The following is a 115,343-nucleotide window of genomic DNA, read 5'->3' on the forward strand; positions in this document are numbered from 1 at the left end:
CTCCCTCGACATACCTGCGTCCAAGCAAAAACAACCGGAGTGAACAGCACAAAAACAGCGTTTCCCCTTCCACCACAGTACGCAACAATCGCAACAAAACAGCCCTTTCCCCTTCCTCCAAAGCAGCATATTCCACCCAGTAGCTTCATTCCCCTCCACCTATGTATACCTCCAGTCAGCCCATTTCTCTTCTCCTCACACAAACGGAAGCCCTCCTCTCTCATCCAATTAGATGAGCGAAGAGGGCCATGACGAAAACGAATGAACCCCGTGTCTTCGTCAGATTTTTAATTCTCCTAATTTGATCAATTCCACTACCGCTTGTGAACGACCCTTAACATTGAGTTTTTGCATGACATTAGAAATGTGATTTCGGACGGTTTTCTCGCTGATAAAGAGAAGTCCTGCAATGTCTCGTGTCGTTTTGTCCTGCACCAGAAGCTCGAATACTTCGCGTTCACGGTGGGTCAACAAAAATTTGCTCTTGTGGTCACCCTTCAATGTTTACCCCTCCTTGCCCGGGTTTGTATGGTGTAACAAGGTTAAGGGATACAGTCAAATCATCTTATGTAAAATCACCTATATTGGTTCAATGCGCGGAAAAAATTGGGCTAAAGATCCGCCTTCACGTACATGCTAGTAGGGTTAAGGAAATGTGTCGCTGACGGTTGATTTTGCAAGGCATTTTGATTAAGATGAAATTATACAAAAATAATTTTCATTAAAATCAATATATTTGTGAAATTAATTTTCTAACAAGGCGGATGAGTTATGACGACAATACTTAATGCTCTCTCCAGAGAGCTCGATCAGCTTCCTTCCCAGGAACGCCGGATTGCAGAAGTTATTTTGGCATCTCCCGCTGAGGTGACCGGGTTATCGATTAAGGAACTAGCTGAGAACAGCGGTACGAGTCCTGCAACGGTAACCCGTTTTTGCAAATCTCGTCATTTCAGAGGTTTTCCTGACTTTAAGATGAAGCTGGCAGCAGAAATTTCCCAGCCTACGGGAGTCACAGCTTATCAGGATATTGTCGCAGGAAATTCACTTACTACCATTATAGAAGCTATTGAAGCGAACCATCTCGCTTCCATTACAGATACCACCCGTTTACTTGATCATGAACGCCTGGAGGATGCGATTAAGCTCTTGTGCAGCGCTAGACGCATCGATCTGTACGGGGTAGCTACCTCCTCCATTGTGACGCAGGACTTTTATCAGAAGCTGATCCGTATCGGCGTTTCCTGTACTGCTTTTTCGGACGGGCATATGCAGGTCACTTCAGCTTCTTCATTAGAAGAAGAGGACGTTGCTGTTGCCGTGTCCTATTCGGGTGAAACACAGGATACGATTGATGCACTCCTCTGTGCGAAAGAAAACGGAGCCCGTACCATCTCTCTAACCTCTTATGGACACAGTACACTGGCATCCATTGCGGATATTCCCTTATTCACATCTTCCCTGGAACAGGGCATGCGAAGAGGAGACATGGCCTCTCGTATCGCACTCCTTCATGTGATCGATATTATATTTACCGGCATGGTTAGTCACGACTTTGATCGGTTTGTCCCTAGATTGAATGTGTCCTATGAGCAAGTGCAGCGTACCAAACTAAGAAATGAAGGGTGAGATAATATGAATATTTGGACTTTTGAACATGAACAGGACTTGAATGCAACCGGGGCCGGAATCATTGCCGCTCTTCTGCAATCCAAGCGTAAGGCCGTATTGGGTCTCGCAACAGGAAGTTCCCCTGTCGGCATATATAAGGAACTTATTCAAATGTATAGCAAAGGGCTCGTCAGCTTTGCCCAAGCCTCCTCCTTCAATCTTGATGAGTATGTAGGACTTCCTGAAGATCATCCACAGAGCTACCGGAGCTTTATGAATGAGCAATTGTTTAATCACATTGATATGAATATGAACCACAACCATGTACCGAATGGGAATGCATCTGATCTAGCAGTGGAATGTACTCATTATGAGCAGCTTGTCAATGATCACGGCCCTGTCGACATCCAGCTGCTAGGCATAGGACATAACGGGCATATCGGCTTCAATGAGCCTGGGTCAAGCCTAACGAGCGGAACTCATGTCGTTGATCTCAAAGAGGAAACCCGCAAGGCGAACGCACGATTCTTTGATTCTCCATCCGATGTGCCTAAGCAGGCCATGACGATGGGCGTCGGCTCTATTCTAAAAGCGAAACAAATTCTTCTCGTTGCCCGTGGTGAAGACAAGGCAGAAATTATTCGTACAGCCCTGACCGGTCCCATTACAACTGAGTGCCCTGCTTCCTTGCTTCAGTGCCATCCAAACGTTATTGTACTGTTAGACCGTGGTGCAGGGAGGCTGATGTAGTTGCTTACTAAAATATACGGAAATGTAGTAACCAAAGACAGCCTGATTGAGGATGGCGTTGTTGTCATTGAGAATGAAACCATCGTATACGCAGGGACGAATGCGGGCTTACCCCATCGATGGAACGAAGGGGACATTGAAACGTTCACAAGCGAGGATGGATATATTCTTCCCGGCTTCATTGATATCCACGTCCATGGCGGCGGTGGTGAGGACTTCATGAACTCAGATCAGAGCGTACTCGATACGATAACGTCTTACCATGCTTCTCAAGGAACGACGACGATGCTCGCTACGACTATGACCGCACCTAAAGATTGGATTGACAAGGTACTCAGCGAAGTGAACAAATACCGTTCCAAAGAGATGCCTTACGCACAGCTTGCAGGGGTTCATTTGGAAGGACCCTTTATTAGTCCCAAATGGCCTGGAGCACAAAATCCAGATCATATCTCGCTGCCGGATGTAAACTGGCTGATCTCTTGGGAACAGCAATATCCTGAACTCATTCAGCAAGTAACTCTTGCACCTGAGCAACAAGGTGCGCATGAGGTGATCGCATGGCTCAGAGAAAAAGGAATCATCGCCGCATTAGGTCATACAGATGCAACTTATGAAGAAGTAGAAGCCGCTGTTGAAGCGGGACTCCATCATGCTGTTCATACCTTTAACGCGATGACGCCTCTTCATCACCGTAAACCAGGTGTAGCCGGGGCTGTGCTCAGTGATGAACGAATCAGCGCTGAAGTGATTGCAGACGGAATTCATGTCCATCCTGCTGCGGTGTCTCTTCTTGCTCAGTTAAAAAGCAAGCTGCAGAAGCTGGTACTCATTACGGATGCCATATCAGCGACTGGGCTTGAGGACGGGAATTACACGCTCGGTGACCTGCCGGTTATCGTCAAGGAAGGTGTGGCTCGTTTACAGGATGGTGTTACTCTTGCAGGCAGCACACTCACGATGATTCGCGGCTTCCGCTTCCTCATGCAGGAGGCCGGGCTCAGTATAATAGAAGCTTCGCAGGCAGCTAGTCATAATCCGGCCGAGCTTCTGGGCATCTTGGATGCCACAGGAACCATTGAGCAAGGGAAGCAAGCGGACCTACTGCTGTTGGATGCCTCCCTCGAACTTAAACAGGTTTGGATTAAAGGACGTGCACTAAGTACGGATAGCAACTAACCACGGTACAAACTAAATTAAAGTAAGACAAGGCGTTGTCCCCTTAGATTATCTCTCTAAGAACAACGCCTTTTTATATTCATTCCCCATAAGCTCTTCTATTCTGGATTAACGATTTTTATTGTTGTCCATCATTGTTCCATTCGTCGGGAACAAACGATCCATCATGGTTTGAAATTCATCAATAAATCCGCTGATTGGTCTACCTTCGGCAACATCATTGACATAACCTTGAGCGCGACCTACAAAGTCTGGATTCGCCGAGATGTAGACATTTTTCACATTTGGAGCCAATTCTTTGATCTTCCCTGTGATCTCTTTCTTCATTAGATCGGATACATCTTCTTCGGCCACGTCATGATCATTCATTTTTGTATACGTAGTCGGACCTTTTGTCTCATTCATTCGAACATTGTTAGGATTAAATATCCCACCTGCTCCTCGAGGACCGTTCGCGTTGTCTCCAAGCATGTTGCTCTGGGAGTAGTCATTGGTGAGCCCAGGAGCGATCCCGCTTGTTGTATAAGGAGCTCGTGTCCCAGTCTTTACACCCATGCTGCTGAGGTTCTTGCTCTTCATATTACGTTGATTGTGATGGCGGGTGCTTTGCGGCTGAACTCCGTCTTTGAGCGATACCGCAACATAAGCATTATTATCAGTAAGGAGAACATAAGCATTTCCCACTCCATCCATATCAGATACAACCTTAGACAGATCATCGCTGTTTCTGAGATTATTGGTACGATGAACACTGTTCGCATTTAAACCGAACTGCTTGTTATTACTGGCTTTGTTGTTACGCACTTGATTAGTGTTCAAATTATGATCCGTGTTTGTTCCACAGCCTGTTAATCCAGACATGACAAGTAAGGCGGTAGATAAAGATAAAGTGATCGCTTTCGTTTTGTTCATTCCTGGCATTCGTTCATCCTCCATTTCAAGTGTAGGTTAGGGTACTCCATTAAGGTGCACCAATCTGCTAACCTATATGCTGAAAGGATTTGGAACCAACTGATGAATCTGTATGCCTTCAACTACGTATCTTGCTTCATCCGAATCGACTGATATTGTAAAAAAAGAAAAACCGCCATCAGAGATAGATTCAACTAAGATCTGAACGAAGGATCTCATTCAATTCTATCGTTCATTCCAAATGGCGATTTTCCTTGTTATATTTAAGTTTTATTTAGTATCTGCTTCACTCAGTATCTGCATCATTCACTTCCGCATCGCTGATTAGCAGCTCTTCTGCTTTGTCCTTAATTTCTTGAATGGAATCTGCCGCAAGAACATAGCTGAGTGAATCATCTGCTGTCTTGACGAAGATCACTCCGGGCTCTGATGAATTCATCCAGCCTTGATATACTCTGTTCGTACCGTCTTCCAATGCTGCGGTCAATGTAAAAGCAATCTGAGCCTGATCGGCATCAAGCGGCTTGAGTACTTGATCTGTAGCAATATTCTTTGTCAGATTCATTAAGGAATCCGCTTCAGCGAGCTCAACATCCTTACCATTCATGGTCCAGCTGTTCTCTTCCTCTGGTGTACGTCTCAGCACCCAAGTCGAATCTTCACCTTCCCATTCCAGCGATTCTAGCTGGTCATTGTCCCATTCGAATGGCGTTGTATCCATGAATTGAAGCGGACTGAGCATCAGGCTTGAAACCTGAGCTTCGCTCACAGCTGCCACCTGACTTCCGTCAATCTGCACATAATTATCTTCTCCTGTAGGCAACATATGACCAACGGCCAAGGTTAATTCAGTGCCATTCTGAGCTGTCATGACGATGCCGTCTCCAGCAAGATCAAGGCCGTATTTCTCGACATCCGTTGGGTTATCCACGATTACCTTCGTAATTTCAGCTGTACGGAGTGCTTCTAGCCAGTTGCCTACTGCATAGCTGTTCACGGGATAAGCCTCGGGTTTCGTCATGACCCAGCCATCCTGCTCTTTGGTCAACTGGACTTCTTCCCCTCCGGTAATAACACTGAATTTCTCGATTTCACCAGGATCAATGGTGCTGGTATCCATGAGCTTGCGAGCCGTTTCCGGTTCTTCCTTGAAGTAGTTCTGGGAGTGAGCGTAGATCCAGCCGCCTGCCAGAATCACCAGCAGCAACAGAGTAGGAATGAATTTCTTCATTATCTTCTCCGCCTCCACCATAATAGAATACCTGCAATAACAAACAGCAGCGGGAATAAAATGACGGAGATAACAAAAATTCCAGAGCCTTGAGACGGTGTCAAATAAGCCAATTCATAGCCCGCCTGCTCTTTGGGTCTGATCGTAACGCCGTTCTCCTTCTCAGCCAAGTAATTTACCGTGTTTAGAATAAAATCACGGTTCCCGCCCGTCGAAAATTCCGAATCCTGAATAAAAGTGGTTGCACCCAGTATAACTGCCTTTGGCTTCCCTTCCGCTGTGCTTATGGCATATCCCACATCTACAGGTCCCTGCAGATCGGCATCTGCATCATTGTCCGTTTCGTTTACGAGCAGCCCTTCCACATTCGTTTCCCCATAGCTGCTATCTGAAGACTTCACAATCGGAGCGACCGTCCATTTCTCCTGCTCGGTGGCGCTGAGCCCAAGAGTGAGTGAAAATACCGGGGTTAAGTTATTCTCAATCAGCTTATCTGTAATCGTGTGAGACTGAAATACCGGCATGGACCACAGCGGTCCCATGGTCAGCGACTGTTCCGGGTCCACCATTACCACGTGTTCGTTATGGACTCCATATTGCTCAGCGAGCGCGTCAACATTAGGCCAGGCGGTATCCATATTTTCATGAAAAGCCATCGTAAGCAGCAATTTCCCACCATTGTCCATATACGACTGTATCTGCTTCATCTCTGTATCCGTCAGATCGTTTTGTGGTCCCAGAATAGCCAGTACATCCGTTCCTTCCGGCACGGACTCTCCAGCTGCAAGAGATATTTCTTCGGTCTCGACATTGCTCTGATTCAGGGATGATTGAAAGCTTGTTGCGAGAGACAAGTCCAGCTCGCCATGCCCTGTAAGAAGGGCCACTCGGTGTACTTCATCAGAAGAGAGCGAATTCAATGCCTGCGTCAGCTTCTCTTCTCCGGAGAATAGATAAGAGCCTTCTGTCTCACCAGAAGTAAAGAGATCAATCATAGGAATAACCTGCTGCTTGTCCCCTTGGACAAGCACAATAGAGCTTGCCGTTAGACCATACTGCTGGGCCAAGATGGGTTCGTTCTCCAGATTATAATGTTCTACTTTTAATTTATTGTTTCGTTTACTGTATTCATCAACAATATCCTGCACTTCCCTGTTCAGCAGCTCGTCACTGGAGGAATTTACGGTGAAGACCAGCACTCTAACGTCTTCTTCCACACTTTTAATCGCCTCCAAGGTTTGCTCAGACAATGTATTCTGCTTGTTCGCTGTCAGGTCAAGCTGGAAGCCGCCTAATGAGTTCATGAATAACGTGAGCAATATAAAAATACCGATCACTGCAATGGATATAATGGCACTGTTCGTATGATTCAACCATTTTTTCATCTCTCTTACCTCCACCTTTTCCGCTCGACGCCTTGAATGCTGAGCGTGAGGAATAAGGCTGTCAAAGTAAGATAGAAGATGACATCCGATCCTCTAATGACACCCTTTGTGAAATTCATGAACCGGCTCGACAAGGAGAAGGGTTCAAGCCATGCTGTAATTGCAGCATTTCCGCCGAAAGAATCCAGCATCCATAATACAAACAGAAGGATAAAGCCTGCCACGGCAGAAACCATTTGGTGCTGGGATAAAGAGGAGGCAAACATGCCGATTGCCATCATCGCTGCACCGAGCAGGAAGAGCCCAAGTGCGGATACCCACACCGTCGTCTCATTGATATCCCCATAGAAGGACATGAACAGCGGATAAGTAAGGCTGCACAGAATAAGAGCCATGAGGATGACCAAACTCGCCAGAAACTTACCGAACACAATCTCCAACACGCTTGAAGGCGAAGTCATTAAGAGTTCATCTGTGCCTTGTCGAAATTCTTCCGCGATCAGCCGCATGGTCAGCAGCGGGATAACATAGAGCAGCAGTGATATCGTATCTCCCAGAACAAGGCGATAATCTACGATACTTGGCTGATAGTAGACAAAGCTCATGAAAAACAAAAAACTCGACAACAAGACATATACCGCAAAGGCAAAATAGGTGGTTGGAGCGAGAAAATAAGCTTGCAGCTCTTTGTAAAATATAGCAAGCATTCGTTTCATCTGTTCTCACTTCCCTTCTGCTCTGCCTGTTCTTGTTCAGGGGCAGAGATAGGGAGTGAAATTTTTTTATCGGAATCCACTTCTCCGGCTTCATCTGTCGTCAGCTTCTGGAATATCTCTTCAAGAGATTGGTCCTGCTTCTTCATTTCGAGTATAGGGAGCTCTGATCTCGCCAGTAAATAGAACAAATCTTCTCTATAATCATAATGAGCAGATGCATTCAGTTCTAAGCGGACGATACCGTCCTCTTCCTTATGTGTGCTCAGCTGAACCTTCTCCTCCAATCCCTCTCCCCAGGCTCGAATCAGCGGGACGACGGTCTCCGATTCTCCCTTTACAGTTAGAGAAACGTGGAATGATTGATTCATTGTACTGCCGATCGATGCAGGAGCCCCATCCATCACCAGCTGTCCTTCATTAATGATCAGCACTCTGCTGCAAAGGGTACTCACCTCAGGCAATATATGCGTGCTAAGCAGTACGGTATGATTATCGCCGAGCTCTCTTATGAGATTGCGGATTTCCATGATTTGATTAGGGTCAAGTCCTGATGTCGGTTCATCAAGCACAAGCAAGTCCGGCTTATGTATAATTGCACCAGCCAGCCCTACTCTCTGCTTGTAACCTTTGGACAAGGTCCTAATGATCTGACGCTCTCGCCCAGTGAGTCCAAGTCTTGACAACATTTCGTCAACTCTGCGCTTTTGTTCTCTGGCTGGCACATCTCTCAGTTTAGCAACAAATCTCAAGTACGAAAGAATCGACATATCTGGATACAAGGGAGGCGTTTCGGGTAAATATCCAATTCGGGACCGGACTTTTTTACCCTGCTCATGCACGGATTCACCATCGAGGAGCACTTTGCCTTCAGTCGGCCGCAAATACCCGGTGATCATGCGCATGGTTGTCGTTTTACCAGCTCCGTTTGGACCTAGAAAACCGACGATCTCTCCACGCTCCATCGAAAAGTCCATATGATGTACTCCCCTATGGCTGTCGAACGTCTTGCTTACCTGATCTAACCTCAGCACATTGGCTACTTCCTTTCTATATCAATTCAGACCTAAATATGATCCATACTAAGCATAGCCAACCAACTATAAACATGGCTTAAATGAATTTAAAAGAATCCTTAAAAAAATATGTCCAAATTGTGAATGCGTAGCTCTAAGCCCACACTCTATTCCGTTCTACCACGTACTTTAGATAGACGAACTAAATGGATACGGACAAATACGATAACCTACCACCGCCCATTTTCCCCTTAGTTCTATCTACCCGGCGTATTAGAAACTGCAGGAGGGATCTGCCTTGAAAGTCCTCTTTACTTTCTTTATTCCAAGCGGGGGCGTTGAAACACTTAACCGCTTGCGGTGCTCTGTTTTGAATCAGCATGGCATTGAAGCCCATACGCTGTACCTTAAACCAGGGACAGGTATGCAGAATAATACCGGTACCGTATTTATTACCAATCATGATAACGAAATCAAGTCTCTGTTAAACCAGCAGCAGTATGATGCGATTATCGTCACATCCGACATCAACATGATCGAACGGCTCCGGCTTGTTCTGGATTACAGGGGACGCATCATTTATGAAGCACAAGGTCTCGGTACAAGAGAAGCTGCGATTGAAACGATATGTACAGCCATCCCTTATCTTCAAGCGCATGCCAACGCTGTACTCATCCCCCCTACAGCCCATCTTCAGCAGTTATTTGCGGAGATTTGTCCATTCATTCATCGTTTTATCATTCCGAACATGCTGGATACAACAACATTTACGCCAATCGATACCGATATACCACCTTATCCGGCCATTATGTGGATCGGAAGACTTGAGCACAATAAGAACTGGCGGGAGTTTCTTCATATCAGCCACCGTATTATTCAGCACAAGCCTAATGCTAAGATATGGGTATTTCATGATCCTACGCTTGCAGTGCCTACCGACGAGCAGCAATTTTACGATACACTGAAGGCTCTTGAGCTTGAGGATAAGATTGGTATTTTCAGCAACATTCCTAATAGTATGATGCCGCATTACTACTCTATGGCCGCCAGATCGGGCGGAATCATGCTGTCTACTTCCATTATGGAAGGATTCGGCTATGCCGTTGCAGAAGCCATCAGCTGCGGTGTACCTGTACTTAGCTCCGATTCGGATGGCGTGAGAGCCTTCATTACTCACAATCAGACGGGTAAGTTCTATGCACTCGGCAATGTTGAGCAGGCTGCTGCAGAAGCAATCGAGCTCATGGATAACCACGCTCTTCGTGAACATATTCGGCGTGCAGGCAGGGAGCATCTCGTTAACCATTTTTCCGGCAGCGCATATGCCGTCTCGTTCAGACAAATGATGAATGCACTCTCCATTTTTTAATCTGCTCTACCTGCGCCGAAGCAGCGACGCCCTGTTTCTTCATTACTGCAGGGCTTTGGTTCGTTTTATGAGTATGACTCGCTTTCTGATCAAGGAATAGTGTAAGATTTAGACATTGTTCAAGCCGATTGATCTATTGAACCGCATCGAAGATAAAGTTATGTAGATGCTTGGATAAGACAGACAAGAAGTAAAGGTGGTCCCCATGAGCACAAGGATTCTAGTTGTAGACGATGAAAAAGAAATTGCTGATTTAGTTGAATTATATTTGAAAGCGGAAAACTACGAGGTTTATAAATTTTACAGTGGGAAGGAAGCTCTGGACTGCATCCAGCACAATAAGCTGAATCTGGCCATCCTCGATGTTATGCTTCCAGATATGAGCGGCTTTGATATTTGCCAACAAATTAGAGAGAAGCACCACTTTCCGATCATTATGCTTACGGCTAAAGAAGAAGAAATCGACAAAATAACCGGGCTTACACTCGGTGCTGATGATTATGTAACCAAGCCGTTTCGACCACTCGAGCTCGTTGCCCGGGTCAAAGCCCAGCTTCGGCGATTTACGAAGTACAATTTGGAGAGCCCGCATACGGAAGATGATAAAATTATTGCCTTCTCCGGGCTTTTGCTGAATAAGAACACCCATGAATGTTACTTGAACGAGAAGCTTATCTCACTTACGCCGACTGAATTCTCTATCCTTTGGATGTTATGCTCTAACCGAGGTCAGGTGCTGAGCTCCGAACAGATCTTCCAGGAAGTGTGGGGAGAAAAATATTACACAAACAACAACACCGTAATGGTTCATATCAGGCATCTTCGTGAAAAAATGAATGATCACATGGACAAGCCCAAATATATTAAAACGGTCTGGGGAGTAGGTTATAAGGTTGAAGGATGACTTTCGAAAGCTCAAAAACAAAATAATCGCTCAAATTCTTCTTACTGCGGTCATAACGGCCATTATTGGGCTGGCAGCCAAGAACATCCTGATTGACGGTGTGCTGGAGGCTCCTTTTGCCGACTCGTTCATCCGATTTGCAGAGGTCGTTCTAAACATTGAATACAAAACGGCAGCCCAGCTGTACTACCTTATTTTTCAGCGGAATAAGGATTTGATACTTGGGATCTTTTTTATCCTGCTGCTGTTCCTGATCTTCTATTGGACACTGAGCAGAGCAACCCATTATTTTAACGAAATCAATCGGAGCATGGATAAGCTGGTCGAGGAATCGGACGAGCCCATAACCCTATCTTCAGAGCTTGAAGTGGTTGAGCGAAAGATGAATCTGGTAAAAGACACGCTTAAGAAAAGAATGAAGGATGCACAAGAGGCGGAGCAGCGAAAGAATGACCTGGTTGTCTATTTGGCACATGATATTAAAACACCGCTTACGTCCATTATTGGATATCTCAGTCTGCTGGATGAAGCTAAGGATATGCCGATTGAGCAGAAGGCCAAGTACATGAATATTACACTCGAAAAGGCATACCGCCTGGAACAGCTCATCAATGAATTCTTTGATATTACACGCTTTAACCTGCAGAAGATTATACTCGAGCAGACGAATATTAACCTCTCTATGATGCTCATGCAAATCGCTGATGAGTTCCATCCGATGCTCACAGAGCATGAGCTTACCGTATCCGTCCAGATTGATGAGCATCTGACTCTGTATGGTGACCCGGACAAGCTTGCGCGAGTGTTCAACAACATTATGAAGAATGCGATCCATTACAGTTATTCAGGTACGAATGTGGATATAACAGCGGTGAAGCAGCATAATACGATGATCATTACATTCGCCAATGTGGGTGAGACCATTCCTCCGCATAAGCTGAGCACGATATTTGAGAAATTCTACAGGCTGGATACTGCCAGGTCCTCTGCCACCGGCGGAGCCGGACTTGGACTTGCGATCGCCAAGGAGATTGTGAATGCGCATGGCGGAACCATTACTGCGAGCAGTGACAGCTCACATACCAAATTTATTGTACAGCTTCCGGGACAATCTTAAGAAACTCTTAAGAACTTGACCAGAAAAAATTAAAAAACAACTTCCGCTTACATGATTGAATGGAAGGAGTGCTCCTGAGTCTACATTCATTAAGACTCAGGAGCACTCGAGAAGCACTGCCATGTAAAGGAGTTGTTTTTTTAAGCATGTCGAACACCAAGAAAAAGAAAAAACGATTCTCGATCAAAGGAATGATCCTGCTGCTTATTACCATCCTGCTCCTCGCGGATCTTGAAGATGTGTTACAACAATTAGATCGTGCCTCGGATCGATGGTTCCAGCATACAAGAAAGACTTCGGATCCGATCGTGCCATATGAGCTGTACAGCTCGAACGCCAAGCTGGTACGTCTTGCCGACGACGAAGCCTTGTTTGCCGTTAATTCCGAAGAGAAAATATACCCCGCTTCACTTACGAAGATTATGACGGCCATCCTGGCCATAGAAAGCCTGTCCAATCTAGAACAGACCGTTCGACTTGATGCCGAGCTGTTTCCTCCTCTTGTGTCTGAAGGTGCGTCTATGGCCGGTTTTCTGCCCCATGAAGACGTAAAGGCCATTGATTTGCTCTATGGCACCTTGCTGCCATCGGGAGCCGAAGCTTCTGTAGCTCTTGCGCAGTTTGTGTCTTCCACGGAGGAACAGTTTGTCGTTCAAATGAACAAAAAAGCAGCCGAGCTCGGAATGCGAAACACGCATTTTACAAATCCGACAGGGCTGCATGATGAGGAACACTATTCTACGATCGATGACCTGACCATTCTGTTGAAATATGCTCTTCACAATGAACAATTCAAGGAGATATTTACGACCACCCGTTACAGCACAAGCGCAAGCTCGCTTCATCCCGAAGGTATAACGATATACAGTACCCTTGCAGATCAGTCAGACAGTATGGAGTTGGCAAATGGAGAAATTAAGGGTGGAAAAACAGGATATACCGAGCGGGCAGGCTTATGTCTGGCGACTTATGCTGACATTGATGGAGAGGAGTATATCCTAATTACAGCGGGAGCCGACGGCAATGCCAATTCCGAACCCTTTCATCTTCTGGATGCAATTCAGATTTATAATCTGATATGAATTTATATCCTCTGCCATACAATCGTTATTTCAGCAGCGAACGGCTGACGATATCATTCACAACACGCTCAAACTCGCTGTAACTCCGTTCCCAGGTAAAAGCATAAGAATCCTGTTCGCCTCGCACCGCAAGTCGGTGACGAAGTGCCGGATCCTCAATGAGCCGAATGATATCCTGCGCAAGCCGGTTCTCGTAACGGTAGGACATCAAGCAATTTCGTTCATGAACCGCATATTCGGTATTGCCGCCTGAATACGAAGTGACAAGCGCTGCACCACATCGCATGGCTTCAAGTCCAGGCAAAGATCCACTGTCATATGAACCAGAGCTTACATAAATGTCTGTCTGGTTGTAGTGGTATCGAAGCTCTTCGTCATTCACCGGCGTGTAAAGCCGGTATTTACCGGATGCTTGCAGCTGCTGTATATCCTTCGAATCTGCATACTCGCCAGGCGGTGTAACCAGGTTAATGACCACATCTGGATAGACGGCCTTCACGATATCCAGCTGGCTAAGCAAATATTTCTGTTCCCGATGCCAAGAGAAATCTCCCTCTTCCTTCCGGTAAATGGAAGTAATATTAAGTGGCATATTCAAATGCTCGCGGATGTTCATATTATGAAAAAAGCTGCTAACACCCACAGGGATAATACGACCCTTGACCCCATGGTTTAAATATATGATATCCTGCTGCCAACGAGACAAGACCAGCAGATTCGGTGTCAGGTTGTAAGAAGGAAAGGAATACTGATTATCTTGGAGAAAGGTCGGCTCATAACATAGAGATAAGCGGATATGCAGGCCTTTCCCCTCCTCACTTGCTTGCTGAGCAGGATATGCCGTTGTATAGAAATTGGATAGGATCACATCACCGGCTGGAATATGATGGGCCAGCAACGTACCTACTCCCGTTTGAATCAGCTTAGCCTTCAGCTCATATTCAACAACGCCTTGTCTTGGCATCACTATAATGACCTCATGGCCGATGGTTGCCAGCCGATTAGCCAGCTCCGTGAGCATACGCTGAGCTCCCCCGCGGCATAACGTGTACACAGGAAAAATAAAACGCACAGCTTCACCTCCTATAGATCATATTAAGGACCGTAATGTCGTCCTGTGCAGAGCTTGGATGATCTGCTTCTCATTCTGAATGGCCTGATGGTGCTTGAAGGTCCCCATATCGTCGTGTACACGGTAGCGGACTAGAGGCTTGTTAATGATATCGAGGTCATAATGGGGAAGGATTCTCTCAAACACTTTCATATCCAGCATGACCGTGCACCCATTGATTGGACAGCCGATCAGGAGGGTCTCAATCATTTCTGCTCTCGTGCCAAGTTCGGGATATACTTCACCGATCTCTTCACTGAGATGGTTAATATAGCTATAAGCTGAATGGCTGAAGGACAGGTTTCGCCTCCGCATGAAGTCGAGCTGTTGTTCGACCTTCTGAGGTACAAAGGTATCATCACTGCTCAACCAGGCAAAATAATCTCCTGTCGCGTGAACGATACCCGTGTTCAGAGCGGTTGCTGTCCCTCCATTGACCTTGGGTATATAACGAATCCGGTCCATGTATGGAGTAACGAGCTCCTTATGCTCTGTAGAGCCATCATCGACCACAATCACCTCATGATTAGGATAGGTCTGGTTCAAGGCACTCTCAATCGCTTCATGAACATAACTGCAGTTATAAACGGGAATTACAATAGATACTTTAGGATGTTTTGCCTTCATAACGAATCACCTCGCTGTTTGAATCAAGTCACATGGATCACAAGGAAGCGCCAAATCCCATCCTAAGCTCTAGGAGTCGAGTGTTTTCCAGGCAAGAATCGCATCCATTGCTTTATGCTCAGTGTCGAAAGAAGTCTCAAACGAAGGATTACCCTGACCATGAAATCCCCTAAGGACAATTACATGATACCCAAGCGAGAGCAGCTCTTGCTCATCCCAGCCGCTGTGATGCTTCTGATACCTTTCACCCTTCAATTTATAATGATCCACACCTGACTGTGGAAAATATCCTCTTGGCGTAAAGATGATAATGCGGTGCTTTGCAATCTGTTCCGCTAGCTGGAGCAGTTTGATTCCATCCTTTTTAGTAAAGTGTTCAAGAGAATCAATCATCGTAATGGTGGAGAACGAATTGTTAACGAACAACCTGCCTATATTCCTTGCATCCGAGTTGATCGGGATAATATGCGGTGACAGGTTTGCTCGATGCTCAAGATAAGGCCGGTGGATTTCAAGCGCAACTATAAGTCTGCTTTCATAATATTCAAGCAAATGCCCTGGACCGCTTCCAATATCAAGCACACTATCTGAAAACCTCAGCAGTTCACATAATAAGGGGACAAAGTCAGCATGCTCTAATTCCTGATACATATTGTAGGAGATCACTCCTTTCTGGCAGGACCGAAAGAAGGCAGTTGCCGTGGGTTAGCTCTGCGCTCTTATACGATCCTGGTACTTGGCTTTAATTATGCTTATTTCTTGTGATATCGCATCACCATGACGCAAGGTGCCCATTCCCTGATGTCTGCGATATGCAGTAAGCGGCTCTGTAATATAGGGCATGGAGTATCCTGCAAGCAATACGCGGTTCCACAAGTCATAATCGTGGGTATACCGTAACGACTCATCAAACAAGCCGACGGACTGAAAAATAGATTTGTGAAACATTACCGTACAACCATTTACCGGATTGCCCACCAGAAAGATCCGAAGCATTTCCTCTCGGGTCATGGATGACGTGCCGGCCCGATATTGAATCACACTCCCTTGCTCGTCAATAAAATTAAAATTGGTATGAGATATAGAAGCGCCCGTCTTCTGCATGATGCGAACTTGCCTAGCAACCTTTTCTGGATAGATGATGTCATCCGAGCTTAACCAGACGATATATTCGCCAGATGCATACCGGATACCATGATTCAGCGCTGTCGCTGTTCCTCCGTTTTGTTTGCCAAGATAATAAATATATGGCATATAAGGATGAATTAAATCGGCGTGTACCGTTGAGCCGTCATCGACGACGATCACTTCAGTAGAAGGATAGGTCTGTTCAAGCGCGCTCTGAATGGCATGAGGAATATATGGACAATTAAAGAAAGGGATTACAATGGTAACCAATGGCTGATCCTTCATTTAGCTCCTCCTCTCTCTATGGCGGGCATCATTAAGGATATCCTGAATAGACCTCTCAAACGGTATTTGAGGCGCCCATCCCAAACCGGATGGTGAAGAGTGATAAGGGTGAGACTCGCTTGTCGTTCCTCCAGGCCCAGACGTTGGTGAGCCCCATACGACAGGTACCTCTCTGGTGGCAAGGGACAGCATGAGCTCAGCCACTTCACCGAGTGTTCGCTCCTTGCCAGACACCACGGGATAAACGACACCCGGCAATCCTTTTTGCAGCAATAAGACATAAGCTGATACTGCATCTCTTACATCGAGAAAATCACGTCGATCCTCCGGAGAAGCTAGCCGGAATGGATCAGGATTGTTCCCGCCTTCCGCAGAAGCAACATGCCGTGCGAGTAATGCACAGATGCCTGTGGAAGGGCCAGGACCTATTAAATTTCCGGGCTCCGCATATATAATTTGCTGTCGATATAAATGAGTCCATGCCAATGTAACGATCTCTTCGACATATTTACTGAGACTATACGGATGAGGAGGTGCAGGTGGACTGCCAGCCTCCGGTGTATATTTCAGACGGGAACCGATGATAACGATTCGGCAGTGAGGGATCTCCCGGAGAGCATCCAGCAAATATAGCGGGGACATCACATTGGTCTGGATTGTTGTCAGTGGGTCTGACCATGAGGATGGTACAGAATTCTGTCCTGCCAAGTGAAGCACAAAGTCAGGTTTCGTGCTCTGTATCAGCTGATGAACAGAGCGCCGATCTTCAAGATCACACCTATAGATATTCGTGTGATCAGGAAGGACAATACTTGAAGCTGTGCGAAGGACTGCCGTCACTTTAGCACCGAGACGTGTTAACAGGTCTACCGCATGCCTGCCCGTAAATCCTGATGCGCCTGTTACCAGCACAACTTTATCCTTTAATGTATTTTCGTCCATTCCGCCAGCTCCTTCAGCATGTCGGAATACGATGGCATCGACCACTGCGCGTCTTGCCGTGTCACCGCCAAAGTCCGATCCTGAACCATTTTTCCGCTCGGCACAATGACCGTATCCGATGCCTGCCATATTTCCTTAAACAGCAGAAGCAGCTCATACTTCGAAACCGGCTCTTTGTGCGCGAGATGGATCAGACCGGAAGTGTCAGATTGCATATAGTAATCCACTGCCTTAGCCAGCTCGAGTGTAGTCACTCCATTCCATCTTACATGGGTATAGCCTTGCACGACCCCTTTCTGATTCAAGAACCAATGCATGAGCCCGATGCCGTGTTTTCGTATTTCAGGACCAATAATAGAGGTGCGGATGGTAAGATGACTCGGAGAACGAACTTCTCCGAGTGCTTTGGTAATCGCATAGACTGAATCGCCGTCAGTAACTGCATCCTCTGTATACTGCCCTGTGCCATCTCCCTTGAATACACAATCCGTGCTGATGTGGATCAACCGTGCATGAATTTGATCCGCAAGGGCTGCAAGCCGATGCGGCAAAAATCCATTCACATGGTAAGCCTGAATAATATCCCGATCCGCATGATGGTTAAGAATACCTACCGCATTAATAATAATATCCGGGCGAACAGCCTTGACCAGCAAATCCACGCTGTGAATATCATTCACATCAAGGATCAGACTATTTGGGTCCTTCTTGTCACGTGACGTATAGAAGACAGCATGCTGACCTTGCTTCTTGAAATACTCAACCAGCATATGGCCTGCCATTCCATGTCCGCCTACGATGAGTAATTTCATGCTAGAAACCCCCCGCGCTGCAGGATTTCACGGATTTCCTCTTTCGTCATAAGATTAAACTCGGAGCTGAAGCTGGAGAAGGTAACCGGCTCGGAGTCCTTATATCTCTCTTTGAGAACAGGCAGCTTTAATGTCGGTAAAATGACGAGATATTGATCATCATAGACAACCGTATTTCTGCTCTCGAATTCGCTCATCAGTATTTCATGAATCTTCTCACCCGGACGAGTTCCCCGTTCGACAATCTGCACATCTCGAACCCCCGCATCTTCAATGAGCACCTCCGCCAGATCTACAATTTTGCAGGTCGGCATGGTCATGACAAAGATTTCTCCGCCAACACTTTCAATAGAAGCCTTGAACAGGAGCGAAATGGCATCCCTTAGGGTAAGGAAGAAGCGTGTCATACGCATGTCAGTGATGGACACCATCCCTTTATTGCGTATTTGATCCTTGAACAGATGCACAACACAACCGTTCGTACCGAGCACATTGCCGCCCCGAACGGTAACAAAGGCTGTGCTGCTATGAAGCAAATTGGCATAAACGATTAATTTTTCACCGATTGCCTTCGTCATGCCGTAGAAATTGGATGGATTAGCCGCTTTATCTGTGGAGATGTATATCACTTTTTTAACTTGATTCTCAACAGCCGCTTCAATAACATGCTGCGTGCCAATAACGTTTGTTTTTAATGCTTCATAAGGTTGATCCTCACACACAGGCACATGCTTCAGTGCAGCCAAATGGTATACATAGTCGATTCCGCGGCAAGCCGCGATCAGCGCATCCTTATCCCGAATATCGCCGATACAAAATTTGAGACGCTCATCTTCGAATTCACGGCTCATGGCCACCTGGCTTGATTCTCCCCGTGAGTACACAATGACCTCTCTCGGATTCATGGTTAAGAGCTGGCGTATCAGTTCGTGTCCCCATGATCCTGTGCCGCCTGTCACAAGGATTCGTTGATTTTCAAACATGCAGTTTCCCTCCAAGTAGAAATTTGACGACTTTATCCGATACATCCTGAACCAGGTAACCCTTCGGGCATTCCCAGTCGGACTTCAGCTCCACCATCAGTGTCACGGATTCTGCAATCCGATCCGCGTCTATTCCAGATACAACATTGCTTCCACAATCTACCGTTTCCGGTCTTTCGGTTGTCTTCCGCATCGTAACGGTCGGAATTCCCATGATGCAGCATTCCTCCTGCACTGTGCCGCTGTCCGTCAATGCGCATCTGGCGTTCATTTCAAGCATCAAAAAGTCAAAGAATCCAAAGGGCTCATAAAATTCAACAAGTGGATGCATATCCAGCTTAAGATGCTCTTTAATTCTGGCTCTGGTTCGGGGATGAATACTGCAAATAATCCGCTGGCCGTGTACTGCCGCAACCTTGTTTAGTCCCTCCATAATTTGCTCAAGGTTATATGGTACGTCTACATTTTCCGCCCGATGAGCCGTGACAAGAAAGTATTGTCCTGACTTGAGTCCCAGCTTAGTCATAATTTCGCTGGCCATCGTTTGTGCTTCATACAGCTTCATCACTTCGTAGATGGGGTTGCCGGTCAGTACGATTCGCTGACTTGGAATACCTTCGCGTATAAGATGATTCTTGCTCTGCTCTGTATATGGCATATTAATGGTCGATATGGCATCAATGACCCGCCGATTCTTCTCTTCGGGTACGTCCAGATCGAAGCAGCGATTTCCGGCTTCCATATGCACCACCGGAATTCCCATACGCTCGGCAAGAATGGCGGATAATGCACTGTTTGTATCACCCAGAAGCAGAATTTTGTCCGGCTTCTCTTTCACAAGAATGGACTCCAGCTGCTCGAACATTGCAGAGAGCTGGCGTCCTAGAGAGGCTGCCTTATCCTGCAGTACATAATCAGGAGTACGTAAGCCCAGTTCTTTGAAGAATTGACCGCTTAGACTTTCCGTGAAATTCTGTCCGGTGTGCACAAGTATATGTCTGCTGGCATAACGATCCAGCTTGGGAATGATTAGACTTAGACGAATAATTTCCGGTCTTGTTCCGAGCACTGTCAGTATCTTCATGTACTTCCCTCCTTATCGAGCTTTTCGAGCTCGCTTTCTCTGCTTTCGTACCACAATCTTGGTTCTAGGGCGTTTCTTTCTAGTGATGGCTGTACTGCGTTTTTTGGCCTTTGCACGCTTTTTTGATTTCAAGAGGGGAGATGGCGACCGTTTAGTTTTTTTTCTTCGTTTTCTTTTTATTGGAGAAGGGGGATTGGCGGCTTGGTAAGCCTGCAGGGATATGATGTTCCTTGCTGAATGCAGATCAGAGAACCAATCAGGGAACAGCGTGATCCACTGCTGCACCATGCTCGCGGTTCGCTTCTTGTATGCTGCAGGTCCATAAATTTGCTCAGCCTTGGAGTGATTGTGTTGCCCCGTCCGCGCAGACTCCTTCCGATTTGTGATGAATGGGATGATCTTGGCAGCAAGCTCCTCTGTATTGCCCGGAGCGACAAGCAAATGTCCATTATCTACAGATTCCATCATTTCTGCGAGCCCTCCCTGTCGAAAGGCAATAACAGGCTTGGCGAAGTACATGCTCTCAAGGGCCGTCATTCCAAACCCCTCTTTTACCAGGCTGGGAATCACCGCAAGATCCATGGCACTGTATGCGCAGCTCACATCTTCAATGAAATCAGTGAATAGAAATTGATGAACATATCCTGACTGCTGAATTAGAGATATGCACTCCTCATAATAGACCGTATCCACTGCGGTACCGATCATCCAGAACCGGGTGTGCGGGAATCGTTCGCATAACAAGAGCGCGGATTGTATAAAAGGCTTGAGTCCTTTTGCTTCATATATAAATGAGGAAATATATCCGATACAATAATGTCCGGGGGTCAGACCAAGTGTCTTCCGCTGAGTCTCACGCAGACCTTCCCAGGCATCTGGTGCGGCAAGAGTTTCATTCCAGGTTGGGGGCAATACCGTTAGCTTAGATGGGATCGAGCTGTGTATGAGCGGTTCCGTTACTGCATGTGAGATGGCAATCACCCAATCACTATGCTCATCAATAAATTGAATAGCTTCAGCCGTATAAGGATTCGTTTGAATGATTTCGGTGAGCTTCCAGATGACAGGGATGTCAAGTATGCGAGCAGCCATAACTGGAATCACATTTACACAGGTATTGGAGACGATCATGTGGGGATTTTCATCACGAAGCAATCCCACAACTTCGTGTGAAGAAGGATGTTGCATCAATCCGGCAGCGTCCTCTCTCAGCTGCTCATACGGAATATACATATAGTGGAGAAGCTCATAAGGCTGAATGATGACCCGGATTGAAGCTTCGCTTGCCATTCGTGCGATAATGCCTTCACAAGGCACAACCAATACACAATCAAAATAGGACTCCATTTGTCTGCAGAAGCTGAGAAGCAGCTTCTCAGCTCCAGTAATACTCTCTGTACTGCTGATATGACTGAACAACATCAATTTAGGTTTAAGTGTCATAGAGTGTGCAACCCTTTAGTTTCCACTGGACTACAGATATCAAAGGGTGCCTTCACCTCCTTTTTCCGGGTACACTATAACCACAATATATTCTGTTATTAAATATGACCGGCACGACAAATGAACCGTATCATTTGTACAATTTCCAGATCGCAATGAAAGCTTACCCGAATATAATCTGCAGTAGACTGTTTAAACGATGACTGTAGGTATGTTCATTCCAGGTGCGTTCAAAACCCCGAAGCGCAATTTCTCTTCTCTTGTCTTCGTTTGCCATATAATATTCAATCTTCTCTATCATTTCGGTCGGTGATTCATATGTTTCGATCTCTACACCCGGGGTGTAGAACCGAATCAAGTCGGAGCGGGTATCTGTAAGCTGCAAGGTGGCACACGCGGATATTTCAAATGTGCGGGGATTTGGGGATAGAGGAGGGATCTTGATGCTGTTGTTGTTCATCGAATCATCCTCGTGAGAACGGTGCAGGTTCAGGACGATTTTTGTTCCGTTGTACACATCTCTTGTCTCATCAGGACTCATCCAACGATTAAGTTCAATTTGGTGGCGGTACAGTTCGTAATCGGGAAGGCGGTCCCACCATATTCCGTTAAACACGGTATTATGAGACATGATCTGCGGAAGCACGGGATTGAAATACTGCACTCGATTCCAGTAGCCAGAGCCGATGAAGCTGACATCCCTGCGGGCAGCAGTCGGTGTCATGTTAGGATAATAGTGATGAATGAAGGCACCAAATGGCAGATAATGCACCTCTGCACACCCATGATTGCGGTACAATTCAACACAATTCAGCTCGAGTGTAAAAATATAATCATAGTGAGGAGCTATATTAAGGGTCATATCGGTATAATAAGGATCATCTGTCAGCCATACGGCAGTTCGAACCCCTAAGCTTCGAATCTGATCAACCACCTCTACAGGAAGGAACATTCCATCGAGCGCAAGCACAAGATCCGGCATAAACATACGTACCGTTTCAAGAGCAGACTCATCGGGATTCACAATGTGTACAGCCGAGCAGAGCGTTTGCAAAGTTTCAATAATCGCTTGATCAATCGGTGAGTAGGGAAAACCCTTACCTGAGGATATATATACGACTTGAATTGGGCGAACCGGCAGGGGCTCTTGAGCCCGGCTCATCATAAAATTGGCACGCCCTCTTAAATAACCGTCATCGAACCCTCTCTGAAATTGCTGTCTGTTCACAAGAGATCCGGAATTGTAGCCATACCTTCTTGTTGAAGAAGCTTTTTTCTTTGATTTCTGTCTCACAGCCACGCCTATCGTCCTCCTTCGACTTATATGATGCGGCATGAAAATGCAGCCAGCTTGATATGCCCTAAATTTTAAACATGATTTAACAGTATCTCGATCCGGTGCTTCATGGTGTGACGCACATTCGTCGTCATGAGCCCTCGCCAAGCAATAGATAGACGCTCTTGTTCGTGTGTAAGATAGTATTCCATCTTCTCTTGAAGGTCTTGTGTCGTATGAAAGGTTTCAATGTCATATCCCGGTCGATAATACAACGTCAGATCATCTCGTACATCGGTTAATTGGAGCGTACCGCAGGCACTGATCTCATAGGTGCGAGGATTGATAGAGCCACCCCTAATTTGATGGGTATTTCGATTATCCAATCCTATCTCACAAGGTCTGTGCATATTTATAACGATCTTGGCTCCATTATAATAATTTACAGATTCAATAGGCGGAATCCAGCCTGAGCGAATAAATGGACGGAGCAGCTCCAGATTGCTGAGCCGATCCCATTCCCCTCCTGCAATCATCACACGTTTGTTCTTCAAGTAAGGAGCAAGCGCATCGAACAAAGCGATCCGGTTCCAGAATCCACTGCCGATAAATACGATATCGTATCGATATTCAGGTGCAATCTGCCGCGGCCTGAATAGCGAAGTGTTCACTCCCAGCGGAACATAATGCACGTGCTCGGCTCCCAGATTTTTGTAGAAAGATACTGTATTCAGCTCATGAGTAAAAACCAGATCATAATGCTGAGAGATTAATGCTGTTTCTTCTGTAAAATAGGGATCATCGACAAACCATATTGCCGTTCGGATTCCGTGTGATCGAATCTCTTGTATTTGTGCAAGATGATCTTCAGGAAAGATATGAAGTCCATTCAACACGAGCACCAGATCTGGGATATGCTCCATGGCGGTCTTGGCCATTGCTGATCGATCTGCCACCACGCATTCACGAACAGAAGAGTTCAGTGCATCGATCATCCCTTCATCAATCGCATCAAATCCCTGAGGAACATACATGACCTTCAGATCTCGAATCGCGGGAGAAAATGGCTCCGTTCTGCCAAGTACCGCTTCGCATCCGCCATATCGTACACCCTGCTCATATCCAGCCTGATATCCCTGCAGCCTTCGCTTGGTCCTATTCACCTCTCGTTCTCACCCTCGCCCAAATGGTATAGTGTAACCACTTCTAAACTATATGCCAGGGTGTCAAATGCATCATGGACCGTTGTCCTCACCGGTATAAATTTGGCCTTTGTCCCGAGTACAAATATCATGAGTTCTCACTCTTAACCAATTTTCCGGTAATAAAAGGGCTTGTACCCTGTGTAATAAAAGAAAAAACTGTTTTACAAGTGACCGAAGTGACGTCTGCTTGAAAACAGTTAATGACATTCAAAAAATGAAGAAATTATTGTGCCTCATAGGCCAGTTTATGTCCATCTTCGAATCCTTGTGCGAACCCGGCGTTGAACCCTTCGCTGTATGCGTCTTTGTACTCCGGTGCGGCGAAAGTTTCTCGCGGGGACTGGACACGTTTTTTGCGGAGCTGACGCTTCTTCCCCCTTGGAGACACCCGTTTCTTTCCCCTTTTCTTGGAGCTCATCTTTGATATCTTTTTCTTGTTTACCCCGAGAGCCTTTTTCTTCTTTCTGACGGATGTAGCGCGGGCACCAGCCTTTTTGCCGGAACCCGTTACCCTCTTTTTTTTTCTCTTCATATTTTATTCCTCCTGTAGACTTAATCATGATCCTCAGCAGGATACCAAGGCGGAGCAGGACTCCCCTTCTTGATTGGCTCCAGTGAAATCCCATGGATGCTCTGTGCCATCTCCTGCTGACATTTGGCGATAAGGTCAATATGCTTCATGAGCTGCGATGCAGGAACGGCTGCCAGTTCATAGCCATCTGCGATCGTCTCCAGCATACGAGAAAGTGCAGTCTGACTTCTCGCAATCGACTCCAGCAGGGCGAGCTTCGCCTCCCTCTCTCTCGTTAACAGGCTCATCACTTACCCACATCAAGATCCATATCAAACGAACCGCCGTCCTGCTCTCCCTGGCTGCTTAATAAAGCCTTTAGATTGCTGTTCAATCCGGCTTCCATCCGATTAACGCCTTCAAGAAGCTCGATCAGATGCTCCTGCAGCTTAAGAGACATATTCAACTGATCTTCATGGCTGTCGAACACAGCTCCGCTTAAATGATTAATAGACCAATTTCTTATTTTTTCCGCTTCCAGTGCCTTAGCCTCCAGAATTAGGGATATATTATGCTGCAACTTAACGGCAGCGTCCATAATTTGAAGCATGGATTCCTCTCTGCTCATCCACTCTCACCCGCCTTTTTTCCCTAAAAAATGCTTCTATTCTTCATCCGATGCGGCCATTTCCCTAACGATATGCGTAATGGAATCCGCAATCATCTCTTCCAAATCAGCCAGATTGCCCAAATAGGATACAATTCCGGTATTTAATTGCCCTGCCCCATCGATTAGTCCCTGCATATCTGTGAAATGCGGCAACATGTCCGGCATTACACTGATCATCTCTGCCATGCGCACATTCACATGCCGCTCCGCTTCAAGAACCCTTGCTACTTGATGATGAGTATGAGCTAAATGAGCGAGCACTTCATCGAGTTTTTGCTACACTGGACCCAACCTCCCTCTTCAAAATGTAACTCAAGAAAAAATTCCGGCCTTATCAGCATTTGCCTTCCATAGCATATGCATGGCTTGAGAACTCAGTGCTTGTTAGACACGCTTGCCGCTTCGGATATTTTAGAAGAAGAGTTATGACAATATACAAGGAGAATGAACAGCGAGATTAACTAAAAAAAGCACTGGATGCTGTCATCCAATGCTTCTTAATTTCTTATTTCGTAATCATGCGGGGTACGCAATATTACTCTCGATTTTGCTGAGATTTTCGAATTCTTCGAAGGATCCATTTTGCCAGCTGGTACAAGACGAAGACAATTCCGATCAGAATAAGGGTACGTGTCAGCGATTTTTCTACGATATTGAATACCAGCTTCCACTGCTCACCAAAGATAAAGCCGATGAAGAAAAACGTGGTCACCCATAGGGCCGTTCCACCGTATGCATAGGTAGCTACAGTCCGATACGGAAGTCGAATAATGCCTATGAAATACCCAATGAATTGTCTGACACCCGGAACAAAAAAAACAAAAAGCAAAAGCTTGTCCCCATACCTGTCGTACCTTTTTCTTGTTTTTTCAAGAAACTCCGGATGAATGAACAGCCACCTTCCAAAACGATCCACAAGTGGAGACCCAAACCTGTACCCGATCGCGTAGGTAATCGTTACACCGAGACAAGCTCCTGTCAGTGCAAGCAGATAAGCGGGAAGCCACTCCAGTAGTCCCAAATAAACAAGGTATCCCGTATATGTAAGCGTGCTGTTTCCAGGGGGAATCGGCAACGCGATGAAGTCTAGAGGCAGGCCAATTAACAGTACATAATAGCCATATTGATCAAATAATCGTTCAACGACGTCAATTAAATTCATGTAATCTCCTTGATCAGGTCCTAATGTTATTTTTGATAGACAAACAAGAGCAGAGCCGCAACGTTCTCCACTGAAAATATTATTAAAATTGGAAACTATAATCAAGTTGGATCCATCTCATGGAACTACAAGCCGGACCTTAGGAGATCAACCCAAAGGCCCGGGTTATTTAAAATATAACGAACATCGCCTTAAGCGATGCTCCCCTGCACCCACATTCCGTCTATAATACCGGGCTAAGCAGTATAGGTGGAGCAATAATAGGAAGCCCTTGTGGAATGGATTGCAATTGTTCTGTGGTAACCTCATAAATGTCTTGCGGGTCAATGCCCCAGCTTTGAACTGCATGTGCCGTAATGAATAACCTTCGCTTTCCATCCTTCAATTGATATACAAGCTGTGTAACCTCTGGACGGCTCGCGGTCACTATACTTCCATCGGGAATCCCGATTGTCATCTTCTCGGCTTGCCGCAGCTGTAGCTCTTCCAGTGTATGGAGCTGGAGGATATCCCCCATCGGAATGGATTGCAGTTCATACCGAGACAGCCGAACAGCCTTATCGAATATCTGTGTTCGATGTGAATCCTGCAGCTCTAGAGGATGCTTATGACCATTATTTAGCCAGTAGAGCTTACCGCCGCTTGTTTTGACCAGTCTACGATCAGGATAAAAATGATAGCTTTGGATGCCACGCATTCCAACTTGCTCATATTCTGCACCATTTGTATGCAGCGTTTCCTGAATCAGCAGATGTGGATTCCCCCATTTTCCCTCATAATACTTCGCATTTTGATCATTGGTTTCTTGAAACTTTGAATTCCCCATACTCTTCATGCTTACACTGCCAAAATGATGAATAAAGCTGTCTCCGGCAATACACAATTTTCTCCCTGACAACCTGATTCGAATCATCCAATCATCATCCTCGTAATTGCCGATGTGATACCCTTCATCCAGATATCCAATCTCATTGAGCAGCTCTCTTCGGAATAATAAGCAGAAGCCGACAAGTCGATCTGTATATTTCCATTTGCCGGGATCAGGCTTATTATACCCTTCTGCAAAAGGAAGCATATCCTTCACATCGGTATATGGAACCTCTATTTGCTGTTCTCCTCCAATATAATTCGTAACAGGTCCTACCACTGCAATACCAGCATCACTGTTTAAACAGCTCATCATATTCGTGAGCCATCCCGGCGTCACCACAACGTCGTTGTTCAACACGACAATATATTGTCCTCTGGCCATCATCAGGCCATGATTGACACCGCCTGCGAACCCCAGGTTGCTCTCCAGCACGGTGTATCTGACATCTAGGCCTAGAGACCTGAGATAATCTGCTGTACCATCTGTTGAGGCGTTATCCACGACTACAATTTCATAAGGTTGAGAGGTGTGAGCCTGAATGCTGGCAATGCATCCCTTCAACATATCAATCTGGTTATAGGTTGGAATGACGATGCTTGGCCCGTCAATCCACTTCCCGTATGAATGAATGCCATGAGGTACACCTTGATCGTATCCTTGTTGAAAGCCCGCCTGAAACGGAGTCACCCGCGGCGTTTTCTGCATTTGCTTCATGGTCTTTCGAGCCATATTTGTATTACCTCCTTCAAGAACTGCTGTTTCACTGCTGACTTTCCTGTATCATTTGATCCGCCAAATGACCGATATCAATCGCCACTTTGTTATCTTCACTCGCTATGCGCTGACAAAGAACGACTGCAGGAACGCCCGCAGCGATTAAACATATATCAAACTTATACATACGGCACTGCTCTATTACTCGCTCGATATCTTCGAATCCCCGTACCGGGCTTACACTGCCCACAACGTTTATACCTTGTTTCCTCATAATATCTGCTGCTTCCGCTGCTTTGTTTCCTATAAGAAGGACACGCTGATTAGCGAGCATAGGCAGAAGCAGGCCATGTTGATGAAGCTGGTAATTAATGAGTGAGGTTGTCAGCCGGCTCTGTGCCAAACTCCAGCCATAATGTTTACTTACGGCAAACAGCAGCATCTGGAATTCGGGCCGCCTGGACATCGGAACACCCACATAATCTGCCTTCATGATGGAGTTCAGCAGGAGACTCTGAACAGAAACATCAGGTAAAGGCACCCCTGCGTAGGGCAGGAATGCCCCTAACTCATGGGCTTCTGTATTAGAGATCACTGTCCCATAAGCAAGGGTCAGCAGCTCGCCGTCTCCCAGCCGTACAAGCGAAAAAGACCGGCGTTCATCCATCGCCGACCGAATCTCACCCGCTACCTGTACACTGCTTGCAATCTCAAGCATATCGGCTTGATGCTGCATGAGACCTGACTGGATGAGAGCTTCGACCGTAACCTCTGGCAGCATTCTTCCGTATGGAATAAGCTGCTCTACAATCGCCTCACCGCCATGATAGAGTCCTTCTCTGTATCCTGCTGCATAAGCCTTCTGGTGCGTGCCCTGATGATAAGACGGGAGCGGAGCCAGCGGTTTGTCATGACGCTTCTGTTGATATTTTTTGGAAGTAGGTCTTTTTCTCATGGGCGGCTTTAATTTGGATATTTTGCTCCTGACCGAACGCTTATTCTTGACGGAAGATCTCTGTCTTCTCTTCTTCGCGGCATGAATGACGACCTGCCCGAAATAATCCCTCTTCCTGCCTCGCTCCATATCCATTGCTCCCTTAGGGTAAGATCTTCTTCATCTGAATGGCTGCATCCTGGAGAGATTCGAAGGTTCCAGCATCGCTCCAATAACCAGAGAGAATATCATATTCCAGTTTCTTCGCTCTGGCATAAGCATTGTTCACATCCGTAATTTCAAGCTCTCCGCGAGCAGAAGGAGATATGCCTGAAATAATATGGAATACATCAGCATCAAATAAATAAAACCCAGTTACGCTGTAATTGGTCACGGGATGCTCCGGCTTCTCCTCAATATATGAAATAAGGTTGCTATGCTCCAAGTCAAATACAGGCACTCCGTACCTTCTCGGATCATCAACCTCCTTCAACAGCACTCTGGCTGTGCCCGGCTTCTGATGCATAAATGCAGCGACGTATGGAGTGAGATCATCTGCAAACAGGTTATCACCAAGCAGCACAGCAAACTTCTCCTGCGGCAAAATAAATCCTTTGGCTAAATCCAGTGCCTCTGCAATACCACCCGCTTCTTCCTGGATACGGTATGTCAGACTTACCCCATATTCGGCTCCGCTCCCGAGGAAATCAGTGTACAGTCCAGAAGACTGTTTGCTAATAATGAGCATAATGTCCGTAATACCTGCTCTGCGCATCGTCTCAAGTCCATACACTATCATTGGGTATTTCCCAACAGGGAGCAATTGCTTATTCATCAGCTGTGTCAACGGCCGAAGGCGCGTGCCCTTGCCTCCTGCAAGAATAATTCCTCTCAATTTCATTCCTCCTTCTAGACGTATTGAAGCGGGTCTATCTGCCATTTATCTATAAAGAGTTCACGATTCCGCTTCACCAGCTCGCTTAAACGCTCCTCACCCGACTTGCGGAAGCTCGCACTCCCCTCATGATGCACCAGCGTGTCTCCACAGACGAGCAATCTGTATCCGGCAAGCCTTGCCCTATAGCAGTAATCGTCATCCTCGTAATGACCTGGACTGAACCGTTCATCCAAATACCCAATCTTTTCAATGAGTTCCCTTTTGAACATGAAGCACAGTCCAACAATTCGGGGAACCTCTATCCAGCGTGAAGGGTCAGAATGGTTATGAGCAGCTGCAATATCTAAGAACTGAGCTTTGGAGTCAAACGGAATATTTATCTGCTGTATGCCACTTGCATAGTTAGTGACCGGACCCACAATACCGACCATGGGATCACTGAACAATCCCTGTTTTAGTTGGGTAAGCCAGTTTCGCGTCACGGTCACATCATTGTTAAGCAGCAGCAGGCTGCCTCCCCTCGCAAGGCGCAAGCCGCTGTTGCATGCCTTCGGAAATCCGCGATTCTCTGGAAGAGAGATCACTTTAATTCGCTCAGATACACAGTACTCGTAGGTTCCGTCAGTAGAACGATTGTCTACAACTATGATTTCGTAAGGTTCCTCCGTCCATTTCCGTATGGAATCCATGCAGCTGCGCAGCAATTCAAGACCATTGTATGAAGGTATAATAATACTGGTCATATCCTGGACATTCATGGCGCATTTCTCCAACTGGCGACTGCCGCTCTATATTGAGAATCGGAAGAATACTCTTCGAGCCCTGGGCCGGCTTCAAGATATTTCGATAACGCTTCAATATGGTCGCCAATAATCATGCGTTCCACATTGTTGCCCTTGCCTGTATTGTCCTTTCTTAGGCGATTGCCCGTTATAACGTTAACTTTGCTTACGGCTTCTACCTTCATGCCCTTTGTGCAAGCCAGCATCTGTGCCAGTGGAGGTACCATAAGGCTCTGATAACCAATTTCTCTGATGCAGCGGCTGGATAAGGCATGAGGTACTGCAACAAGTGAGTTTGCCGCAAGATCACTCCGATTGAGCACCGAATTCAAGTAGGCTTTCATTCGTGTGACGTCATCTTGATCTGGAAATGCCGGGATATAAGAGGTTAAGTTATTTAACGCCATATCAACACCTCGATCGACGGCTGTTAAAAACGGAGCCAATTGCTCAGCCTTAATCACGATGTCTCCATCCGTGAACAGGACAATATCAGAAGTCGTAAGCTCTGCTCCGATCGCTCGACCGACATCATGCCCCACCCGATCTGGTTCATGCACAATAGTGACTGCCGGAAACTTTCGTGCAATCTCATAACTGTTGTCTCTGCATCCATTTAACACAACCACAATTTCCTGCAGCGGCAAACGACTGAGCTCCTTGAGCACTCCTCCGAGTGTTCCGGCCTCATCAGATGCGGAAACTACGGCAGAAGCCGATTTCTGTAATGTTAAGCGTACTTGCGCTGAAGCAGACAGGTTACGCTTTGAGCTCGGTGATTTCGTCTTTCTGCTGCCCGGCTTCTTCGTCCCTCGCGAATTGTTCTTTCGCACAGTCGTCCTTCTCGTCCTGGTTCGGTACTTCAAATGCTCTATTCACCTCGCTCTAACCAAGTGCCTTGCCCTGTGGAGATCCGTAAATCCGCCGCGGCTCCCTTGATGCAGCGTTAGCCAGCGAACAGCTTTCTCATGATCTCTCAAGACAATGCCGGTCAATAGGTCTTGATTGGCCCGATTCTTTCTTCTAAGCGGATTTAATCTCCCAACAGGCACGCGATGTACTGCTTTGACAGCAAGACCCTGCTTGATTGCCATAGCTTGAGCTAATGGAGGTACCTGGAGTGCCCCCTCCCGAAGCAGGTCAAATGCAGTTCTGCTGATGGCATGCGGAACTGCCGTCATGGAGGCTCCCTTCAAATCTGATCGGCCGAGCATGATATTCAGTGCGTGCTTCGCTTCCACGACCGGATGAACCGGCTTTTTACGAACGGGGCCATTATAATCATTCAGTGCAACATCAATTCCGGACAACACAGCACTTACAAATGGCTTCAATTCCTGACCAGGGATCAACATATCCCCATCAATGAAGAGCAGCACCTCTCCTCTAGCCGTTTCAGCACCGATCTGCCTTCCGACATCATGACCGAGAGCTTCATCGTAAGAAATAATACGGGCTCCGGCTGCTGTTGCTCTGGCTTCTGTCTGATCCGTAGAACCATTGACAACAACGATCACTTCAGTCGATGGATGAACCCTCTTTGCTTCCCGAATGACGCGGGCAATCATGGCCTCTTCATTCATTGCAGGAATAATGACAGAGACAACCGGCTCATGTACGACAAATTCCTGCGCCTCGTGTCTCAGATGAGTGCCTTTTGATTGCTCAGCAGCCAGCTGACCTGATTCAACCGAATTTGTGGATTTTGATCGGCGATTTTTGATCATTCGTTTGGTTGATCGACGCCTCTTCAGCGGCTTCGCTTTTCCGGTTTGCTGTATATGGCCTCCCTTGTCAAGCACCCGTTTCTGGCTACCGGACCGGCTGGGAGCTTTTGAGCTTCGCTGAAATTTTTGATTGTTGTCTCCCACCGTATGTCCTCCTTCTACCTTCTTGTCAGGCTCGCTTCTATCAAGGAGTATTCACGTATAGCATATGCATACAGATGAGGAGGGCAACGGCTTCTGTCCTTACTACCTTCACCCGAACCTCATGAGCATATAGAAAAAAGCAGTGCTCTCCCGCTGAACAATCGTTCAGGGATTGCACTGCTTATATACTAAAATGGGGTTTATGGCTGTGAGCCAAGAGCAATCCATGATACTGTGCCGTAATCACTGCTGTCCCCATTTAAACGTCTGATCTTGAGCAATACGGATTCTTTTCGCTGCTCGATCACGCAGACTTGGAAATCTGTCGTATTGCACATGGCTACAAATACATAGCCTGCTGATTCAAACTCTTCTTCAAAGCAGACCACTACTTCTTCCTCAGTTGCTTCTTCGTCTACAAAAGCAATAATATATTGCCCAAACTGCTGTGTAACCGGGCGATTCGAGCCAGAGCGTACCGGAGTAAAGCTCAAGTGTTCCGGATACAGTGTTCCTTCTGCGATATGCTGTCCTTCGATCGCTCGTTCCGCCAGCTGTTCTCCTGTAATCGATCTTGGTTCAAGAACTGTAGCCGGAAGGCTCTCTTCAACCAGCTTATCGCCTGTGATGCTCTTATCTCGGATCAGTTCGGCTCCAATCGCTCCTTCTTCGATATGGGCTCCACTGACACTGCGAAGACGAATATGGTAAGGAAGAACGGCACCTTCAAATATATGCCTCGAATGAATAGACGACTGCTGTAAATGATTGGAGCTAATGATCTCGGCCTGCAGATGCGAACTATTAATGGATAACGGCATCAAATGCTCCCATGAGATTGAGGATATACCGTAATGCTCATGCTGAAGCAGACCTGGCATGAGATGCACAGACTGAACTGCTTCACTGGCAAGATGTGAGCTGCCGATTGCTCCTTCTTCAATAAGTTCAGACGTAATGGATAACGCCTGAATATGTTCTCTTTCAACCGTTCCAGGCTTTATATGATAAGAAGAGATCGAACCTGGACTAATGTGATGATCCCTAATAGAGCTGTCCTGGATATGCCCTGAACCAATCGCTGCTTCTTCGATATGCAAGCCTTGAATACTGCTGTGCTCTATATGTTCAGAGGATATGGCAGCTGACTTTATATGATGACGATCGATAATCTGATCCTGAAGTGCATCCTCATTAATGGATGCGCTCATCAGATGAGCCTCGCCAATGCTGGCCCGGGCAATCTTGCGTCCTGTGATTGTCTCATCATTGATCCATTCCGCTTGGCGCAGGTCGCTGGACAGGTGCTCGGCTGTAATGGCGCTTTTCTTGAGATGATACCCTTGGATGCTCCGCTCCGCCACATGCTTGCCGAACACGGATTCATTCGCAAGATGTGTATCGAATATGGATTGAGGAGCAATTTTGTCAGACGTAATTGCACCCGCCTGGATGGACTCATGAGTAATGGCTCCTGGATATAAATGGCCGTTCAGTACACTTTGCGCTGCAAGCTTCGTTGCCGTCACACTGCTGTCCGCGAGTTTAGCTCCGGTCACTGCCAGATTAGCCAGCTTATCGGTCGAGACGCTTTCAGGGGACAGCTTGAGCGATGTAACCGCATAGTCTGACAAGTGCTGAGGAAGCACAGCCCCGTTTTTTATCAGCTGATCTGTAATACTTGCCTGAGCAAGATGCCTTGAGTTAATGCTGTTGTCCGCTATTGCAGCGGAGAGGATCGACCCTTTCTTCAGATGAATGCTGTCAATGGAGTCGGCAGCCACATGCTCGGTATGAATGGCCTGCTCTTGAATTGCCTCTCTGCTGACACTGCCTGGCGTCAAATGAATATTCTGAACAGACTTCTCTGCTAGATGCTCACTACGAACCGCACCTTCTGCGATAACTCCACTACCTACAGAACCGGCTGCAAGCTTAGCTTCCGTTACACTCTTGTCGGCAAGCTTATCCGCAGTGACCGATAAGATCTGCAGGTTCTTTGTATGCACGGCATTATCACTTAAGTGCAGGTGCTGAATGCTGCGAGGAGCGATGGCTGCACTTGTAACGGATTCAGGACCCAAATGTTGAGTCAGCACCGTACTGTTGCCTATATGGTCTGATTCAATAGCTTCTTTGGTCAAATGCCAAGCATATATAGAGCTCGCAGCCAGATGGGCAGAACCTACTGCACCGCCTGCAATGTGTCTTGTATGCACCGCCTGGTCCGCCATTTTGGCTGCGAGAATGCTCTGATCCGCAATCTTGGAAGAAGTCACTGCCTGCTCTACTAGCTGGGCGGTACCCACGGATTGATCACTAAGCTTCGAGGTGCTTATAATTCCATCAGCAAGGTGATTGCCTGAGATTTCGGACTGTCCGATTTGTTCTTTGCCGATGGCACCTTTTTGAATCTGCTTCGCGCCAACCGTCTCATCAGCTAAATGTATCCCTGTAACTGCTTGTTTCTTAATGTGCGATTCTCCGACTGCCCCTTCTGCAATCAGATCGGCATCAATAATCTTGGCAGACAAGTGCTGCTTGTTGACGGCTCCCTCCGCAAGATGCTCAGAAGTTATTCCACCCTGTACCACGTGCTGTGCAAGAACGGCACGATCCTCGATTTTTCCAGAGGTTACGGCTCCATCTCTTATCTTGCGAGAGGTTACAGCATCATCAGCCAGCTTGGAATTATGAACTGCTCCATTGCCCAGCTGTCTTGTTCCTACTGCACTCCCTGCAATCTTCTCCTGCGTGATGGATTCATCCTGAAGCATTTCACTGGAAATAATCAGACTGGCGAGGTGCCGTGTACTGATTGATCCATCAGCGATCTTGTCTGCATCAATGCTCTGATCGCTTAATTTTCTGGACGTGATGCTGCCATCCTTGATCTTGCCGCCTGTTATTGATGCGTCCTTTACTTTCTCTCCCGAAATCGCCCCGTTAACCAAGTGCTCATCCAGTACAGAGGCTTCGGCCAGCTTAGAAGAAACGATAGCTCGGTCTGCAATATGAATGGCAGTAACCGCATACTCTTGAAGAGCTTCGCTGCCTACAGCTCCCCGTTTAATATGTCCGCTGTTGATTGCATACGGGGCCAGCTGTTTACCCGTTACGGCATGCTCGCTAATGTCCTCGGCGTAGATAAAAGCTTCTCCTCCCGGCATCTCTTTCTCCGCCAGCAGCTCTTTCTTCGCTTTGATCAGACTTTGACTGTGTCCGGTGTCTTGTTTGGTGTCCATTTCCGGGTTTGAGACTGTCTCTTGACGCATCGTTTGATCCAACTTGGAAATGGGCGATGCCTCAACCATAGGGGCTGCCTGTGCTGTTTCCTCTTCCTGAACAGGTACAGGTAGAGGTACAACAGGTACAGGTACAACAGGTACAGGTACAGATACAGTCTCCGCAACCGCAATAGAAGCCCTCTCTTTGGAAGCAGCTTCCTCTTTGGCGGTGAATTCAGCCTCAGCATTTAATTTACTCTGCTGCCTGGCCTTAGCTCGCTCCCTCTCTGCATTTAACCGGTCCAGCAGTGCAAGCTCACTCGTATCGGGGTCTATCCCAAAACGATGTTTGGATGCATTCTGGCTCGTTTTGATCTTCCCTCTTTTTTTCAAAACCGCTCGCTCCTTTATGACAAAACAGTTGTTTTTCCTGCATCTTATGCACAGTCATGGGCATGTGACACTCTCCGAACACACTTTGATAAAGGAACAGGCCCTTATTTTGGACTTGTATACAACGGCTGAATGCGGGCTGTTCTCCCTATCGGGCACGATCCCTGCAGTCATAGAATAGAATTGAACCTTTCTTTAACGTATACGAAAGGAGGAATCAAGCGATGGAACATGTCGGTATCCTCCTGGACTCTTCTGTGTACCGAGGAATTCCTCAAGGCAGAACCGGACAGGAATCGCTGGCATCATATGAGCTCGCGGCAGCTACCTATGACCTCATTCCATGTTACATGAGGCTTGAAGACATAAATCTGTCTACAGGAACATGCAGAGCCTATATCCACTCGAGAGACAGATACAAGCTGCATACCATCAGGCTTCCATATATTATCCATAATCGGGCTATGTACTTTACTACAGCCAGTCATTATAAAATGGCCAGACTGATTCAGCAGGGAATCCTTATCTATAACCTTAGAAATCGATATAAGAAATATCAGATCCATAGACTTCTATCCCGAAATTCGGAGATCGCACCCCATTTGCCCGAGACAGAGCTCGCTACGACGCAATCCATAGCACAGATGATGGCGAAGCATCCCGATCTAATTATCAAGCCCAGCAATGGAAGTATTGGAACTGGAGTTATGCGGCTTACACAGCGGAACACCATGTGGCAGCTCTCCTTTCAATCGAAATCAGGCAAATGGAGACAAGTAAGGTTGAAGCAAGGACAACTGCCGGCCTTTATGCCCGCGCTTATTGCCCGCAAAGAGCACCTCGTGCAGCAGAGGATACCTCTAGCCACCTATGAAGACAGACCTTTTGATCTGCGTGTAACCGTGCAGCGGGGGATAAACGGGGAATGGGGAGTTACCGGGATGTTCGCCAAGCTGGCTACATCAAGGCAAGCCTTTGTCACCAATGTGGCTCGCGGCGGATCTGCAATGACCGTGGAACGAATATTTCCTGGAGCGTTTCCACATGTTGCTGCAGATCAGCTCCTTGGTGACATTCATCATCTGGCTCTGACTGCAGCTCACCAGCTATCCCTTGAGCTGCCCCATATTGCTGATCTTGGAATCGATCTGGGTGTCACAGCGTCAGGCGAAATCTATTTGATTGAATGTAATGGAAGAGATCAGCGCTACGGCTTCCGCAAAGCAGGCATGCCGGAAGAATGGGCCCGGAGCTATCATGAACCGATGGCTTATGCACGTTATCTCCTTGATCATAAACCGACTGCTGCTTCTCTGGATGATCTCATCCTGGGTGCAAGAACGTCTTATTGATTTCAATGCAGTTCTGTGTCAATATTATGCAGAGTGACCGGACTTTTCGATTGTCCGGTCTAGACGCTCGTTTCCTAAGGGGGATATACATGTCGAAACCGTTGCTGCGCCTCATGACAGAACTTTCTTCACGCAAATGGATCTCCCGGCTTACCGGCACTTTTTCCAAGAGCAGTGCTAGCCGGCTGCTAATTCCGTGGTTTATCCAAACCTACGAGATAGATCCTAATGAGGCCGAACTAGAACCAGGCGAATACCCTTCCCTGAACGCTTTTTTTACGCGAAGGCTGAAGCCCCATGCAAGGCCGCTGCATGAGCATCCAGAGTCTCTTCTCAGTCCGGTGGACGGTAAAATTACAGCGATGAGCCCGATAACCAAGGGCACCATTCTTAATATTAAGGGTCACGATTATACCCTCGCTGATCTGCTGAATCAATCTCCTCACATGGAGAAGTATAAAAATGGATGGGCCATCATTCTGTATTTGAGTCCAAAGGATTATCATCGAATTCATGCTCCGGTTACCGGCAAACAGGTAGAGAGCGAGCATATTCGCGGTAAAGTGTATCCGGTTAATGATTTTGGTCTGCGTCACATGAGAACCGTACTAAGCCGCAATGAACGGCTTATTACATATATCAAGCATGAGCATGGCGAAATTGCCCTCGTGAAAGTCGGTGCTATGAATGTAAGCAGCATTCAATATGCTGATGATAAGGTGAAGGCTTGGCAACGCGGGGATGAGCTCGCATACTTCGAATTCGGCTCTACCGTCGTACTGCTGTGCGAGAACGGCACCTTTGTACCAAGAGAAGATCTGGCGGAAGGCGACACCATCCGGATGGGTGATTCGCTTGGAATGATTGTTTCGAAGGCTGCAGTAGCAAGGAGACCTTCATAGAAGAATGCATCGAATTAGAGTGCGGATCTGAATATTAAAAAGCAGCAGTCTCTAAGAGGTTACTTTTCCTAAAGGCTGCTGCTTTTATAATTTCAGGATTTTGCATAATTCGGTATTTGGGATTTATGCATAGTACTCTGTATATTGGGATTCAGTCCAACTAAATTAAATCGATTCTAGAACCAGACATTTTCCACCGGTTTACGGCGCAAACGGTTACGGAACAGAGAACAGCCTTTGCCAAAGCAGCCGCGATTACGTATTCTGCGAATTCCGTTCACAGTAGTCCCTCCTTACTCCTGCAAGATATACAATAATCATATACCCGGCATCATAAAGTTTGAAACTTTATCCCTTCTCCGCTTGAATTAACGTATCTCCGACGGACTCTTTCCCGTATATTGCTTGAACTGCCTGCTGAAAAAGAAGATATCGCGATACCCGAGGGCATCCGCAACCTCTGTTACATTCATTCCTGCATGCACCAGCAGGTGCTCGGCACGTTCAATGCGCATCTTAATAATGTAGGACTGAACGGATGAACCGATCAGTTCTTTAAACTTAATGGAGAAATAACGAGGCGAGAGTCCTGCTCTCGCCGCAAGATCCTCTACCCGATGGTTAATACCGGGATGCTGGCGTACGTAATTCGCTATTTCCTGAATCGCTTCAGCAAGCTGGTTACTAACCTTCTTCTCCGCAGGATGCTCCTCATACTCCAGCCGCAGCAAATGAATCATCATCTGTTTCAAAATAAGCTTATTCTCTTCTTCGCGTCCATAGGCTTGGGATAAAAATAATCTCACATATCTGGCAAGCATATGCTCGAAATCAATGGTCTCTCTAAGCCGATTATACGTACCAGGTACTTCTGTAAGCGGCCCCTTGACATCAAAATGTATATACGTTAGAACAAACGGCTTCTGCGGATTATGAGTTGCACTTGTATGGTCACCAGGACGGAACAAGAAGCAGCTTCCCTTCTGGGCATGATAAGGCTCATCATTCACTATGACCGTACCTTCTCCGCTCCACACATAAAATAAATCGTAGTTTTGCATCGGTTTTTCGCGTTTCTGCCATTTCCAGCCTGGCTCACAGACAATCTTGGCGACGGCGGGCAAAATCACAAAAGACGACGGTGACGCATGTAACATGTCGTCCTTCCTCCTTATTAAGTGGATCATTACCCCTTATTATAGCGTGAAACGAGGCGGAAGAAAAACGGATCATCATGCCAATAGCGTTAACGATTAACGCCCATCGAGCAAATTGCCAAGTCCTCCAAGAACGCTGCCTTCCTCTTTTTTGCCCATACTTGCGGACAGCACCTTATCAGCCAATCTGGAGAACGGAAGAGACTGCACCCAGACCTTACCCGGCCCACGCAATGTGGCAAAGAACAGTCCCTCCCCGCCGAACAATGCGGTCTTCACTCCCTTAACGAATTCGATATCATAATCAATGGTTGAGGTCATTGCGACAAGACAACCTGTATCTAAACGAAGCGTTTCACCAGGCTGCAGCGTTCTTTCGATCACTAAACCGCCGGAATGAACGAAGGCAAGACCATCCCCCTCAATTTTCTGCATAATGAAGCCTTCTCCGCCAAAGAAACCTGCACCCAGCTTCCGACGGAACTCAATACCCACCGATACACCCTTGGCCGCACACAGAAAGGCATCCTTCTGGCAGATCACTTTACCACCCAAGCTGACCAGGTCCAGAGGAATAATCTTGCCCGGATACGGTGAAGCAAAGGTTACGCTTTGTCGGTACGTTCCTTCGTTCGTGAATACCGTCATGAATAAGCCTTCACCTGTTATGAGTCGTTTGCCTGCCCCCATCAATTTGCCCATCATGCCTCTTCCGCCGGAACTGCCGTCCCCGAAGATCGTTTCCATTCGAATATCCTGATCCATCATCATGAAGCTGCCTGCCTCAGCAACAACACTTTCACCCGGATCGAGCTGAATTTCCACACACTGCATCTCCGAGCCGAGAATGGAATAATCAATTTCATGTGCTGCCATTTGAATTCCCCCATACGTTGAATTGTTGGATTTTCATCATTTGATTTCACTTCGACTATGATTACGTGACATTATCTTCACTGGTTTCATTTCTCTTGCACACATTTTCCATTACCTTGTTCATGTTTGATATCTTCAAATGCCAGTGTCATCCGTAGAATGCCGTCCTTTATTTCCTCCTCGGATAGATGCGCGTATTTAAAAAAGACTGAAGGTCTGGACGAAATGAGCTGAAATCGGACTCCGTCAGTGAAATATACCCCTCGACGCATGCAGGCCCTCTTAAACGATACATAATCCTCATTGCTGCCTCTCCATAATCCGTAAAAGCCCAGCCCCGCATCTCCTACGAACAGAGTGAACATGTGACCTGCATACTGCTGGATCCAATCCGCAAATTTCCGATGCTTGACCCCATACCGACGGGTCAGCTTTCGAATATGCTTCGCATAGCCGCCACGAGACATCCAAACAGCCAGCGCCCGCTGTTCATATAGACCCGCAGATATCGGATCGTAGTAAGCTTTGGCTGCAACGACCGGCGCTACAAGTGCTGAAGGCAGAACAGCATAGCCCAGACGAAATCCTTCCGGCATCGTTTTGGAGAAAGAACCAATATGAACGACTCTTTGCTCCTGGTCCAATACTTTCAGCGGCTCAATCGGGCGTCCCTGAAAGCGGAACTCGCTGTCATAGCTGTCTTCGATGATAATCGCCTGCCTCTTCCTGGCCCAAGCAAGAAGAGCCAGCCTTCGCTCCAGATTGAGCACAGCACCGGTCGGAAACTGCCGGCTGGGCGTAACAAATAAGAGACGCGCGTCCCAATCCTCAGGAATAATTCCATGATGATCTACGGGAGAAGGAATCACTTCGCCTCCGCACACCTGAACGGCCTGGGCAAATCCCTTAAATCCCGGACTTTCGACTACCGCCTTCTCGCCCTCATCCAATATCACTTGTGTAAGTAACGCTATAGCTTGCATTGAACCGTTGAACAAGACAATTTCCTTGCTGCTGACCATAATCCCGCGGGTCGCCCCCAGATGCGCGGCTATTGCCTCTCTTAAGCGGATGTCTCCTGCGGGATCATACAGACTCTCATACTTCCCCTGATGATTGCTTCTGGACAGAAAGCTCTTCCATTCGGTATATGGAAAATCGGCATCAGGCTGGAGTGACCTATCAAAATGTATTTCTTCTATCTGCTCATGTGCTGGTTGCTCATCCGGCAGGAGAAGATGTGAGCTCATCGCAGTTAACGATTGATACTGAGCAGCTGCTCGTGTCCCCCATGCAGATAATCGGATGTCAGTGTGCCATGTTTCCGGCGATTCACCAGGTATGCCGTCAAAGGCGACATAAGTCCCTCGCCCGGTCTCCGTATGAATATACCCATCTGCCTGCAGCATGTCATAGGCTGTTGCAACAGAACCGCGGGATAGCCCGTATTGGACAGCTAACATTCGAGTAGCCGGCAACTGAGTCCCACGCTGCAGCGTTCCGGACAGAATCGCGTCCCGAATTGCATGATACAGCGCATGGTATTTATAACGGTATTCCTTGATATAACGATCCCAAGAGAGCATAAACTCCATTTTGTTCGATCCTCCGCTCATCTAACTGCTTCCTGTTTGAATTTACATGTATTGTATTTGATTGGACTATAAAAAAACAATGAAATTGGATCTTTTTTCATGACAATCTGCGGACTATTATGTAGAAAAACATTAATTAGCACGATATCAAGGAGGCATACGATCATGAGAAGAAAAGAATTTACCATAGAGCAGGAAGAGGAGATCACTGAATTTCTATCGACACAAACCTTCGGATTCCTCGGCACGGTCAGTCCGGACAACAAACCAAGGGTAACACCGCTCAATTTCGTTTATGATGAGGGTTGTTTTTATTTTCACGGCAGTCTGGCCGGAGAGAAGATGAAGCATATCAAGGCAAACAGCACGGTCAGCTTTACCGTCGCAGAAGAGTATTCTTTGATTCCCTCTTATTTCTCAGATCCCTTGCTCGCCTGTCCCGCCACAGCCTTTTTCAAAAGTGTGTCCGCCAGTGGTCATGCAGAAAAAGTAATCGATCTGAAGGAAAAAGCCCGGGCACTGAACCGATTTATGGGAAAGCTCCAGCCGGAAGGAGGCTACTTGCCAATTGATGCCGATGATCCAAGATATACGGGTGAGTTAAAGGCTGTCGCTGTCGTCCGGATCGTTCCCGAAACGCTGAGTGCGAAGTTCAAATTCGGGCAGAACCTGAAGCAGGACAGGCATGAGCATTTACAGGAGCAGCTTGAGCAGCGAGGTGAAGCAAAGGATGCCGCAACCGTAGAAATGATGCGAAAATATTGCCCTTTTCACGCCTGAATTTATTCCACGTTTTCTCCTTCCAGGAGCCGTTCATACTACCGTTATAGCTTGTTCATGTTTGCTGCAGAACGGTTGTAGATCACCAAAGTAACGCGGTAATGTACTGTAAAGGTCATTTGTATTGTTTTTCCGTGACGACCGCTGTGCTTGGTGCTATAATATGAGGCAGTGTAAATGGTCTCTAATTTATTCAACGACTTGGAAGGATGAAAACGATGAACCCACTGGCTGTACAGCTGAACGAAAGTATTCAAGCGGGCAGCGATCATGTGTACGACATGCTCTCGAGGCTTGGCAAAGAGCTTTATTATCCGAAGGAAGGTATTCTTAGTCAATCGGCTGAAGCTTCAAGCCGCGCGAAGAAATACAATGCAACGATCGGAATTGCTACCGAAGGCGGTAAACCGATGCATCTGCAAGTCATTCAGGAGAAACTATCTGCCTATAAGCCACAGGATTTGTATCCTTACGCACCTCCGGCTGGTAAACCGGATTTACGGGTAGCGTGGCGGAACAAAATGATTGAAGAGACGCCATCCTTACAAGGTAAAATATTTGGCAATCCCATCGCAACGAACGCGCTGACCCATGGCCTCAGCATTGTGGCAGACCTGTTCGTGGATGACGGAGATGCTGTTATATATCCAGATAAAAACTGGGAGAACTATGAGCTTACCTTTGGAGTTCGAAGACATGCACGTTTGGTCAATTATCCATTGTTTAATGAACAGATGAAATTTAACAGCAAGGGACTTAAGGAAGCTCTCCTTGCACAGAAGGATCAGGGCAAGGCCGTGGTTGTCTTGAATTTCCCGAACAATCCAACAGGCTACACTCCAGGCATTGAAGAAAGCAAGGAGATTGTAGCTGTTGTCAAAGAAGCAGCAGAGGCAGGAATTAACGTCGTTGTTGTGACTGATGATGCCTATTTCGGTCTGTTCTTCGAAGATTCCATTCACGAATCTTTGTTTGGAAGCCTGACCGGCATTCACCCACGAGTTCTCCCGATCAAGATTGATGGGGCAACGAAGGAAGAGTTTGTATGGGGATTCCGTGTAGGATTTATAACGTATGCCCATAACAACCAGGACATCCTGTCTGCACTGGAACAGAAGACGCTGGGCATTATCCGCGCAACCATTTCCAGCGGTCCGCATCCTTCACAGACTTTTGTGCTTGATGCTCTGAAATCACCTGAATTTGCAGCTCAAAAAGAAGAGAAGTTCCATATTATGAAGGCTCGTGCAAATACCGTAAAAGCACTGCTCGACAGTGGCAAATACAATGGGGCCTGGGAATACTATCCTTTCAATTCAGGGTACTTCATGTGTCTAAAGTTTACGAAGGTACAGGCTGAAGAGCTTCGTGTGCATCTCCTGAACCAATACGAGATTGGTACCATTGCGCTCGGCGAGCATGATTTGCGAATTGCCTTCTCTTCGCTGGAAGAGAATCAGCTTGAAGAACTGTTCGACACCATCTATCAAGCTGTTCAGGATCTGACGCAAGGTTAAATTTCATTCAATACTGCGATTAAGCAATTCACAGCATCCAAAGAGCAAGCCCTGCCGGTTTCAAATTATGAAATCGGCAGGGCTTTATTTTTCCACACGAAAAGGCAGCCGCCCAAACACGAGGGGTATCTGCATCATAGGATACGTTGTACGCTTCTTCAAGAGAGGCTTACGAATAAGACCTGAAAGGGGTATGAAAATATGTCTGGAACAGAAGAAAGAAGTTACGGTTACGGCGGTGGTTTCGGTGGATACGGCATCGGAGCAATCCTTGTATTGTTCATCTTGCTTGTAATCATCGCTAAATCCTTCTCCTCCTACTAATTGCAGGTAAAAAGCAGCTCAGTGGATGGACGGTAAATTTCATACCTGACCTAACCTCGCGAATAAGTCACCAGGCCATATAGGAAGGGGTCTATCCATGGATAGACCCCTTTCCGCTAATCACCTTACGCTTATTCCGATTCCTCTTCTTTAGTCCATTTCTTCAGTTGCGAGCTTCGGAACATGAGGGCGATGAGTAGGCCAAGAGCAAATGTGAATACCAGCTCTACCCATCTGCCCCACCCTCCGATCAGCAGTGGAATCCACAACAAGAATGTTAACGCAGCCTGTAGTGTATACACAAACTTCAGCACCTGTAATCTCCGGCTCTCTGCTGTTACCGGATAGATATAGATCCAGAAAGAATCACGGTGGTATCGAAGTAATCCGGACAGCTGAATTCCCAGCACGAACAAGAAGAATAAGTATGCTCCACTTCCCCACAAGCTGCCTCCCGTCCAGAACACGAACAAGCCGCCAACAATGGCAAGCCGGATACATATTCCCAGCAGATCACTGCGGATGAAGGTCTTGGCTATTAAGTATTGAAAAGCCTTGTCCTGTCCCCACGGTATCCGTTCAGCTAGTGGTGCAAGCAAACGGCGGGAATGGACGCGCTGCTTGAGCGCGGGGACCTCTACGAAGAAGCCTAATGTCTTGATGACTCTCGCCCCTCTGATCTGCTCGGTTTCGATCAGATACTCCCAATGAACCGGCAATCGTATAGGCAGACGAAGAGAGACGACATACAGCACGGTCAGTATAGCGATGAAGATTAATCCGGGTATGACTTGATGCCATATCCATGCATACAATGACAAGGTGATGACGGCATAACGCAGAAGTCGGTATCCCATCCGTGACGACTTGGATAACATTTGCTGCTCGCACCAGCCTCCGAAGCTGGCAATACATTTTAAAATCACGAGCACAATCAAAAAGAGCAAAAAGGGCTTAGGTTCTCCCTCACTCCGAATGTAGAGCGGCCACAATAGGATGAATAGCAGGATGAGTCCAACTGCTTTGTAGACGATTCCCCGAATAAAGCTGTTTTGCAAATACAGATGCATCCGATATTCCTGAGGTCTTAAGAAAACAATATCGGCCTGACGAAGATAGGTCCGATAGCTGCTGAAGATTACCGGAGCAATGAGCACAACGAGCATGACCCACCGGATAGGAAAGTCATTCGGAACATCTTGCACAAGCGAAGTATACCATGCGGAAAATGCGATCAGAGAAAAGCCAAGGACGACAGCCACCCCGCTCTGCAATACATAGCCTAGATAGGGTGTTATTTGGCTCCAGAATGCACCTCGTCTTGATTTCCATAGCTGCTGCAAATCCATCTTCTAATCCCCGCCTTGTACGAGCTTATAGAATATTTCCTCCAGCGGCGCCTGTCTCATCCCAGATTGAGCGCGAAGCTCCTCCAAAGTTCCCTGTGATATAATCTTTCCGCCATGCAGTATAACGAAACGATCGCAATAGTTCTCTATCGTTGACAGGATATGTGAGCTGAGCAGAATCGAAGAACCCGATGCACGAATTTGCATCATGAAATCCAGGAGTGATCTGATACCAAGCGGATCCAGGCCCAGAAACGGTTCATCAATAATGTAAAGTGGAGGTCTAGCCACAAAAGCGCTCATGATCATAACCTTTTGACGCATTCCTTTGGATAAATGGGCGGACAGGCTGTCTTTTTTGTCCCGCATACGGAACATGTCCAGGAGATGATCGGCCCTCTCTTCAAACTCCGCTTTTGAAACATTGTAGGCCCTTGCGGTAAACTCCAAATGCTCCATAACGGTCATTTCCATGAACAGCTCTGGTGATTCCGGAACAAACGCCATGCCGCTCTGATAAGCTTCCGGATTCTCGTCCCGGCGTTTGCCTCCAATGAGAACCTCTCCTTGATGAGGCACCATCAGACCTAAAATATGCTTCATCGTGGTGCTCTTCCCGGCACCGTTCAGACCGATTAGGCCTACCATTTCACCAGGAGCCACACGAATATCAATATCATGCAGCACCGGCTTCTTTGCACTGTATCCTCCGCTTAATCCGTTAATTTGCAGGATTGGTGTCTGTTCCATCTTATCCCCGCTTTCTTCTAGGACTCGCTGTTATCATTACGCTTATTCTTGAGCCATTTAGGAGCCCCTTTGTTTTTCTTATCTTGCGCCTTCTCATTCTTGCGCCTTCCGGCAGGAGCCGGCTTGTCCTTCGGACGGCCTGGGGCATGGCTGATGCTCGCTTTTGGAGAAGCCGTTCTTGGAGCAGTTTCTTTACTTGGTCCGCCTGCTCTTGAATCTTCGCGGAATGCACTGCGCTCAGCTTGATCGTTCCGTTCCTGTATTTCTCCCCCATACAGCACCCGCTCAATCAGCTCGATTCCGAGCTCTCTTGCGAATTTGCGCATAATGAACGTTTCCTTCTCGCCTACAATGGAAATAACGGTTCCTGTCTTCCCCATCCGTCCCGTTCTTCCTGCCCGGTGAACATAGTGGTCAGAATCAAAGGCCGGATCAAAGTTGATGACCAGAGGAAGATCCTGAATATCAAGTCCGCGGGCCGCTACATCACTGGCTACCAGCAGCTTGATTTTACCTTCTCTGAAATTAGCAAGCACTCTGCTCCGAGTCATTTTATCGGCATCTCCATACAAAGCCGCAGCAGACAGACCCATAAAGTTGATCTTGCCTTCTACTTCCGCAATGGTTTCTGCCGTATTCGCGAACACGATAGCTCTTGACGGATCAAAATGACGAACAATTCTCCGCAGCATGTCCACCTTTTCCCGTTCATTCGCTACAAAATAGAGGTGAGTCAGGCCGCTCGCCGTCATCTGCTCCGGTTCAATGCCTATGGTGATCATGTCGTTCATTTCGCGCTTGGCAAGCTGCTCCATCTCCTTATCCACTGTTGCGGACATGAATACAAGCTGACGATCCCGAAGTGAACGATGCATAATTTGGTCCACATCTCCGGCTCCGCCGAGCTGGAACACTTGATCCACTTCATCTATGACAATCGTCGTAATCTGATGCATCTTCAGCTTGCGAATTTCAATAAGTTCACGTACTCGCCCTGGTGTACCAACTACCACCTCTGGATGTTCCTTGAGCTTCTCAATTTGACGCTTGATTGCCGCGCCGCCAATGAGTCCCAGCGTTTTAATGCCGCGGTAAGTTCCGTACGTTTCGGCTTCACGAACAATCTGCATCGCCAGCTCCTGTGTTGGAGCGAGGATCAGCTTCTGAGTACCCTTAATATCTGTATTTACCGTCTCCAGCACCGGCAGCAAATAAGCCAGCGTCTTTCCTGTTCCTGTCTGCGAGCGTGCAAGCACATCCTTGCCTTCCTTAATTACGGGAATGGTCTGCTCCTGCACAGGAGAAGGTGTCTGTATGCCCCGTTCACCAAGTCGTTCTATCAATCCCGAGCTCAGCCCGAGCGAATCAAATGTCATCGTCATTCAAGTCCATCCTTTGTTATAAATTCATTACAGTTCATTATATGCGAAAAACGTTCACGTACCAAATTACGGTTGTCAAAAAAACAAATGAACGATACAGATGTCTCCATCTGTCTTGCAAAAATGGATGCAAAACGAATCAAATACCACACAAAAAAAGCTCTTGAACACCATTCATGTTCAAGAGCTTTCTGATACTATTTACGATTTAAGAAGCCATACGTAAGCTTGTCCGCCAGCCTCGGGAACAACTGATACAGCCGAATTCCAGCAGCGGCGATATGGGGAAGATTAACTTCCTCCTTCTGTTTGATGATCGCTTGAACCATCTTATCAGCTACGTATTCAGGCTGCATAATAAAGCCCTTCAAGTTGCCAATGTATCCACCGTCGGGATCTGCTGTCTCGAAAAAAGGGGTATCAATCGGCCCCGGATTAATCGTCGTTACCTTGATCCCTGTCTCTCTCAGCTCCTGACGCAGTGCATTGCTGAAGCCAAGAACGGCATGCTTGGTTGCCGTATATGATGCGGACTTTGCGGTTCCAATCTTGCCCGCCATGGATGCGACATTGACGATATGTCCCCGTCCGGATGCAAGCATATGGGGCAGCACAGCCTTCGTCATTCGTACCGTACCCATATAATTTACGTCCATCATTTGTTCAAAAGCCGCTACTGACATGTCCTTCGTCATCTCGAATTGACCGTACCCTGCGTTATTAAGCACAACGTCGATCTGTCCATACCTGTCGATGATCCTCGCAATCAGCGCTTCCACCTGTTCATTATCGGTAACGTCCAGCGGATACCAGTCCGGTGTGCCGGCTATTGAGGCGCTTATCTTCTGCAGCTTGTCCTCCGACCTCGCCAGAAGCAAGGGCAGAGCCCCCTGCTCACTTAGCTTCTGAGCACAGATTGCGCCGATACCGCTGGAAGCACCTGTAATGAGTACTACCTTATCCTTTAACTTCATACTTCTCACCTCCCGAATGCAGCTCACTCATTTATCTGATCATAGTGTACCTGCAAACGGGTTTCAAGATTACACGTTTCATTTAGGCTGTAAGCTGCTCAAGCATCTTTCTGCCTTACGATATCATCACCTGAATATCAAGCTCTCCGATGCCGTCCATCATAAGCGGAATGCTTAGAGCCTGAGTCACCGCATCCATTGCTGGATGCGAGGACTTCGTCACTTGCGGCGGAGTAATATCAACGGCAATGCCCTGATTGTATAGAATCGTGCTTGCGTTTCCACTGATCATATTTCCAAGCTCCGAAATCGCACTTTGCCCCATTTCATCCATCTCCGAAATTACAAATCCGCCCATCATCGCAGAGACGATCCGCAGTGCCACCTGCTCCTGTATTCCGAACACGACCTTCCCGTTCAATTGTCCCGTCATTCCGATTAGAATCCAGATGTGATCCTCGAGAAATTCAACTTGCTTAATACCCAGCTTGCCAGCGGAAGGTGAAATCTGAATCAATTGCTCAAATACGAGCCGCGCGGACTCCAAAAAAGGATTAATCACTTCGGCTTTCAACGATTGCGCCCCCTTACTAGGTTAATGGTCACGAATCAAAAGTCCCATTATTTTAACAACATTATACTTGAAGCCACACCAAAATTCATTACGAATTCAAGCCAAAGGCCCATAATTATTGTTATCGACAAGTAAGAAGTGAATATTTATACCAAATTGCATTTAATCCACGGTTGATCCACATATAAAAAAATGGTTCTATAAGACTATAGTGTTGCAGCAGGAGGTTTCCCTTGATTCCTTGTAATCGGCGGCACGAAATCCTCTAATGCCTCGGCTTCCCCTTTAGCCAAATTAACCCGAGTCAGCATCCATATGCCAGCAACAAAAAAGATAAGCACAGATAGAATAGCCAATCTGCTCGTTCCCGTGACTGCTGCCGTAAAGCCGAAGACAGCAGGTCCAAGTGCAGCAGATACTTTACCGGACAGACTCATGAACCCAAAGAATTCGGATGTCTTATGGGCAGGCACCAGGCGGCTGTAAATGGACCTTGCCAAAGACTGAGATCCTCCTTGAACCACCCCTACCATAAATGCCAAGATATAAAAATGGAGAGCCGTTTCCATAAAGTATCCGAAAATAACAATGACCACGTAAAACCAGAGCGATAGATACAGAGAACGCTTGGCTCCAATCTTACCCGCAAGCTTCCCGAACAAAAAGGTAAAGGGGACACCCACAAATTGAGTAATGAGAAGTGCTGTAATTAGGTGCGTTGTACCGATCCCGATTTCAGCTCCGTAAATGGCAGCCATGCTGATGATCGTGCTGATTCCATCATTAAAGAACCAAAATGCAATTAGATATTTGAACAATTCAGGATACTTCTTCACGTGAAGAAGTGTGCTCGCCACACTTTTGACACTGTGGAGCGCAGTTTGTCCCACAGAACGGCCCGCAGATCGTGAAGCACTCGTATCACGCAGAGGAAATCTTCGAAATAGCGGAATGGCAAACAGCAGCCACCATAATCCAGATGTCAAAAATACAAGCTGCATCGCTTGAATTTGCGACGTAAAGCCGATGCTTTCCCAACCTTGGATCATAACGACATGAACCAGAAGCAGCAGCCCTCCTCCAATGTAGCCAAACATGTAGCCGCGTGCGGAGAGCATATCCCGTTCAGAAGGAGCGGCAATATCTCTCAGCATGGAATCATAGAACGTATTTCCGCCTGAAAAGCCCAGTGTGGCAATAATAAAAAGAATGGATACAAAAATATAATCCCCTGTCCCGGTCAGTGCCATAGCCGAGCTCGCGGCTGCTCCCAATATGGCTGCAATCATTAAATAGGTGCCTTTGCGTCCCCCCACATCCGCTGCTGCTCCTAATAAGGGAGAGAGCACGGCCACAAGAATCATGGCGATGGTTTGGGAGAAAGCCCAGTAGCTGGTCGCTATCGCATCATCCAGTCCCGCTGCCGCAACATTTTGATAGAAGATAGGAAGTACGGCCGCAATCATTGTTGTTGCGAAGGCGGAATTCGCCCAGTCGTACATGACCCATGCACGTGCCTGTTTTGGATCCATTTGTAACCCCTCCATAATTCATTTTCTATTTTAATAATTATTTGAGGCATATTTTTTAGATTCCATATGATCACTTTACATGAGATATGTTAAATAAATTTGCATTTTACATAAACTGCTGAACAAGACACGGGCAGGATCTACATTGCTCTGCCGGTTCCAATCGCCTATAATTTAGTAGAGTACTTTCAAGAGAAGACAACGCGATTAGCGAATTATTATGCAACCTATGAAGTCAGGAGGCTAGTCATGAACATCAGTCAATTGGAGACACTGATAACGATTTCCAAAACGATGAGCTTCCGTAAAGCCGGAGAACTTCTTAATTTGACACAACCTGCCGTCTCAGCTCAGATCAAAAGCCTTGAAGATGAGTTTCGAACGGTGCTTGTGGACAGATCACAGCCGGTTGCCCTAACCGATCGCGGCAAGGTATTTCTGAACCACGCCGAACGGATTCTTGAGATTGTGGATGAGCTGAAGCTGAAGCTGCTGGATCTTGATCAGAATCCACAGGGACATATTTTACTGGGCACAACCACATCCATTGCCATTCAAATCCTGCCCCGCATCCTGTCCTATTTTCAAGATCAGTTTCCACGGATCAAGACAAGCATTCAATCCATGCCTTCATCACAGATCTATGAGCAAGTGGAGAACGGGATGATTGACGTCGGAATCGGTTATCTTATTGAACGGAACCCTAACTTAAGCACCTCCACCCTGTACTATGACACGTTCGAATTGGTAGTCTCACCTAAGCATCCCCTGGCAAAGAAAAAACACGCTACGATTGATGCGCTGGGTACAACGCCACTCATCATGCTGTCACCGGATACAGTGGGTCGCCGGTTTGTAGATAATATCTTGGATAAACACAGGATTGAGCCCAATATCGTGATGGAATTGTCCAGCAGTGAAGAAGTTAAAAGAATGGTGGAGCTGGATCTCGGCGCAGCCGTCATCTCCAAGCAAGCCATTGCTGCAGAGCTTCGTCTCGGGACGCTGGTCATGATACCGCTCAGTGAGCTGGAGGTCAGCCACCCTGTCGGGGTCATTTATAAATCCAGCCGATATTTGAATTCAGCGATGCAGCAATTTCTGAGTGACCTCAAAGGAATGCCAGAAACGCAGTTTGTGAGCTCGGAATAATGAAGAAGGAGGAACATGAATGAAATTTGACCTGCATACGCATCATTTCCGCTGTGGACACGCCGATGGAAATATACGCGATTACGTAGAAGCTGGTATATCGGCTGGACTTGCCGCCATTGGCATATCCGATCATACTCCCTACTTCGGCAGCGAAGAGGAGCAACCCTTCCCGAAGATCGCGATGGCCAAAGCAGAGCTTCGTCATTATGTACAGGAAGTTCTGGATATTAAGAAGGAGTATGAAGGAAAAATTGATGTCCTGCTCGGCATCGAATCCGATTTCTTTCCTGAAGTTGCACATATCTATCATGAGACGCTCAGCAAGTACCCCTTCGATTATATCATCGGTTCTGTACATAGCACCGGCGGTGTGAGCATTTTTAACAAAAACAGATGGAAAGGTCTGGACAGTCGGGAAAGTCTTCAGGTAAAAGAAGCTTATTATGACCTGATCCGGCAATCCGCGAGAAGCGGCATGTTTCAAATTCTTGGGCATATCGATGCCATGAAGGGAAATTACCCTGCATTTGCCGACATTCCTGCTAACATGGCTATAGATGAGACCTTAAAGGTCATTGCTGAGGAAAAAATCGCGATTGAGATCAACACTTCAGGGAAGACCAAATTATGCGGGGGCTGGTATCCTGCTGATGAGATTCTGGAGAGAGCCCATTATTACGGTGTATATGTTACGTTCGGATCTGATGCGCATAAGCCGTCTCGTGTTGGAGACGAATGGGAGGAAGTCCGCACTAGACTGATAGAGATCGGATTTAACGAATGGGTGTATTACAAACAGAAGCAAATGCAGATTGTTCCCCTTTAATACAACGAAAAAAACTGTCAGGCCGCATACTGCGGTCTTTTTTTATGTAAAAGAGCAAAAAAAGTGGACCCGCTTCTCAAATAAACGGGTCCCAACAGCATTAAATTTATATTATCAAAAAGGGGGTCATGTCAATAAGTTTACCCGCTCACTGTTAGAGTTAAGTTTCAGTAATATTTCATTTGTGTAACAAAGTACACTATTTACATTACGACTGCCGCGCATCCGCTTTGGGTGGTGAAACCATGGTTTTGACAGTGACCGACCTGTTTACAATTAGTATTCCGCTGACAACCAGCGACAGTGAAATACCAACCCAGCCGGACATCTGCTCCCCAAGCAGAATGGAAGATAATATTACACCAAATACCGGTATCAGGAATAAATACATCGATACACGCCCGACATCATTATATTTCATAATCGTATTCCAGATTCCGAACCCTACAGCCGATAGTACGGATAGATACAATAAATACATCAATAGAGTGCCGTTAATTGGAAAAGGGGCTACGCCGACCATCGGTACAGAGACCACAATGAGCAGAAGTCCTCCAAGCGCCATCTGTCTTCCCGTTAAGGATAACACGGGCTCATGTCTGCTCTCCTGCTTCGCCAGCACATTACCCACACCACCAAAGAAAGCAGAGCCTAGCAGTAACAATTCTCCCCAGCCAAAGGAGAGACTGAGATCCCCTTTTCCGATGCCAACAGCAGCAATGCCTAAGAATCCCAGCAGCAATCCGGTGATCTTCATTACTGTCAGGCGTTCTGCTGAATTCACGAAGCGTACGGAGAGCATTTGAAACAAGGAGGTTGATCCCACTATGATGGACCCTTGTATCCCTGTGCTGTAGCTGAGTCCTACATACAGCAGTAAATATTGAAGAAAGGTTTGAATGAGGGCCAGACGAGACAACCTTCCTTTTCCAAGCTTATTTAGCTGCTCTGTTTTCCCTTTTCTTCGGGTTACCAAATAATGAAATATAATAAGCAGCAGACCTGCCAACGTAAACCTATAGCCCGCAAACAACCATTGGGCTCCGTAATCCGCAGCAACAATACCCAAATCTTCATAGCCGATCTTTATAATCGGCATCGCACTTCCCCACAGCATGGTAGCAACAACTGCACTAACTACGATCCCTGCGGGATGTCTAAACCATTGTTCGATTTTCATAATGTACCTACTTGAATTCATTTTATAATGCCATTCGCTTTAATCTTTTTAGTTTCAAATTCATCTTTTGGATAAGTTATGAGTTTGAATTACTTTTTCAAAGTGACTGTTCTTTCACATATACGAGTACATCCTGTCCATTTTTTTGAAACAAAGAGAAATGCTTATGTGTCCGAACAAGCTTCATTCCGTTCTTGATGAGAACCTTCTGGGAGCGCTGATTATGTTCTTGGCATTTGCCTTCAATTCGCTGAAGTCCGAGCTCCTCAAAGCCGAAACGGATCATTCGTGAAACAGCCTCCGTTCCGTACCCCTGACCCCAAAATCTGCGGTCAAACATATATCCGATCTGTGCTTCTTTCTTGTCTTCCTTCCACTGCTGAAATGAGATAACCCCGATTAGCTCATTATTTTCAAGGAGACATATGCCGTAATGAACCGATTCAAGTCTCGCTCCGGATATCCATATTTCCTTAAGCAAGCGCCTAGCCCGAAGCTTTGTCGGCAAATGTACACGATTCAAATACTTTATGACCTCTGTGTCATTCAAGAAACGAAAGATTGCCTCATCATCGCTCGGCGTAAGGCCTCTGAAGAGCAAGCGCTCTGTCCTCAGCACCGGCAGTCCTCGTCCTAGCGCAAGCTTCGTGAACATGACAGTAAGCTCCTATCGTCCATTATCTTTATTTTTGTATACCGTGATAAACACCCGTACGAACTTCATTGATATGAAGATCCATATCCGGGGCACCCGAATAAATAGGATAAGCGCTCATGACCAAGCCGACCCGCATGCCACTCAAAATGGATTCCTTCCTTCGGAAACCATGGCAATTCGTTCCATCTTATCATTTCCTTTCTGTTATTGTTCGTTCCGCTGCACTTATTCATGTGCATATAGGATCAATTGATTCATATTACAGATGTATAATCGTCAGCTCGGGCTTGCATAGGAAACGGATCGGCAGCTGGGTCATACCGACACCCCGATTTACATAGACGGGCATGGATGCCCCTTCTTCTCCGGTGTAGTAAAGCCCTTGAATATACTTGTGCGAGCCGCGCGGTGTCGTCAGAGCACCGACAAAAGGAGCTCTCACCTGACCTCCGTGACTATGTCCGGACAATTGCAGATCATAGGCGTATCCAGACGAAATATCGGCGTAATCCGGCTCATGCATCAGGAGAAGCGTAAATGTGTCTGCCTCCAGACCATCAAGTGCGGCTGACGGATCAGGCACACCGTTCAAGGCATCATCCAGACCCGCTACGCCAATGATGTCCCCATTTCTCTCTACCGTAACATGCTCATTAACAAGTAAGGTAAAGCCGGCATCATGATACAGCTTTGCCAGCTTCTTATACTCCCGTCCCCGGTAATCATGATTGCCGAGCACGGCATATTTGCCCAGAGGGGCCTGCATGGATTTGAGCAGCGGAACACACTCTGCCATAGGTTCGGCCTTCGCCTCTACCATATCTCCAGTAAAGCAAATGATATCCGGTGACTGCTCTCTAACCGCCTTAGCCAATCGCTCCATATCGGATTTATCCATATGGAACCCCAAATGCATATCGCTGAAATGGGCAATTCTCATACCCCGAAAGCTCTGAGGCAATCGGGGGAGTGTAAGGTTCACATGCTCCACTTCGAGATTCCGCGGCTCCCACAGCCACGCATATCCTCCCGTAAACAGACCGGCACCAGCGGTAAGCCCCAGCTTCATGATCTTCTTCAAGAAGCTTCTGCGGGAAGGATTGTGCTGCTTGGCTTTACCAGGGAAAATGGCCGGAACCGTCTCACTTCCATCCTTGGGACGTTCAGGTTTATGCTCTGGATCCCTGTTCGGGCGTGGTGTAAATTCCAAGGCGTAATTTCCCCTTTCTAATGAAATGCTATAGCCGTCTCTGTGTCCTGAGCCACTCCGCAGCATAATCGACCAGTGTACGCTGCGGTGCCAGGAAGCAGGGGGCCTTCCTGATATGAGCTCTCGCGTATACTGAGCCGTCAGCCTGCTCATAATCATGTCCCAGCTTATCAAAATCATCGGAGCTGATATTATAATCACGATAGGTGATCCACTGCTTGCTGCCTTGTACAAGGACAGGAGCCTGCTGTTGAATTTCCTTCCTCCCTTTATATTCCGTTCGGTACTCAGCCAAATGAAGTGAAGTATTCCGATCGTGACCGCATCCAATTAACAATACATAAGCATCCGCATCGTACAGCCGGGCAAGAGGTGATCTCTCGCCCAGCGGATAATCATAAGCATGGTTCTCTATAATATAGGGTGCCAGTCGTCCCCACGCCGCAAAAGATACATGCGGATGCAAACTACGCATTGCAGCTTTGCTCTGCCTGAATGCATCAACAATAGCACCCATTCCAGAAGTTTCTGTCATTTCCGAGTCATAAGCCGGCATTTCAGCACGAATAAGCTCCCACCACTTCGGGTCTGCAGGAGGGTTCATCCAGGTGGATGGGTCCGTTAGATCCATTGACTGCGTCGGCATGACAAGCGTGCCTTCCGGGCCCAGCACATCCTGCAGAGCAAGGACTACAGAAGGAGCTCCCCCCGGAATCCATCCGCCGAAGCTCTTCAAGGAGGAATGCACAATCAACGTCATCCCGGCTCTGAGCCCCAGCTCATAGAGTCCTTCGCCAATTTCTGTCCGGGTCACGGGTCTGTCTATTATCGGTTCCGTCAAATGTATTGCACATCCCTTCCTCAGTTAGTTCCGATTATAGCACACTCCGAGTCTCTGTATGGAGTCTGGCGGGCATGGCTCTGCCAATATAAAGAACTCCGTCTTCAGCTTCAAGACGGAGTTCTTGCAATTCATATCGTCAGGCGGGGCCTTATGCCCCCAGCCAGCGTTTAAACATATGCTTCGTCGTATCCTTGTTCATCTCTGCGATCGAGGTCGTAAGCGGAATGCCTTTTGGACAAGCTCTTACACAGTTCTGCGAGTTACCGCAGCCTTCAATTCCTCCATCCTCCATGAGCGACTCCAGTCTCTCTTCCATGTTCATCTCACCTGTTGGATGAGCATTGAACAAGCGGACTTGTGAGATCGCTGCTGGACCAATAAAGTCTGTCTTGTCATTCACGTTAGGGCATGCTTCAAGGCAGACACCACAGGTCATGCACTTGGACAGCTCATAAGCCCACTGGCGCTTCTTCTCCGCCATCCGCGGGCCCGGTCCCAGGTCATAGGTTCCGTCGATCGGAATCCATGCTTTGACCCGTTTAAGAGCCTTGAACATGCGATCTCGATCAATAACCAAATCTCGTACTACCGGGAATGTCTTCATCGGCTCAAGCCGGATGGGCTGCTCCAGCTGGTCCACGAGTGCAGCACATGCCTGGCGCGGTTTCCCGTTAATAACCATAGAGCATGCACCACAGACTTCCTCAAGGCAATTGGAGTCCCAGCATACCGGAGCAATCTGTTTGCCCGAAGTATTCACCGGATTGCGCTGAATTTCCATAAGCGCGCTGATGACGTTCATTCCGGGGCGGTACGGAATCTCAAATTCCTCAATATAGGAAGGAGAGTCCGGTTTATCCTGGCGGGTAATTACAAACTTTACACTTTTCACTGTTTGTTTATTAACAGCGGTTTCTGCCATGATGGTTCCTCCTTACTGTTTATAATTAAATCTTGTTGCTCTTATTTGTCTTTCGAATAGTCACGGATACGCGGCGGAATCAGAGATACGTCAACAGGCTCATACGAAATTTCCGGACCGTCCGGCGTCCATTTTGCAAGACTCGTCTTCAGGAAGTTCTCATCATCCCGATCCGGGAACTCCGGCTTGTAATGCGCCCCGCGGCTTTCATTACGAAGCAATCCGCCCAATGTCATCGCTTCAGCCAGCTCCAGCATATTCCACAGCTGTCTTGTAAAGGATGCACTCGTATTGTTCCAGCTCGATGTATCGTTCACGTTAATGTTCCGGTAACGCTCTTTTAATTCCTTAATTTTGCCGATGGTAGCTTCAAGACGGTCATTGTAACGGACAACCGTCATATTGTCCTTCATCCAGTCGCCGAGTTCTTTATGAATAACATAGGCATTCTCTGTGCCCTGCATTTTGGTAATGCGGTCGTATTTGTCAGCCTGCTGCTTCTGATGTCTATCGAACACGGAAGAGGAAACATCCTGTGCCGATTTCTTAAGTCCCTTGATATATTCAACCGCCTTAGGACCTACAACCATTCCTCCGTAAATAGCAGATACGAGAGAATTGGCGCCAAGTCGATTGGCCCCGTGGTACTGGTATTCACACTCTCCTGCAGCAAACAATCCCGGAATGTTGGTCATCTGGTTGTAGTCGACCCATATGCCGCCCATAGAGTAGTGAACCGCAGGGAAGATCTTCATCGGAATTTTGCGCGGATCGTCACCCATGAATTTCTCATAGATCTCAATAATACCGCCGAGCTTAACGTCGAGCTCCTTCGGATCTTTGTGAGACAGATCAAGATAAACCATGTTTTCGCCATTAACACCAAGTTTCTGGTTAACACACACATCAAAAATTTCACGTGTGGCAATGTCCCGCGGTACAAGGTTACCATAGGCCGGATATTTCTCTTCAAGGAAATACCAAGGCTTACCGTCCTTGTAAGTCCAGATTCGTCCACCTTCACCCCGTGCCGATTCCGACATCAGTCTCAGCTTATCATCACCCGGTATCGCTGTCGGGTGAATCTGGATGAATTCTCCGTTCGCATAAGTCACACCTTGCTGATACACCGCACTTGCCGCTGTACCTGTATTAATAACTGAGTTCGTCGTCTTACCAAATATAATACCGGGACCACCCGTCGCCAGAATTGTCGCATCCGCCGCGAATGTAACAACCTCCATACTGCGCAGATCCTGAGCCACAATCCCGCGGCATACTCCCTCATCATCAACAACCGCCTGCAAAAACTCCCAATGCTCATGCTTCGTGACGAGCCCTGCTGTTTCCCAGCGGCGTACCTGCTCATCCAGCGCATACAGCAGCTGCTGGCCTGTTGTCGCACCTGCGAATGCGGTACGGTGATGCTTAGTGCCTCCGAAACGGCGGAAATCGAGCAGTCCTTCCGGTGTCCGGTTAAACATAACGCCCATCCGGTCCATCAGGTGGATGATGCCTGGTGCGGCTTCGCACATTGCCTTAACCGGCGGCTGATTAGCCAGGAAGTCACCGCCATATACGGTATCGTCAAAGTGAACCCACGGAGAGTCGCCCTCCCCCTTGGTGTTAACCGCGCCGTTAATACCACCTTGAGCACATACGGAGTGAGATCTTTTGACAGGTACAATGGAAAATAGATGAACGTGGACTCCTGCTTCTGCAGCCTTGATTGTTGCCATAAGTCCTGCAAGACCGCCGCCCACGACGATAATGTTGGATGTAGCCATTTCTAGTTCACTCTCCTCTTACAGCTTAGACTGTTACTTTCAACGCTTCGATTACAGCAGATACATCAAATTCCACAGAGCGGAATGCAAATATGGATGCAACGAACATAATGGAGCAGACTGCGAACAAGCTCATGCATACGTATGACGATACTCGCTGTGCACGAGGACCACGCGTAATTCCCCAGCTTACAAGGAATGCCCATAGTCCGTTGGCAAAGTGATACGAAGCTGCCACGACACTAATGAGATAAATAATGAAATATACAGGATTCGTTACAATGCTGTGCATCAGTGCGCCAAGCTCATCGTGGCTCACCTCGCCCAGAAATACCTGAACGCGTGTCTGATAGACGTGCCAGATAACGAATACAAATGTAAGGACGCCGGATATACGCTGCAGCGTATATCTCCAGTTGCGCTCATTGTTGAACCTGCCAACGTTCGGCTGGGCCTGATACGCAATGTACAATCCATACACACCGTGATACAGCATAGGCACATAGATCACGAAGATTTCCATGAGAAGCACCAGCGGAAGGCTGTTGATAAAGTCTACTGCCGACTGGAACCTCTCCGGCCCGCCTTCAACGGCTGCAAAGTTCGAGAACATGTGCATAAGGAAAAACACACTCAGAGGGATGAGGCCTAGAAGCGAGTGAATCTTTCGGGCGTAGTAACCTTTCATAAACTGACTTTCCCCTTTCCATGTACAGCGTTTTCATATTTGAATTTAGAAGATAAAATGAACGAAAGCTCCTGCTCCCCGTCTAGAAAAAATATAATGCACAGGGAATGGCTCATGAAAAGTTCATGATGTCTCCGGTTCAAATGATCTGGACTACACAGTGACCTTCAGTTCACTAAGCTCGACAAATTTCTAGTTTTTGCTTAACTTGTGAACAACCTGTGTCGCTTTTATGTTACTCTTTTTTTTCTTATAAGGGAATTGCAATATAATTATTAAATGTTATAACTATAGGGTATAAGGTATATACGTTAATAAACGCTGAACAGGAGGATGAAGCTTCTATGTATGAAGAAATGCAAGCATTTGCCGCTGTTGTTGAGCAATCCAGCCTTAACCAAGCCTCCAAGCTGTTAAACTTGTCGCAGCCTGCTCTCTCCCGCAAGATCGCCAAACTGGAGGATGAACTGGGCGTTACCCTTTTTAATCGTGTTGGCAAAAGATTGGAGCTGACTTCCATCGGAAGACTTGCTTATGATTTTGCGATTGAACAGCAGCAACAGCAGCTGAAATTTCTGCAGGCGCTGGCCCAATTCAAGGACGACACGGACAGCGCCATCACACTGGGTGCCAGCTTAACGACCCTGCAGACGACACTCCCTCCGCTGATCACGGCATTTATGGACAATCATCCGCATGCGGAGATCAAGCTCGTTACAGGCAAGACCCATGAGATTGTATCGAGTGTGCGCGACAAGCAGGCTGATGTAGGCATCGTCGCTTCGTCCATTAACGAGCCGGGACTGAACTGTCTTCCTCTCTTCGATGACCATCTCGAGCTCGTTGTCGCAAGCACACATCCTCTTAGCGGACAAGCATCCAAAATGGATGATCTGCAAAAAATGCCGATGATCACCTTCTCAAAGGGTACCTGGTATCGTAAATTAACGGATGACCTGTTCCATAGATCAGGAGTCATGCCGGATATTCGGATGGAGATTGATTCCTTTGAAGCCATTGTGCGTCTGCTTCCAACCTGCAAGCTTGCCGCCCTTCTCCCCAAATCCTACTTAAGGCCACAGCTGCTTGCAGACAACGACTTGATAACAGTTCATATTCCTGAGCTTAGACAAACAAGACGTACGACCTGCATGATCTATGGACAAAAAGAAGAGCTAAGCGCGACAGCCAAGCAGTGGATTCACGAGATACGTGAATATTTTGCTGCTAGGCGCGGTTAGCTCGGATATATTCTTACTGGCTGATGACTTCCTCGTCAAAACGATCAATGTTGTCATTGGTCCCTATAATAATCATGATATCTCCCGTGTGCACATGATCGAGTGCAGTCGGTGCAATAATTACACCTTCATTCTTCTGAAGTGCGACGATGCTGCAGTTGTATCTGGCTCTTGAATTCAGCTCGGAGAGTGTTTTGCCATCCAGGCATTTCGGAACCGTCATTTCTACAATGCTGTAATTGTCGGACAGGTCAATGTAATCGAGCAGATTCGGTGTGACAAGCTGATGAGCAACCCGTTTGCCCATGTCTCTCTCCGGATAAATAATCCGGTCCACACCCAGCTTCTCCAGCGCCCTGCCATGCAGCAGCGAGATCGCTTTGGCAATGACCTTTTTCACACCAAGCTCCTTCAGCAGGATGGCGGAAAGAATACTCATCTGAATATCATCTCCAATTGCCACGATACCGCAGTCAAAATTGCGGATTCCCAGTGAACGGAGCGTATCCTCATCCGAAGCATCCGCGACGACCGCATGTGTCAGAAACTCGCTCATGTCATTGACGATCTCCTCATTGCGGTCAATACCCAGGACTTCATAACCATTCTCTACGAGTTCCATTGCCAGACTGGAACCGAAGCGGCCGAGTCCAACAACAACAAATTGCTGATTTTTCATAACGTTAGTCTCAAATCTCCTCTTTAGCCAATAATAATCTTGCCTTCTGGGTGTCTATACAATTCCTTGCTCTTTCTATTGAGCGCATAAGCGAGCGTCACCGGACCCAGACGGCCCGCAAACATCGTCAGGCAGATCAGCAGCTTCCCAATGGTTGTCAGCTCGGGTGTAAGCCCCATAGACAGCCCTACCGTAGCAAATGCCGATGTCGTCTCAAATAAGATCATAAGGAACCTTGCATCTTCCGTAGTGGATAGAATCATCGTTACCCCCACTACCGTAAGCAGCGATATCATCGTGATTGTCAGCGCCTTTGTAATTCGCTCCTGAGCCAAACGGTAGCGGAACATCACCACATCGTCTTGGCCTCGTACCATGGATAACACTGCACCGACGAGGATGGCAAATGTCGTTGTCTTGATCCCGCCTCCAGTGGATCCCGGAGAAGCCCCGATAAACATCAGCACGATGATGAAAAACTGGGTTGCCTGACGCAGGCCCGCGATATCAAGCGCATTTGCTCCGGCTGTCCTCGCCGTAACCGATTGGAAGAAGGAAGCGAGAATCTTCCCGCCTGCATCCAGTCCGCCCAAGGTCTTCGTGTTGCTAAATTCCAAGATAAATACAACTATTGCACCGAAGACGACCAGGAAGCCTGTTATCGACAGCACTACTTTTGAATGCAGTGACAGGGTTCGCTTCTTTCTTTTTCGCAGCTCAAGCACATCTGAGAGAACGACGAATCCAAGTCCACCCATAATGATCAGCGCCATCGCAGTTAAGTTGATAAACGGGTCATCTACATACATCGTCAGACTACGATAGTCGCCAAAGATATCAAAGCCCGCATTATTAAACAATGATATCGAGTGGAATATGCCAAAATATACTGCCTTGCATATGCTCATATCGAAAGACCATCTGAGTGCAAACACAACAGCGCCTGCTGCTTCAATCGTCAGGGAATAGAGCAATACTTTACGAACCAGCTTAACAATGCCTTCAATAGAATTCTGGTTGAACGCTTCCTGCAGTATCAGCCTTTCCCTCAATGAAATCCTCCGCCTGAATACGATGGCAATCAAAGTGGTCATTGTCATGAATCCCAGACCGCCGATTTGGATCAGAAACATGATGACGACCTGACCAAATATTGAATAATCATATCCGGTGTCCAGTATGACGAGTCCGGTTACACATGTAGCAGATGTCGCTGTGAACAGCGCATCAACGAATCCTACGCTTTCTCCGTTCGCGCTCGAGACGGGCAGCATCAATAGAATGGTGCCAATCAGGATAATGCCGGCAAAGCCAAGCACCAAAATCTGCGGTGGATTCAATTTGAAAATACGGTGCTGCTCGTTAAGCACAGATTCACCTCGTTCTATGTTCCTTTCAATAAAAAAGAACCAACAAGCACTTAAAGTCGAGGTCTATTGTATTGGTTCCCCTGTTTTCACTTTAGGATTCAGCTTATTGCTTCTCGTATGAAGTTCAACCACGATTATAAGACTTTCAAGAAAGTGAGACAAAATAAAAAACACCTTAATTTCACTAAAAAAGTGCAAAAATGAATATACTTCTTTAAAGTCAACATATTATGAAACATTATTGGACATTTTCAAGCCAGTAAACCGCTTTCTCAAGGATTTGCTCTATTCATTGGCTTTGAGACAGCGGCATATGCTATCTTTACTGTATGTAAGCTGAACTATCTCAAGTAAGAATGGAGGAATGACATTGAATCGACCAGGGCAGCCTTTAGTGCTCAAACCGAACTATAGCTTGCTCGGGGTGCTCGCGGCCATCGGCCTGATCTTGTTTTTCATATTTCAGATATTGCCGGGAACGTCTATGCAGTCAACTGAACAACAGACAGCGAAGGTAATCAGCAAAAAAGAAGCATACCAATCCGCCTTTCAATATGCCGAGAGTGAACTCGGACTAAACGATAAGATTTTGTTTGAGGATGTATTAGTTACATACCAGTCACGTTCCGAATTATACGGCTATCTGGTTAATCAGAAGCTGCTTGAGCAGTATGACAAAGAGTTTGAGGAACAATATCCGTATGATGTATATCGGGTAAGACTCCCCGATCAAGACTCAGGGGGATACCTAAACGTAGATGTTCACATGAATACCGCGAAGCCTGTATCCTATATCCGGGAATCACCTGATTCCGACTACCAGACGAACGAACTAGTTCCTGAATCAGAAGGAAGAGCCTCACTGCTTCGGTTATCCGAAGGCGGAATTTCACTGGAAGATAAGGTGAGTCTCGCGGTCCCCGTTCTATCTGAACTGGGCTATAACGTAAATGCACTAGAGCTTGAAACGACAGAAGCCGATCCGGGTCTCGTCTACGCAGATCACAGCAAGGAGCTGGGAGAAAGCACACTGAAGCTTCATTTCACTTACGAGAATGGCGATATTCGTTCATTTGAACCCGAGTTCTCTGTACCTGCCGATCACACAGCGTATGTGGCTAAGGAAACGGCTAGAGCCAACCTGATGACGCTTGCAGGCTATGGTTTATTCACCTTGCTGCTCGGTGTGCTCGCCATCGTGTACAGTGTACTGACGAGAGCCTATACCTCCTTCAAAAGAGGAATCTGGTTATCCATTCTGTATTTCCTGTTCTCCATGATCGGTACAATTAACTTGCTTCCAACATTCCAAGCGGAAGGTTATTCTACCCTTATGCTTGTCATCTTGTTTGGAATCCAAACCTTGTTTACGCTAGCTATGACCGCTCTTGTATACTTCTCTCTGGTTGCAGGAAACGGGCTCTGGCGAAAAGACGGCTACAATCTATGGGGAAGGGCCAGGGAGCCTGGATATGGCCATTATGTGCTTCACAGCATGTATTCGGGTTACTTATGGGCATTTATACTGCTTGGATTGCAGTCCGTCATCTTCTTCGTGCTTGAAAAGGGGCTCGGCGTATGGTCTACCACAGATGCCAGCCAATCCCCTTATAACATGGTCTATCCGTGGCTTATGCCTATTCTTGCCTGGATGGCCGGAATTGGGGAAGAAGCCGTTTACCGTTTATTCGGTATCCGAATCTTCAAGAAGATGGTACGAAGCACCGTGCTGGCCGCGATGATTACGTCTCTCATCTGGGCGTTCGGTCATACGCTGTATCCGATCTACCCTGTCATCACAAGACCGATCGAACTCACGATTATCGGCCTTGTATTCAGCTTCATTATGATCAAATATGGCTTCATCACTGCTGTATTCAGCCATGTCATCTTTAACAGCATTTTGATGGGCATCAGCTTGCTCGCCATGCAGGATGCAGTGAATATAGCTGCTGGAGTATTCTGGATGATACTTCCTGCCATCGTGGGTTATGTCATTTACCGTTATCATTCGGGAACCAAAAAAGAGAAGCCGATATTTACGGCTCCTCATCCTGAAGAGAGTCAATAATAGTTTGGGCGAGCTTATCGCCAATAGATAGAGGCCGGAAGTCTTCAATGCTGGCCTCTTTAATTTTGCGCAGAGATCCAAAATGCTTAAGCAGCATCTTGCGTCGTTTCTCGCCAATACCCGGTATGGCATCCAGACGGGAAACAACCATCGATTTGCCGCGCTGCTCACGGTGGAATGTGATGGCGAAGCGGTGAACCTCCTCCTGAATGCGCTGAAGCAGGTAGAACTCCTGACTGTCCCGCGGCAGTTGAATGACTTCGAACGTATCTCCGATCATAAGCTGCGATGTTTTATGCTTCGCATCCTTGACGAGCCCACATACTGGAATATATAACCCCAGTTCATTGTGAAGGACATCCAGCGCTGAGGATATCTGACCACGACCGCCATCGACAATGATCAGATCAGGCTGGGTCAAATTCTCCTTGAGTACACGCTCATACCTGCGACGGATAACTTCACGCATCGTTTCATAATCATCCGGTCCTTTAACGGATCGAATCTTGTATTTGCGATATTCTTTTTTCTCTGCCTTGCCGTCAATAAAGACGACCATTGCAGATACCGGATTTGCTCCTTGAATATTGGAGTTATCAAACGCTTCAATACGGCTGAGAGTAGGTAATCCAAGCGCATCTCCCAAGCGCTGGGCGGCTTTTGAAGTGCGCTCCTCTGTCCGCTCGATCAAACGGAATTTCTCATCGAGAGATACCTTCGCATTCTCGGTGGCCATCGAGACCATTCGATGCTTCAATCCCCGCTTCGGGATGAGCACCTTGATATCCAGCCATTCTTGAAGTAGTCCGGCCGCACTGACGGGATCGTCGATTCCGCTCGTCTCTTGATTTCCTAAGGCAGCCTCGTCAGCAATTACAACGGCTTCCTCCTGTTCCTCCTCAGGCAGCAAGGGAAGGAGTATTTCCTTCGGCAATGCCGGATTGTCGCTGTAATACTGGGTCACAAAAGAAATGAAGTCCGCATACGCATCTCCGTAAAAAGGAAAAGAGGTGGAATGGCGCTCGATCATTTTGCCCTGGCGTATATAAAGAATCTGTACACTCATCCAGCCTTTGTCTACCGCAAAACCGAACACATCCCTGTCCTTGGTATCGGCCGTAGTGATCTTCTGCTTCTCCATCAGGGCATCAATCGCGATAATCTGATCGCGCAGTTCCTTTGCCCGTTCGAAGTATAGATCCTCTGCCGCTTCCTCCATTTTCTTCTGGAGATCCTTCTTGATCTCCTCGTGACCCCCGCTTAGGAAGGAAGCGATCTCTGTGTTAATACCTTCGTAGGTTTCTTTATCAATCTCTTTGACACAAGGCGCAAGGCATTGTCCCATATGGTAGTACAAGCACACTTCCTTCGGCATGACTCCGCATTTACGCAGCGGATACATCCGGTCAAGCAGCTTCTTCGTCTGATGTGCTGCGTAGGAGTTCGGATATGGACCGAAATATTTTGCCTTGTCCTTCAGCACCCGGCGTGTGACTTCCAGCTTTGGATGCCGCTCATTCGTTATTTTCAAATATGGAAATGTCTTGTCATCCTTAAGCAGCACATTGTAACGAGGCTGATGCTTCTTGATTAGATTCAGCTCCAGCAGAAGCGCCTCTTTGTTACTGCTTGTTACGATGTATTCAAAATCCCGAATATCCGCAACAAGCCGCTGCGTCTTCCCGTTATGGCTTCCTGTAAAATAAGAGCGCACCCGATTCTTCAGCACCTTGGCTTTCCCGACGTAGATGATCGTTCCCTGGTCATTCTTCATCAGATAACAGCCAGGCAGATCGGGCAGCAGCGCCAGCTTGTGCCTAATCTGCTCTAACGCCTTCTCCTGGTCTTGGATATGGCTCAGATGTGATTCCATCTTACTCAGCTCCCCCTCCCTGTAAAACTGTACAATAAAATCTATATAATAAACGTTAAATTGGAATATTTAAGTGCATCTGCAAAAGGGACCAAATAACGAATGCATGTTCCCTATGTTATAGTATAACCTCTTTCCTCGTACGATCAAGTACTATCCAGTAGTCTTCATCTCAAACTGCAAGTTCCATGAAAAAACGCCCCAGGCTATCATGCCGGAGGCGTTACCATCTAAATTCCTTAAGCTAATTAGTGCTTGGAAATCAGATTTTTCAGGTTTTCCTTAGAGTTCAGACCAACCACTTTGTCAACTGGTTGACCGTCTTTGAACAGGATCAGCGTTGGAATGCTCATTACACCGAAACGGGAAGCCGATTCAGGGTTCTCATCTACATTCACTTTTGCGATCTTGACATCATCGCCTACTTCACCAGCAAGCTCTTCCAGAATAGGAGCAAGCATTTTACAAGGACCGCACCAAGGCGCCCAGAAATCTACAAGAACCGTACCTGTGCCTTCAACCTCAGTGTTAAAGGATTGATCGGATACATTAACAATAGCCATGAATTGTGTCCTCCTTATATATACTGCGTAATTATCTTTGAACTTCATATCGTTCTGGTAAACGATGAGTTCATTATAGCACAACGACTTCCGTAAGGAAATACATGCATATGCATATATTTTGCGAATTGTTTACAAATGTTTCCGGTTTCACGAAATCTTTACAAGTGTTTCCTGTTGTGGTTATACTTATATTGTTTTAGTACGTAAATGGAGGAGGGCAGCATCATGGAACCAAACATTGTCAGACCGTACGATCCAAGGTCCCATGTGAACGAAGAACCTCGTAACGATCTCTTCGATCTCATTGGCGGATTCGTCGGCATGTTCGTGCTGATGACCGTTATCTTTTTCGGTATGGTTATCATTAAGTTCCTGATGACTTAGGCTTTCTATAGAAAGCTGCATGACCCAAGCCAAAGTCTGATTCGTCCGCTATTACGGGATGATCAGACTTTGTTTATTGTGCCCGCAAATTCTAATTTCATTAGCTGCCTTCAGCTACCGATGTTTACCACGCTGATTATCCCCACGTACAGGAACCACATCGACAAAAGGACGAATCCGGTCCATTAATCGTTGTCCCTTATGCCGTTCTTCCCCGTCTTTGCTCGTAAAGCTCAGATGCTGCTCCAGGCTCTCCATATTATAGTTCGAAGTATAGAACGTCGGCTTGCGGTTCATACGATAGTTCAGAATCGAGCCCAGTACATGATCCCGTACCCAAGGGCTTAGGTTCTCTGCTCCGATGTCATCAAATATGAGCAGATCGCAATTCTTTAGCATTTCTGTCGTTTCCTTCAGCTTCTGTCCATCTTGGAACATGGATTTCAGATCCTCTACAAAGTCAGGCATATAAACAATCACGCCAGTGAACCCTTCAAGTGCCAGCTCATGCAGCAAATATCCCATAAGGAATGTCTTGCCTGTGCCAAAAGAGCCTTCCAGATACAGTCCATGCGGCGACAACCCGTTCTGCTTCGCTTCATTGACGTAGCGGAATACTTGATTTACGGCAGGCGCCCGCTGCAGATCTTTCCTCAAAATTTCGGCAACGTTATACCCTTCACTCAAAGCGCGTTCATCCACATAGAAGCTCTGAATGCGCTCCTTAACCTTTTTCTTGTGCATTGCTGCGAGCTGCAGGTTACAGGGTGTTTTTTTATCTATAATTTCAGGCTCACCATTAAAATGCTCAACTGACAATTTCGAATAATGTCCTTCGAAATCATTCGGGCAATTCGCAAGACCTGGACAATTCGCACAATTACTGCTGTCTTTGGCATACTGAAAAAACTTGGATAATGAGAGCATAAACCGGGTGTCATCAACCTCAGGGTTCTCTTCCAAGAACCGGCGAACGGAAGGATCGGCCTTCAGCTTGTCCGCAATGGCATGAGACTGTTGACGAAACGACGGATTCATCTGCTGTAATATTTGTCCTAGCGGTCCCATCCTTAGTTTGTGCCCTCCCTTCTTGTCTTGAAATATATATTGCTAGAATTCATTCTTCTTTAGCGGGTTGACTTCTTCGCCTGCATTTCCTCTGCATAGCGAATCATCTCTTCGAGTTCTTCTTCGGTAACCGAAGCACCGTCTCCCGTATCTTGAACAATAGGAATGTCCGGCTTAGACCTTGCCTGCTGAGAAGCATAGCCTCGCGCACGTCCCGGTCTTTGAGCCTTCTCATTCGGTTTATCCTTGCTGCCTTTGAACTTCGACTGGTCACGAATATACTGTACCGCTTTTTCATAAGTATTGACCTGCTTGAGCAGCATATTGGAAGCAATGGCTTCCACAAAATTACGATTGATACGCTGTTCACTTCCAGATACCAGCAAGGTCATCAGATAATGGATCAATACATTAATGACTTCGCCCGGAAGCTTGTAGCTAAGGTCTACTTTTTCGAATATGTCAATGAGATTGTCGGGTACCGAACCTGGGAAAAAGGTTTGCAGCAAACGCAAATAAGGTTCATTACGCAGCATCATGTTGTACTGGTGAATATCACATTTAGAAGAGAATTGAGGCGGCACTTCCAAATAATATTCCATCTCTACCACATGCTCGACTGGAGGCTCGTCTGCCTGCTTGCTGTCGAGCGCCTGCCGCATGCTGACCACTTTGGCTGCGTGGATGGACCGCTCTTCCTTCCGCTTCTTCCCTTGCCTGAACATGCTGCTAGCCAGCTCCTGCAGACGATCCAGTATAATCTCCCCACGGGTGTTAAATACTTCGTCCTCATCAAGTAATCTGCATACATCCTGAATACCAAGGTCATATTTGTGTACAACATAATTCACGAGTCCAAGCTGATCCGGCTCGAATCTAAGCTGCTCAACATAACGCCGATTGGCAGCTTCTCGTGGAAAGCGCAAAATAATATCCGCATAGTTCAGCTGGTCATTCTCAGGCACAGCCGGCGTACTTGCCTCAGATCTAGCACTCGACATCTCGGATAATGCCTGCTCAAGCTCATAATCAATGACATGGGTATTCAGCTCAAATATATCGTAAAACGGGACAGAGATATTCTCCTTGTTCGCTGATGGTGTTCCTGCTTCCTCGGCATCTTCAGTCCAAATCTGCGATCTCAGTGCAAGGACTGCAAACTTGCCAATCTTATCTCTCAGCAGCAGCGTCAGATGCTGTGTCCGAAAAAATTCACCGGGAGACAAGGGAGGAAACAGCTCATACTCATAGGTATATTCATCTGTCTCAGGTATATAAACTCGGGAAGTCTGAAGCAGCCCTACGGCTTCAAGCTTGGAGGTTTGCTCCATCAAATACTTGCGTCCTTTATCACTGGGCTCGAGTCCCAGTGCCAGGAACAGCTTGCGCTGCTGCTCCATCGTGGAGAAGCCGATTTGATCTGCTCTGACATGCTGAAATAACAGCCTGTACAAGCTAATAGCAAAGGCCCCCGCCATGGGCTGATATGCGGAGCTGAGCATCCGTTCGTCCAGGCTGCTAAGTCCAAACTCGCGGAAAACGCAGTATCGATGATTCTCGGTAAAGTGCAGCATGTTCTTCATGCGCATCGCTCATTTCTCCTTCTTCCGAATAATAATGTTTCTCTATTCTATCATAAAAGACGGCAGCTTAAATCTTCAAAAATAGCCAATTTCCCCGCTTAATCTTTCCGCTATTTCATCTTATACGACATTAATCGACCATTCTTCTATTTTGAAAGCTACGGTTTACTATTGTACTCTATCATTCTATGAAAAGTGAACCCCTATATGACAAAAGAGCCTCTTTCTTCATCCAGAAAGAGGCGTCCTGCGATAATTATTGATTAAAACATTCGATATCCACCAAGCCTTAGCTTCTTAATTGTCCACCCGCTCATAATTGCTCCAACAAGCCCAGCAATACCTGTTAAATAATCAACAAGCCGATATGTACCGAGATGTGCACCAAGGCTCATACTCTCCTGATCCCACATGGTAAAAATAACGACAGGAATCAGCACAATGACAAACAAATAGGAAGGAAACCACGTTGTCTTCATCAGCATATTCAAAATGAAACCAATCCCAAACATCATGACAAAAAATAAAACCATGAGAACAAGTACAGGTAAAATCTGCATCCGTTCACCTTCCCCCTCTTTCTGCCAATTCATGTATGCAAGCCCATAATAGATAATAATTAGTTTAACTCAAATGCGAGGTACAGGCAATGCGCTCAACCTCAAAAAAAGCGCACTTAATGAGATCTTCATTTGCCCAGCCGCTTTACGCTTTGATACAATATAGCTGCATGCACCACTAAACGAAAACTCTTTTACAATAAATATTCCAATCAGGAGTGATGAACAGATGAGCGAAGCAGCTTTAACTCTCGAGGGCTGGTATGCCCTTCATGATTTCAGATCGATCAACTGGGCGGCATGGCGTGCGGCTGACGATGAGACCCGCGCGGTTGCCACCGATGAATTACAGGAATTTCTAAGCGCCTGGGCAGCGGATGAGGAATCCGGCAAGGGAAGCTCTACCGTATATACAGTAGTAGGCCAAAAAGCCGATTTCGTCATGATGCATCTGCGTGAAACGCTAGAAGATCTTAATGCCATCGAGAATGCCTTTAACAAAACAACATTTGCCCAATTTACGACGAAATCCTATTCTTATGTCAGCGTAGTTGAGCTTAGCAACTATCTAGGCAAAGATGAAGATCCAATGCAGAATCCACAGATTGTTGCCCGTCTGAAGCCTGTTCTTCCGAAGAATCAATACATTTGCTTCTATCCTATGAACAAAAAGCGGGATCTCGGTGACAACTGGTACATGCTGTCCATGGACGAGCGCAAGACAATGATGAGAAGTCACGGTATGATCGGCCGCAGCTATGCGGGCAAAGTGAAGCAAATCATTACTGGGTCTGTCGGCTTCGATGACTGGGAGTGGGGAGTAACGCTGTTCTCAGACGATGCTCTTCAATTCAAGAAGCTGATCTATGAAATGCGTTTTGATGAAGTCAGCGCACGTTATGGTGAATTTGGTTCCTTCTATGTAGGAAGCCTGCTGACACCGGAGTCATTTGAAGCCATGCTTAAGCTGTAAGCTTACAGAAAGAGGATGCACTGCATACTAACCTGCAGTACATCCTCTTTTTTGGATAGCATCGCCCTTTAATCCTCATCTTCCTCTTCGAGCTTCTTCAGTGATTCCAGGAACTCCGCCGTTGCACGGTCCCGATCCCTGCTCTTCTCCTTTAATCGCTCGATGGCCGGCAGAATAAGAATGTCAACTTCCTTCTGAACAATATAAGATAGATCATAACGGTCTTGTTCTTCCAAATAGCTGCCTACTTCCATTAGTGCATTATACCGATTGAGTTCCTCTCTTGTGAGCAGCCCGCGTACTTGAACACTGCAATGTCTCATAATTTTAAAAGAACCTTCCTTTTTGAATGACGAGCGGGATTCCGCCGATTTTATATAAATACCTGATATCTACTGCTTTTTTGAGCTGGGCAGCCTTCCAGCCCTTCCACTTCTTCCCGTTCACTACAGCGATTGCTTCTCCCTTGCCAAGTGAAGCTACTGTCCCCTTATGATTAAATCTGAATTTCTCTAGCGATTTGCCCCGGATCAGCAGAGAAATATTTTTCGCGCAATTGACCCCTTGCTGTATCGCCATCTGCGCCGTAGGCGGGTAGGGCCGTCCCTCTGCACTCATAATGAGAGAGCTGTCTCCAATAATGAAAATGTTATCGAAGCCAGGCGCTCGCAGGTATTCATCAACGGCTACGCGCCCACGTGTCACTTCAAAGCCTGCCTGTTCCACCAGCCTGTTGCCTCTGATTCCTCCGGTCCATACGACAGTCGAAGCTTCAATGTACTCTCCATCCCCGATAATAACTCCCTCGGGCAGGCATTCTTTAATAGGAACACCTATACGCAGTGATACACCCTTGTTCTTCAGAACCTTCATCGCATAATCGACCAATTCCTTATCAAAGCCTGGAAGCGCCGTCGGAGCTGCCTCAATATTGTAAAGGTGTACAACCCCTGGATCGACGTCAAACTCCTTGCATAGGCGTGGAAGACGGTCAGCCAGCTCAGATACGAACTCTACGCCGCTGAAGCCCGCACCGCCAACAACAAAATTCATTCTGCTGGACTTGCTGTCATTTTTGTAGCATGCAAATTGATATTCGATATGTTCCCGTATTAGCCTTACTGAATTAATGCTGCGAATCGTCAAAGCATGTTCTCTCATCCCGGGGATTCCGAATGTTTCCGGTTCACCTCCGAGACCAACAACGAGGACATCGTAAGACAAGGTACCATCTTCCAATATCACTTTCTTCTCATGCGGCCTAATATCCTTAACAGCGGACTTCACAAGATCAATCTTGAATTCATCAATCAATTTGGATATGGGTACTCTTGCGCGCTCAATCGAGTCGGTCCCAGCGGCCGGCATATGAAGATGCGTGGTTATATAATGGTAGTCATGCCGATTTACGAGAGTAACATCTGCTTCGTTATAATTCAGTTCCTTTTGAAGTCGCTGCGCGGTTAATAGACCCCCGTAGCCTGCGCCAAGGATGACAATCTTAGGAATGCTGCTCATGCGCTTACCCCTCCGATATTGTTTCAACTTCTATAGAAGGAACCAAAGTCAGTATTATCAGGTTATAATTATGTAAATCTTCATAACAACTGAATCGATTTCATCCTCAGCTTGATTGAGACAAGAAATGGATTCAACCAGATAGAATGAACAATAGAGCTCATTGGCCATGCCTAAGAACGACGCCTTTCGAGCATTATTGTTCGTTTCTTTAGTTCAGTCTATCTACCTTCAAAATTCTCCTTTAGTCCGCTCTATATCTATGGCCCATCCTTTCCCTGAAGTACAAGTTCACTATGGGCTCGGCTCCTTATCAATCCAGCTGTACACATCCACCTTCAAATACCATTCTAAAAGAGGGTGTAATTCAATTCCTATTCATTAAAACGACAACTTATGTCATGTGGTTGCATCAATTTCATAATATAACGAAAGAGTGAATCCAATTGATGCGATTGCAAAACTATTAAAATAAGCCTAAACCCTTTAAAAATCAAGTTATTTTTTCATGCAACAAAAATGATAGCGATACGAATCGAAAATAGCAAGTGAAAATATAATCGTTTTCTGGGTGAAAATTATAGGGAAAGTTGTATATTGTTCTTTGCAACGAACAAGAGTAGTGTTTATAATTGATAATGACTATCAAATAGACGATATTAATTCGTGAATATAATATGAAAGGTGTGTTTTACAGGTGACGACCCTAGAATCCACACAAGATATAACTGATTTGCTCATCATCGGCGGCGGTCCCACAGGGATGTTTGCTGCATTTTACGGAGGTATGCGCCAGGCTTCGGTAAAAATCGTAGAGAGCATGCCCCAGCTGGGCGGACAGCTTGCCGCCTTATATCCGGAGAAATACATCTATGATGTTGCCGGATTTCCAAAGATAACAGCTGGCGATTTAGTCAGCAATCTTCTGGAACAAATGAAACGGTTCGATACCGATATCCGTCTTGAGGAGAAGGTACTTTCTGTTGAGAAAAAAGAAGAGCGGCATTTTGTCGTAACGACAGATAAAGACGTTCATCATGCCAGAGCGGTTATTATTACCGCAGGTGTAGGCGCATTCGAACCTCGTAGACTGGATCTTGAAGGTGCAAGCAAGTTCGAACAAACGAACCTTCACTATTTTGTAAGTGACCTGCAGCGTTTTGCCGGCAAGAAGGTGCTCATCAGCGGAGGAGGAGATTCTGCAGTCGACTGGGCGCTTATGCTTGAGCCGATCGCGGAGCAAGTCACGCTGATTCACCGCCGCGATAAATTCCGTGCGCATGAACACAGTGTAGAGAATCTAGTGGCATCCAAAGTCAATGTAGTGACTCCAGTAGAGATTACAGAGCTTCATGGTGAAGACCGCATTACGAAGGTAACGCTCTCTCATGTCAAGACAAAAGAAACACAAGAGATTGAAGTTGACGATGTGATTGTAAACTTTGGATTCATCTCTTCTTTAGGTCCGATTGCGGAGTGGGGAATTGAAATTAACAGCAATTCCATCGTGGTTGATACACGTATGGAGACAAGTATTCCGGGGATCTTTGCTGCCGGTGATATTACAACCTATGAAGGTAAACTGAAGCTGATTGCTGTCGGATTCGGTGAAGCGCCAACCGCAGTTAATAACGCCAAAGTCTATGTGGACCCAAATGCGAAGCTGTCTCCTGGCCACAGCAGCAACATGAAGCTGTAAACTATAAATGCATAATTTTGCAACAAAAAAGGGTATCTTACTCCTGAAACTAATCTCAGGAGTGGATACCCTTTGTCATATGTGTGCCCAATATGTAACGGTCTAGATTCCGCACCATTGTTACTTTGTCCTAACTGCCATCAAGAAACCGTAGATTGCGGACTGCAGGAAGATTATGCCGGACCTTACAGTCCCTATGTCGCATCTTCCCACGATCAAACGATACCAGCCGCCGCCAATCATTGTTTACACTTGATGCATTGTCCCCATTGTCTGACGGAATTCTCTTATGCAGTTGATACCTGGTATGTGCCTGACAGGATCTGACCGTCCACAACTGAGAGGATTCTAATGCAGAACGGAAGATACGTCGGTATGCAAACTACGCTTGTGGATTTCTTCTAACAATAATGCTATGAAATCGACATCAAGCTGAAGCTCGATTGCCATATGGTAAGAATCGAGCAGCGTCTCATCTGAGAGCATAGCCATGTGTTGGCACAACCTTTCCTATTTATTCCTCAAAACTATCATATCAGAGAATAAAAAGTAGAACAAGCGTTCCTGATATCCACACCCACTTGTGGAAATCCTGTGTATAAATTGTTAATAATTATGATAAATCTATATTTTTGGCAAGTGGATTATGTGGATAATATTTATACACAGGTCATTTAATCTGAAAACTTTCTCAAAAAAAATTTTTTTATCTAGATAGATTTGATAGATTTACTGGGGTCTTGTGTTTACTTCCAGAATCCAGATTTTTCCTGATTGGTCAAGTCCATAATCAAAGCCCAATTGTCCAATTCCCGGGAACCTTTCTTCTAAAATGGTCGTACAGACACGTGTTAAATTTCGCATCTCCTGCTGTTTAGACCGAGCGCTGATGTGAGGAAGTGACTGTTGTAATGCCAGCCGCCCCTTAATTAGGGTTCCGCCCTTGCACACATTCGTTATGAGGAGACCGGGTCGTGCCAGCCTTCCGAGCATTGCTGTGACCTTCCATCCTGTCTCTTCTTTGACAAATTTGACCCGATAATCGATCGGTCTGCCTCCGATCTGAGCCAGCACAATTCCACGCTGGATAAGGTAGCTTCTCTTCTTCTTTGCTCTGAGGAGTGAGGCGTACATATGATCAAAATCGGAAAACGTTAGTCTTCGCGACAATTTAGTGAACGAATAACCTGCTTCCTCGCGTTTGACACGGATCACACCAGCTCCTCCGCCTCCATGGACGGGCTTAACAAAGACCATTCCGTATTTTTGTAACATATTTTTCAGATGCTGCTTGGTAAACAAGCAGGTTTCTGGGATATGATTAGCAACAGAGGCATTGCTCAGGAGTACTTGTGTCTTTATCCACTTACTTCCGATCGTCAAGCTCATTATCTTCCCTCTCCCCTCTATTCACGATTGCAGGATGAACTTAAGCGAGGTATATATTTATATAATATATTGGCGGAAGTCTTGCTTCTCTTGTATGTATGCCTTTGTGGAGAGCCTGTTTTGATTAAACTTATAGAAACAAATAAAACAGAATAAACCCTGGAAGGGAGCACTAACTAAAGTGGCACAATTTATTGAAAGTCTATACGGGGTCGCATATTTTGCCATCGTTCTCGTACTTGTTGCTGTAACGATTCTTACTTTCGTAACAGGCATTAAATTTATTCGCGATAAGAAACACATCGGTTTTGGCATCGGCTGTATCGTATTCTCACTCATCTTTACAGGCATTTTTATCAGTGTTATTGATTTCATTACTTCCTGATGCGTTACCGGTGATGTGCAAAATATCCGCTTTCTCCTACCCGGAGAGGCGGTTTTTTGTTTAAGCTCTCTGTTTAAGCTGTTACAATATAGTACATATATTTAAACATGGAGATTTTACATAGCCTAGCACTGATTCCATTCGAGTATATATGCATCTGAGAAGCGATAGGATGGTAATATGCAATATCTAAATATGAAATCATCTGGGAGACTCACAAAAAGGAGTGGCTTGCTGATATGAATCATCGCATTGGCATCATTGATATTGGATCGAACTCGATCCGACTTGTTATATACGAAGTGCTTCATTCGGGAGAACATAGAGTTCTCCATGAGAAAAAGTATGCCGCCAGACTCAGTCAAAAAGTGAGTCCTGACGGTATCATCACCAAAGAAAATATAGATACGATCATTCCCGTTCTGCTGAGCTATCAAGATATTTGTTCAGAATACGGTGTCTTACATATTCGTGCAGCTGCAACAGCAGCCATTCGAAATGCCACAAATAGCGAGGAAATTACAGGCTGGATCAGATCTGCAACTGGACTTACCGTTGAGCTTATTTCCGGAGAGGACGAAGGCCGTCTTGGATTTCTCGGTGTGCGTGAATCGATCCCTCTTCATGACGGATATATCATTGATATCGGAGGAGGAAGCACAGAGATTACGCTGTTCCTAAACCGCGAGTATAGAGCAAGCTTATCAATCCCATATGGCGCAGTAAATTCTCATGCACGTTATGGGGCAGCCGATTACTGGCGCTCAGAAACAGTACAAGGATTCAAACACTCGATCCTTGCGGCTCTTAAAGATGCGGATTGGCTGCATGCGCATCCGAATCTTCCACTGGTCGGTCTTGGCGGGACCGTTCGCGCCTTGGCAAAAATGGTTCAGAAGAGACAAGCCTATTCCCTACCGCTCATGCACGGCTACTGGATGGACAAGGACGACATTCAGTCCTTCTATGACACACTTCCGTATATTCCATATGATCAACGCAAGAAGACGCCTGGCTTATCCAAGGATCGAACAGATCTGATTATACCTGGTGTTATCCTGCTGCAGACGATCTTCGAATTACTGAGGTCTACCCATTATGTTGTGAGCGGAGCTGGACTTCGCGACGGGCTGTTCTATGAACCGCTTCACCGGCAATTTCCTCAGTTTATGAATCAGGATGTCTTGTCCAAGAGTGTCCAAAATGTGCTTGCCTATGATTCGTTTACACCACAAGAGGATCTTGATTACATCTATAGTCTGATGAAGATGCTTCACAATACGCTTGCAGGCCAAGGACAGACACAGGATCAACGATTGATTTATGCTGTATCCATGCTTCACAGAATAGGAGAGAGAGTGCATCATCACCGGGCAAGCTCCCATTCCCTATACTGGCTCATGAACAAGGGCATGTGGGGACTCAATCATAGAGAAACGGTCATCTCTGCTCTCATCATCGATTATCATAAGAACCGTACACCGAAGCAGATAGAAGATCATCCGGATATTTTGGCACCAGGCGATGTGGAGAAAATACACCAAGTTGGCTCCCTCCTTAAGCTTGCCCGGGCTTTGCACAGTGGAGGAAAAGCGATTCTAAGTGTGGATATGAAAAAAACAGACGACTCCCTTCATCTGCAGTTAAACTGCAGCAGGGAACCGTCTGTGGAGCTTTTTGAACTATCAGAAGCTAAGAAAGATGTTGAAAAGGCATGGAAGCTGAGCTTGAAATGGTCTCTTTCTCTTTCTTCCACGTTTTAATTTCTAGTGCTTCAAATTGACTTCTCAGGCTTGGCTCATCATTCGTAACAGGAATATAATTCCCGTTCGATAGAAGGAGCCGGGCCTTCACATTATCTTGTAACGACAAATCCAGTATATTTACAATCGTTTGCTTAAGCTGCGGATCATGTACAGGACACATCAGCTCAATCCGGCGATTTAAATTCCGAGTCATCCAGTCAGCACTGGATAGGAAGACCTCTGGGTCTTTATGGTTCTGGAAATAAAAGATACGTGAATGCTCAAGAAACCGGTCGACGATACTGATGACCCGAATATTCTCGCTGAGGCCTTCTATACCTGGACGAAGACAGCATACACCTCTAACGATAAGCTGAATCTTTACCCCTGCCTGTGAGGCAGCGTATAGCTCGTCAATCAGCTCCTGGTTGGACAGGGAATTGATCTTGGCGATGATATGAGCCGGTTTCCCCTGCTCAGCATTCTGAGCTTCTCTACGAATCATCTCAAACAGTCTCGATTTCAGTCCAGCCGGTGCGATATGAAGCTGCTGCAAGCCTTGAGCTGCCGAATACCCGGTAATTTCGTTAAATACCTCAGAAGCGTCTTCGCCTATCTGCGGATCTGAAGTGAGAAGCCCGATATCGGTATACACCCGTGCTGTGCTTGCATTATAGTTGCCTGTCCCTACATGAACATACCTTTTAAGCATATTTTGCTCTTTTCGAACGACGAGTATGATCTTGGCATGTGTCTTCAGGCCGACAAGGCCGTATACAACATGGCATCCTGCCTTCTCGAGCTCCCTCGCCCAGGCGATATTTCTCTCTTCATCAAATCTTGCCTTCAGCTCGACAACAACGGTCACCTGCTTGCCCAGCTCAGCCGCATGAGCAAGTGCCGCAATCAGTCTAGAGTCTCCATTGACCCGATATAAGGTCATCTTGATAGCCATGACTTGTGGATCTTCCGAAGCCTCTTCTACAAAATCCGTGACTGCATCAAATGACTCATAAGGATGGTACAGCAGTATGTCCTGTCTTCGTAAGATGCGGAACAGGCTTTCCTCTGTATTGAATACATCCGGATAGACAGGCTTGATACTGGGATACTTCAAATGGTTATATCCTTCGAGCTGATCCACAAAACCACTTAGAAATCCCAGATCCATGGGTCCTTCAATTTCGAAGATTTCATCAGATCCTAATGAGAATTCTTCCTGTAAATATTCAAGGGCATACGGATGAATTCCCTGTTCCACCTCGAGACGTACTGGCGCGCCTCTTCTGCGTCTTCTCAGCTCTTTTTCAATTTCTTCCATCAAATCCTCTGCTTCTTCCTCATTGATGTATAAGTCCGAATTTCGCGTCAGCCGAAAGCCATGAACCGCTTCTGGGATGTACCCGCTGAACAAAGATTGAATATGATGTTTTATCAGTTCTTCAATTCGTATAAATGATTTCTTCTTACTATTAGATCGCAGCGGAACTGAGATGACACGTGGAATATTGGAAGGAACCTGTACAATGGCGAAATAGTGATCATTTCCTTCCGGGTTCTCTTCCTTGCGCAAGATTACGGCCAAATACACATATTTATGGTGTACGAGCGGAAAGGGTCTGCTGGAGTCTACAGCCATGGGTGTCAGCACCGGAAATACAATATCGTGAAAATATTGCTCCATCGCTTTTTGCTGCGTCGCATTCAGGTCCGTATATTCCATAAATACGATCCCCTTTTTGCTCAATTGTCTCAGCAAATCGCGGTATGAACGGTACTGTTCACTGACCATCTTCATCGTTCGTTTCATCAGTCTTCGATATAGACCTGTTGCTGTATACCCAGTAAAGTCCTTTTTCGTGAAGCCTGCCTTGATCTTCTCTCTGGTCTCTGCCACACGTACACTCATAAACTCATCCAGGTTGGTTGTTACTATGGATAGGAAGCGGACGCGTTCCAGCAGGGGTGTATCTGGGCTCTGCGCTTCTTCGAGCACTCTTCTGTTGAATTCCAGCCAGCTTAAATCCCGATTTAAATATGGGTTCATATCGCGTTTATAATTCTCCTTTTCTATACTTCCCTCACTCATGAAGCGTATTGTTCGAAGCTGGATTGACTCGTGTTGTCCATTTTTATTGTAATCTCATTGTGTAAACGCAATGTAAAATCTGCCGCAAGGTTGACGAATATTACGATTCTTGTATGTGAAGATATCAAAAATATGACATTGTTTCTACCAAATTTGACGGGATGCTTTACAATAGAGAATAGAGTAGGGTAAAGTGTTTACGTCAGTGCTATTATACGTGAACGTAGTTGTCACCTTACGAATGAAGGAGGATACGATGAATTCCAATAAATCCAGAACGCTGCAAAAAAACATCGAGTTTTTTACTGCGGCCTTATCTCAAACCGTCGTTTCCGTTTGGCAGGAGGATTCTGCTGGTGTCTATTGTGAAATTGCCCGTGGTCATGTAGAAATGTTCTCCAATGATAAAGTACGATTAAGAAGTGAAGACGGCAGAGAGCATCATTATTCCCGTGACACGGTCATTTTTCAAACGGAAGTTTAATATACGAGGACGACTACGTGTTCGTTAGAATTCATCCACTTACTTTTACGTTAGAATCGGTACAACACATCAGTGTGTACGATTCTATAAGTAAAGGGGACGAATTCTAACGGATAAGCTGTAGTCGTTTTTTATATAGATCGAAGAAAGCTTGCTGCTATAATGCTGGATGCCAGCATATTACGAAGAATACGGGGCTCCAAATTCAATAATATTGTGGTCTGGATCCAGAATAAAAATTTGGGCAAATCCTGCAACACTGTCCGGTCTTGCTTCATACGGAATGTTTTGTGATTCCAGCCACTCAATCGTTGCCTTATGACTCTTCACCCATATGGCAAAATGACCGTCAGTCGTGTCAATTCCACGCTCTCTCAGTGTATCTCCTGCAGGATGCTCCAATAAATGCAGCTGCTGATGCTCCCCAATGGCATACCATACTCCGGTGGAGTTAAATGGCGGACGCTCTAGCTGCTTAAACTTCAATTTTTCCGAATAAAAGGCATGTGCGCGCTCGATATCCCGAACAGCAAGACTGACATGGTGAATCCGTTCCATTTCAAGCATAATGTATACCTCACTCTTCATGATCTAATTATGTAATGTCACCTGAGAATTCCATGTCTCTATGCTAACATATGCAAAGGCAGATTTATACAGTTATTGCATCGGCTAATCTGTACTGTGCTCATAATTATCCCAGACCACTTGCTCTGTCCGTAGATCAATCAGTGCTGCATGATCAACCAAAGCCGCCAGCCGAAGCGCCTCCTCAAGCGTTGGATAACGGTCAAAATACACTTCATTGACATATAAGGCGACACCTTCATTACCTGCAACCGGGACCTTGCTGTCAGCTGTGACGTCAGTTGATTTCGAATCCGTAGGAGAACTTCCGGAGCTTGAGCCTTGATCACTCTTCGTCACATCCCCTACTTCAACAACAGGAACCGAAGCTTCTGTTGTTATAAGTTTATCTTGTACGTTGTTCTCTTCCTTATGCACTTCATCCTTCAGTTCTTCCTCTTGCTTCCCCATGTCTGGCTCTTGCTGCACGTCCTTCATGCTAGCCTGCTGATCTGCACGGCTCATAGCATATTGCTCGCCTTGTACGCCTGCACTCGGAGAGCTTGAAATCATGACATTTTCATCATAGATTGGACGATTTGAAATCTCGGCCAGCGATGAAGACTCCATATCAATAAATCCAAGCAGTGTTTCCTTGTAAGCAGCCATCATGACACCCTTACTATCACCAGCTGCCTGCTCGTATCGCAGGGTCAGATCCGTAGAATATTGCACCGTTCCCTCTTGTGCCAGCTGCTGAGTATACTCGGTCAGTTCCTTCTGCGAAGGAGGAAGAGGCAGATCCTCCAGTGCATCTCGGGCTATTTTATCGGTAATCGACTGTGTTATCAGCTCAGAGAAGACGGGCTCGGATACCTTCCTCACTACAATCACCAGCAGTGCCATCACAACAAGTAAAAATAACGTGTTCCTTATCATTTTATGTATCAGTATGATTTCCCCTTTATACCGTTCAAAAAAGAACATTGATATAGAATTTCTATCGGAAGTTCGGCACGAAATATGAAGTCATCTCAAAACTCCATAACGAAGTCACATCCTTGGTTATCAGCTTCAGCCAGCCCTCTGTCATAAAAAAAACCTCCCGACCCACGGTATGCATTATACCAGAGGTCGAAAGGTTTCGTTCTCCATGTTTCTCGATCATTCTCTTAGCATGGCTCTTCGTTCGGTTTACCCGCGTCCGTAGCCGTACGGAAGGAAGAACCGCAGCCACAAGTGGCAATCGCGTTCGGATTATGAATGGTAAACCCGCCCGTCATACCGGATTCTTCAAAGTCGATTTCGAGTCCGTCGAGGAAACGCAGGTTGTCCTTCTCCACAACTACTTTCATATCTTGAATTGTCATATATACATCATCGTCAGTTTCCTTATCATCAAACCCCATAGCATAGGAGAAACCTGTGCAGCCTCCCGGTGTCACACCAAGACGGAGGAACATGTTCGGTGTTTCCTGCTGTTCGAGCATGTCTTTCAGATGCTCTGCCGCTGTCTCACTAATTGTAATCATAAGTCTTACCTCCTTCTTTCCTGATAACTAAATTATACTCCAGTCACTTTCGTACCTCAAGAGTTACCTATCCGCATTTTCAGTATGCTTTTTATTAAGATCATACTCTTTTTATTTCCAGATATTGAACCTATGAAATGTGAGGTTTATAATAGGTAGGGTATTTGAAGCCAAACTGTCGATATTACAGTGGTTCCAGTTGCTGTCATAAATGTAGTTGTAACTTTTTTCACAACCATTCAATATTGAAGTTTGATCTTGGGACTCCTACGGGTAAAATTATATGAGAGCATGAATCAATGGTCACGGCACAAACAAAAAAAAGTACGGACTAGGAGGAATAAGCATGTCCACCCTTATTACACCCCAAACGGACTCGAAGATGGCTGCCATCATAGAGAAGGTACAGAATGGTCAGCGTCTTACACTTGAGGACGGTGTTTACTTGTATGAGAGCGACGATCTGCTAACGATTGGACAGCTTGCTAACGAAGTCAATCTTCGCAAGAACGGAAAGAAAGTTTATTTTATCGAAAATATGAGCCTTTATTTCACCAATGTGTGTGAAGCCCGCTGCGCCTTCTGCAACTTCCGCAAAGATCAGGGCGAGGAAGGCTCCTATACGCTGTCAGGGCAAGAAATGATTGATTATGTGGAGCAGCACATTCATCCGGGAGTCCGGGAATTCCACATTGTCGGCGGACATAATCAGCATGTGCCTTTTCAATATTATGTCGATTCCCTTGCTGCTTTAAACGAGAAATACCCGAATGTAACACTGAAAGCCTATACCGCTGCTGAGATTGATTTTTTCACCCGCATCAGCGGCCTTAGCATCAAGGAAGTACTGCAGGAGCTGATGAAGGCTGGACTCCAGTCCCTTACCGGGGGCGGGGCAGAAATCCTCTCCGATGAATATCGTAAAAAGATGAAGGTTACCAAAGCAAACGTTGATCGTTACCTAGAGGTTCACCGTACCGCCCATCAGCTCGGCATGAGGACACATACCACGATGCTGTACGGATCTGTGGAGTCCTATGAAGACCGGATTAACCATATGCTGCAAATTCGCGAGCTGCAGGATGAGACGAAGGGTTTCCAGGTATTCATCCCGCTGTCCATGCAGCCGAAGAGCAAGAACGCCGGCATCATGCGCCGCAATTCCGCTTATGAGGACTTGAAGACCATTGCGATCTCCAGACTCATGTTAGATAATTTTGACCACATCAAAGCCTACTTTATTAATATTGGACCTCAGCTGACCCAGGTCTCCTTAAGCTTCGGCGCCTCTGACGTTCATGGTACGATTGTCCGTGAACAAATTAGTCATGCAGCAGGTGCTCTGACTCCAGCGGGACTCACCCGCAAGGAGCTGATCTGGCTCGTTAAAGGAGCAGGACGCATTCCTGTCGAACGGGATACGTTCTATAACGAAATTGAAGTATTTGAATAAGATCAGTTGACTCTCCCATTTCCACACTTCATATCATTAACGGATCAGTTCCTCGCTGGGACTGATCCTTACTTATGCACTAATGCCAGCCCTTGCTATAACAACAAAGACGACGTTACCCATTATAATGGACTGTCGATTTTATATTTTTTAATTTACCAGACAGCTTCTTTTTATGTGGGAACACAGAAGGAAAGGAAGTTATTTAGCTATGAAGAATATTCTTGTACTTGGAGGCGGCTACGGCGGTCTCACTATCACTAAACATTTAATTGAAGGTCCATTGCCGAAGGATGTCAAAATCACGCTGGTCGACCGCATGCCTTATCAAGGTCTTAAGACAGAATACTATGCCCTTGCAGCGGGAACCGTGTCCGATTACGATCTTCGGGTACAGTATCCGGTTCATCATCAATTGGAATATCGATACGGTGAAGTGACGAGCATTGATCTGGATGCAAAATCCATCTCTCTTCGAAATGAGGAAATGATTGAATATGATCAGCTCGTGATTGGCCTTGGCTGCACAGATCGATTCCATGGCACTCCAGGTGCCGAGGAGTATAGCAATACTATTCAAAGCTTTAAGAGTACCCGCGATACTTATATGCGTCTAAGCGAGCTCAAGCCTTACGCCAATGTTCATATTGTGGGCGGTGGCTTAAGCGGAGTTGAGGTGGCAGCAGAAATAAGGGAAAGCCGTGCTGATCTGAACGTGACGATACTCGATCGCGGTGAACGAGTTCTCTCTGCGTTTCCACAACGTTTATCCGCTTACGTGGGTGAATGGTTCAGTGAACATCAGGTAGAGATCAAGAATCAAATTTCTGTGTCCCGCGTTGAACCTGGCTCCATTTATAACCGGGATGAGGAAATTAGGACAGATGCCATTGTGTGGACGGCAGGAATTCAGCCCGTACAGCTGGTGCAGGATCTTCCTGTTGAGAAAGACCCAAGCGGACGTGTGAAATTGAATGAATATTATCAAATCCCTGAATACAGAGAAGTCTATGTCGTCGGAGACTGTGCGAGCCTGCCCTTTGCCCCAAGTGCCCAAGCGGCTGAGGTGCAAGGCGAGCAAATTGCACATGTCATTTCTGCTCTTCTAAGAAACGAAGAGCCCAAAGTCGAGGTTCTTCGCCTGAGAGGCACACTGGGTGCTTTGGGCAAAAAAGCCGGATTTGGGCTCATGGGCAAGACCTCCATGATGGGGCGTGTGCCGCGTATTCTGAAGAGTGGTGTCCTCTGGATGTCCAAACGTCATCTTGGCTAGTTGTCGACAAGCCGACTCACTCATATATCCAAGTCATCCCATGCGTCAGCTTCAGCGATTTTGGACAAAATGGCTTCATGCAGTTCTTTAGGGCTGGCTGCAGTGATGACCTCACCATTTACCAGTGCAAAAGGGGTAATACTGCATTGTCCGCAATTGCTGAGGCAGCCGTACTCGATGACGTCGTAGTCCATGTTCTCTTCAAGCTCTTCAAAGAGCTCATCCGTACCAAAGTGCATGTTGTTGGTACAAAATTCAATAATCGGTCTCATTTTATTCACCTGCTTTTGCTTTTACCATTTTATTTTGGCGTATTTTATACTATAATAAAGGGAAGGAAAGGAGTTGATAACATGAGCGAAAACGTACAAAGCAGCACCATGTATGATGAAGTCTCTGACGTGCTCGATAAACTTCGTCCGTTCCTTCAGCGCGATGGCGGTGACGTGGAATTGGTCGATGTCGAAGACGGCATTGTGAAACTGAAATTAATGGGTGCTTGCGGTAGTTGCCCAAGCTCCACCATCACACTAAAAGCAGGGATCGAGCGCGCGCTAGTCGAAGAAGTCGAAGGCGTAGAAGAAGTCGTTCAAGTATTCTAATATCCCATACTGTCATATAAGAGAGTCCCGAAGCTTCTGTCATGTGCAGAAGCCGGGACTCTTTTTTTTTGAGGTACTTCTGACTTCTGGCCTCTGTCTTCAATCCTTGATCGTTGGTCTTATCGGATCCAGCCCTCCGGAAATATCCATAATATTCCCTGTGATAAAGTCCGATTGCTCCAGACATAAGAAATGAATGACACGTGCAACATCTTCTCCGCTGCCAGGTCTGCCTCGGGGAGTCTCTTCATCAACGAGCCCGCTGACCGCTTCAATCGTCATTTCCTTATGATCTCCTCTAATATCCCCCGGACAGATCATATTTACTGTAATCCCATATGGTGCTTCCTCAACGGCCAATGTCTTCGTGAAGGAAACAAGCCCTACCTTGGCAGCTGCATACACCGCTCGCTGCGGCCAGGATCTGGCCTCTCCTGCATGGCTGAATCCAAAGTGAATGATCCGGCCCCACTTCTTGCGCCGCATAGAAGGCAGCACCCGATGATCAAGAAGCATCGTACCTACTAAATTACCCTGCATCAGCATCATGATCTCTTCTTGCTTATATTCAGCAAACAGCCTCCGCTCACGAATGAACGGTCCTGCATTGTTAATCAAAATGTCTACATCTCCAAGTTCCTGTTCAACCGTGGTGACGAGTCGCTCTGTATCATCCGCTATACAGACATCCGCTTGTACTGCAATACAACGCACACCAAGCTGCAAGATCTCTGCTTGAAGAGCTTCCGCTTCCTTTTTACTGTGCACATAGTTTAATGCTATATCGAAGCCTTCAGCAGCCAGCCGAAGAGCTGTCATCTTGCCAAGGCCCTTCGCACTTCCCGTAATAAGGGCGACTTTATTGTCCAAATCCCTTCCTCCTTCTAACAAGAGCGGTTACCTATTTCAGTATAATATAGGGAAGGACAGAAGGAAAGGAACGGCCATATGAAACAGTCCCGTCCGGCACTTTTTATTATCAAAGGACCGGACGGGACTGTTTATCATTTTCAATTATTTAATTAAAATGCAGGTACAATGGCTCCAGCATAATTATCTTCAATGAATTGTTTAATCTCATCCGATTGAAGAGCATCGTTCAGTTTTTGAATCGCTTCATTGTCTTTGTTATCCTCACGAGATACGAGCAGGTTCGCATATGGTGAATTTGCATCTTCCAGGAAGAGTGCATCTTCCAGTGGGTTCAAGTCTGCTTCAAGTGCATAGTTGACGTTGATAACGGCAAGCTCTACTTCACCCAGCTGACGAGGAAGCATCGCTGCATCCATTTCGATAATTTCCAGGTTTTTTGGATTCTCTGCAATATCGCTGATCTTGGATTCAATGTTCGTGTTGTCTGTTAATTTGATGATGCCGTTCTTGTCCAGAAGAATAAGGGCACGACCGCCGTTTGTTGCATCGTTCGGAATGGCAATCTTCGCACCGTCCTGCAGCTCATCTGCAGAAGTAATCGTATTCGAGTATGCACCAAGCGGCTCAACATGTACCGGATTCAGAGCAGTCAGCTTAAGACCACGAGTCTCAATTTCGTTATCCAGGTAAGGCTTGTGCTGGAAGAAGTTCGCGTCAAGCTGACCTTCATCAAGCTGTACGTTTGGCTGTACATAATCGTTGAAAGTGACAATTTCCAAGTTAACGCCCTGCTCTTCAAGGATCGGTTTAACTTGCTCCAGAATTTCAGCATGTGGAACCGGTGTTGCACCGACTTTCAAGGTTACTGTTTCTTCTGTGCTTCCCGCGCCTTCACTGCCTGTTGTATCGGGAGCGGAATCATTGCCGCAAGCTGCCAGTACCAGAACCAGAGTTAGAGTTAATGCAGATAAGAACCATTTTTTCATTACAGATGACCCTCCTATATATAATCTCGATATATGTGATAAAGGATGAACCATACAACGTCCATGCCCTAAATCCAATAGAACTCTTATTTCAAATAAATAACTTGCTATTTCCCTATTATTTTCGAGTAAAGTGCTTCACCAAGCGATCCCCAATCATCTGCAGCGCTTGTACGAGCACGATCATGATAATAACGGCAACGATCATAACTTCATTCTCATAGCGGAAATATCCATAGTTGACGGCAAGAGCGCCCAGTCCTCCACCACCGACCATACCCGACATGGCTGTATAGGATACAAGCGTTACGATGGTGATTGTCATCCCTGCAAGCAAGCCTGGCAGGGATTCCGGCATGAGCACCTTCCAGATAATCTGTCCGGTGGATGCCCCCATCGCCTGTGAAGCTTCAATGACACCTCGATCTACTTCACGAAGTGAAGTTTCAACAAGTCTGGCAAAGAACGGCGCTGCACCCACGACGAGTGGGGGAATGGTACCGAGCACACCTATCGCTGTTCCTACGATTTCTTTCGTAATCGGAATCATGGCCACGATCAGAATGATGAACGGAACGGAGCGCAGAATGTTCACGATCACAGACAGCACACTGTAAACAGCTCGGCTGAATCCAGATGTGGAACGGGAAGTCATGAACAAAATAATGCCCAGCGGAAGACCAATAATGAAAGTGAATATTCCGGAGGCGCCCAGCATTTTGAGTGTATCCATCGTGGCCTTCTGGAATTCATCCCAGTTGATGACGGAAAAATCAAGCCCCATCATGCCATCACCTCCACTTCAAGACCCTGTGACACAAGCTCATCTATTGTACTGCGAATCAGCTCAGGTGGCCCTTCAAGTCTCACCGTAAGCTGTCCATAAGGCACTTGCTTAATGGTTGAGATTGTACCTTGAAGGATCGCAAAATCGATACCAAGCCTTCTAGCCGTCTGCGACAGAATCGAGTCATAAGTCTTGCTCCCGAGGAACGTAATTTTGACCGTTTGGGAATACTCCAAATGCGTCGCCATAATGGCTTCTCCGAGCAGGTCGCCCGAATCCGTTTCGCGTAAAATAAAGTCCTGGGTTACAGGATGCTGTGGCTTGAGGAATACTTCCGTTACCGGGCCCTCTTCCACGATACCGCCCTGATGAATGACGGCGACACGATCACAGATCGATTGAATAACATGCATTTCATGCGTAATCAGTACAATCGTCAGATTAAAGCGTTTATTGATATCCAGCAGAAGCTTAAGTATGGAATTCGTTGTCTGCGGGTCCAGTGCTGAGGTTGCCTCATCACATAGCAGCACTTCCGGGTCGCTAGCCAGCGCACGTGCGATGCCAACGCGCTGCTTCTGACCGCCCGACAGCTGGGAAGGATACTTTTTACTATGCTCGGTAAGGCCGACCAGCTCTAGCAGCTCCTTCACTTTACGATCGACTTCCGCCTGACTTGTCTTCGCCAGCCGTAGAGGAAACGCGATGTTATCAAATACAGTAGCTGAACTAAGTAGATTGAAGTGCTGAAAGATCATTCCGATCTTGCGGCGCTTCGCCTGCAGCTGCTGTTTGCCAAGCCTCGTCATGTTCATACCACCGACCCATACCTCACCGGCTGTAGGTCGCTCAAGCAGATTAATCAAGCGAATCAGCGTACTCTTTCCAGCACCGGAATGACCGATGACGCCGAAGATTTCACCTTTTTGGATGGACAGATTAAGCCCGGACAAGGCCGTAGTCACCTGTTTTCCTTTGCCGTAGTCCTTTTTAATATTTTTAAGTTCAATCAAAACTAGGTACCTCCTTACTTGCTGCAATCCGTTCTTCTCTATGTCAGAGCTTCTATTTCTTTACACTTGTTTTACCCGTATGCCTTGCTTTCTACCCGAACCCATCCGGAAGAATATCCGAAAAGATAAAAAAGAAAAAGCCCCTTTTTGCTAGACAAAAAGGAGCTTTTTATAATTAAGCGATTCCTTCTCATCTGCCAAGACCAGTAAGTAACCTTACGGTCTTGAAGGATTTAGCACCATGTCATTCTTGTACAGCAGTCTTATTGACTGCAATAAAGAATCGGTTGCCGGGCTTCATAGGGCCTGTCCCTCCGCCACTCTCGATAAGAACATATATGCAATTGTGTGTTTAACTTTTAACTCACTTATTCATTTCAGCGTTTTTCAGAAACTAAGTGAAAGTATAGAATAATTCACACCACTTGTCAAAGGAAAATATTACATTATTTTTATCGGATTTCTTATGATGAGGTTGGTATCTTGGATGTGCTCCTCTGCCAGTTGTTATTAATATAATCAAATGCAGCAATCACGCTCTTGGATACAAGCTCAAGTCCAAGCTCCAGGTCCTGTGTAAATGACCTCAGATCCTCCAGCTCAATTTTACCGTGGAGGGTTTGATGCTTCTGCCACAGATCATCCACCATCTCAACATTCATATGATGAATTTCTGTATTTCTTCGTTTTTTGAGACGATTCATTGAGTCTGAATATTGATCTTTAAGATCGTTTAGCTCCTGAACGAGCGGCATATGCTGCTTCAAATATTCAAATTGACGAAGAACTGTAAAGTAGGAGAAATGCACTTTCACTTTGGAAGTATGAAGATCATACCAGTCATCCAGCAAGTTCCCAAGCTTGTCCAGGATGGCAAACATGCGGATAAAGCCATCTTTGTAAAAATAAACATAACGTGCGTAATCCGCCTTCTCATCAGGTGCCATATCTTCTGTAGAGGAGGAATGAACTTTACCGGCAAAGAAAGAGGCGGCAAAAGTGCTCTGCTCCAGTTCATCAAGCGAGGTCATCAGACCTCTGGTCCAAATATCGAGCTTGCGATAATCGTGCGAAGGGTCGTTGCCTCTATCTATGGCAGCTCCAAGCAGCTGCAGTGTCTTCGCCATGGTATCCATGGCTTCTTTTAGTTCTCCGGTGTTAACTCGGGCGGGCTCCCCTAATAAGGTTCGAAGCATATGCGTGTCCTCCTGTGCATCCTGTAAAGCTTATGTTTCCCGAACTCTGCATCTCACAACCATAACTTTATCCTGACGGATGAAACGATGGATAGAAGTGAGTTCATGCAATATATGTACAAACGCCAAAGTTATGTATGCCGGGCAGCAGATGACTGCCCGAAATGATATGAAACGATGAACTTCTCTTCCGGCTTAGTTCTGTTACAGCTTATTACTGCCCGCTGGCTTCGCCAGTCTCCAAACGACATAGCTCATATAACACAGCATGCCGAACAAGACGGCAATAATGGTCATATGTGCCAGTACGACGAACATGTAGATTTCAGGACGATTCATGGTAAGCATTAATCCAACACCAGAGAGTACCTGAAGAACAATTAGACCGATCGCAGATAGGCCAAGCACCTGCATTTCCCGATTATTCTTATGGTGACGATAAGCATAATGACTGAGCACGGCAACGACAGCAACAAGCAGAAACGCAGCAGCCCGGTGCATAAAGGCTATGCCGACTCCGCCAGACAACTCAGGCACAACTTCTCCATTACATAGTGGGAAGCCGGAGCATCCGCCTGCAGAGCTCGTGTGACTTACAAAAGCGCCCGTATACACAACAACGTAGGCATAGATAGCTGTAATCCATACGAGATTGCGGAACCCCTTGCTGACACGGGGCAGTCTGTCAAACCGCTCAAGACCACCGAATTTCTCTTCCTGTCTGGCTCCAAGCGTTGTCATGAGTGCACCTGCTAGCGAGATAAAAGCAAACCCAAGATGCAGAGCCATCACGGGTGGAGATTGGGAGAAGACAACGGCGAGTGCGCCCATGGCTCCTTGAATAATGACAAATATTAACGTCAATAGCGCAAAAATCTGTAAATCGCGGCGTTTCTTGCTGTACAACCAGAATAGTACAAAGGTCGCAACCGCAAGCAGCCCAGCTGTTGAACTCACAATTCGATGGGAGTACTCAATGAGCGAAGCAATCGTGTGTGCCGGTACAAATTTACCATGACATAGCGGCCACTCATTGCCGCAGCCAAGCCCGGATTCTGTCCGGGTAACGACACCGCCGCCGAACGTGGCAAAGAACATGAATACGGTCGTCACGAGACTGACCCATTTTAACAATTTGATATGTTTCAACTTCATTCACCTGCTGTTTTGAAATATGGCGAAGCTATCCATCAGCTCTTGTTCAATTATAACGGATAAAAGAATCTCCGGCATAAACCGATTGTGACAAAATGTTAACGTCCTAACATTCATTTCATACCACCCTAAGTTTCTTAAGGCAGAGTATATCTCAGTATATCCATCAGGACACAGCAAAACACCGTTCTCTTAGTTAGAAGGAGAACGGTGTAATTTTTCGAGCCTCTTATTTATGAATGGACTTGTACACTTCGACCGCACGTTCCAGGAAGGTCTCAATCTCTTCGCGTGATTTGCGATTCTTATTAACAAAACGAATCAGTTCCCGGCCATCGGTGTAAGCAACAAAGCTGGGAATGCCCAGAATATTCTGCTCCTGGCTGACCTCCTCCACTTTATCGACATCGACTTGAATGAGCGATAAGGAATCGGCATATTTCTCCTCGACCTCAGGCATGAATGGATTGATATAGGTGCAGTCACCGCACCAATCCGCCTTAAATACAGCAACAGTCAGGTTAGAGGATTGGATAGACACATCAAACTCAGCTTTGGAATTCATTAGTTTCATCGTTTATCTTCCTTTCTGCTATGGATCTTTATATTACCCTTAGTGAAGCAAACAATGGAGTGGAAGTCAAATTTTGTGTGCATACTATAGCAAAGTGAGTCGATTCGACGAAAGGGAGATATTGATGATGGACAATCAAGATTATAAAGCGCAGCCGAAGCCTTCCATTTGGCAGTTGATGACAACGATTCCGGTCACAGTCAAAGAAATGATCACTGGGAAAAAATCAGCCTGGGAAGCATCCAAGAAGCTGCGTCATCCATTTCTCTCCCTGACGTGGCAGACGTCTTCTGCCGTGCAGGTTCAGCATCAGCTTGAGCATATGATGGCAAGTATGAGAACGTCTGGCGTTCAGACGGCCTCCCTTCGGAGCAGCCAGCTTGACCCATACAGTGTAGAGGAGCTTGAGCTCGTACAAGAGATTAAAGAGCTGACAAGATATCACAACCAAAGCAATGTCTCCAGAACAGCAGCCTACCTCGCCTGCTATAAGTCTTATCCGGAGCTGCACTGGGCACTGCTCGCCCACTTCGTATCCCGGAACGGTGGATACAATATGACAGATCTACGCAGCGGATTGCTGAAAACAATACTGAATGACCAAGAAAAAGAAAGGGTATACCTGCTGCTTGAACGGTGCAATGCCCTTATTTTTCAGGATGCCTACCCTCAGCTGCTGCTATATATGAAAAGTAAGGAAAAGGGCCGGAGCTACTTTCATTTGCTATCGGAATTTCACGTTTCATCCTTTATGGTACCCTTCTGGGAGCAATTCTGGCTAAATAGGGACAGTGCACTGCTGACGGTCGGACTCATCATTAATGAACAGAATTATATCGAGTACCGTGTCATTCGCAATCCGTTCTACCAGCACCATGTCACTTCTACTCTGTCCTTCCGCTCTCATGAAATTGCCGGGCTCAACCATATGGTCATTCCGCTCGGCCTCAATCAGGAGCTCGTTGGATTGACCTTGTCAAATTTCAGAAAGTTGCATGAGCGGATTCATTTTGGCAAGAATCTGTATGCTCTGCTATTCGGACACGAACAAGTGCTGGACCGGGCTGCGGCTTATGCCTCTGCCGTCCCTCATGAAGGCTCAAGAAGCGAATATTGGCCTAAATTCTTTACAAATCAAAAAGGACTCTCTACACATGAGACTCTCGTATCTCCTATGCTAAGTCGAAATGAAGAACTGCCTTCAGGGAACAAGCTGTACAGCCCTACGTTATTGAACGTTTGGCATGATCTGCCTTATGAGAAAATATCACGAGAAGACTGGCTGACTCAAACCGATAGTCTTGGTCATCTCACACTTCCAAGACGGCCCAAGCTGTTCGAGATCAGCCATGAGCATAGGAGCAGTCTATCCAAGCTGGCAATGATCCACGACCTGGATCGATTGATATAGATAGCAAAAAGCATCGTTTCACTCACGTGGTGAGGAAACGATGCCTTTTTTTCTATATAGTAAATGTTCAAATCCTCGCCCTGTTACCCTCTTGCTCCCTGATTACCAGAACGCTTCAATCTCATAAGCGGGCGGAGCACCTTCTGAACGATACGCGGATAACTCTTCAGCTCGTCCTCTCGCAATACGCCGAGAAGTATGAGCAGAGCAAAGTAGCTGATAAGAACAGCCAGCCCAACGATTCCGCAGTTAATCAAGTAAGCAAGTCTAGACGGCATCAGCTCAGCCATTGGCAGCCCTAATTGATGGAGCCCGTATCCTATTCCTGCCGAGAGCACGACCGTCGCAGCAAATCCTGCCCACCTCTTGCCAAGGATGGAGAAGCTGACTGTTTTCTTCAGAACACGAACATTTAGTACCGTTATGATGAGGAATGCGAGACCTGTAGAGGCGATGATACCATAGATGCCGAAGAACGGCGCAAGCGCAAAGCTTGCGGCAAGCTTCACCACAATCCCGATAAAGACGGTAACCATCGTCAGTTTGGGTTTGCCGATTCCAAGCAGGATGGAATTCGATGTCATCATCGTAATCTGGAATATCGTTCCGAACGTCAGCATAGCAACCACACCGGCACCTTCCAAAGTACTGAACAGCAGTCCATTAATGGAATAGGCAGCAACGGTAAGTGCAATGACCATCGGCATGCCTGTCATGATAGCAATTCGCATCGCCAGGGTAACCTGTCCGCGCAGATGACTTTCATCTTTTCTGGCATACGCAGCCGCAATAATAGGGATTAGTGACTGACTAAGCGCAATGGCCAGAATCGGAGGAATCCCCGCCACCGGCTGGGCCCGATTCGTTAAGATCCCTAGCAGATTCGTAGCCGCATCTGATCCGACATCACCGCTGATGAGCGGTTTAATGATGGAGGAATCAATGAAATTCACTACAGGCACCGCAAGGGATGACAATACGATAGGAATCGATAGCGTAAAGATATCACGGTAGATGCGTGATAATGGAACCTGCGTATTGGCATGCAGTGCAAGTCCCATCGACTGGTCCTTGCGGGACTGCTTAAATGCAAAGTACATCATCACTGCAAAAGCCCCGATACTGCCAAGCACTCCTCCAAAGGAAGCACCTGCCGCTACCTCTTCATCTGCATATCCAAGCCGCAAGAGAATGAATGCAAGCAGAATCGCCGTTCCCACTCGGGCGAATTGCTCCACAATTTGCGAGATACCCCCAGCCGTCATATTGTTACGGCCCTGGAAGTATCCTCGCATCATGGCAATGGTCGGAAACAGCAGCAATGCAGGAGCCAGCGCTCGAATTGCTGTCGATGCCTCCGGGACCTGAGCAATATAGGTTGCGTAGAATGGAGCGAGCGACCATAAGAGAATGGTCATGACGATTCCGGCAAAAGCAGCGAAGATGAGCGCAGCTTGATATACTCTTTTGGCATCCTGCGGCTTATCTAGCGCATAGCGTTCAGATACCATTTTACTGAGCGTGCTCGGAATTCCTGCTGTGGCTACTGTAAGAAGCATAAGGTAGACGCTGTTAGCGACACCGAATGAAGCGTCCCCCACAGGTCCGAGCAGATGCTCAAGCGGAACTCGCTGAACAAGGCCCAGCAAGCGCGCGACTAGTGCCGCAGCAGCCAGAATCAGCGTCCCCTTAATAAATGATTCTTTCTTAGACAAAACGTTCTTTCCCTTCTTCCTTCCCCGTGCGAAGCGTTAAGGCTGTATTTTAATCGTATCTACCTTTAACATATGGTCACGAATGACCTCCACAATGCCATCTTCATTATTGGAAGCGACGATAAGATCCGCTGCTTCCTTCACGGTCTCCTGTGCATTGCCCATAGCCACACCAAGACCGACCGCCTGAATGACCGCTAGATCGTTCAAGCTGTCACCAACAGCCACAACCTCTTCCATTGTAATGCCTAGCAATTTGCACACTTCACCAATACCACTCGCCTTCGATATTCCTGCCGGATTCACTTCCAGGTTGGTCGGAGAGGAATTGGTGATCTGAAGCCCGCCGAGATCCTGAAGCTCCATGAGAATCTCGTGACGCACCTGATCATCCTCTGTGGTGTAGCCAAATTTAAGCCACTCCTGATCCATAATGGAATCCACCCAGCGTTCACGATTAAACAGCTGATCTACAGAATAGGCCCAGAACCAGCAGTCATGCTTCACAGCAATGTCATGCATCTTCTTGATTAATTCGGGGTCAAGCAGTGTACGGATATGCAGCTCATTTGGCGATTTCCATACTTCGCTTCCGTTCACCGTAACCATCGGTGTCTCAAGGCCCAGCTCTTGGCCGTAAGGCAGCGCGTGATGCGCGGCACGTCCGGTGGACAGGCAGACATGAATACCGGCCTCCATCGCTTTATGAATCCAGGTGGATGTCTCATGGGATATCTCATGATTGTCAGTCAGCAGTGTACCATCCATATCCAAAGCAAGCAGTTTATATTGATAATGATTACTCAAGCAGGTTTGACCTCCTTTGTATGATACATCTCTCTTATCCAATTCCCTTTTTCTCTATAAGGTAGCATCAATTTCATAATACCGTTATGAAATTGATTCGGCATAGCGACATTTTAACATAAAACAGGATTGTTCAACAAAAATTACAATACAAAATGACAGGCGAGTTCTATCTCGGCCTGCCATATCATCATAATCATTCTGTTTTCTCTCGCATACGCCCATTATATTTATGCTTTCAGCGCATCTTTTGTCACGCTGCCTCGTTTCTGTTTCCATTTTCGAACCACAACCCCATGGAGTGGAGAGAACAGGAAGGCAAGCACAAACAAAACACCTGCGGAAGCTACCATGCAACCGGCAATCGACGAATCCATGATCAAGGCGGAATAATACCCCGCAAATGAGCTGATTACACCAATAAGAACACTGATGAGCAGCATATGTGATAGCCGATCTGTGAGCAGATATGCCGTTGCTGCCGGTACAATCAGCATGCCGACAACGAGAATGGCGCCGACACTGTCAAACGAAGCTACCGAAGTCATCGACACCATTCCCATTTGCAGATAGTGGAACAGCATTACCGGAATTCCTGTAGCCGCCGCCAGAGCCGGGTCAAAGGATACCAGCTTAAACTGCTTGTAAAACAGGGTTAGAAGCATAAGGATAATGGCCAGTGTAATTCCAAGCATCCATACCGCTCTAGGTCCGAGATCCGCCTCTCCAATGATCAGTCGGTCCCATTGAACATACGTAATTTCACCATACAATACATGGTCCAGATCAAGGTCGACATTCTGTGCATTTAAACTGATCAGAATGACACCTAAGGCGAACAGAGCTGTAAAGACAATTCCGATGGAAGCATCGGATTGTACCCCGCTGGACTCCAGATGCTGCATCAGAAAGACAGCAAGCAGTCCAAAGGCGGTAGCGCCGACAAGTATCCACAGTGAATCACGACCACTGATCAAAAAGGCAACGGCGATGCCAGGGAGGACCGCGTGGCTAATCGCATCCCCAACCATTGCCATCTTTCTGAGCACCAGAAACGTACCGAGCAGTGCACAGGCCGAGGAAACCAGTATCGCTGTTAGTAAGATCCAGAATGTTGACATTGTTGATTTCCCCCTTCCTATTTACTGACCTCAGCACGATTTACCGATTGCTGCTGATTGTTGTATTCCGTCTTGGTTCTCCACTTCCTAATTTCTCTGGCAAGTAAACCACGGCCGGGTGCGATCAAGACAGAAACACCGAAGATCAGTGTTATCACCAGCACTGTAACCGGTCCTGTAGGAAGATCCGGCGTTGTTGCACTGATCAGCGTGCCCAGTGCCCCGCTGATTGCGCCGAACAGCCCTGCCAGGCAGACCATTAGTCCAAGTGCATTCGTCCAATATCGTGCTGCGGCAGCAGGCGTAATCAACAGAGCAGCGACCAGCACAACCCCTATGACTTGAACACCTGCGACTACTGCAACAACCGTCAAGAACAATAACAGCTGCTCCAGAAAGGCTGATGGATAACCCATTCCTCTTGCAAAGCCGGCATCAAAACTAATCAGTTTAAACTCCTTAAATAACAGGAAGCATACGACAAGCAGAAGAACAGATACTCCCAGCAGCATATACACATCGCTTCTGACCATGGAAGCAGCCTGGCCGAACATATACTTATCCAGCCCGCTTGCACTTCCATAGTCCCCATGCTGGATCTGTGTCAGCAGTACAATTCCTATACCGAAAAATACAGACAATACGATGCCGAGTGCGGTATCCTGCTTGATTCGAGAATAGCGTGTGATAAGTGATATCCCAATCGTCGCCAGCCAGCCTGCAGCAAGGGCACCAATCATGAACAAGAAGGTGGACTTGACCCCGCTCAGCATGAACGCAATGCATATGCCCGGAAGTGCCGCATGAGCAAGGGTGTCCCCGATCAGACTTTGTTTGCGAAGGTAGGTGAAGGAACCGATCAGGCCGCTGCTGAAGCCGAGCAGCATTGAACCAAACAAAATCCATCTGACATTAGGATCGGTCACTACAGAAGCTATCCATTCAAACATGCCAACTCACCTTCCATCCTTCGGTGCGGAATGCCCGATCATGGCAATCCGGCCTCCATAAGTCTGCTCTAGCAGGTCGGGGGTGAACGTCTCTGCTGTCGGCCCTGCAGCAACCAGCCTGCCATTCAAGAGCAGTACATGATCAAAGTATTCTTCCACGGTAGCCAGATCATGGTGTACGACAAGAACGGTCTTGCCCTGCTTCTTAAGAGCCTCCAGCAGCCCAATAATCGCCTTCTCGGTTGTGGCATCGACTCCTGCAAACGGCTCATCCATAAAATATATATCAGCATTCTGCGCAAGTGCTCTCGCCAAAAAGACACGCTGCTGCTGACCACCAGAGAGCTGGCTGATCTGACGATTGCTAAAATCAGCCATACCCACCTTGCTCAAGCATTCCAATGCAAGCTCTTTTTCTTTTTTGCCCGGTCTTTTAAACCAGCCCAGCTGCCCGTACTGCCCCATTAAGACGACATCCAGGGCGTTCGTCGGGAAATCCCAATCCACAGACTCCCGCTGAGGGACATATCCGATTCGTTTGCGCTGCTCCTTATACGGCTTGCCATAGATACGGACATCGCCGCTGATTGTAGGAACAAGCCCAAGTGCAGCCTTGATCAGCGTAGATTTACCGGCTCCGTTAGGACCGAGAATTCCGATCAGCTTGCCATCCGGCACACTGAAGGTTACATCCCTCAGAACCGGTTTTTTATGATATGCAACGGCCAGGTTCCGTACCGAGAACGGAATTTGATCGCTGCCCTGAGAATGATCCCTCCCTGATTGTTCATACGATAGTGAGCTCATCCCCACTCAACCCCTTCCTATAGCCTAAGGCCCATTGTTACTCTGCTTAAACGTTTATTTTAGTGCATCTACAATCGTCTTCGTATTGTGCTTCACCATACCGATATATGTTCCTTCTTCTGTGCCTTCAGGGCCCATGGCATCCGAGAACAGCTCCCCGCCGATCGATACGGTATGTCCCTTCTCTTCTGCTCCGGCTACGATCGCTTCCATTGCCTTAGGCGAAATACTGGACTCCACAAATACCGCTTTGATCTTGTGCTCCACTAGAAAATCCCTTAGCTCGCTGACATCGCTGGCACCCGCTTCGGCCGATGTGCTGATACCCTGAAGTCCCGCTACTTCGATGTCATATGCTTCGCCATAATATCCAAATGCATCATGAGCGGTAACAAGCACTCTGGATTGCTGTGGAATGGTAGCAATCTGAGTCTTTACCTCTTCATGCAATGCTTTTAACTCTTCAATATATGCATCCGCCTGTGTGTTGTACGTATCTGTATTGTCCGGATCTTCTTCAATCAGTGCATTACGGATCGTATCTGTAACCTGAATCCATTTCTCAACATCAAACCAGATATGCGGATCTGCTTCCTCGCTGTCACCATAAGGCACCATCAACAGCTCACTTTCCGGAATATCCTTGGTTACCTGCACCACTGGCTTTGACTTGCCAATATTAATCAAGATATCTGACATTTTCCCTTCAAGATGCAGACCGTTGTACAGAATAACGTCGGCAGATTCCAGCTTCTGAATATCTCCCTGTGAAGCTTTGTACAGATGCGGGTCAACCCCTGGCCCCATCAGTCCTGTTACTTCTACGAGCTCACCGCCAACCTCGCGGGCTGCATCAGCAATCATCCCAGTCGTTGTTGTAATCTGGAGCTTATCCTCAGCAGAGGCCGAGCTTCCATCATCCGAGGCATTTCCGCATGCGGCCAATACGAGCATCGAGCTCACAACAGCCACGCTGATCATCATTTTGTGCAACTTACTTCCGGTTCTACTTGTACATCTTCTCATTCTTCAATTTCCCCCTTACCCATTTTTTTGTGGTTAAACAGCGGTCAGACAATAGTTAGACAAGTAACTTAGCATTAGGCCAAGTTATTTACGTAAGTAAAATAATTTTGTACATGCACTTTTTTATTATACAAGCACAATAATGTTTCCTTAGTGCAAATTTTATTGAATTCCACAAAAAAAAGCAAGAGAAAATTTTCTCCTGCTTGAACATATCTACCTTATGTGATTAAATCTTGGACACGAATATGGCTAGCAAAGCTCAGTCCGAATTGCGATTGCTGTCTGGTCGATCTGATGCTGGAGTGCCGTCGAGTCCATAGTATTTGTCATAAGCGTCAAATATTTTACGTGCTACAGGGGCAGCACTGCTCGCTCCAAATCCTCCTTGTGGAATGACGACTGCAACCGCAAGCTTGGGATTCTCACGAGGGGCAAAAGCGATAAACACCCCGTTATCCACGTTGATTGGCGCCTGCCCATTGCCGGGATATATCATCTGCTGTGAGGTACCCGTTTTTCTCGCGTAATCGTATGCAAAACCGTTAAAGGCAGCACCCACATTCGTATCCATACCCCGATGAATAATGCTCCAATAGCTGTTGTCAAATTGAACTTCATTCAGCACCTTGGGCTTGATACTCTTCACGACATTGCCTTGTGAATCTCGTATTTCCTTAACGAGATGAGGCTCCATGCGTTTTCCCTTATTAGCAAGCATCGCCGCATATTGTGCAAGCTGCAATGTGGTATATTTGCCCTGCTGACCGAAGGAGGCAAACGCCAGTGATGCAAGTGCCGTCTGTCCCTCCTGTCTGTATTCAATCCGCCCCCTGAATTCATTCGGCAAGTCCACGCCGGTCGCCACTCCGAGCCCAAACTCCTTCATATATTCATCCCAGATGTCAACTCCCTGACTGCCATATCTCCGGTACAGCCCTTCACCGATCAAATCGACCATAAACGCGTTCGAGGAACGACGTATGGCATCTTGTACCGTCAGTCTTCCCATGACAGCACCGCCTGAGTTCGAGACGCTCGATCCGTCCCGGCCAAATTCAGCAGAACCGAGGTCATTATACGTTGTGGAAGGGCTGATCAGCCCTTCTTTTAGACCAATTAGAACGCTGAGCGGCTTAACAGTGGAACCGAGAAGAACGACCGATTCCGGCGTGTTTGTTTTGTCCGAAGGGAAGAAGGATCGAATGGTACCATTCTGATAAATATGGCGAATTTGGTCATATACCTCTGGAGATACACCGCCCTGTTCCCACACATTTGTATCGTAATCCGGCATACTGGCCATGGCGATTACATGACCTGTGTCCACTTCCATCGCGACCGCATACCCGGTTGATGCATTCTTCGACTCACTCTTCCCGCTCGAACGAAGGGCCTGTATCTGATCCAAAATGGCCTGCTCCGTTGCCTTCTGTACGTCCTTATGCAGTGTAGTGTACAGATGATGACCCTTTTGCGGGGGTATAAGCTCTGCCGGCCCGATCGGCATGTTACGAGGATCCACCGGAATGAGCCAATATCCCGATTCACCTCGAAGCTCTTCCTGATATTGAAGCTCCAAACCACCGAACCCGACATTTTCATTCTCCTGATAAAATAGCCCAGGCTGCTTAACAGCCATCTCTGCATTTCGCTGATCCATCTGCTCGTACAGCGGCTCTATCTTAGCTCCCTTGAACTTATACAAGTAACCTACCGTCTGCACCGCGAGCGAATCCTTATGATATCTGCGCACCGTTTCTTCAACGATGTCGATTCCCTTAAATCGTTCTTTATGCTGGAGAAAATAAGCCACTTCTTCCGCAGACAAGTTGCTCTTAATCAAACGCGGTACATATCCTCCAGCTTTGGAGTAATTCAAATCCAGCTTACCGACAATGTCCCCGGCGGTTATCTCCTCCGCATCCGCATGACCATGCTGCTTGAATACAGCTGCAATCTCCTCAGCCAGCAGGTTCATCTCAATCCGGCTTGCTGATGGTATGCCGTCTGCATTCGCGTAATTTTTGTAGAGGGTTATATATAACGAGTGCGAAGGCTCTGAATAAGCAAGCGGCGTATGGGTTGCATCATAAATCGTACCTCGTACAGGCATCATCGGCACCGCCTTCCGATTCTCTCCATGCTCTAGAGCAGTCAATTCAGCACCTTCGACAAACTGTAAAAAGGCCAGGCGTACGATCAGTACACAAAACAGCAGAAAGGCAGAGAAAAAGGTGAGATTAAGACGGAAATTTCTTCTATTCGCCTTAAGCAGCTTTTCTTGCTCCTGCTCGTAACGGTTCATTGGATGAATCCTCCCCCATCGTCATACAAACTGTATTTTTTGCTGCTCATTACTAAGGCCATATGTGATTCGCACGGTTATATGGATTATCAACTCTAATTATACTAATTTATTCCATTCACAGGCAAAAAAAAGCTGCCGAGAAAAAGAAAATATCTCGGCAGCTTTGGTCGGGCTTATTGTTCTGTTGTATCGCCTTCCGTATTCTCTGGCTTTCCTTTCGGAACACCATCGAGACCGTATACCTCATCATATGCATCAAAGATTTTACGGGCAATTGGAGCAGCACTGCTTGAGCCGTATCCACCTTCCGGTACGACGACCGCAACAGCCAGCTTCGGATTCTCACGCGGGGCAAACGCGATAAATACCCCGTTCTCGACCCGATTACGTGTTCCATTAAAATAAATATCCTGCTCGGATGTACCTGTCTTACGAGCAAAGTCATAAGGGAATCCGGAGAAGGCCATACTTACATCCGTATTCATCCCACGATGAATCGTTTCCCAATAGGTGTTATTAAAGTCGACTTCATTGAGCACCTTAGGCTCAATCTTCTCTACGATATTGCCTTCCGCATCACGAATTTCCTTCACCAAATGCGGTTCCATTCGCTTTCCTTTGTTAGCTAGCATCGTGGCATACTGAGCCAGCTGCATCGTCGTATATTTGCCCTGCTGACCAAATGAAGCAAACGCAAGTCTTGCTAGTGCCGTTTCCCCTTCATTGGTGTACTCAAGGAAGCCTTCGTATTCTTTGGGCAGATCCACACCTGTCTCTACTCCAAGACCAAACTCCTTCATGTAATCATCCCAGATGTTAATTCCTTCACTGCCGTACTTTTTCCATAGCTCCTCTCCAATCAAATCAACCATAAAGGCATTGGAGGAATGCTGGATTGCGGTCGCAGCCGATAAAGATCCGTATACATGACCCTGGGAGTTCCTTACACTTGAATCATCCCGTCCAAAATAGGCGATCCCTCTATCCTGATAAACGGTTCCATTAGGGGAGAAGAAGCCTTCCTTCAATCCAATTAACACACTTAGCGGCTTCACCGTTGAACCCAACAACACCGTCGACTCGGGATGTCTTCCCGTATCATCCGGCGGGAAGGACTCTACCGTACCATTCCGATAAATGTATTTGACCTTGTCATAATCCCAAGGCTCATTCGGATCATAGTCCGGCATACTGGCCATCGCGACTATATTCCCTGTGTCGACTTCCATGGCGACAGCAAAGCCTGTCTTGGCGTTGGGATGGAGCTTACCGGAGACTGGGTTACTGTGCAGCCAATCCAGTTGATCCATAATTGCCTGTTCGGTCGCAACCTGAACGTCCTTATTAATGGACGAGATCAGATTATGACCCTTCTGTGGAGGCTGAATCACCGTTCCCTCCTCTGGAAGGTTCAGCGGGTTAATTGGAATCTGGCTGTATCCGGCCTTCCCGCGCAGTTCATCCTGATACTGTCTTTCCAGACCATCTACACCCACATACTCAAGCTCAGAATATACGAGCCCTGGATCAGTTTGGCTGGCATTTTCCTTATCGATTGCATCATACTCTGCCAGTGTCTTGGACGTCTTAAACGTCTTAAGATAACCAATCGCTTGTACAGCTACAGAATCCTCATCATATTTGCGAACCGTTTCCTCAATAACACTCACACCAGGAAAATCCTTCTTATGCTGCATGAAGTAGGCAATCTCTTCTTCCGATAGATCGCTCTTGATCAGCCTCGGCGTATAGCCATGAGTTTGACGATACTCCAGATCCATAGCATTAATGATATCCTCGGTGGTCATCGGCTCCCGGTCTGTATCCCCATATTCAGCAAATACTTCTGCCAGCTTCTCCGCCATGGCCTCTGCTTCTGGACGATTCGGATTCTCAGGACCGCCTTCCTGCTGGCTGTAGTTTTTGTACAACGTAATATACAGGGATTGAATCGGCTCGGAATACGCTAGTTTGGTTTCACCGGTTGCATCATAGATTGTTCCACGGACAGGGAGCAATGGGATGCTCTTCGTTACACTGCTGCTCTCCTGCTGAGCTAGCACGGGTCCCTCTACAAACTGCAGCACGGCCAATCTTATAATAATAATAGAGAAGATAAGAAAAGAGCTAAAAAAGAAAAAGTTCAATCGAAAACTGAAACGGCGTTTGTTCGAAAGTTCTTCCTTTTCATGATTTTGCTGCTGTGCCATACGATACCTCGCTTTGTGTTTCTTTTGCTGTATTTCATTCTACCATATCCGGACAATAAATTTCCTCTCTGCCGGTTACAGTTTCGTCATCAAACGACAAGAAACAGCATGCCTTATATGAACCTATACAAGACACACTGTTCCATCATAAATATGAATCCGAACCTTTACTCTTCAGAATCTGTGGTTACCCCATTCTCTCCCTTAGGCGTACCGTCCAGACCGATGTACTGATCGTAGGCGTCATAAATCTTCCTTGCTACCGGTGCCGCACTGTTGGAGCCGTATTTCCCTTCCGGAATAACGACAGCAATCGCGAGCTTCGGATTGTCACGCGGCGCGAAGGTGATGAACACCCCATTCTCCACTTCTGCCCCACCTACACTCTGCTGGGATGTTCCTGTTTTGCGGGCATAATCATAAGGAAAATTCTCAAAGCCCTGCACACTGCTGTTCATCCCTTGCTTGATTTCATCCCAGTAGGCATCATCCATATCGACCGTATTCAAGATTTCCGCTCCGAATTCCTTGACGACATTTCCGTCCTCATCGGTAATCTTGCTGGCGATTTGGGGCTTCAGCCTTTTCCCTTCATTCGCAAGCATAGCCGTGTATTGTGCCAGCTGCAGCGTTGTATACTTGCCCTGCTGACCAAATGAAGCGTAAGCCAGAGCCGATTGAGTCCCCGTACTTTCCTGCTCATGGATATACTCGCGTAATCCATCCTGCTCACCAGGCAAACCACTTTCTGTGCTCACACCAAGCCCAAACTGCTTCATGTAGCTGTCCCATACTTCCACACCACCGGTGTTGTATTTATCAAACAGCTTATTGGCTACCATCTCTACCATAAAGGCATTGGACGAATGTTCGATTGCGGATGCCGGATCGATCAAACCGTATACGTGACTGCTTGAGTTTCTGACCGTTGTTTCGTACCCCTTCTTCCCGAACTTGCCTGCTCCCGTGTCATTATATACTGTCGAGGTTGTAAACAACCCTTCATTCAGTCCAATCAATACCGACAGCGGTTTAATGACGGAACCGAGCAGCACGGTAGAAGAAGGATGCTTATAGCTTTCTTCCTGGCTTCCGTATGATTGATATACCTCACGAATGGCTCCATTAGAGGAGAATGGTGAGATCTGATTAATTTCATCCTGAGTTTTGCTGCCCTCGGACCACACATTCGAGTCATAGTCAGGCATACTCGCCATCGCCACAATCTGACCCGTATCCACTTCCATGGCAACGGCAAAGCCGGTTTTGGCATTCGGGGCATTGACTGCCGAATTGCTAGTAGTCCGCAGATATTCCAGCTGATCCATAATGGCCTGCTCGGTTGCCAGCTGCACATCTTTATTGATCGACAACCAGACATTGTTGCCCTTGTCGGGAGAAGTCAATGTCGATTCGCCCGAGATCCGATTCTGCGAGTCCACCGGGAAGGTCTTGAGCCCTTTTGTACCGCGAAGCTCCTCCTGGAACATCAGCTCCACTCCGTCATATCCGACCTCTTCATTATCGAGATATTGGAGCGCCGGGTCCTCCTCTTCCTTGGCTTGAATGTAAAATTCAATACCATACTCCGGATCAATAACGGAACGGAAAGGCTTCATGTACCCAACGGTCTGCACAGCAACCGTATCCTTGTCATAATGGCGAATATTCTCCTCTACCACTTCAACACCGGGGAAATCCTCTTTATGAGACAAGAAATAGGCAATTTCCTCATTGGTCAGATCTGTTTTAATCCGCCGAGGGGTATATCCATAATTTTGTCGATACGTAATATCGAGCGCATCTTCAATCTCCTGCTCAGTCATGGTTGTTTCTGGATCGCCATACTCATCCAAAACAGCTTTAAGCTCCGAAATGATGCTCTCCAGTTCAGCCTTGTTCTCTTCAAGACTGTAGTTCTTATCCAAGCTCATGTACAAGGATTGAGTGGATGAAGAATATGCAATTTTGTTCTCGCCTGTCGAATCGAAGATTGTTCCACGAATGGGCGCAATAGATACGCTTTTGGTTGCAATACTTGCTTCTTCCTTCTGCATCGTCGGTCCCTGCACCAGTTGCAAATAAGCTAATCTTACAATCAGTACAGTAAAAATAAGAAATGTCGCAAGAAAAAAAACATTTAAGCGAAAGGCAAAGCCCTTCTCATTGTTTGTTTGCTTACCTAGATACGAAGCCATCTCCTCTTTGTTCATTATGCTACTACCCTTTCTTGCTACTCCGAAATATACCAGAGAGCCTGTTTAGACGGTCTGATCTTTGATATGGGTGTCATAAAAATGAGGCGGATTGAACCAATCGCCGCTATTTGCCCATGTCGGATCAAGTGGGACCCAAGTATCCTGCTCACTCAGGTATACTTCATTCCAGGCATGAGCACCATAGCCGCCTTGACCATTGTACCCAAGACCCGTAACCACTCTCACTTCGAGATCCTGTGAACGAGCCATCACCGCATATAACCTGGCATAGTCAATGCATACACCCATCATGGTATCGAATGTATCCTGCGGCGTCTGCTCATTCCATATTCCGCGCTGCTCGTAATCCTCGACCTTTCCATAATCATACTCAACCCGGGTTCCTACCCATTCATAGAGCTCTCTTGCCTTCTGTTCGTCTGTAGCGGCACCTTCCACAATCTTAGCTGCAGCTCCTTCAATATCCTCAGGAATATTACGATCAATAACCTCGTATCTCCGCTGCATCATGCCGTTAAATTCCTTCTGAGCCGCTTGGCTGATAACCGGAAGCTTGTCCTTAATAAGGTTTCCAGATATCGGTTCAATTACGGATTTGGCACCTTGCTGATACATCGGTGACGACTCTACATAATTGCTGAAAGAACTGCCAGGATACAGACTCACTACAATAAATAGCAGTGCTATAACCAATACGCATCTAGCCGCCCCAACAACAGCACCGAAGCAAGCTCCCATTAGTCGGCTGAGAAAGCCTGGATTATTGCGGGCTTCACCGGTTGAGGTTCCTCTAAAGAATCCGCCAATCAAGCTTAGAATGAAACGAATAATGCTATAACTTATAACAAACAGCACGGCAAACCGTAACAGCGGGAAATCAGCCAGTGCCGTAAGGACCGTGTAATATATTTGCTCCCATGTGTTCAAGTCCCGGCTCGGCATCGCTTCACTATAACCCGAGAGCCATGCCTGTACGGTAGGAGACAGCTTCAAGGATAGCAAGAATGCACCTGCGATCCCGACGATCGTGAACACACCTTCGGTAATCAGGTTCACCAGTGTTCCTGCCGAACGCGATGCTCCTCGGACAAAGCCCTGCAACAACGATATGAGGATGATCACCATTAGTATGAGCGTAATGAGGTTCCCCTCCTTCACACTCCCTATCCAAGCTTCAATCATAATTCACCTGCTTTCTTGCATCACTACAACGTGCCTATTTATTCTGAGCTGTTTCCATAAACAATTTAACCGTATCGTTTACACTCCACTCTCCGAGTGATATGCCGCGGACAGACACTTTAACCTTATCTTCACCCTGCTTGCCATTCACTTCAACATTTGGACTCGTGATGGTAAAGGTACCATCCGGATTCACTACATACTCCGCTTTCTCCGCTTCCTTTTGCATGAGCTCAGCGGCCTCTGTTCCCAATGTATCCATCGTGCTTGTACCGACATCACTGACAACGGTCTTAATCTGTTCAAATGAAACACCACTATAGATGATGAGCGCCGCAACAATAACGACGACAATTACCCATTTGAGCACGGTTCTCAGCACATTAATTACGACGAATAACAGAATAAGCGCGATTACGATAACAAGCCAATTTTGCGAAATAAACTCTTTCCAAACTTCTATATCCATCCATTTGACCACCTTTTCAAAACTTTTAGTTCTAAACCACTTTATCGGTCCATTCAAGATTGTGTCATCATCGAGGTTAATCTTTAACGGTTACTCGCCTTGCTCTTGGTTCAATCTCCCGAATATTATACATGATTACCGATGTCCCTGTCATATAAGCACCATCCTGTGGAAAAAAACGGTATAAGACACGTTTGTCCAGCGTACAAGTATATCATGTGTGCTTATGCTTGTTCGACTCGAAAAAAGGAGGTGCAGTTCGCTTGAAAACAGCCGTATGGCTCTATCTTTTTCTATTTCTCGCCTTTTTTGATTTGCATGCTCAATATCCGATACTCACTCCCTTTGCGCTTTCGCTTGGAGCCGTCCCTACATTTATAGGCTGGATGATGGGGATCTACTCGCTTACCCACCTTCCTGGCAATCTCATTGCAGGCACTCAGATTGATAAGCATGGGAGCCGGCGGTATATCATCTTCAGCTTGACTGCTGCTGGGATCGTACTGCTCCTGCAATCCCAAGTCGAAACTCCTTGGCAACTGCTTCTGCTTCGGGCCATTAGCGGCTTTGTGCTTGCTTTTCTGTCTCCAGCCTGTATGACCCTTCTTGCCCAGCTATCATCAGATCCCATTACCCAAGGCAAATATATGTCTGGGCATGGCGTGGTTCACACCCTCGCTTCCGTTGTCTCTCCGGCTGCAGGAGCATTTATCGTTGCAGGCATTGGATTCTCGGGAACTTTCCAGAGTCTTGGCATCCTGCTGATCATTACTGGAATTATGGCATACTTCACACTGCCAGCCGTAAAAATGAGTGCAGCTAATGCACCACCCCCACAGACAGAGGACAGCCCGACTCGCAGCTTCTTTCCAATTTCATGGCGCTTTTTCGTGCTTCCACTGGTTATCGCATGTGCACAAGGCATTCTTTTCTTCGAACTGCCCCTTAGAGGCAGTGGGTCGGCCTCGATCCTATCTACAGGACTGTTATTCTCCATCATCAGTCTGGGTGCCCTCGGTACGCTGAGCATGCTCTTTCTCAATCTCTATTCGCCCACTCTGAGGCTGGCAAGCGGTGTTTTGCTCATGGCGTTTAGTTTTTTTCTTATGGCCGCTGCACCCCAAATTCCGTTGTGGCTGATTCTGTTTATTCTCGGTAGCTCCAAAGGGATTATCTTCCCTGCACTGGCTTCCCTGCTTGTTCAGCTCAGTCAAGGAGTACGGCTTGGAAGAGTGTTCTCGATCCAGTCAATTGCCACTTCACTGGGCTCCTTCGTAGGGCCAATCGCAGCAGGACAAATCCGTTTGGATGTCTCGCCATATTTCCTTGCATTTATAGTATTAATGCTTGGTCTGCTTCTCCTTCCTTTCCCTAACAAGTTCAAAGCATCTACCTTGTCCAAGCCGGAAGCCAAGCATGTTTAACAATAGATGACACCCATACATAAAAGGCCTGCCTTCTTCATGGCAGACCTTTTTTGCATCAAATTCCAAAATTGCGCTAAAATATAAACAAACATTTCCCGGGGAATTTCGATACTTAATATACTAGAGGTGAAGCCTACGATGCCGATTCATGTCATTGTTGAAGGTAAAAACGACCGCAGCAAGCTCCGAAGGCTGCTTGATCCTGAAATATCCATACTATGCACCTTTGGTACGCTCAACAGCGAGAAGCTGGAGACGCTTCGCAAGCGTGTCCAGGATGATGAAGTCTATCTGTTCATGGACAATGATAGCTCAGGCAAACGAATAAGGGCCATGCTGCGCGACACCTTTCCCGATGCAGAACAAATATACACAAGAAAAGGCTACGCGGGCGTCGAAGGTACACCTGATGAGTATCTGGTTGCGCAGCTGGAGAAGGCCGGTCTTGAAGCTTTTATCATTTATCCGGAGGTGTTCTAGCAGAACGAAGTGCTACTCGTTTACCAGTGTCCTAACATCTCTTGCGATGACATCCGGAGCTGAGGCTTCCATATCCGATGCGTTATACACCTTCCGAAGATTATTGTCCTTATCTACAAGACCAATATAATTGGCATGGACGAAGTTATCCGCCTTGTCTCCTTCAATAATAATCTTGAAAGAGTCTCTCGCCAGCTGCTTCGTCTCTTCCGCATCCCCTCTCAAGAAGTACCAGCCTGAATAATCTGCCTTGAAACGATCAGCGAACTCTTTGATCTTCTCTCTCGTGTCCACCTCTGGATCAAAGGAGATGGATACAAAGGAAGCATCTCTGCCGAAAGTGCCGTCTTCCTTCAATAATTCCTGCACTTGAGACATCGAGAACGTCGTTACCGGACATACGTCTGGACAGCTTGTAAAATAGAAATAAAACAGCCTTACCTTCCCCTCCGTATCCGATAGTGAAACGGTGCTTCCATCTACATTTTCCATACTAAAGTCAGTTACTTCCCCTGCTACCGGAAACGCTTCTTCCCCTAGATCAAGAGCATTATAAATGAGATAACCAGCCATCGCTGCTGCAATCAGCAGCAATATCCAGGTCCATATGTATTTTCTGAACAGCGCCATGATATCCCCTCTCCCCTTCTTACATTATCCCCAAAGTATGTAACAAATTTAAAATCGGATCTAGAAAAGGATGATCCTTTCAACTGTACGCCTGACAGGGACTCCTGTATGTTCATTGATTGAATTCTTCATTGAAAGTGTAATTACTGTTCATACCGGGCTTAGAGATAAATCTAATAGCGCACGGTATCCAGGATCATTAAAATAAAACTAATGGTTAAATAATTGATGGAGAAGAAAAACATCTTTTTGGCCCAGGCATCGTTGTCTCTGGCCCTGAAGCCCTGAAAGCCGAGGAACAGCCATATTAATGACAGCAGTAAGGATACGCCCATAAAAATGATACCTGTGTATCCGTAGACATACATTAATATGGGTACGGGAACCAGAAGGATCAAATAAGGAATCATTTGAATTTTGGTACGATGGATTCCCTTTACTACCGGAAGCAGCGGATAACCGGCATTCTTGTAATCATCCAAACGGCGAATGGCGAGTGACCAGAAATGTGGCGGCTGCCACAAAAACAGCAAAGCACCTAGCAGGATCGCTCCCATATCCAGTGTCCCGGTCACAGAAACATATCCGATGACAGGAGGTACCGCTCCGGAGAAGCCTCCCATGGAAGTACTCCATGTTGAGGAGCGCTTAAGCCATAACGTATACACAATAACGTATACAAACATTCCAAATATGCCGAGTACTCCTGCCAGCCAGCCGGAGAAAGCAAACAATAGGGCAAGTCCAACAATGCCCAGTATGAATGCATAAGTGAGCACTAGCTGTGGGCTAAGCTTTCCCGTAGGAAGTGCGCGATCCCTTGTACGTTCCATTTTTTTATCCAATTCACGATCAAAGTAGTTATTGAACACACAGGCTGAAGCCATAACGAGAACCGTTCCGAGCAAGGTTATTATCATTTTGAGGTAATTTATGTCCCATTGAGAAGCAAGCCAATATCCGCCAAAAGCGGCGATAAGATTGCTCCGGAGGATGCCGGGTTTAGCCAATGTAACGAAGTCTCTCCAGGTGACAGACTCTTGCGGCGGTGTTTGCCGAGATGAGAGCGCTGCCGCATCGGAGGAGGCTCGATATCGATTACTCACGATTCTATAATCCTCCTTGCTTTGCGTCGTGTGGAGGGAGTATATATTGCCTCCGCACTAAATTTTAACATAACAAAATAAGAAAGTCTTTGACATCAAACTTGAAAATATGAATAGGATATGACAAATTCATCTATATTTAGGGCTGATCTCAATTCATGGAATACAGGATGTGCGAATAGGGCATCTACTAATTGAACAGATCATTATCAGGAAAATAAGTGTTACTGCTATCATTTATATCAAAAACAAAGGAGAATATCTTAGATGGATACCGCTACACATTTTGTTATGGGCATAGGACTTGCCGGACTCAGCTACGTCGATCCGGTAGTTGCGGCTAATCCTGAACTAGCCTTCGCCGTCATGATCGGAACCGTCGTCGGTTCACAAGCACCTGATATCGACACAGCGCTTCGTATGAAAAACAATGCTACTTATATACGTAACCATCGTGGCATTACTCACTCGCTTCCGTTTCTTGCGATATGGACTGTACTGATTACTGCCGTCATTGCTCTTCTATTCAGGGACGTTCCCATCGGGCATCTCGCTCTCTGGACCGGTATCGCCGTATGCATCCATGTATTCACAGATGTCTTCAACACCTACGGCACACAAGCTCTGCGGCCGATTACGGAGAAGTGGATCTCATGGAATATCATTCACATCTTCGATCCGGTTTTATTCGGCACCCATATCGCAGCTATCCTGCTGTGGGCCTTCGGTATATTTCACCCTGCTGGAATTTTTACCGTGCTGTATATATTTTTAGCGTTTTATTACGTTTGGCGCACATGGGTTCACTTCGCCAGAACAGCTCATGTCAGACGGATGGACCCTGCTTCTAAAGCCAGCGACAAATATTATGTCATTCCGACAATCCATTTGAACCGCTGGCATGTCGTTAAAGCCCATGAAGATGGAAGCTACGAGATCGGCAAGCTGGACGGAAATGAGCTTACCTGGAAAAAGCATGCCGTATCTTCAAGCCATCCGGCGGTTGCTAAATCCAAAGAACATCCCGACATCCAAGCATTTCTCTACTTCACATCCTTTGCAGTCGCAGAGGTAGAAGAGCTGAGCTTCGGATACTTTGTCCGCTGGGGTGATGTTAGATACCGGCATCGCAAGCAATATCCTTTTGTCGCCTGTGTTGTCATGGATAAGAACTACGAGCCGATCAGCACCTACGTCGGCTGGCTTAGTGAAGATAAGATGGAGAAGAAGCTCTCCATCAGCTCGAATATAT

General features: G+C 46.7%; 109 protein-coding genes, 1 pseudogene and 1 riboswitch (1 of these 111 running past the window's edge). Of the genes and pseudogenes, 29 read left to right on the top strand and 81 right to left on the bottom strand.

Going from position 1 to position 115,343, the window contains the following annotated elements; genetic code table 11:
• Positions 1–279: 279 nt before the first annotated feature.
• A complete protein-coding gene (locus BM415_RS20870) occupies positions 280–501 on the bottom strand; it encodes a helix-turn-helix domain-containing protein (RefSeq protein WP_047913631.1) in 222 nt (73 codons plus the stop codon).
• Between the two features lie 270 nt (positions 502–771).
• Here BM415_RS20870 and BM415_RS20875 point away from each other — a divergent pair, with 270 nt between their 5' ends.
• From BM415_RS20875 to nagA, 3 genes are read left to right on the top strand one after another with little or no spacing between them, the layout of a single operon-like run.
• A complete protein-coding gene (locus BM415_RS20875) occupies positions 772–1,629 on the top strand; it encodes a MurR/RpiR family transcriptional regulator (RefSeq protein WP_091161034.1) in 858 nt (285 codons plus the stop codon).
• 6 nt (positions 1,630–1,635) lie between these two features.
• On the top strand, positions 1,636–2,361 hold the full coding sequence (gene nagB / locus BM415_RS20880) for a glucosamine-6-phosphate deaminase (protein WP_091161036.1): 726 nt from the start codon (positions 1,636–1,638) through the stop codon (positions 2,359–2,361).
• Complete coding sequence (nagA, locus tag BM415_RS20885) at positions 2,362–3,540, top strand: N-acetylglucosamine-6-phosphate deacetylase (RefSeq protein WP_091161037.1); 1,179 nt, start codon at positions 2,362–2,364, stop codon at positions 3,538–3,540.
• Between the two features lie 108 nt (positions 3,541–3,648).
• Here nagA and BM415_RS20890 read toward each other — a convergent pair whose 3' ends face one another.
• The 5 genes from BM415_RS20890 to BM415_RS20910 form a co-directional block, all read right to left on the bottom strand.
• A complete protein-coding gene (locus tag BM415_RS20890) occupies positions 3,649–4,461 on the bottom strand; it encodes a YhcN/YlaJ family sporulation lipoprotein (RefSeq protein ID WP_170862577.1) in 813 nt (270 codons plus the stop codon).
• Between the two features lie 277 nt (positions 4,462–4,738).
• Entirely contained in the window at positions 4,739–5,683 is a 945-nt protein-coding gene (locus BM415_RS20895) for a DUF4340 domain-containing protein (protein WP_170862578.1), read from the bottom strand.
• Complete coding sequence (locus BM415_RS20900; RefSeq protein WP_091161042.1) at positions 5,683–7,068, bottom strand: GldG family protein; 1,386 nt, start codon at positions 7,066–7,068, stop codon at positions 5,683–5,685. The genes BM415_RS20895 and BM415_RS20900 overlap by 1 nt, the downstream gene beginning before the upstream one ends.
• Before the next feature lie 5 nt (positions 7,069–7,073).
• Positions 7,074–7,784 carry an ABC transporter permease gene (locus BM415_RS20905; RefSeq protein WP_091161044.1) on the bottom strand — a complete coding sequence of 237 codons (711 nt, stop codon included), beginning with the start codon at positions 7,782–7,784 and terminating at the stop codon, positions 7,074–7,076.
• The gene (locus BM415_RS20910) at positions 7,781–8,815 is read right to left on the bottom strand and encodes an ABC transporter ATP-binding protein (protein ID WP_244533627.1); all 1,035 of its coding nucleotides are present in this window, start codon (positions 8,813–8,815) and stop codon (positions 7,781–7,783) included. The genes BM415_RS20905 and BM415_RS20910 overlap by 4 nt, the downstream gene beginning before the upstream one ends.
• A gap of 280 nt (positions 8,816–9,095) precedes the next feature.
• On the opposite strand from BM415_RS20910, the gene BM415_RS20915 reads away from it, so the two are divergent.
• From BM415_RS20915 to BM415_RS20930, 4 genes are all read left to right on the top strand, one after another.
• Entirely contained in the window at positions 9,096–10,166 is a 1,071-nt protein-coding gene (locus BM415_RS20915) for a glycosyltransferase family 4 protein (RefSeq protein WP_091161048.1), read from the top strand.
• Between the two features lie 205 nt (positions 10,167–10,371).
• Positions 10,372–11,070: a VanR-ABDEGLN family response regulator transcription factor gene (vanR, locus tag BM415_RS20920; RefSeq protein ID WP_091161049.1), complete on the top strand. Its 699-nt coding sequence runs from the start codon at positions 10,372–10,374 to the stop codon at positions 11,068–11,070.
• Entirely contained in the window at positions 11,060–12,187 is a 1,128-nt protein-coding gene (gene vanS / locus BM415_RS20925) for a vancomycin resistance histidine kinase VanS (protein ID WP_091161051.1), read from the top strand. The genes vanR and vanS overlap by 11 nt, the downstream gene beginning before the upstream one ends.
• 146 nt (positions 12,188–12,333) lie before the next feature.
• Positions 12,334–13,269 carry a D-alanyl-D-alanine carboxypeptidase family protein gene (locus BM415_RS20930; protein WP_091161053.1) on the top strand — a complete coding sequence of 312 codons (936 nt, stop codon included), beginning with the start codon at positions 12,334–12,336 and terminating at the stop codon, positions 13,267–13,269.
• A gap of 25 nt (positions 13,270–13,294) precedes the next feature.
• Here BM415_RS20930 and BM415_RS20935 read toward each other — a convergent pair whose 3' ends face one another.
• From BM415_RS20935 to BM415_RS21045, 23 genes are all read right to left on the bottom strand, one after another.
• Positions 13,295–14,341 (bottom strand): glycosyltransferase family 4 protein, encoded by a 1,047-nt coding sequence (locus BM415_RS20935; protein ID WP_091161055.1) that lies wholly within the window; start codon positions 14,339–14,341, stop codon positions 13,295–13,297.
• Between the two features lie 18 nt (positions 14,342–14,359).
• Entirely contained in the window at positions 14,360–15,007 is a 648-nt protein-coding gene (locus BM415_RS20940; protein WP_091161057.1) for a glycosyltransferase family 2 protein, read from the bottom strand.
• Positions 15,008–15,076: 69 nt separating this feature from the next.
• Entirely contained in the window at positions 15,077–15,658 is a 582-nt protein-coding gene (locus BM415_RS20945; protein ID WP_091161059.1) for a class I SAM-dependent methyltransferase, read from the bottom strand.
• Positions 15,659–15,712: 54 nt separating this feature from the next.
• Entirely contained in the window at positions 15,713–16,420 is a 708-nt protein-coding gene (locus BM415_RS20950; protein WP_091161061.1) for a glycosyltransferase, read from the bottom strand.
• Positions 16,421–17,362 carry an NAD-dependent epimerase/dehydratase family protein gene (locus tag BM415_RS25705; protein ID WP_091161063.1) on the bottom strand — a complete coding sequence of 314 codons (942 nt, stop codon included), beginning with the start codon at positions 17,360–17,362 and terminating at the stop codon, positions 16,421–16,423.
• The gene (locus BM415_RS20960; protein WP_091161065.1) at positions 17,344–18,174 is read right to left on the bottom strand and encodes an SDR family oxidoreductase; all 831 of its coding nucleotides are present in this window, start codon (positions 18,172–18,174) and stop codon (positions 17,344–17,346) included. The genes BM415_RS25705 and BM415_RS20960 overlap by 19 nt, the downstream gene beginning before the upstream one ends.
• Entirely contained in the window at positions 18,171–19,157 is a 987-nt protein-coding gene (locus tag BM415_RS20965) for a polysaccharide biosynthesis protein (RefSeq protein WP_091161066.1), read from the bottom strand. Before BM415_RS20965 ends, BM415_RS20960 begins: the two co-directional genes overlap by 4 nt.
• Positions 19,150–20,241 (bottom strand): non-hydrolyzing UDP-N-acetylglucosamine 2-epimerase, encoded by a 1,092-nt coding sequence (wecB, locus tag BM415_RS20970; RefSeq protein ID WP_091161068.1) that lies wholly within the window; start codon positions 20,239–20,241, stop codon positions 19,150–19,152. The genes BM415_RS20965 and wecB overlap by 8 nt, the downstream gene beginning before the upstream one ends.
• A gap of 12 nt (positions 20,242–20,253) precedes the next feature.
• The gene (locus BM415_RS20975) at positions 20,254–21,684 is read right to left on the bottom strand and encodes a glycosyltransferase family 4 protein (RefSeq protein ID WP_091161069.1); all 1,431 of its coding nucleotides are present in this window, start codon (positions 21,682–21,684) and stop codon (positions 20,254–20,256) included.
• A gap of 163 nt (positions 21,685–21,847) precedes the next feature.
• Positions 21,848–22,984, bottom strand: a complete 1,137-nt coding sequence (locus BM415_RS20980; protein ID WP_244533628.1) for a CgeB family protein — start codon at positions 22,982–22,984, stop codon at positions 21,848–21,850.
• A 68-nt stretch (positions 22,985–23,052) separates the two neighbouring features.
• Positions 23,053–24,123: a CgeB family protein gene (locus tag BM415_RS20985; RefSeq protein WP_091161073.1), complete on the bottom strand. Its 1,071-nt coding sequence runs from the start codon at positions 24,121–24,123 to the stop codon at positions 23,053–23,055.
• Between the two features lie 265 nt (positions 24,124–24,388).
• On the bottom strand, positions 24,389–24,697 hold the full coding sequence (locus BM415_RS20990) for a hypothetical protein (RefSeq protein ID WP_091161075.1): 309 nt from the start codon (positions 24,695–24,697) through the stop codon (positions 24,389–24,391).
• A 20-nt stretch (positions 24,698–24,717) separates the two neighbouring features.
• Positions 24,718–24,984 carry a hypothetical protein gene (locus BM415_RS20995; RefSeq protein ID WP_091161076.1) on the bottom strand — a complete coding sequence of 89 codons (267 nt, stop codon included), beginning with the start codon at positions 24,982–24,984 and terminating at the stop codon, positions 24,718–24,720.
• Positions 24,984–25,304: an alpha-helical endospore appendage domain-containing protein gene (locus BM415_RS21000; protein WP_091161078.1), complete on the bottom strand. Its 321-nt coding sequence runs from the start codon at positions 25,302–25,304 to the stop codon at positions 24,984–24,986. Before BM415_RS21000 ends, BM415_RS20995 begins: the two co-directional genes overlap by 1 nt.
• Positions 25,305–25,340: 36 nt before the next feature.
• Entirely contained in the window at positions 25,341–25,544 is a 204-nt protein-coding gene (locus BM415_RS21005) for a hypothetical protein (RefSeq protein WP_139237045.1), read from the bottom strand.
• A gap of 337 nt (positions 25,545–25,881) precedes the next feature.
• Complete coding sequence (locus BM415_RS21010) at positions 25,882–26,508, bottom strand: DedA family protein (protein WP_091161081.1); 627 nt, start codon at positions 26,506–26,508, stop codon at positions 25,882–25,884.
• Between the two features lie 223 nt (positions 26,509–26,731).
• Positions 26,732–28,108 (bottom strand): glycosyltransferase family 2 protein, encoded by a 1,377-nt coding sequence (locus BM415_RS21015; RefSeq protein ID WP_091161082.1) that lies wholly within the window; start codon positions 28,106–28,108, stop codon positions 26,732–26,734.
• Between the two features lie 31 nt (positions 28,109–28,139).
• Positions 28,140–29,177, bottom strand: a complete 1,038-nt coding sequence (locus tag BM415_RS21020) for a GT-D fold domain-containing protein (protein WP_091161084.1) — start codon at positions 29,175–29,177, stop codon at positions 28,140–28,142.
• Between the two features lie 13 nt (positions 29,178–29,190).
• Entirely contained in the window at positions 29,191–29,922 is a 732-nt protein-coding gene (locus tag BM415_RS21025) for a sugar phosphate nucleotidyltransferase (protein ID WP_091161085.1), read from the bottom strand.
• A gap of 14 nt (positions 29,923–29,936) precedes the next feature.
• Positions 29,937–30,683 (bottom strand): glycosyltransferase family 2 protein, encoded by a 747-nt coding sequence (locus tag BM415_RS21030; RefSeq protein ID WP_091161087.1) that lies wholly within the window; start codon positions 30,681–30,683, stop codon positions 29,937–29,939.
• Complete coding sequence (locus tag BM415_RS21035; protein ID WP_170862579.1) at positions 30,680–31,540, bottom strand: glycosyltransferase family 2 protein; 861 nt, start codon at positions 31,538–31,540, stop codon at positions 30,680–30,682. Before BM415_RS21035 ends, BM415_RS21030 begins: the two co-directional genes overlap by 4 nt.
• Before the next feature lie 42 nt (positions 31,541–31,582).
• The gene (locus tag BM415_RS21040; protein WP_244533630.1) at positions 31,583–32,578 is read right to left on the bottom strand and encodes a glycosyltransferase family 2 protein; all 996 of its coding nucleotides are present in this window, start codon (positions 32,576–32,578) and stop codon (positions 31,583–31,585) included.
• Positions 32,579–32,778: 200 nt separating this feature from the next.
• Positions 32,779–36,198, bottom strand: a complete 3,420-nt coding sequence (locus BM415_RS21045; protein WP_091161090.1) for a WIAG-tail domain — start codon at positions 36,196–36,198, stop codon at positions 32,779–32,781.
• Between the two features lie 224 nt (positions 36,199–36,422).
• Here BM415_RS21045 and BM415_RS21050 point away from each other — a divergent pair, with 224 nt between their 5' ends.
• Positions 36,423–37,550 carry a YheC/YheD family endospore coat-associated protein gene (locus BM415_RS21050; protein ID WP_091161092.1) on the top strand — a complete coding sequence of 376 codons (1,128 nt, stop codon included), beginning with the start codon at positions 36,423–36,425 and terminating at the stop codon, positions 37,548–37,550.
• Between the two features lie 89 nt (positions 37,551–37,639).
• On the top strand, positions 37,640–38,452 hold the full coding sequence (gene asd, locus BM415_RS21055; RefSeq protein WP_091161093.1) for an archaetidylserine decarboxylase: 813 nt from the start codon (positions 37,640–37,642) through the stop codon (positions 38,450–38,452).
• 368 nt (positions 38,453–38,820) lie between these two features.
• Here asd and BM415_RS21060 read toward each other — a convergent pair whose 3' ends face one another.
• From BM415_RS21060 to BM415_RS21070, 3 genes are all read right to left on the bottom strand, one after another.
• Positions 38,821–39,609, bottom strand: coding sequence for a helix-turn-helix domain-containing protein (locus BM415_RS21060; RefSeq protein WP_091161095.1), 789 nt, complete (start codon positions 39,607–39,609; stop codon positions 38,821–38,823).
• Positions 39,610–39,705: 96 nt separating this feature from the next.
• Positions 39,706–40,485, bottom strand: a complete 780-nt coding sequence (locus tag BM415_RS21065; RefSeq protein WP_091161096.1) for a TIGR00266 family protein — start codon at positions 40,483–40,485, stop codon at positions 39,706–39,708.
• 86 nt (positions 40,486–40,571) lie between these two features.
• Positions 40,572–42,101, bottom strand: coding sequence for a MocR-like pyridoxine biosynthesis transcription factor PdxR (locus BM415_RS21070; protein ID WP_244533632.1), 1,530 nt, complete (start codon positions 42,099–42,101; stop codon positions 40,572–40,574).
• 144 nt (positions 42,102–42,245) lie between these two features.
• Here BM415_RS21070 and BM415_RS21075 point away from each other — a divergent pair, with 144 nt between their 5' ends.
• The 3 genes from BM415_RS21075 (at position 42,246) to BM415_RS21085 (ending at position 44,701) form a co-directional block, all read left to right on the top strand.
• A complete protein-coding gene (locus tag BM415_RS21075; protein ID WP_091161097.1) occupies positions 42,246–42,860 on the top strand; it encodes a pyridoxamine 5'-phosphate oxidase family protein in 615 nt (204 codons plus the stop codon).
• Positions 42,861–43,078: 218 nt separating this feature from the next.
• Complete coding sequence (locus BM415_RS21080) at positions 43,079–44,377, top strand: aminotransferase class I/II-fold pyridoxal phosphate-dependent enzyme (protein WP_091161099.1); 1,299 nt, start codon at positions 43,079–43,081, stop codon at positions 44,375–44,377.
• Between the two features lie 201 nt (positions 44,378–44,578).
• Complete coding sequence (locus tag BM415_RS21085) at positions 44,579–44,701, top strand: sporulation protein YjcZ (protein ID WP_091161100.1); 123 nt, start codon at positions 44,579–44,581, stop codon at positions 44,699–44,701.
• Between the two features lie 131 nt (positions 44,702–44,832).
• On the opposite strand, the gene BM415_RS21090 is transcribed toward BM415_RS21085, so the two are convergent.
• From BM415_RS21090 to BM415_RS21115, 6 genes are all read right to left on the bottom strand, one after another.
• Positions 44,833–46,050, bottom strand: coding sequence for an ABC transporter permease (locus tag BM415_RS21090; protein ID WP_091161102.1), 1,218 nt, complete (start codon positions 46,048–46,050; stop codon positions 44,833–44,835).
• Positions 46,051–46,053: 3 nt separating this feature from the next.
• Complete coding sequence (locus BM415_RS21095; RefSeq protein WP_091161104.1) at positions 46,054–46,800, bottom strand: ABC transporter ATP-binding protein; 747 nt, start codon at positions 46,798–46,800, stop codon at positions 46,054–46,056.
• Positions 46,801–46,817: 17 nt separating this feature from the next.
• Positions 46,818–48,182: a DEAD/DEAH box helicase gene (locus BM415_RS21100; RefSeq protein WP_091161106.1), complete on the bottom strand. Its 1,365-nt coding sequence runs from the start codon at positions 48,180–48,182 to the stop codon at positions 46,818–46,820.
• Between the two features lie 197 nt (positions 48,183–48,379).
• Positions 48,380–49,156 (bottom strand): SDR family NAD(P)-dependent oxidoreductase, encoded by a 777-nt coding sequence (locus BM415_RS21105; RefSeq protein ID WP_091161107.1) that lies wholly within the window; start codon positions 49,154–49,156, stop codon positions 48,380–48,382.
• 115 nt (positions 49,157–49,271) lie between these two features.
• On the bottom strand, positions 49,272–49,730 hold the full coding sequence (locus tag BM415_RS21110; RefSeq protein ID WP_091161109.1) for a chemotaxis protein CheX: 459 nt from the start codon (positions 49,728–49,730) through the stop codon (positions 49,272–49,274).
• 206 nt (positions 49,731–49,936) lie between these two features.
• Positions 49,937–51,262 (bottom strand): MFS transporter, encoded by a 1,326-nt coding sequence (locus BM415_RS21115; RefSeq protein ID WP_091161111.1) that lies wholly within the window; start codon positions 51,260–51,262, stop codon positions 49,937–49,939.
• Between the two features lie 249 nt (positions 51,263–51,511).
• Between BM415_RS21115 and BM415_RS21120 the strand changes: the two genes are divergently transcribed.
• Complete coding sequence (locus tag BM415_RS21120) at positions 51,512–52,414, top strand: LysR family transcriptional regulator (RefSeq protein WP_091161113.1); 903 nt, start codon at positions 51,512–51,514, stop codon at positions 52,412–52,414.
• A gap of 19 nt (positions 52,415–52,433) precedes the next feature.
• Positions 52,434–53,243: a histidinol-phosphatase gene (locus tag BM415_RS21125; protein WP_091161114.1), complete on the top strand. Its 810-nt coding sequence runs from the start codon at positions 52,434–52,436 to the stop codon at positions 53,241–53,243.
• A gap of 208 nt (positions 53,244–53,451) precedes the next feature.
• Here BM415_RS21125 and BM415_RS21130 read toward each other — a convergent pair whose 3' ends face one another.
• The 7 genes from BM415_RS21130 to BM415_RS21160 all read right to left on the bottom strand — a co-directional run bounded on the left by BM415_RS21130 (position 53,452) and on the right by BM415_RS21160 (position 60,532).
• Positions 53,452–54,423: a DMT family transporter gene (locus BM415_RS21130; protein ID WP_091161116.1), complete on the bottom strand. Its 972-nt coding sequence runs from the start codon at positions 54,421–54,423 to the stop codon at positions 53,452–53,454.
• A gap of 97 nt (positions 54,424–54,520) precedes the next feature.
• The gene (locus tag BM415_RS21135) at positions 54,521–55,078 is read right to left on the bottom strand and encodes a GNAT family N-acetyltransferase (protein WP_091161118.1); all 558 of its coding nucleotides are present in this window, start codon (positions 55,076–55,078) and stop codon (positions 54,521–54,523) included.
• A 262-nt stretch (positions 55,079–55,340) separates the two neighbouring features.
• Positions 55,341–56,291 carry a metallophosphoesterase gene (locus tag BM415_RS21140; protein WP_244533634.1) on the bottom strand — a complete coding sequence of 317 codons (951 nt, stop codon included), beginning with the start codon at positions 56,289–56,291 and terminating at the stop codon, positions 55,341–55,343.
• 28 nt (positions 56,292–56,319) lie between these two features.
• Positions 56,320–57,132, bottom strand: a complete 813-nt coding sequence (locus tag BM415_RS21145; protein WP_244533636.1) for an AAC(3) family N-acetyltransferase — start codon at positions 57,130–57,132, stop codon at positions 56,320–56,322.
• Positions 57,133–57,283: 151 nt separating this feature from the next.
• Entirely contained in the window at positions 57,284–58,057 is a 774-nt protein-coding gene (sdhB, locus tag BM415_RS21150; protein WP_091161121.1) for a succinate dehydrogenase iron-sulfur subunit, read from the bottom strand.
• 41 nt (positions 58,058–58,098) lie between these two features.
• Entirely contained in the window at positions 58,099–59,844 is a 1,746-nt protein-coding gene (sdhA, locus tag BM415_RS21155) for a succinate dehydrogenase flavoprotein subunit (RefSeq protein WP_091161123.1), read from the bottom strand.
• Between the two features lie 25 nt (positions 59,845–59,869).
• Complete coding sequence (locus BM415_RS21160) at positions 59,870–60,532, bottom strand: succinate dehydrogenase cytochrome b558 subunit (RefSeq protein WP_091161125.1); 663 nt, start codon at positions 60,530–60,532, stop codon at positions 59,870–59,872.
• 344 nt (positions 60,533–60,876) lie between these two features.
• On the opposite strand from BM415_RS21160, the gene BM415_RS21165 reads away from it, so the two are divergent.
• Complete coding sequence (locus BM415_RS21165) at positions 60,877–61,773, top strand: LysR family transcriptional regulator (protein ID WP_091161126.1); 897 nt, start codon at positions 60,877–60,879, stop codon at positions 61,771–61,773.
• Between the two features lie 13 nt (positions 61,774–61,786).
• On the opposite strand, the gene BM415_RS21170 is transcribed toward BM415_RS21165, so the two are convergent.
• Positions 61,787–62,452 (bottom strand): potassium channel family protein, encoded by a 666-nt coding sequence (locus BM415_RS21170; RefSeq protein ID WP_091161128.1) that lies wholly within the window; start codon positions 62,450–62,452, stop codon positions 61,787–61,789.
• A 23-nt stretch (positions 62,453–62,475) separates the two neighbouring features.
• A complete protein-coding gene (locus BM415_RS21175) occupies positions 62,476–63,822 on the bottom strand; it encodes a TrkH family potassium uptake protein (RefSeq protein WP_244533638.1) in 1,347 nt (448 codons plus the stop codon).
• 370 nt (positions 63,823–64,192) lie between these two features.
• Here BM415_RS21175 and BM415_RS21180 point away from each other — a divergent pair, with 370 nt between their 5' ends.
• Positions 64,193–65,893 (top strand): CPBP family intramembrane glutamic endopeptidase, encoded by a 1,701-nt coding sequence (locus tag BM415_RS21180; protein ID WP_091161129.1) that lies wholly within the window; start codon positions 64,193–64,195, stop codon positions 65,891–65,893.
• Here BM415_RS21180 and uvrC read toward each other — a convergent pair.
• Together uvrC and trxA are read right to left on the bottom strand one after the other, a co-directional pair.
• Positions 65,862–67,766, bottom strand: coding sequence for an excinuclease ABC subunit UvrC (gene uvrC / locus BM415_RS21185; protein ID WP_091161130.1), 1,905 nt, complete (start codon positions 67,764–67,766; stop codon positions 65,862–65,864). The two genes, BM415_RS21180 and uvrC, sit on opposite strands and share 32 nt — an antisense overlap.
• A gap of 248 nt (positions 67,767–68,014) precedes the next feature.
• Positions 68,015–68,329 (bottom strand): thioredoxin, encoded by a 315-nt coding sequence (gene trxA, locus BM415_RS21190; protein ID WP_047913576.1) that lies wholly within the window; start codon positions 68,327–68,329, stop codon positions 68,015–68,017.
• Between the two features lie 228 nt (positions 68,330–68,557).
• On the opposite strand from trxA, the gene BM415_RS21195 reads away from it, so the two are divergent.
• Positions 68,558–68,716 carry a YqzM family protein gene (locus tag BM415_RS21195; protein WP_091161132.1) on the top strand — a complete coding sequence of 53 codons (159 nt, stop codon included), beginning with the start codon at positions 68,558–68,560 and terminating at the stop codon, positions 68,714–68,716.
• Between the two features lie 114 nt (positions 68,717–68,830).
• Here the strand turns inward: BM415_RS21195 and dnaI are convergent, their stop codons facing one another.
• From dnaI to BM415_RS21210, 3 genes are all read right to left on the bottom strand, one after another.
• Positions 68,831–69,784, bottom strand: coding sequence for a primosomal protein DnaI (gene dnaI / locus BM415_RS21200; RefSeq protein ID WP_091161134.1), 954 nt, complete (start codon positions 69,782–69,784; stop codon positions 68,831–68,833).
• A 59-nt stretch (positions 69,785–69,843) separates the two neighbouring features.
• Positions 69,844–71,373, bottom strand: a complete 1,530-nt coding sequence (locus BM415_RS21205) for a replication initiation and membrane attachment family protein (RefSeq protein ID WP_091161136.1) — start codon at positions 71,371–71,373, stop codon at positions 69,844–69,846.
• 257 nt (positions 71,374–71,630) lie between these two features.
• Positions 71,631–71,927, bottom strand: a complete 297-nt coding sequence (locus tag BM415_RS21210) for a YuiB family protein (RefSeq protein WP_091161138.1) — start codon at positions 71,925–71,927, stop codon at positions 71,631–71,633.
• A gap of 229 nt (positions 71,928–72,156) precedes the next feature.
• On the opposite strand from BM415_RS21210, the gene hemQ reads away from it, so the two are divergent.
• Entirely contained in the window at positions 72,157–72,900 is a 744-nt protein-coding gene (hemQ, locus tag BM415_RS21215) for a hydrogen peroxide-dependent heme synthase (RefSeq protein WP_091161139.1), read from the top strand.
• A gap of 68 nt (positions 72,901–72,968) precedes the next feature.
• Here the strand turns inward: hemQ and BM415_RS21220 are convergent, their stop codons facing one another.
• Positions 72,969–73,223: a hypothetical protein gene (locus BM415_RS21220; protein WP_091161141.1), complete on the bottom strand. Its 255-nt coding sequence runs from the start codon at positions 73,221–73,223 to the stop codon at positions 72,969–72,971.
• Between the two features lie 4 nt (positions 73,224–73,227).
• Positions 73,228–74,418 carry an NAD(P)/FAD-dependent oxidoreductase gene (locus BM415_RS21225; protein ID WP_091161142.1) on the bottom strand — a complete coding sequence of 397 codons (1,191 nt, stop codon included), beginning with the start codon at positions 74,416–74,418 and terminating at the stop codon, positions 73,228–73,230.
• Between the two features lie 697 nt (positions 74,419–75,115).
• Here BM415_RS21225 and BM415_RS21230 point away from each other — a divergent pair.
• A complete protein-coding gene (locus tag BM415_RS21230; protein ID WP_091161145.1) occupies positions 75,116–76,117 on the top strand; it encodes an NAD(P)/FAD-dependent oxidoreductase in 1,002 nt (333 codons plus the stop codon).
• Between the two features lie 348 nt (positions 76,118–76,465).
• Here the strand turns inward: BM415_RS21230 and BM415_RS21235 are convergent, their stop codons facing one another.
• On the bottom strand, positions 76,466–76,609 hold the full coding sequence (locus tag BM415_RS21235) for a sporulation histidine kinase inhibitor Sda (RefSeq protein WP_091161146.1): 144 nt from the start codon (positions 76,607–76,609) through the stop codon (positions 76,466–76,468).
• A gap of 237 nt (positions 76,610–76,846) precedes the next feature.
• Positions 76,847–77,506, bottom strand: coding sequence for a YheC/YheD family protein (locus BM415_RS21240; RefSeq protein WP_091161148.1), 660 nt, complete (start codon positions 77,504–77,506; stop codon positions 76,847–76,849).
• Between the two features lie 181 nt (positions 77,507–77,687).
• On the opposite strand from BM415_RS21240, the gene BM415_RS21245 reads away from it, so the two are divergent.
• Both BM415_RS21245 and BM415_RS21250 read left to right on the top strand, forming a co-directional pair.
• Positions 77,688–77,891 carry a hypothetical protein gene (locus tag BM415_RS21245; RefSeq protein WP_091161149.1) on the top strand — a complete coding sequence of 68 codons (204 nt, stop codon included), beginning with the start codon at positions 77,688–77,690 and terminating at the stop codon, positions 77,889–77,891.
• Between the two features lie 239 nt (positions 77,892–78,130).
• Entirely contained in the window at positions 78,131–79,654 is a 1,524-nt protein-coding gene (locus BM415_RS21250; protein WP_091161151.1) for a Ppx/GppA phosphatase family protein, read from the top strand.
• Here the strand turns inward: BM415_RS21250 and ppk1 are convergent.
• Positions 79,584–81,725: a polyphosphate kinase 1 gene (gene ppk1 / locus BM415_RS21255; RefSeq protein WP_091161153.1), complete on the bottom strand. Its 2,142-nt coding sequence runs from the start codon at positions 81,723–81,725 to the stop codon at positions 79,584–79,586. The genes BM415_RS21250 and ppk1 overlap by 71 nt on opposite strands.
• 256 nt (positions 81,726–81,981) lie before the next feature.
• Here ppk1 and BM415_RS21260 point away from each other — a divergent pair, with 256 nt between their 5' ends.
• Positions 81,982–82,209 carry a hypothetical protein gene (locus tag BM415_RS21260; protein ID WP_047913565.1) on the top strand — a complete coding sequence of 76 codons (228 nt, stop codon included), beginning with the start codon at positions 81,982–81,984 and terminating at the stop codon, positions 82,207–82,209.
• A gap of 180 nt (positions 82,210–82,389) precedes the next feature.
• Here the strand turns inward: BM415_RS21260 and BM415_RS21265 are convergent, their stop codons facing one another.
• From BM415_RS21265 to BM415_RS21275, 3 genes are all read right to left on the bottom strand, one after another.
• Positions 82,390–82,776, bottom strand: coding sequence for a VOC family protein (locus BM415_RS21265; protein ID WP_091161154.1), 387 nt, complete (start codon positions 82,774–82,776; stop codon positions 82,390–82,392).
• Positions 82,777–82,881: 105 nt separating this feature from the next.
• A complete protein-coding gene (locus BM415_RS21270) occupies positions 82,882–83,670 on the bottom strand; it encodes a hypothetical protein (protein ID WP_139237046.1) in 789 nt (262 codons plus the stop codon).
• 278 nt (positions 83,671–83,948) lie between these two features.
• Entirely contained in the window at positions 83,949–84,308 is a 360-nt protein-coding gene (locus BM415_RS21275) for a HesB/IscA family protein (protein WP_091161158.1), read from the bottom strand.
• 346 nt (positions 84,309–84,654) lie between these two features.
• Between BM415_RS21275 and mqnE the strand changes: the two genes are divergently transcribed.
• The gene (gene mqnE, locus BM415_RS21280; RefSeq protein WP_091161160.1) at positions 84,655–85,761 is read left to right on the top strand and encodes an aminofutalosine synthase MqnE; all 1,107 of its coding nucleotides are present in this window, start codon (positions 84,655–84,657) and stop codon (positions 85,759–85,761) included.
• A gap of 211 nt (positions 85,762–85,972) precedes the next feature.
• The gene (locus BM415_RS21285) at positions 85,973–87,034 is read left to right on the top strand and encodes an NAD(P)/FAD-dependent oxidoreductase (protein WP_091161161.1); all 1,062 of its coding nucleotides are present in this window, start codon (positions 85,973–85,975) and stop codon (positions 87,032–87,034) included.
• 20 nt (positions 87,035–87,054) lie between these two features.
• Here BM415_RS21285 and BM415_RS21290 read toward each other — a convergent pair whose 3' ends face one another.
• Positions 87,055–87,306, bottom strand: a complete 252-nt coding sequence (locus tag BM415_RS21290; RefSeq protein ID WP_091161163.1) for a YuzB family protein — start codon at positions 87,304–87,306, stop codon at positions 87,055–87,057.
• A gap of 114 nt (positions 87,307–87,420) precedes the next feature.
• Here BM415_RS21290 and BM415_RS21295 point away from each other — a divergent pair.
• A pseudogene (locus tag BM415_RS21295) lies at positions 87,421–87,636 on the top strand (NifU family protein); the annotation flags it as partial.
• A 99-nt stretch (positions 87,637–87,735) separates the two neighbouring features.
• Here the strand turns inward: BM415_RS21295 and BM415_RS21300 are convergent.
• The 7 genes from BM415_RS21300 to BM415_RS21330 form a co-directional block, all read right to left on the bottom strand.
• Positions 87,736–88,506: an SDR family oxidoreductase gene (locus tag BM415_RS21300; protein ID WP_091161165.1), complete on the bottom strand. Its 771-nt coding sequence runs from the start codon at positions 88,504–88,506 to the stop codon at positions 87,736–87,738.
• A 152-nt stretch (positions 88,507–88,658) separates the two neighbouring features.
• Positions 88,659–89,495: a MetQ/NlpA family ABC transporter substrate-binding protein gene (locus BM415_RS21305; RefSeq protein WP_091161167.1), complete on the bottom strand. Its 837-nt coding sequence runs from the start codon at positions 89,493–89,495 to the stop codon at positions 88,659–88,661.
• 118 nt (positions 89,496–89,613) lie between these two features.
• Positions 89,614–90,282, bottom strand: coding sequence for a methionine ABC transporter permease (locus BM415_RS21310; RefSeq protein WP_091161168.1), 669 nt, complete (start codon positions 90,280–90,282; stop codon positions 89,614–89,616).
• On the bottom strand, positions 90,279–91,295 hold the full coding sequence (locus BM415_RS21315) for a methionine ABC transporter ATP-binding protein (RefSeq protein WP_091161170.1): 1,017 nt from the start codon (positions 91,293–91,295) through the stop codon (positions 90,279–90,281). Before BM415_RS21315 ends, BM415_RS21310 begins: the two co-directional genes overlap by 4 nt.
• 187 nt (positions 91,296–91,482) lie before the next feature.
• A riboswitch (SAM riboswitch) is annotated at positions 91,483–91,628 on the bottom strand.
• Positions 91,629–91,759: 131 nt separating this feature from the next.
• Entirely contained in the window at positions 91,760–92,491 is a 732-nt protein-coding gene (locus tag BM415_RS21320; RefSeq protein WP_091161172.1) for a Cthe_2314 family HEPN domain-containing protein, read from the bottom strand.
• Between the two features lie 204 nt (positions 92,492–92,695).
• Positions 92,696–93,646 carry a COX15/CtaA family protein gene (locus tag BM415_RS21325; RefSeq protein ID WP_091161174.1) on the bottom strand — a complete coding sequence of 317 codons (951 nt, stop codon included), beginning with the start codon at positions 93,644–93,646 and terminating at the stop codon, positions 92,696–92,698.
• Between the two features lie 229 nt (positions 93,647–93,875).
• Entirely contained in the window at positions 93,876–94,220 is a 345-nt protein-coding gene (locus tag BM415_RS21330) for a thioredoxin family protein (RefSeq protein ID WP_091161175.1), read from the bottom strand.
• Positions 94,221–94,344: 124 nt separating this feature from the next.
• Here BM415_RS21330 and BM415_RS21335 point away from each other — a divergent pair, with 124 nt between their 5' ends.
• The gene (locus BM415_RS21335; RefSeq protein WP_091161177.1) at positions 94,345–95,631 is read left to right on the top strand and encodes a DUF2515 family protein; all 1,287 of its coding nucleotides are present in this window, start codon (positions 94,345–94,347) and stop codon (positions 95,629–95,631) included.
• Positions 95,632–95,714: 83 nt separating this feature from the next.
• Here BM415_RS21335 and BM415_RS21340 read toward each other — a convergent pair whose 3' ends face one another.
• From BM415_RS21340 to BM415_RS21390, 11 genes are all read right to left on the bottom strand, one after another.
• Complete coding sequence (locus tag BM415_RS21340) at positions 95,715–97,346, bottom strand: putative polysaccharide biosynthesis protein (RefSeq protein WP_091161179.1); 1,632 nt, start codon at positions 97,344–97,346, stop codon at positions 95,715–95,717.
• 36 nt (positions 97,347–97,382) lie between these two features.
• Positions 97,383–98,153 carry a Cof-type HAD-IIB family hydrolase gene (locus BM415_RS21345; RefSeq protein ID WP_280142888.1) on the bottom strand — a complete coding sequence of 257 codons (771 nt, stop codon included), beginning with the start codon at positions 98,151–98,153 and terminating at the stop codon, positions 97,383–97,385.
• A gap of 230 nt (positions 98,154–98,383) precedes the next feature.
• Positions 98,384–99,274, bottom strand: a complete 891-nt coding sequence (locus BM415_RS21350) for a metal ABC transporter permease (protein ID WP_091161180.1) — start codon at positions 99,272–99,274, stop codon at positions 98,384–98,386.
• 17 nt (positions 99,275–99,291) lie between these two features.
• Positions 99,292–100,224, bottom strand: coding sequence for a metal ABC transporter permease (locus tag BM415_RS21355; protein WP_091161182.1), 933 nt, complete (start codon positions 100,222–100,224; stop codon positions 99,292–99,294).
• Between the two features lie 6 nt (positions 100,225–100,230).
• Complete coding sequence (locus tag BM415_RS21360) at positions 100,231–101,031, bottom strand: metal ABC transporter ATP-binding protein (protein WP_091161183.1); 801 nt, start codon at positions 101,029–101,031, stop codon at positions 100,231–100,233.
• Between the two features lie 54 nt (positions 101,032–101,085).
• A complete protein-coding gene (locus BM415_RS21365; protein WP_091161185.1) occupies positions 101,086–102,057 on the bottom strand; it encodes a metal ABC transporter solute-binding protein, Zn/Mn family in 972 nt (323 codons plus the stop codon).
• Positions 102,058–102,319: 262 nt separating this feature from the next.
• Positions 102,320–104,365, bottom strand: a complete 2,046-nt coding sequence (locus tag BM415_RS21370; protein WP_091161187.1) for a peptidoglycan D,D-transpeptidase FtsI family protein — start codon at positions 104,363–104,365, stop codon at positions 102,320–102,322.
• A 176-nt stretch (positions 104,366–104,541) separates the two neighbouring features.
• Complete coding sequence (locus BM415_RS21375) at positions 104,542–106,578, bottom strand: peptidoglycan D,D-transpeptidase FtsI family protein (RefSeq protein ID WP_091161188.1); 2,037 nt, start codon at positions 106,576–106,578, stop codon at positions 104,542–104,544.
• Positions 106,579–106,745: 167 nt separating this feature from the next.
• Positions 106,746–108,791, bottom strand: a complete 2,046-nt coding sequence (locus BM415_RS21380) for a peptidoglycan D,D-transpeptidase FtsI family protein (protein WP_244533643.1) — start codon at positions 108,789–108,791, stop codon at positions 106,746–106,748.
• Positions 108,792–108,839: 48 nt separating this feature from the next.
• A complete protein-coding gene (locus tag BM415_RS21385) occupies positions 108,840–109,979 on the bottom strand; it encodes a transglutaminase domain-containing protein (RefSeq protein ID WP_091161190.1) in 1,140 nt (379 codons plus the stop codon).
• A 34-nt stretch (positions 109,980–110,013) separates the two neighbouring features.
• The gene (locus BM415_RS21390) at positions 110,014–110,448 is read right to left on the bottom strand and encodes a hypothetical protein (RefSeq protein WP_091161191.1); all 435 of its coding nucleotides are present in this window, start codon (positions 110,446–110,448) and stop codon (positions 110,014–110,016) included.
• A gap of 263 nt (positions 110,449–110,711) precedes the next feature.
• Here BM415_RS21390 and BM415_RS21395 point away from each other — a divergent pair, with 263 nt between their 5' ends.
• Positions 110,712–111,872: an MFS transporter gene (locus BM415_RS21395; protein ID WP_091161193.1), complete on the top strand. Its 1,161-nt coding sequence runs from the start codon at positions 110,712–110,714 to the stop codon at positions 111,870–111,872.
• Positions 111,873–112,013: 141 nt separating this feature from the next.
• Complete coding sequence (locus BM415_RS21400; RefSeq protein ID WP_091161195.1) at positions 112,014–112,355, top strand: toprim domain-containing protein; 342 nt, start codon at positions 112,014–112,016, stop codon at positions 112,353–112,355.
• Positions 112,356–112,367: 12 nt separating this feature from the next.
• Here the strand turns inward: BM415_RS21400 and BM415_RS21405 are convergent, their stop codons facing one another.
• Both BM415_RS21405 and cyoE read right to left on the bottom strand, forming a co-directional pair.
• A complete protein-coding gene (locus BM415_RS21405) occupies positions 112,368–112,985 on the bottom strand; it encodes an SCO family protein (RefSeq protein ID WP_091161196.1) in 618 nt (205 codons plus the stop codon).
• Between the two features lie 173 nt (positions 112,986–113,158).
• Positions 113,159–114,094: a heme o synthase gene (gene cyoE / locus BM415_RS21410; protein ID WP_091161198.1), complete on the bottom strand. Its 936-nt coding sequence runs from the start codon at positions 114,092–114,094 to the stop codon at positions 113,159–113,161.
• 264 nt (positions 114,095–114,358) lie between these two features.
• Here cyoE and BM415_RS21415 point away from each other — a divergent pair, with 264 nt between their 5' ends.
• Positions 114,359–115,343, top strand: the 5' portion of a protein-coding gene (locus BM415_RS21415; RefSeq protein WP_091161200.1) for a metal-dependent hydrolase. It continues 2 nt past the right edge of the window; the window shows 985 of its 987 coding nt (coding positions 1–985); its start codon is at positions 114,359–114,361; the stop codon is cut by the window's right edge — 1 of its three bases falls inside, at position 115,343.

Source organism: Paenibacillus sp. 453mf (assembly GCF_900116105.1).
GTDB lineage: Bacteria > Bacillota > Bacilli > Paenibacillales > Paenibacillaceae > Paenibacillus > Paenibacillus provencensis.

Excerpts from the sequence above, each read along its gene's own strand:
- BM415_RS20875 (WP_091161034.1), top strand. The coding sequence starts at position 772 with ATGACGACAATACTTAATGCTCTCTCCAGAGAGCTCGATCAGCTTCCT.
- nagB (WP_091161036.1), top strand. The coding sequence starts at position 1,636 with ATGAATATTTGGACTTTTGAACATGAACAGGACTTGAATGCAACCGGG.
- BM415_RS20890 (WP_170862577.1), bottom strand. The coding sequence starts at position 4,461 with ATGCCAGGAATGAACAAAACGAAAGCGATCACTTTATCTTTATCTACC.
- BM415_RS20895 (WP_170862578.1), bottom strand. The coding sequence starts at position 5,683 with ATGAAGAAATTCATTCCTACTCTGTTGCTGCTGGTGATTCTGGCAGGC.
- BM415_RS20900 (WP_091161042.1), bottom strand. The coding sequence starts at position 7,068 with ATGAAAAAATGGTTGAATCATACGAACAGTGCCATTATATCCATTGCA.
- BM415_RS20905 (WP_091161044.1), bottom strand. The coding sequence starts at position 7,784 with ATGAAACGAATGCTTGCTATATTTTACAAAGAGCTGCAAGCTTATTTT.
- vanR (WP_091161049.1), top strand. The coding sequence starts at position 10,372 with ATGAGCACAAGGATTCTAGTTGTAGACGATGAAAAAGAAATTGCTGAT.
- BM415_RS20930 (WP_091161053.1), top strand. The coding sequence starts at position 12,334 with ATGTCGAACACCAAGAAAAAGAAAAAACGATTCTCGATCAAAGGAATG.
- BM415_RS20940 (WP_091161057.1), bottom strand. The coding sequence starts at position 15,007 with ATGAAGGCAAAACATCCTAAAGTATCTATTGTAATTCCCGTTTATAAC.
- BM415_RS20945 (WP_091161059.1), bottom strand. The coding sequence starts at position 15,658 with ATGTATCAGGAATTAGAGCATGCTGACTTTGTCCCCTTATTATGTGAA.
- BM415_RS20950 (WP_091161061.1), bottom strand. The coding sequence starts at position 16,420 with ATGAAGGATCAGCCATTGGTTACCATTGTAATCCCTTTCTTTAATTGT.
- BM415_RS25705 (WP_091161063.1), bottom strand. The coding sequence starts at position 17,362 with ATGGACGAAAATACATTAAAGGATAAAGTTGTGCTGGTAACAGGCGCA.
- BM415_RS20960 (WP_091161065.1), bottom strand. The coding sequence starts at position 18,174 with ATGAAATTACTCATCGTAGGCGGACATGGAATGGCAGGCCATATGCTG.
- BM415_RS20965 (WP_091161066.1), bottom strand. The coding sequence starts at position 19,157 with ATGTTTGAAAATCAACGAATCCTTGTGACAGGCGGCACAGGATCATGG.
- wecB (WP_091161068.1), bottom strand. The coding sequence starts at position 20,241 with ATGAAGATACTGACAGTGCTCGGAACAAGACCGGAAATTATTCGTCTA.
- BM415_RS20975 (WP_091161069.1), bottom strand. The coding sequence starts at position 21,684 with ATGACACTTAAACCTAAATTGATGTTGTTCAGTCATATCAGCAGTACA.
- BM415_RS20990 (WP_091161075.1), bottom strand. The coding sequence starts at position 24,697 with ATGAAGAGAAAAAAAAAGAGGGTAACGGGTTCCGGCAAAAAGGCTGGT.
- BM415_RS20995 (WP_091161076.1), bottom strand. The coding sequence starts at position 24,984 with ATGAGCCTGTTAACGAGAGAGAGGGAGGCGAAGCTCGCCCTGCTGGAG.
- BM415_RS21000 (WP_091161078.1), bottom strand. The coding sequence starts at position 25,304 with ATGAGCAGAGAGGAATCCATGCTTCAAATTATGGACGCTGCCGTTAAG.
- BM415_RS21010 (WP_091161081.1), bottom strand. The coding sequence starts at position 26,508 with ATGAATTTAATTGACGTCGTTGAACGATTATTTGATCAATATGGCTAT.
- BM415_RS21015 (WP_091161082.1), bottom strand. The coding sequence starts at position 28,108 with ATGGCTCGAAAGACCATGAAGCAAATGCAGAAAACGCCGCGGGTGACT.
- BM415_RS21020 (WP_091161084.1), bottom strand. The coding sequence starts at position 29,177 with ATGGAGCGAGGCAGGAAGAGGGATTATTTCGGGCAGGTCGTCATTCAT.
- BM415_RS21030 (WP_091161087.1), bottom strand. The coding sequence starts at position 30,683 with ATGAATGTCCAGGATATGACCAGTATTATTATACCTTCATACAATGGT.
- BM415_RS21050 (WP_091161092.1), top strand. The coding sequence starts at position 36,423 with ATGGAACATGTCGGTATCCTCCTGGACTCTTCTGTGTACCGAGGAATT.
- asd (WP_091161093.1), top strand. The coding sequence starts at position 37,640 with ATGTCGAAACCGTTGCTGCGCCTCATGACAGAACTTTCTTCACGCAAA.
- BM415_RS21060 (WP_091161095.1), bottom strand. The coding sequence starts at position 39,609 with ATGTTACATGCGTCACCGTCGTCTTTTGTGATTTTGCCCGCCGTCGCC.
- BM415_RS21065 (WP_091161096.1), bottom strand. The coding sequence starts at position 40,485 with ATGGCAGCACATGAAATTGATTATTCCATTCTCGGCTCGGAGATGCAG.
- BM415_RS21070 (WP_244533632.1), bottom strand. The coding sequence starts at position 42,101 with ATGAGCGGAGGATCGAACAAAATGGAGTTTATGCTCTCTTGGGATCGT.
- BM415_RS21075 (WP_091161097.1), top strand. The coding sequence starts at position 42,246 with ATGAGAAGAAAAGAATTTACCATAGAGCAGGAAGAGGAGATCACTGAA.
- BM415_RS21080 (WP_091161099.1), top strand. The coding sequence starts at position 43,079 with ATGAACCCACTGGCTGTACAGCTGAACGAAAGTATTCAAGCGGGCAGC.
- BM415_RS21085 (WP_091161100.1), top strand. The coding sequence starts at position 44,579 with ATGTCTGGAACAGAAGAAAGAAGTTACGGTTACGGCGGTGGTTTCGGT.
- BM415_RS21090 (WP_091161102.1), bottom strand. The coding sequence starts at position 46,050 with ATGGATTTGCAGCAGCTATGGAAATCAAGACGAGGTGCATTCTGGAGC.
- BM415_RS21095 (WP_091161104.1), bottom strand. The coding sequence starts at position 46,800 with ATGGAACAGACACCAATCCTGCAAATTAACGGATTAAGCGGAGGATAC.
- BM415_RS21100 (WP_091161106.1), bottom strand. The coding sequence starts at position 48,182 with ATGACGATGACATTTGATTCGCTCGGGCTGAGCTCGGGATTGATAGAA.
- BM415_RS21105 (WP_091161107.1), bottom strand. The coding sequence starts at position 49,156 with ATGAAGTTAAAGGATAAGGTAGTACTCATTACAGGTGCTTCCAGCGGT.
- BM415_RS21115 (WP_091161111.1), bottom strand. The coding sequence starts at position 51,262 with ATGGATCCAAAACAGGCACGTGCATGGGTCATGTACGACTGGGCGAAT.
- BM415_RS21120 (WP_091161113.1), top strand. The coding sequence starts at position 51,512 with ATGAACATCAGTCAATTGGAGACACTGATAACGATTTCCAAAACGATG.
- BM415_RS21125 (WP_091161114.1), top strand. The coding sequence starts at position 52,434 with ATGAAATTTGACCTGCATACGCATCATTTCCGCTGTGGACACGCCGAT.
- BM415_RS21130 (WP_091161116.1), bottom strand. The coding sequence starts at position 54,423 with ATGAAAATCGAACAATGGTTTAGACATCCCGCAGGGATCGTAGTTAGT.
- BM415_RS21135 (WP_091161118.1), bottom strand. The coding sequence starts at position 55,078 with ATGTTCACGAAGCTTGCGCTAGGACGAGGACTGCCGGTGCTGAGGACA.
- sdhB (WP_091161121.1), bottom strand. The coding sequence starts at position 58,057 with ATGGCAGAAACCGCTGTTAATAAACAAACAGTGAAAAGTGTAAAGTTT.
- sdhA (WP_091161123.1), bottom strand. The coding sequence starts at position 59,844 with ATGGCTACATCCAACATTATCGTCGTGGGCGGCGGTCTTGCAGGACTT.
- BM415_RS21160 (WP_091161125.1), bottom strand. The coding sequence starts at position 60,532 with ATGAAAGGTTACTACGCCCGAAAGATTCACTCGCTTCTAGGCCTCATC.
- BM415_RS21165 (WP_091161126.1), top strand. The coding sequence starts at position 60,877 with ATGTATGAAGAAATGCAAGCATTTGCCGCTGTTGTTGAGCAATCCAGC.
- BM415_RS21170 (WP_091161128.1), bottom strand. The coding sequence starts at position 62,452 with ATGAAAAATCAGCAATTTGTTGTTGTTGGACTCGGCCGCTTCGGTTCC.
- uvrC (WP_091161130.1), bottom strand. The coding sequence starts at position 67,766 with ATGGAATCACATCTGAGCCATATCCAAGACCAGGAGAAGGCGTTAGAG.
- trxA (WP_047913576.1), bottom strand. The coding sequence starts at position 68,329 with ATGGCTATTGTTAATGTATCCGATCAATCCTTTAACACTGAGGTTGAA.
- BM415_RS21195 (WP_091161132.1), top strand. The coding sequence starts at position 68,558 with ATGGAACCAAACATTGTCAGACCGTACGATCCAAGGTCCCATGTGAAC.
- dnaI (WP_091161134.1), bottom strand. The coding sequence starts at position 69,784 with ATGGGACCGCTAGGACAAATATTACAGCAGATGAATCCGTCGTTTCGT.
- BM415_RS21205 (WP_091161136.1), bottom strand. The coding sequence starts at position 71,373 with ATGCGCATGAAGAACATGCTGCACTTTACCGAGAATCATCGATACTGC.
- BM415_RS21210 (WP_091161138.1), bottom strand. The coding sequence starts at position 71,927 with ATGCAGATTTTACCTGTACTTGTTCTCATGGTTTTATTTTTTGTCATG.
- hemQ (WP_091161139.1), top strand. The coding sequence starts at position 72,157 with ATGAGCGAAGCAGCTTTAACTCTCGAGGGCTGGTATGCCCTTCATGAT.
- BM415_RS21220 (WP_091161141.1), bottom strand. The coding sequence starts at position 73,223 with ATGAGACATTGCAGTGTTCAAGTACGCGGGCTGCTCACAAGAGAGGAA.
- BM415_RS21225 (WP_091161142.1), bottom strand. The coding sequence starts at position 74,418 with ATGAGCAGCATTCCTAAGATTGTCATCCTTGGCGCAGGCTACGGGGGT.
- BM415_RS21235 (WP_091161146.1), bottom strand. The coding sequence starts at position 76,609 with ATGGCTATGCTCTCAGATGAGACGCTGCTCGATTCTTACCATATGGCA.
- BM415_RS21240 (WP_091161148.1), bottom strand. The coding sequence starts at position 77,506 with ATGAGCTTGACGATCGGAAGTAAGTGGATAAAGACACAAGTACTCCTG.
- BM415_RS21250 (WP_091161151.1), top strand. The coding sequence starts at position 78,131 with ATGAATCATCGCATTGGCATCATTGATATTGGATCGAACTCGATCCGA.
- ppk1 (WP_091161153.1), bottom strand. The coding sequence starts at position 81,725 with ATGAGTGAGGGAAGTATAGAAAAGGAGAATTATAAACGCGATATGAAC.
- BM415_RS21260 (WP_047913565.1), top strand. The coding sequence starts at position 81,982 with ATGAATTCCAATAAATCCAGAACGCTGCAAAAAAACATCGAGTTTTTT.
- BM415_RS21265 (WP_091161154.1), bottom strand. The coding sequence starts at position 82,776 with ATGCTTGAAATGGAACGGATTCACCATGTCAGTCTTGCTGTTCGGGAT.
- BM415_RS21275 (WP_091161158.1), bottom strand. The coding sequence starts at position 84,308 with ATGATTACAATTAGTGAGACAGCGGCAGAGCATCTGAAAGACATGCTC.
- mqnE (WP_091161160.1), top strand. The coding sequence starts at position 84,655 with ATGTCCACCCTTATTACACCCCAAACGGACTCGAAGATGGCTGCCATC.
- BM415_RS21285 (WP_091161161.1), top strand. The coding sequence starts at position 85,973 with ATGAAGAATATTCTTGTACTTGGAGGCGGCTACGGCGGTCTCACTATC.
- BM415_RS21290 (WP_091161163.1), bottom strand. The coding sequence starts at position 87,306 with ATGAGACCGATTATTGAATTTTGTACCAACAACATGCACTTTGGTACG.
- BM415_RS21305 (WP_091161167.1), bottom strand. The coding sequence starts at position 89,495 with ATGAAAAAATGGTTCTTATCTGCATTAACTCTAACTCTGGTTCTGGTA.
- BM415_RS21310 (WP_091161168.1), bottom strand. The coding sequence starts at position 90,282 with ATGATGGGGCTTGATTTTTCCGTCATCAACTGGGATGAATTCCAGAAG.
- BM415_RS21320 (WP_091161172.1), bottom strand. The coding sequence starts at position 92,491 with ATGCTTCGAACCTTATTAGGGGAGCCCGCCCGAGTTAACACCGGAGAA.
- BM415_RS21325 (WP_091161174.1), bottom strand. The coding sequence starts at position 93,646 with ATGAAGTTGAAACATATCAAATTGTTAAAATGGGTCAGTCTCGTGACG.
- BM415_RS21330 (WP_091161175.1), bottom strand. The coding sequence starts at position 94,220 with ATGAAACTAATGAATTCCAAAGCTGAGTTTGATGTGTCTATCCAATCC.
- BM415_RS21335 (WP_091161177.1), top strand. The coding sequence starts at position 94,345 with ATGATGGACAATCAAGATTATAAAGCGCAGCCGAAGCCTTCCATTTGG.
- BM415_RS21350 (WP_091161180.1), bottom strand. The coding sequence starts at position 99,274 with ATGTCAACATTCTGGATCTTACTAACAGCGATACTGGTTTCCTCGGCC.
- BM415_RS21355 (WP_091161182.1), bottom strand. The coding sequence starts at position 100,224 with ATGTTTGAATGGATAGCTTCTGTAGTGACCGATCCTAATGTCAGATGG.
- BM415_RS21360 (WP_091161183.1), bottom strand. The coding sequence starts at position 101,031 with ATGAGCTCACTATCGTATGAACAATCAGGGAGGGATCATTCTCAGGGC.
- BM415_RS21365 (WP_091161185.1), bottom strand. The coding sequence starts at position 102,057 with ATGAGAAGATGTACAAGTAGAACCGGAAGTAAGTTGCACAAAATGATG.
- BM415_RS21370 (WP_091161187.1), bottom strand. The coding sequence starts at position 104,365 with ATGAACCGTTACGAGCAGGAGCAAGAAAAGCTGCTTAAGGCGAATAGA.
- BM415_RS21375 (WP_091161188.1), bottom strand. The coding sequence starts at position 106,578 with ATGGCACAGCAGCAAAATCATGAAAAGGAAGAACTTTCGAACAAACGC.
- BM415_RS21380 (WP_244533643.1), bottom strand. The coding sequence starts at position 108,791 with ATGAACAAAGAGGAGATGGCTTCGTATCTAGGTAAGCAAACAAACAAT.
- BM415_RS21385 (WP_091161190.1), bottom strand. The coding sequence starts at position 109,979 with ATGATTGAAGCTTGGATAGGGAGTGTGAAGGAGGGGAACCTCATTACG.
- BM415_RS21390 (WP_091161191.1), bottom strand. The coding sequence starts at position 110,448 with ATGGATATAGAAGTTTGGAAAGAGTTTATTTCGCAAAATTGGCTTGTT.
- BM415_RS21400 (WP_091161195.1), top strand. The coding sequence starts at position 112,014 with ATGCCGATTCATGTCATTGTTGAAGGTAAAAACGACCGCAGCAAGCTC.
- BM415_RS21405 (WP_091161196.1), bottom strand. The coding sequence starts at position 112,985 with ATGGCGCTGTTCAGAAAATACATATGGACCTGGATATTGCTGCTGATT.